Origin of the sequence: Xanthomonas sp. 3793 (genome assembly GCF_024806835.1) — a bacterium.
GTDB classification, from domain to species: Bacteria; Pseudomonadota; Gammaproteobacteria; order Xanthomonadales; family Xanthomonadaceae; genus Xanthomonas; species Xanthomonas arboricola_F.
In genome coordinates this window covers 1-108615 of record NZ_JANTYU010000002.1, presented here as the reverse complement: position 1 = coordinate 108615, position 108615 = coordinate 1, and the positions used below count along the sequence as shown (strand labels likewise).

General features: G+C 63.8%; 125 protein-coding genes, 4 tRNA genes, 1 other RNA gene and 2 pseudogenes (1 of these 132 only partly in view). 64 read left to right on the top strand and 68 right to left on the bottom strand.

Annotated elements, in window-relative coordinates; all coding sequences use genetic code 11:
- The 4 genes in view from FHY18_RS06785 to FHY18_RS06770 are tightly spaced (at most 25 nt apart) and all read right to left on the bottom strand, a layout consistent with a single transcriptional unit that may run on beyond the window.
- Positions 1 to 413: the 5' portion of a site-specific DNA-methyltransferase gene (locus FHY18_RS06785; RefSeq protein ID WP_259152958.1), read on the bottom strand. The gene continues 292 nt to the left of window position 1, outside the view; 413 of the gene's 705 nt are visible here — the first part of the coding sequence; it begins with the start codon at positions 411 to 413; its stop codon lies beyond the left edge, outside the window.
- Positions 331 to 576: a Com family DNA-binding transcriptional regulator gene (locus FHY18_RS06780; protein WP_259152957.1), complete on the bottom strand. Its 246-nt coding sequence runs from the start codon at positions 574 to 576 to the stop codon at positions 331 to 333. Before FHY18_RS06780 ends, FHY18_RS06785 begins: the two co-directional genes overlap by 83 nt.
- A gap of 25 nt (positions 577 to 601) precedes the next feature.
- A complete protein-coding gene (locus tag FHY18_RS06775) occupies positions 602 to 1624 on the bottom strand; it encodes a phage portal protein (RefSeq protein ID WP_259152956.1) in 1023 nt (340 codons plus the stop codon).
- Positions 1624 to 3387 (bottom strand): terminase ATPase subunit family protein, encoded by a 1764-nt coding sequence (locus FHY18_RS06770; protein WP_259152955.1) that lies wholly within the window; start codon positions 3385 to 3387, stop codon positions 1624 to 1626. The genes FHY18_RS06775 and FHY18_RS06770 overlap by 1 nt, the downstream gene beginning before the upstream one ends.
- A 141-nt stretch (positions 3388 to 3528) precedes the next feature.
- Here FHY18_RS06770 and FHY18_RS06765 point away from each other — a divergent pair, with 141 nt between their 5' ends.
- From FHY18_RS06765 to FHY18_RS06705, 13 genes are all read left to right on the top strand, one after another.
- Positions 3529 to 4371, top strand: a complete 843-nt coding sequence (locus FHY18_RS06765) for a GPO family capsid scaffolding protein (RefSeq protein WP_259152954.1) — start codon at positions 3529 to 3531, stop codon at positions 4369 to 4371.
- Positions 4372 to 4417: 46 nt separating this feature from the next.
- A complete protein-coding gene (locus FHY18_RS06760) occupies positions 4418 to 5431 on the top strand; it encodes a phage major capsid protein, P2 family (RefSeq protein ID WP_259152953.1) in 1014 nt (337 codons plus the stop codon).
- A 3-nt stretch (positions 5432 to 5434) separates the two neighbouring features.
- On the top strand, positions 5435 to 6154 hold the full coding sequence (gene gpM / locus FHY18_RS06755; protein WP_259152952.1) for a phage terminase small subunit: 720 nt from the start codon (positions 5435 to 5437) through the stop codon (positions 6152 to 6154).
- A gap of 101 nt (positions 6155 to 6255) precedes the next feature.
- On the top strand, positions 6256 to 6723 hold the full coding sequence (locus FHY18_RS06750) for a head completion/stabilization protein (RefSeq protein ID WP_259152951.1): 468 nt from the start codon (positions 6256 to 6258) through the stop codon (positions 6721 to 6723).
- Complete coding sequence (locus tag FHY18_RS06745; protein ID WP_259152950.1) at positions 6723 to 6932, top strand: tail protein X; 210 nt, start codon at positions 6723 to 6725, stop codon at positions 6930 to 6932. The genes FHY18_RS06750 and FHY18_RS06745 overlap by 1 nt, the downstream gene beginning before the upstream one ends.
- 4 nt (positions 6933 to 6936) lie before the next feature.
- A complete protein-coding gene (locus FHY18_RS06740; RefSeq protein WP_005917737.1) occupies positions 6937 to 7293 on the top strand; it encodes a phage holin family protein in 357 nt (118 codons plus the stop codon).
- On the top strand, positions 7286 to 7561 hold the full coding sequence (locus FHY18_RS06735; protein WP_259152942.1) for a phage holin family protein: 276 nt from the start codon (positions 7286 to 7288) through the stop codon (positions 7559 to 7561). Before FHY18_RS06740 ends, FHY18_RS06735 begins: the two co-directional genes overlap by 8 nt.
- Positions 7561 to 8199 carry a glycoside hydrolase family 19 protein gene (locus FHY18_RS06730; RefSeq protein WP_259152940.1) on the top strand — a complete coding sequence of 213 codons (639 nt, stop codon included), beginning with the start codon at positions 7561 to 7563 and terminating at the stop codon, positions 8197 to 8199. The genes FHY18_RS06735 and FHY18_RS06730 overlap by 1 nt, the downstream gene beginning before the upstream one ends.
- Positions 8199 to 8687 (top strand): hypothetical protein, encoded by a 489-nt coding sequence (locus FHY18_RS06725; protein ID WP_259152939.1) that lies wholly within the window; start codon positions 8199 to 8201, stop codon positions 8685 to 8687. Before FHY18_RS06730 ends, FHY18_RS06725 begins: the two co-directional genes overlap by 1 nt.
- The gene (locus tag FHY18_RS06720) at positions 8684 to 9103 is read left to right on the top strand and encodes a phage tail protein (RefSeq protein WP_259152938.1); all 420 of its coding nucleotides are present in this window, start codon (positions 8684 to 8686) and stop codon (positions 9101 to 9103) included. The genes FHY18_RS06725 and FHY18_RS06720 overlap by 4 nt, the downstream gene beginning before the upstream one ends.
- Positions 9091 to 9549, top strand: a complete 459-nt coding sequence (locus tag FHY18_RS06715; protein WP_259152937.1) for a phage virion morphogenesis protein — start codon at positions 9091 to 9093, stop codon at positions 9547 to 9549. Before FHY18_RS06720 ends, FHY18_RS06715 begins: the two co-directional genes overlap by 13 nt.
- A 38-nt stretch (positions 9550 to 9587) precedes the next feature.
- Positions 9588 to 9800 (top strand): hypothetical protein, encoded by a 213-nt coding sequence (locus FHY18_RS06710; protein WP_259152935.1) that lies wholly within the window; start codon positions 9588 to 9590, stop codon positions 9798 to 9800.
- Positions 9801 to 9832: 32 nt separating this feature from the next.
- Entirely contained in the window at positions 9833 to 10477 is a 645-nt protein-coding gene (locus FHY18_RS06705; RefSeq protein WP_259152934.1) for a hypothetical protein, read from the top strand.
- 79 nt (positions 10478 to 10556) lie between these two features.
- Here FHY18_RS06705 and FHY18_RS06700 read toward each other — a convergent pair whose 3' ends face one another.
- The gene (locus tag FHY18_RS06700) at positions 10557 to 11258 is read right to left on the bottom strand and encodes an FRG domain-containing protein (protein WP_259152933.1); all 702 of its coding nucleotides are present in this window, start codon (positions 11256 to 11258) and stop codon (positions 10557 to 10559) included.
- A 132-nt stretch (positions 11259 to 11390) separates the two neighbouring features.
- On the opposite strand from FHY18_RS06700, the gene FHY18_RS06695 reads away from it, so the two are divergent.
- From FHY18_RS06695 to FHY18_RS06680, 4 genes are read left to right on the top strand one after another with little or no spacing between them, the layout of a single operon-like run.
- Positions 11391 to 12281 carry a baseplate J/gp47 family protein gene (locus FHY18_RS06695; protein WP_259152931.1) on the top strand — a complete coding sequence of 297 codons (891 nt, stop codon included), beginning with the start codon at positions 11391 to 11393 and terminating at the stop codon, positions 12279 to 12281.
- Complete coding sequence (locus FHY18_RS06690; protein WP_259152930.1) at positions 12274 to 12819, top strand: phage tail protein I; 546 nt, start codon at positions 12274 to 12276, stop codon at positions 12817 to 12819. Before FHY18_RS06695 ends, FHY18_RS06690 begins: the two co-directional genes overlap by 8 nt.
- Before the next feature lie 9 nt (positions 12820 to 12828).
- Positions 12829 to 14334 (top strand): phage tail protein, encoded by a 1506-nt coding sequence (locus tag FHY18_RS06685; RefSeq protein ID WP_259152929.1) that lies wholly within the window; start codon positions 12829 to 12831, stop codon positions 14332 to 14334.
- A 9-nt stretch (positions 14335 to 14343) separates the two neighbouring features.
- Complete coding sequence (locus FHY18_RS06680; protein WP_259152928.1) at positions 14344 to 14922, top strand: phage tail protein; 579 nt, start codon at positions 14344 to 14346, stop codon at positions 14920 to 14922.
- A 9-nt stretch (positions 14923 to 14931) separates the two neighbouring features.
- On the opposite strand, the gene FHY18_RS06675 is transcribed toward FHY18_RS06680, so the two are convergent.
- Entirely contained in the window at positions 14932 to 15495 is a 564-nt protein-coding gene (locus tag FHY18_RS06675; protein ID WP_259152927.1) for a putative adhesin, read from the bottom strand.
- A gap of 143 nt (positions 15496 to 15638) precedes the next feature.
- Here FHY18_RS06675 and FHY18_RS06670 point away from each other — a divergent pair, with 143 nt between their 5' ends.
- The 11 genes from FHY18_RS06670 (at position 15639) to FHY18_RS06620 (ending at position 24821) form a co-directional block, all read left to right on the top strand.
- Entirely contained in the window at positions 15639 to 16202 is a 564-nt protein-coding gene (locus tag FHY18_RS06670; RefSeq protein ID WP_259152925.1) for a phage baseplate assembly protein V, read from the top strand.
- Positions 16199 to 16558, top strand: coding sequence for a GPW/gp25 family protein (locus FHY18_RS06665; protein ID WP_259152924.1), 360 nt, complete (start codon positions 16199 to 16201; stop codon positions 16556 to 16558). Before FHY18_RS06670 ends, FHY18_RS06665 begins: the two co-directional genes overlap by 4 nt.
- Positions 16559 to 16569: 11 nt before the next feature.
- Positions 16570 to 17736 carry a phage tail sheath protein gene (locus tag FHY18_RS06660; protein ID WP_259152923.1) on the top strand — a complete coding sequence of 389 codons (1167 nt, stop codon included), beginning with the start codon at positions 16570 to 16572 and terminating at the stop codon, positions 17734 to 17736.
- Between the two features lie 30 nt (positions 17737 to 17766).
- The gene (locus FHY18_RS06655; RefSeq protein ID WP_259152921.1) at positions 17767 to 18276 is read left to right on the top strand and encodes a phage major tail tube protein; all 510 of its coding nucleotides are present in this window, start codon (positions 17767 to 17769) and stop codon (positions 18274 to 18276) included.
- A gap of 45 nt (positions 18277 to 18321) precedes the next feature.
- Positions 18322 to 18624: a phage tail assembly protein gene (locus FHY18_RS06650; RefSeq protein WP_259152920.1), complete on the top strand. Its 303-nt coding sequence runs from the start codon at positions 18322 to 18324 to the stop codon at positions 18622 to 18624.
- 8 nt (positions 18625 to 18632) lie between these two features.
- Entirely contained in the window at positions 18633 to 18746 is a 114-nt protein-coding gene (locus tag FHY18_RS06645) for a GpE family phage tail protein (protein ID WP_005922203.1), read from the top strand.
- A 29-nt stretch (positions 18747 to 18775) separates the two neighbouring features.
- Positions 18776 to 21646 (top strand): phage tail tape measure protein, encoded by a 2871-nt coding sequence (locus FHY18_RS06640; RefSeq protein ID WP_259152897.1) that lies wholly within the window; start codon positions 18776 to 18778, stop codon positions 21644 to 21646.
- Positions 21647 to 21658: 12 nt separating this feature from the next.
- Complete coding sequence (locus FHY18_RS06635) at positions 21659 to 22060, top strand: phage tail protein (RefSeq protein ID WP_180315912.1); 402 nt, start codon at positions 21659 to 21661, stop codon at positions 22058 to 22060.
- Complete coding sequence (locus FHY18_RS06630; protein WP_259152895.1) at positions 22057 to 23043, top strand: phage late control D family protein; 987 nt, start codon at positions 22057 to 22059, stop codon at positions 23041 to 23043. Before FHY18_RS06635 ends, FHY18_RS06630 begins: the two co-directional genes overlap by 4 nt.
- Before the next feature lie 90 nt (positions 23044 to 23133).
- Positions 23134 to 24051 (top strand): nucleotide-binding protein, encoded by a 918-nt coding sequence (locus tag FHY18_RS06625; protein ID WP_259152894.1) that lies wholly within the window; start codon positions 23134 to 23136, stop codon positions 24049 to 24051.
- Positions 24052 to 24056: 5 nt separating this feature from the next.
- Complete coding sequence (locus tag FHY18_RS06620; RefSeq protein ID WP_259152893.1) at positions 24057 to 24821, top strand: hypothetical protein; 765 nt, start codon at positions 24057 to 24059, stop codon at positions 24819 to 24821.
- Positions 24822 to 25134: 313 nt separating this feature from the next.
- Here the strand turns inward: FHY18_RS06620 and FHY18_RS06615 are convergent, their stop codons facing one another.
- The gene (locus tag FHY18_RS06615; protein ID WP_259152892.1) at positions 25135 to 25572 is read right to left on the bottom strand and encodes a helix-turn-helix domain-containing protein; all 438 of its coding nucleotides are present in this window, start codon (positions 25570 to 25572) and stop codon (positions 25135 to 25137) included.
- 89 nt (positions 25573 to 25661) lie between these two features.
- On the opposite strand from FHY18_RS06615, the gene FHY18_RS06610 reads away from it, so the two are divergent.
- The 15 genes from FHY18_RS06610 to FHY18_RS06540 all read left to right on the top strand — a co-directional run bounded on the left by FHY18_RS06610 (position 25662) and on the right by FHY18_RS06540 (position 33566).
- Complete coding sequence (locus FHY18_RS06610; protein WP_259152891.1) at positions 25662 to 25901, top strand: DNA-binding protein; 240 nt, start codon at positions 25662 to 25664, stop codon at positions 25899 to 25901.
- 2 nt (positions 25902 to 25903) lie between these two features.
- Positions 25904 to 26224: an ogr/Delta-like zinc finger family protein gene (locus tag FHY18_RS06605; protein ID WP_229018864.1), complete on the top strand. Its 321-nt coding sequence runs from the start codon at positions 25904 to 25906 to the stop codon at positions 26222 to 26224.
- A 9-nt stretch (positions 26225 to 26233) separates the two neighbouring features.
- Positions 26234 to 26512, top strand: a complete 279-nt coding sequence (locus tag FHY18_RS06600) for a hypothetical protein (RefSeq protein WP_259152890.1) — start codon at positions 26234 to 26236, stop codon at positions 26510 to 26512.
- A gap of 217 nt (positions 26513 to 26729) precedes the next feature.
- On the top strand, positions 26730 to 29426 hold the full coding sequence (locus tag FHY18_RS06595; protein WP_259152889.1) for a toprim domain-containing protein: 2697 nt from the start codon (positions 26730 to 26732) through the stop codon (positions 29424 to 29426).
- A gap of 323 nt (positions 29427 to 29749) precedes the next feature.
- Positions 29750 to 29968: a hypothetical protein gene (locus FHY18_RS06590; protein WP_259153949.1), complete on the top strand. Its 219-nt coding sequence runs from the start codon at positions 29750 to 29752 to the stop codon at positions 29966 to 29968.
- A complete protein-coding gene (locus tag FHY18_RS06585; RefSeq protein WP_259152887.1) occupies positions 29965 to 30252 on the top strand; it encodes a hypothetical protein in 288 nt (95 codons plus the stop codon). The genes FHY18_RS06590 and FHY18_RS06585 overlap by 4 nt, the downstream gene beginning before the upstream one ends.
- Positions 30252 to 30524, top strand: a complete 273-nt coding sequence (locus FHY18_RS06580; RefSeq protein ID WP_212580280.1) for a hypothetical protein — start codon at positions 30252 to 30254, stop codon at positions 30522 to 30524. Before FHY18_RS06585 ends, FHY18_RS06580 begins: the two co-directional genes overlap by 1 nt.
- A gap of 78 nt (positions 30525 to 30602) precedes the next feature.
- Positions 30603 to 31028, top strand: a complete 426-nt coding sequence (locus FHY18_RS06575) for a hypothetical protein (RefSeq protein ID WP_259152884.1) — start codon at positions 30603 to 30605, stop codon at positions 31026 to 31028.
- Positions 31021 to 31203 carry a hypothetical protein gene (locus tag FHY18_RS06570; protein WP_259152883.1) on the top strand — a complete coding sequence of 61 codons (183 nt, stop codon included), beginning with the start codon at positions 31021 to 31023 and terminating at the stop codon, positions 31201 to 31203. Before FHY18_RS06575 ends, FHY18_RS06570 begins: the two co-directional genes overlap by 8 nt.
- On the top strand, positions 31196 to 31468 hold the full coding sequence (locus FHY18_RS06565) for a hypothetical protein (protein ID WP_259152882.1): 273 nt from the start codon (positions 31196 to 31198) through the stop codon (positions 31466 to 31468). Before FHY18_RS06570 ends, FHY18_RS06565 begins: the two co-directional genes overlap by 8 nt.
- Complete coding sequence (locus FHY18_RS06560) at positions 31465 to 31689, top strand: hypothetical protein (RefSeq protein ID WP_259152881.1); 225 nt, start codon at positions 31465 to 31467, stop codon at positions 31687 to 31689. The genes FHY18_RS06565 and FHY18_RS06560 overlap by 4 nt, the downstream gene beginning before the upstream one ends.
- The gene (locus tag FHY18_RS06555; protein ID WP_259152880.1) at positions 31686 to 31958 is read left to right on the top strand and encodes a hypothetical protein; all 273 of its coding nucleotides are present in this window, start codon (positions 31686 to 31688) and stop codon (positions 31956 to 31958) included. Before FHY18_RS06560 ends, FHY18_RS06555 begins: the two co-directional genes overlap by 4 nt.
- Complete coding sequence (locus tag FHY18_RS06550; protein WP_259152879.1) at positions 31955 to 32164, top strand: hypothetical protein; 210 nt, start codon at positions 31955 to 31957, stop codon at positions 32162 to 32164. Before FHY18_RS06555 ends, FHY18_RS06550 begins: the two co-directional genes overlap by 4 nt.
- Positions 32161 to 32382, top strand: coding sequence for a hypothetical protein (locus FHY18_RS06545; protein ID WP_259152878.1), 222 nt, complete (start codon positions 32161 to 32163; stop codon positions 32380 to 32382). The genes FHY18_RS06550 and FHY18_RS06545 overlap by 4 nt, the downstream gene beginning before the upstream one ends.
- The gene (locus tag FHY18_RS06540; RefSeq protein ID WP_259152876.1) at positions 32382 to 33566 is read left to right on the top strand and encodes an integrase; all 1185 of its coding nucleotides are present in this window, start codon (positions 32382 to 32384) and stop codon (positions 33564 to 33566) included. Before FHY18_RS06545 ends, FHY18_RS06540 begins: the two co-directional genes overlap by 1 nt.
- Here the strand turns inward: FHY18_RS06540 and FHY18_RS06535 are convergent.
- The 5 genes from FHY18_RS06535 to FHY18_RS06515 form a co-directional block, all read right to left on the bottom strand.
- Positions 33563 to 34288 carry a hypothetical protein gene (locus tag FHY18_RS06535; protein WP_259152875.1) on the bottom strand — a complete coding sequence of 242 codons (726 nt, stop codon included), beginning with the start codon at positions 34286 to 34288 and terminating at the stop codon, positions 33563 to 33565. The two genes, FHY18_RS06540 and FHY18_RS06535, sit on opposite strands and share 4 nt — an antisense overlap.
- A tRNA-Lys gene (locus FHY18_RS06530) sits at positions 34275 to 34350 on the bottom strand. Before FHY18_RS06530 ends, FHY18_RS06535 begins: the two co-directional genes overlap by 14 nt.
- A gap of 84 nt (positions 34351 to 34434) precedes the next feature.
- Positions 34435 to 34511, bottom strand: a tRNA-His gene (locus FHY18_RS06525).
- Between the two features lie 32 nt (positions 34512 to 34543).
- Positions 34544 to 34620, bottom strand: a tRNA-Arg gene (locus FHY18_RS06520).
- Positions 34621 to 34662: 42 nt separating this feature from the next.
- A tRNA-Pro gene (locus tag FHY18_RS06515) sits at positions 34663 to 34739 on the bottom strand.
- A 151-nt stretch (positions 34740 to 34890) separates the two neighbouring features.
- Here FHY18_RS06515 and FHY18_RS06510 point away from each other — a divergent pair.
- Entirely contained in the window at positions 34891 to 35652 is a 762-nt protein-coding gene (locus FHY18_RS06510) for a Bax inhibitor-1/YccA family protein (RefSeq protein WP_259152874.1), read from the top strand.
- Between the two features lie 117 nt (positions 35653 to 35769).
- On the opposite strand, the gene FHY18_RS06505 is transcribed toward FHY18_RS06510, so the two are convergent.
- From FHY18_RS06505 to grxC, 3 genes are all read right to left on the bottom strand, one after another.
- Positions 35770 to 36777: an isocitrate dehydrogenase gene (locus FHY18_RS06505; RefSeq protein WP_259152873.1), complete on the bottom strand. Its 1008-nt coding sequence runs from the start codon at positions 36775 to 36777 to the stop codon at positions 35770 to 35772.
- Positions 36778 to 37305: 528 nt separating this feature from the next.
- The gene (locus FHY18_RS06500; RefSeq protein ID WP_259152871.1) at positions 37306 to 37701 is read right to left on the bottom strand and encodes a carboxymuconolactone decarboxylase family protein; all 396 of its coding nucleotides are present in this window, start codon (positions 37699 to 37701) and stop codon (positions 37306 to 37308) included.
- Positions 37698 to 38003, bottom strand: coding sequence for a glutaredoxin 3 (gene grxC / locus FHY18_RS06495; RefSeq protein ID WP_259152870.1), 306 nt, complete (start codon positions 38001 to 38003; stop codon positions 37698 to 37700). Before grxC ends, FHY18_RS06500 begins: the two co-directional genes overlap by 4 nt.
- A 149-nt stretch (positions 38004 to 38152) precedes the next feature.
- Here grxC and FHY18_RS06490 point away from each other — a divergent pair, with 149 nt between their 5' ends.
- The 8 genes from FHY18_RS06490 to lpxH all read left to right on the top strand — a co-directional run bounded on the left by FHY18_RS06490 (position 38153) and on the right by lpxH (position 48709).
- On the top strand, positions 38153 to 39799 hold the full coding sequence (locus FHY18_RS06490) for a M48 family metalloprotease (RefSeq protein ID WP_259152869.1): 1647 nt from the start codon (positions 38153 to 38155) through the stop codon (positions 39797 to 39799).
- A gap of 177 nt (positions 39800 to 39976) precedes the next feature.
- Complete coding sequence (gene phoB / locus FHY18_RS06485; protein ID WP_002806631.1) at positions 39977 to 40666, top strand: phosphate regulon transcriptional regulator PhoB; 690 nt, start codon at positions 39977 to 39979, stop codon at positions 40664 to 40666.
- 75 nt (positions 40667 to 40741) lie between these two features.
- On the top strand, positions 40742 to 42070 hold the full coding sequence (phoR, locus tag FHY18_RS06480; protein WP_259152858.1) for a phosphate regulon sensor histidine kinase PhoR: 1329 nt from the start codon (positions 40742 to 40744) through the stop codon (positions 42068 to 42070).
- 112 nt (positions 42071 to 42182) lie between these two features.
- Positions 42183 to 44285, top strand: a complete 2103-nt coding sequence (gene ppk1, locus FHY18_RS06475; protein ID WP_259153948.1) for a polyphosphate kinase 1 — start codon at positions 42183 to 42185, stop codon at positions 44283 to 44285.
- 63 nt (positions 44286 to 44348) lie between these two features.
- A complete protein-coding gene (gene ppx / locus FHY18_RS06470) occupies positions 44349 to 45869 on the top strand; it encodes an exopolyphosphatase (protein WP_259153943.1) in 1521 nt (506 codons plus the stop codon).
- Between the two features lie 237 nt (positions 45870 to 46106).
- Entirely contained in the window at positions 46107 to 47249 is a 1143-nt protein-coding gene (locus tag FHY18_RS06465) for a glycosyltransferase family 1 protein (protein WP_259152856.1), read from the top strand.
- Positions 47230 to 47772 (top strand): phosphatase PAP2 family protein, encoded by a 543-nt coding sequence (locus FHY18_RS06460; protein ID WP_046963210.1) that lies wholly within the window; start codon positions 47230 to 47232, stop codon positions 47770 to 47772. The genes FHY18_RS06465 and FHY18_RS06460 overlap by 20 nt, the downstream gene beginning before the upstream one ends.
- Before the next feature lie 193 nt (positions 47773 to 47965).
- On the top strand, positions 47966 to 48709 hold the full coding sequence (gene lpxH, locus FHY18_RS06455) for a UDP-2,3-diacylglucosamine diphosphatase (protein ID WP_259152853.1): 744 nt from the start codon (positions 47966 to 47968) through the stop codon (positions 48707 to 48709).
- Between the two features lie 410 nt (positions 48710 to 49119).
- On the opposite strand, the gene FHY18_RS06450 is transcribed toward lpxH, so the two are convergent.
- The 11 genes from FHY18_RS06450 to FHY18_RS06400 all read right to left on the bottom strand — a co-directional run bounded on the left by FHY18_RS06450 (position 49120) and on the right by FHY18_RS06400 (position 62185).
- Positions 49120 to 49539 (bottom strand): hypothetical protein, encoded by a 420-nt coding sequence (locus tag FHY18_RS06450; protein ID WP_259152852.1) that lies wholly within the window; start codon positions 49537 to 49539, stop codon positions 49120 to 49122.
- 137 nt (positions 49540 to 49676) lie between these two features.
- Complete coding sequence (locus FHY18_RS06445) at positions 49677 to 50930, bottom strand: zinc-dependent metalloprotease (RefSeq protein ID WP_259152850.1); 1254 nt, start codon at positions 50928 to 50930, stop codon at positions 49677 to 49679.
- 879 nt (positions 50931 to 51809) lie between these two features.
- On the bottom strand, positions 51810 to 52610 hold the full coding sequence (locus tag FHY18_RS06440) for a ferritin-like domain-containing protein (RefSeq protein WP_259152849.1): 801 nt from the start codon (positions 52608 to 52610) through the stop codon (positions 51810 to 51812).
- A gap of 2 nt (positions 52611 to 52612) precedes the next feature.
- Positions 52613 to 53152, bottom strand: a complete 540-nt coding sequence (locus tag FHY18_RS06435) for a hypothetical protein (protein WP_259152848.1) — start codon at positions 53150 to 53152, stop codon at positions 52613 to 52615.
- 40 nt (positions 53153 to 53192) lie between these two features.
- Entirely contained in the window at positions 53193 to 54659 is a 1467-nt protein-coding gene (gene purF / locus FHY18_RS06430) for an amidophosphoribosyltransferase (RefSeq protein WP_016902228.1), read from the bottom strand.
- Between the two features lie 30 nt (positions 54660 to 54689).
- The gene (locus FHY18_RS06425) at positions 54690 to 55445 is read right to left on the bottom strand and encodes a CvpA family protein (RefSeq protein ID WP_259152844.1); all 756 of its coding nucleotides are present in this window, start codon (positions 55443 to 55445) and stop codon (positions 54690 to 54692) included.
- 224 nt (positions 55446 to 55669) lie between these two features.
- Complete coding sequence (locus FHY18_RS06420) at positions 55670 to 56737, bottom strand: SPOR domain-containing protein (protein ID WP_259152841.1); 1068 nt, start codon at positions 56735 to 56737, stop codon at positions 55670 to 55672.
- A gap of 67 nt (positions 56738 to 56804) precedes the next feature.
- Entirely contained in the window at positions 56805 to 58088 is a 1284-nt protein-coding gene (gene folC, locus FHY18_RS06415; RefSeq protein ID WP_259152840.1) for a bifunctional tetrahydrofolate synthase/dihydrofolate synthase, read from the bottom strand.
- Between the two features lie 230 nt (positions 58089 to 58318).
- Complete coding sequence (locus FHY18_RS06410; protein WP_259152839.1) at positions 58319 to 58867, bottom strand: hypothetical protein; 549 nt, start codon at positions 58865 to 58867, stop codon at positions 58319 to 58321.
- Between the two features lie 209 nt (positions 58868 to 59076).
- The gene (locus FHY18_RS06405) at positions 59077 to 59721 is read right to left on the bottom strand and encodes a histidine phosphatase family protein (protein WP_005993981.1); all 645 of its coding nucleotides are present in this window, start codon (positions 59719 to 59721) and stop codon (positions 59077 to 59079) included.
- 382 nt (positions 59722 to 60103) lie between these two features.
- Positions 60104 to 62185: a phospholipase C, phosphocholine-specific gene (locus FHY18_RS06400; protein ID WP_259152836.1), complete on the bottom strand. Its 2082-nt coding sequence runs from the start codon at positions 62183 to 62185 to the stop codon at positions 60104 to 60106.
- A 104-nt stretch (positions 62186 to 62289) separates the two neighbouring features.
- Between FHY18_RS06400 and FHY18_RS06395 the strand changes: the two genes are divergently transcribed.
- Entirely contained in the window at positions 62290 to 64701 is a 2412-nt protein-coding gene (locus tag FHY18_RS06395; protein ID WP_259152834.1) for a TonB-dependent receptor, read from the top strand.
- Between the two features lie 584 nt (positions 64702 to 65285).
- Complete coding sequence (tdh, locus tag FHY18_RS06390; protein WP_259152833.1) at positions 65286 to 66320, top strand: L-threonine 3-dehydrogenase; 1035 nt, start codon at positions 65286 to 65288, stop codon at positions 66318 to 66320.
- Positions 66321 to 66457: 137 nt separating this feature from the next.
- Here the strand turns inward: tdh and FHY18_RS06385 are convergent, their stop codons facing one another.
- The 5 genes and pseudogenes from FHY18_RS06385 to FHY18_RS06365 all read right to left on the bottom strand — a co-directional run bounded on the left by FHY18_RS06385 (position 66458) and on the right by FHY18_RS06365 (position 71408).
- Positions 66458 to 67171 (bottom strand): TorF family putative porin, encoded by a 714-nt coding sequence (locus FHY18_RS06385; protein WP_259152832.1) that lies wholly within the window; start codon positions 67169 to 67171, stop codon positions 66458 to 66460.
- A gap of 291 nt (positions 67172 to 67462) precedes the next feature.
- Positions 67463 to 68494 (bottom strand): sulfate/molybdate ABC transporter ATP-binding protein, encoded by a 1032-nt coding sequence (locus FHY18_RS06380; RefSeq protein ID WP_259152831.1) that lies wholly within the window; start codon positions 68492 to 68494, stop codon positions 67463 to 67465.
- A gap of 7 nt (positions 68495 to 68501) precedes the next feature.
- On the bottom strand, positions 68502 to 69455 hold the full coding sequence (gene cysW, locus FHY18_RS06375; protein ID WP_259152830.1) for a sulfate ABC transporter permease subunit CysW: 954 nt from the start codon (positions 69453 to 69455) through the stop codon (positions 68502 to 68504).
- On the bottom strand, positions 69452 to 70309 hold the full coding sequence (gene cysT, locus FHY18_RS06370) for a sulfate ABC transporter permease subunit CysT (protein WP_259152829.1): 858 nt from the start codon (positions 70307 to 70309) through the stop codon (positions 69452 to 69454). Before cysT ends, cysW begins: the two co-directional genes overlap by 4 nt.
- A 2-nt stretch (positions 70310 to 70311) precedes the next feature.
- Positions 70312 to 71408: pseudogene (locus FHY18_RS06365) on the bottom strand (sulfate ABC transporter substrate-binding protein).
- Between the two features lie 92 nt (positions 71409 to 71500).
- On the opposite strand from FHY18_RS06365, the gene kbl reads away from it, so the two are divergent.
- Both kbl and FHY18_RS06355 read left to right on the top strand, forming a co-directional pair.
- Complete coding sequence (gene kbl, locus FHY18_RS06360) at positions 71501 to 72709, top strand: glycine C-acetyltransferase (RefSeq protein WP_259152828.1); 1209 nt, start codon at positions 71501 to 71503, stop codon at positions 72707 to 72709.
- 2 nt (positions 72710 to 72711) lie between these two features.
- Positions 72712 to 73116, top strand: coding sequence for an HNH endonuclease (locus FHY18_RS06355; protein WP_259152827.1), 405 nt, complete (start codon positions 72712 to 72714; stop codon positions 73114 to 73116).
- Here the strand turns inward: FHY18_RS06355 and FHY18_RS06350 are convergent.
- From FHY18_RS06350 to FHY18_RS06340, 3 genes are all read right to left on the bottom strand, one after another.
- Positions 73055 to 73915 carry a pseudouridine synthase gene (locus FHY18_RS06350; RefSeq protein WP_259152826.1) on the bottom strand — a complete coding sequence of 287 codons (861 nt, stop codon included), beginning with the start codon at positions 73913 to 73915 and terminating at the stop codon, positions 73055 to 73057. The two genes, FHY18_RS06355 and FHY18_RS06350, sit on opposite strands and share 62 nt — an antisense overlap.
- 19 nt (positions 73916 to 73934) lie before the next feature.
- Positions 73935 to 74447, bottom strand: a complete 513-nt coding sequence (locus FHY18_RS06345; protein WP_259152825.1) for a hypothetical protein — start codon at positions 74445 to 74447, stop codon at positions 73935 to 73937.
- Between the two features lie 191 nt (positions 74448 to 74638).
- Positions 74639 to 75736 carry an OmpA family protein gene (locus FHY18_RS06340; RefSeq protein ID WP_259152824.1) on the bottom strand — a complete coding sequence of 366 codons (1098 nt, stop codon included), beginning with the start codon at positions 75734 to 75736 and terminating at the stop codon, positions 74639 to 74641.
- Between the two features lie 413 nt (positions 75737 to 76149).
- On the opposite strand from FHY18_RS06340, the gene FHY18_RS06335 reads away from it, so the two are divergent.
- From FHY18_RS06335 to FHY18_RS06325, 3 genes are all read left to right on the top strand, one after another.
- Positions 76150 to 77172 (top strand): zinc-binding alcohol dehydrogenase family protein, encoded by a 1023-nt coding sequence (locus tag FHY18_RS06335; protein WP_259152823.1) that lies wholly within the window; start codon positions 76150 to 76152, stop codon positions 77170 to 77172.
- A gap of 265 nt (positions 77173 to 77437) precedes the next feature.
- A complete protein-coding gene (locus tag FHY18_RS06330) occupies positions 77438 to 79477 on the top strand; it encodes an NADPH-dependent 2,4-dienoyl-CoA reductase (RefSeq protein ID WP_259152822.1) in 2040 nt (679 codons plus the stop codon).
- 237 nt (positions 79478 to 79714) lie between these two features.
- Positions 79715 to 80986 carry an MFS transporter gene (locus FHY18_RS06325; protein WP_259152820.1) on the top strand — a complete coding sequence of 424 codons (1272 nt, stop codon included), beginning with the start codon at positions 79715 to 79717 and terminating at the stop codon, positions 80984 to 80986.
- Between the two features lie 86 nt (positions 80987 to 81072).
- Here FHY18_RS06325 and FHY18_RS06320 read toward each other — a convergent pair.
- A non-coding RNA gene (locus tag FHY18_RS06320) (sX9 sRNA) lies at positions 81073 to 81148 on the bottom strand.
- 947 nt (positions 81149 to 82095) lie between these two features.
- On the opposite strand from FHY18_RS06320, the gene FHY18_RS06315 reads away from it, so the two are divergent.
- Both FHY18_RS06315 and FHY18_RS06310 read left to right on the top strand, forming a co-directional pair.
- Complete coding sequence (locus tag FHY18_RS06315; protein WP_055846073.1) at positions 82096 to 82557, top strand: cell wall hydrolase; 462 nt, start codon at positions 82096 to 82098, stop codon at positions 82555 to 82557.
- A gap of 272 nt (positions 82558 to 82829) precedes the next feature.
- Complete coding sequence (locus tag FHY18_RS06310; RefSeq protein WP_259152817.1) at positions 82830 to 83444, top strand: glutathione S-transferase N-terminal domain-containing protein; 615 nt, start codon at positions 82830 to 82832, stop codon at positions 83442 to 83444.
- 194 nt (positions 83445 to 83638) lie between these two features.
- On the opposite strand, the gene FHY18_RS06305 is transcribed toward FHY18_RS06310, so the two are convergent.
- Positions 83639 to 84625 (bottom strand): malate dehydrogenase, encoded by a 987-nt coding sequence (locus tag FHY18_RS06305; protein WP_259152815.1) that lies wholly within the window; start codon positions 84623 to 84625, stop codon positions 83639 to 83641.
- 123 nt (positions 84626 to 84748) lie between these two features.
- A complete protein-coding gene (locus tag FHY18_RS06300) occupies positions 84749 to 85243 on the bottom strand; it encodes a peptidylprolyl isomerase (RefSeq protein ID WP_039413197.1) in 495 nt (164 codons plus the stop codon).
- 244 nt (positions 85244 to 85487) lie between these two features.
- Here FHY18_RS06300 and typA point away from each other — a divergent pair, with 244 nt between their 5' ends.
- The 3 genes from typA to FHY18_RS06285 all read left to right on the top strand — a co-directional run bounded on the left by typA (position 85488) and on the right by FHY18_RS06285 (position 89526).
- A complete protein-coding gene (gene typA, locus FHY18_RS06295; protein ID WP_259152811.1) occupies positions 85488 to 87317 on the top strand; it encodes a translational GTPase TypA in 1830 nt (609 codons plus the stop codon).
- A gap of 16 nt (positions 87318 to 87333) precedes the next feature.
- Complete coding sequence (locus FHY18_RS06290; protein WP_259152810.1) at positions 87334 to 87804, top strand: DUF2127 domain-containing protein; 471 nt, start codon at positions 87334 to 87336, stop codon at positions 87802 to 87804.
- Positions 87805 to 87909: 105 nt separating this feature from the next.
- Positions 87910 to 89526: an amidase gene (locus FHY18_RS06285; RefSeq protein WP_259153934.1), complete on the top strand. Its 1617-nt coding sequence runs from the start codon at positions 87910 to 87912 to the stop codon at positions 89524 to 89526.
- 72 nt (positions 89527 to 89598) lie between these two features.
- On the opposite strand, the gene FHY18_RS06280 is transcribed toward FHY18_RS06285, so the two are convergent.
- From FHY18_RS06280 to FHY18_RS06130, 31 genes and pseudogenes are all read right to left on the bottom strand, one after another.
- The gene (locus FHY18_RS06280) at positions 89599 to 90726 is read right to left on the bottom strand and encodes a mechanosensitive ion channel family protein (protein ID WP_259152808.1); all 1128 of its coding nucleotides are present in this window, start codon (positions 90724 to 90726) and stop codon (positions 89599 to 89601) included.
- A gap of 85 nt (positions 90727 to 90811) precedes the next feature.
- Complete coding sequence (locus tag FHY18_RS06275) at positions 90812 to 92209, bottom strand: 3-deoxy-7-phosphoheptulonate synthase class II (RefSeq protein ID WP_259152806.1); 1398 nt, start codon at positions 92207 to 92209, stop codon at positions 90812 to 90814.
- Between the two features lie 203 nt (positions 92210 to 92412).
- Positions 92413 to 92934: a disulfide bond formation protein B gene (locus FHY18_RS06270; protein ID WP_259152805.1), complete on the bottom strand. Its 522-nt coding sequence runs from the start codon at positions 92932 to 92934 to the stop codon at positions 92413 to 92415.
- A 666-nt stretch (positions 92935 to 93600) separates the two neighbouring features.
- Positions 93601 to 93984: a 50S ribosomal protein L17 gene (gene rplQ, locus FHY18_RS06265; protein ID WP_003486665.1), complete on the bottom strand. Its 384-nt coding sequence runs from the start codon at positions 93982 to 93984 to the stop codon at positions 93601 to 93603.
- A 181-nt stretch (positions 93985 to 94165) separates the two neighbouring features.
- A complete protein-coding gene (rpoA, locus tag FHY18_RS06260) occupies positions 94166 to 95164 on the bottom strand; it encodes a DNA-directed RNA polymerase subunit alpha (protein ID WP_002811635.1) in 999 nt (332 codons plus the stop codon).
- A 53-nt stretch (positions 95165 to 95217) separates the two neighbouring features.
- A complete protein-coding gene (gene rpsD / locus FHY18_RS06255) occupies positions 95218 to 95844 on the bottom strand; it encodes a 30S ribosomal protein S4 (protein ID WP_002811641.1) in 627 nt (208 codons plus the stop codon).
- 15 nt (positions 95845 to 95859) lie between these two features.
- Positions 95860 to 96252 carry a 30S ribosomal protein S11 gene (rpsK, locus tag FHY18_RS06250; protein WP_003486671.1) on the bottom strand — a complete coding sequence of 131 codons (393 nt, stop codon included), beginning with the start codon at positions 96250 to 96252 and terminating at the stop codon, positions 95860 to 95862.
- A gap of 10 nt (positions 96253 to 96262) precedes the next feature.
- Positions 96263 to 96619, bottom strand: a complete 357-nt coding sequence (gene rpsM / locus FHY18_RS06245) for a 30S ribosomal protein S13 (protein ID WP_003486672.1) — start codon at positions 96617 to 96619, stop codon at positions 96263 to 96265.
- Positions 96620 to 96951: 332 nt separating this feature from the next.
- Complete coding sequence (gene secY, locus FHY18_RS06240; protein ID WP_039412801.1) at positions 96952 to 98319, bottom strand: preprotein translocase subunit SecY; 1368 nt, start codon at positions 98317 to 98319, stop codon at positions 96952 to 96954.
- Positions 98320 to 98326: 7 nt separating this feature from the next.
- Positions 98327 to 98770, bottom strand: coding sequence for a 50S ribosomal protein L15 (gene rplO, locus FHY18_RS06235; protein WP_003486676.1), 444 nt, complete (start codon positions 98768 to 98770; stop codon positions 98327 to 98329).
- A 4-nt stretch (positions 98771 to 98774) separates the two neighbouring features.
- Entirely contained in the window at positions 98775 to 98966 is a 192-nt protein-coding gene (gene rpmD, locus FHY18_RS06230; RefSeq protein WP_003486678.1) for a 50S ribosomal protein L30, read from the bottom strand.
- The gene (gene rpsE, locus FHY18_RS06225; RefSeq protein ID WP_003486682.1) at positions 98959 to 99501 is read right to left on the bottom strand and encodes a 30S ribosomal protein S5; all 543 of its coding nucleotides are present in this window, start codon (positions 99499 to 99501) and stop codon (positions 98959 to 98961) included. The genes rpmD and rpsE overlap by 8 nt, the downstream gene beginning before the upstream one ends.
- Positions 99502 to 99659: 158 nt before the next feature.
- On the bottom strand, positions 99660 to 100019 hold the full coding sequence (rplR, locus tag FHY18_RS06220; protein ID WP_005993383.1) for a 50S ribosomal protein L18: 360 nt from the start codon (positions 100017 to 100019) through the stop codon (positions 99660 to 99662).
- A 91-nt stretch (positions 100020 to 100110) separates the two neighbouring features.
- Positions 100111 to 100638, bottom strand: a complete 528-nt coding sequence (gene rplF, locus FHY18_RS06215) for a 50S ribosomal protein L6 (protein ID WP_064634201.1) — start codon at positions 100636 to 100638, stop codon at positions 100111 to 100113.
- Between the two features lie 15 nt (positions 100639 to 100653).
- Positions 100654 to 101052: a 30S ribosomal protein S8 gene (gene rpsH / locus FHY18_RS06210; protein ID WP_010371096.1), complete on the bottom strand. Its 399-nt coding sequence runs from the start codon at positions 101050 to 101052 to the stop codon at positions 100654 to 100656.
- A 204-nt stretch (positions 101053 to 101256) separates the two neighbouring features.
- On the bottom strand, positions 101257 to 101562 hold the full coding sequence (gene rpsN / locus FHY18_RS06205; RefSeq protein ID WP_005917137.1) for a 30S ribosomal protein S14: 306 nt from the start codon (positions 101560 to 101562) through the stop codon (positions 101257 to 101259).
- Positions 101563 to 101580: 18 nt separating this feature from the next.
- Positions 101581 to 102123: a 50S ribosomal protein L5 gene (rplE, locus tag FHY18_RS06200; RefSeq protein WP_010371090.1), complete on the bottom strand. Its 543-nt coding sequence runs from the start codon at positions 102121 to 102123 to the stop codon at positions 101581 to 101583.
- 11 nt (positions 102124 to 102134) lie between these two features.
- Positions 102135 to 102452 (bottom strand): 50S ribosomal protein L24, encoded by a 318-nt coding sequence (gene rplX / locus FHY18_RS06195; protein WP_003486696.1) that lies wholly within the window; start codon positions 102450 to 102452, stop codon positions 102135 to 102137.
- Between the two features lie 15 nt (positions 102453 to 102467).
- Positions 102468 to 102836 (bottom strand): 50S ribosomal protein L14, encoded by a 369-nt coding sequence (gene rplN, locus FHY18_RS06190; RefSeq protein WP_003486699.1) that lies wholly within the window; start codon positions 102834 to 102836, stop codon positions 102468 to 102470.
- 14 nt (positions 102837 to 102850) lie between these two features.
- Positions 102851 to 103120: a 30S ribosomal protein S17 gene (rpsQ, locus tag FHY18_RS06185; RefSeq protein ID WP_104611275.1), complete on the bottom strand. Its 270-nt coding sequence runs from the start codon at positions 103118 to 103120 to the stop codon at positions 102851 to 102853.
- Between the two features lie 11 nt (positions 103121 to 103131).
- Positions 103132 to 103317, bottom strand: coding sequence for a 50S ribosomal protein L29 (gene rpmC / locus FHY18_RS06180; protein ID WP_003486703.1), 186 nt, complete (start codon positions 103315 to 103317; stop codon positions 103132 to 103134).
- Positions 103317 to 103730, bottom strand: a complete 414-nt coding sequence (rplP, locus tag FHY18_RS06175; protein ID WP_003486706.1) for a 50S ribosomal protein L16 — start codon at positions 103728 to 103730, stop codon at positions 103317 to 103319. Before rplP ends, rpmC begins: the two co-directional genes overlap by 1 nt.
- Before the next feature lie 5 nt (positions 103731 to 103735).
- On the bottom strand, positions 103736 to 104470 hold the full coding sequence (rpsC, locus tag FHY18_RS06170; protein ID WP_005993372.1) for a 30S ribosomal protein S3: 735 nt from the start codon (positions 104468 to 104470) through the stop codon (positions 103736 to 103738).
- 17 nt (positions 104471 to 104487) lie between these two features.
- Positions 104488 to 104823: a 50S ribosomal protein L22 gene (gene rplV / locus FHY18_RS06165; RefSeq protein WP_002811686.1), complete on the bottom strand. Its 336-nt coding sequence runs from the start codon at positions 104821 to 104823 to the stop codon at positions 104488 to 104490.
- 12 nt (positions 104824 to 104835) lie between these two features.
- Complete coding sequence (gene rpsS / locus FHY18_RS06160; protein WP_005993369.1) at positions 104836 to 105105, bottom strand: 30S ribosomal protein S19; 270 nt, start codon at positions 105103 to 105105, stop codon at positions 104836 to 104838.
- A 6-nt stretch (positions 105106 to 105111) separates the two neighbouring features.
- Positions 105112 to 105939 (bottom strand): 50S ribosomal protein L2, encoded by an 828-nt coding sequence (rplB, locus tag FHY18_RS06155; protein ID WP_003486715.1) that lies wholly within the window; start codon positions 105937 to 105939, stop codon positions 105112 to 105114.
- 10 nt (positions 105940 to 105949) lie between these two features.
- On the bottom strand, positions 105950 to 106249 hold the full coding sequence (gene rplW, locus FHY18_RS06150; RefSeq protein ID WP_002811694.1) for a 50S ribosomal protein L23: 300 nt from the start codon (positions 106247 to 106249) through the stop codon (positions 105950 to 105952).
- Positions 106246 to 106851, bottom strand: a complete 606-nt coding sequence (gene rplD, locus FHY18_RS06145) for a 50S ribosomal protein L4 (RefSeq protein WP_016900669.1) — start codon at positions 106849 to 106851, stop codon at positions 106246 to 106248. Before rplD ends, rplW begins: the two co-directional genes overlap by 4 nt.
- A gap of 12 nt (positions 106852 to 106863) precedes the next feature.
- The gene (gene rplC, locus FHY18_RS06140) at positions 106864 to 107514 is read right to left on the bottom strand and encodes a 50S ribosomal protein L3 (protein WP_005993363.1); all 651 of its coding nucleotides are present in this window, start codon (positions 107512 to 107514) and stop codon (positions 106864 to 106866) included.
- Positions 107515 to 107525: 11 nt separating this feature from the next.
- Positions 107526 to 107837, bottom strand: a complete 312-nt coding sequence (gene rpsJ / locus FHY18_RS06135) for a 30S ribosomal protein S10 (protein WP_003486723.1) — start codon at positions 107835 to 107837, stop codon at positions 107526 to 107528.
- A 457-nt stretch (positions 107838 to 108294) separates the two neighbouring features.
- A pseudogene (locus FHY18_RS06130) lies at positions 108295 to 108615 on the bottom strand (elongation factor Tu); the annotation flags it as partial.

Sequence of the window (108615 nt, the reverse complement as noted above, 5' to 3'; positions counted from 1 at the left end):
ATGTATTCGGCTTGGTTGCGGAAGCGGCCTAGCTGCGGCCGTACTCCCTCGGTCTTGTCCCAGACGGTGATGCCGCGCCAGGTGAAGCCGGCGATCTGCAGCGCGTCGGTGGTCAGCGGCAGCTGCCGCCAATCAGTGAACAGCAGCACCGGGGCGCCTTCCTTGAGTACGCGCGCGCACTCGGACAGCCACAGGTGCATCCATTTCAGGTGCGAGCGCTGGTCGCGCTCATCGCCAACAAAGTCGGCATGTCCGCCATCCCGGCAGTACTTGGTCGACGGCGGCCGTGCCCGGGCAGCGGCTGTCAGGCCGCCGCTCGCATACGGCGGATCAGTGATCAGCGCGTCGAACGAATTCGCTTCGAGCGTGGGCAGGATGGTCAGAGCGTCGCCCTGGAGCAGCTGGTTTTTCATGGTGAGAGCCTTCTTGGATTCGCTCGCGGCGATCGGAGGTGAGGCTCTCGGCCTTCAGGTGATTGAGCGTGCCGCAACGCGGGCACTTGATCTGGATTTCATCGAAGGCGCTGGCCTTGCACAGCAGGCGGGCGCATTCGCCACAACGTAGGTTCTTGAGCATTGCTTGGTCTTGCGGTGGGAAAGGATTACGCGGCCGCTGGCGGCGCGTAGGGGGTGAAGGCGATGACCTCATCGCCCACCCAGTCGTTGATCTTCAACATGCGCGCCTGCAGCGGTTCCAGCTCGTTGGCGGCCCACACGGCAGCGGCCTCACGGATCGACCCGAAGCCGCCCGCGTTCTGTGGCACGATGCCCATGAGTTGCGGCGGGATCCGCAGCGCGGCCAGCATGTCGTCGCGGGTGATGCCCTTGATGCCGCTGAACTCGTCCTTGGCCGCCACCTCGCTGACCGGGATCAGCTTGAGGCCGTCCTTGTTGCCGCCCGGCGAGTACAGGAACAGGTTGCGGAAGTTGCCCGGCCCCTTGGCGCCCTTCATGGCGTTGCGCAGCGCATCGACGTCTTCCTGGCTCTGCTGCGGATCGGTCAGGTACAGGATGAAGCCGGCATGCGAGCCGTTGTTGTAGTACTTGCGGCGAAACAGCGTGGCCGACTCGTTGAGCAGCGCCGACTGCATCGCCGGCATCCACTCGGGCAGGCCGTAGAGTTCTTGATCGACATCGGCTTCGCGCAGCTGGAACACGCTGCCCGGCTCGAACACGTGCTCGTCGTGCCAGGTGCGCACCTGGAAGTACTCGCCCTCCGCAACACCGCGCCGCACGTACTTGGACAGCGGCGCAGCCAGCGACAGCGCGCCGCCCATGCGGTTGCGGCGGCGCTCGAGGTAGCCATTGCCCAACGTGATCCAGTCCAGTGACAGCTGCTCGAAGGCTTCGCGTGTCAGCAGCCGGTGCGGCTTGAAGGTGCGCGCCAGCATGTTGCGCTTGAAGATCAGACCGGACTGCAGGAACGGATTGCTACGCGTGGTCTTGGACAGGCCGTCCAGGGCCACCGGCGGCTCGTACCAGCGCCCGTTCTGCCAGCACTCCAGATAGTCCAGCACGCCGCGCCCATCGAGCACCGGCGTCGGGTCGCCAAAGGTGAACGCCTCGGTGCGTGCAGGTACGGCTGGCGCTGCAGGCGCGGTGGCGGGCAGCTGGTCGGTCAACATCAAGAGATCTCCATGAAGCCGGAGTTGCGCGCGGTGCGCCCTTCCAGCGGTTCGTTCTGCAGCGCGTGGAACAGTGCCCACGCCAGGTCCGCGTGGCCGGTCTCTTCCGAGCGGCCAGCAGTGAAGGTGGATTGCCGGCCGCTGGCCGTCATGGTCTTGCGGATGGCCATCAATGACTGGGCCACGTCGGTCCAGCCCGCATCGAACTCCAGCCTGCCGTTGTGGATCACGTCGAACGCCTTGAGCACTAGGCGCGTCTTGACCTCCGGCGAGTAGCTGAAGGTGACCAGATTCGGGAAGAACTGCTTCACCAGCTGCGCCACCCCGCTGCCCATGCCGGTGGTGTCGATGCCGATATAGGTCACCCAGTAGCGGCGCGTGATGCGCTCGATCTCGGCGGCCTGCTTTGCAAAGTCCATGCCCCGGAACTGGATCCGCTCCAGCAACCGGAACTTGCCGCCAGGCTGCTGCGGTGGCGCCACCACGACCAGGCCGGCGGTGTCGCCGGTCTCGGCCGGGTCGTAACCGATCCACACCGCGCGATCGCCGTAGGGGCGCGCGGCGAACGGCTTGTAGTCCTGGCCCCACTCCACCCAGCTGTCCACCATGCACGGTTGCAGCATCGCCAGCGGGAAGATGCTGGCGCCGTCGTCAACGAAGTCGCACATCAACAGGTTGGCGAACGCGTCCGGACTGTATTCCTCGCGCAGCTCGTCGATGTCGAACAGATCGCATCCACGGCGCTGGGCATCAAGGATGTTGACGATCTGCCGCCACGCGCGGTCCTGGCAGCGGCGACCACCGGCCAGGGCGTCATGCGAGACATCAATCTGGATCCGCTGCGCGGCCGGCTTGCCCTTGTTGCGGCGCTCGCCGGTCCAGAACGTGTAGGCCTCGTGGGCCATGCTCGATGGCGTGCTGAAGTAGGTCTTGCGCCACTTCTTGTGCATCGCCATGCCGCTAGCGACCTTGTTCAATTCGTTGAACCCGTAGGTCCAGAAGAACTCGTCGAAGTAGAAATTGCCGTGGTAGCCCTGCGCGGTGCGCGCATTGGTGCCCAGGAAGAACAGCTCGGCGCCGTTGGGGAACACGATGCTGTCGCCGCCGGAGAGCGTCTCGTCAATCGCTTCGCGCACGAACTGCTGCATATAGCCACGGAACAGGTGCGCCTGCGCCTTGGACGCGCTGAGGAAGATCTGATTGCGCCCGGTGGTGAGCGCGTCGATGAGCGCCTCGCGGGCGAAGTAGAACGTGGCACCGATCTGGCGCGACTTGAGGATGATGCGCGTGCGCTCGTTGCCTGCCCGGTACCAATCGCGCTGATAGTCGAAGCAACCATCGACGAACGCGGTGGTCAGCTGCTCGATCTGTTCCTCTGTGAAGTCGTTGCGCTTGAGCTTCTTCTTGGGCGCGGCGTTGCGATTGGCGACAGCCGGATTCAAGTCGGCTTCGTTGCCGCCGCCCTGGTAGCGCTGGATGCGCGCTTGGCGCTCCAGCTGCCGGTGCAGCAGATCAATTTCTTTGAAGTCGCCGCCGGACTTTTCCGGCTTCATGATCAGCACGACCAGGCGTGCTTCCAGTGCGCCACCGATGCGCTCGACGTTATCTGCGCGATCCCACTCGTCACGCGACTTCCAGCTGTGTACAGTCTTCTCGTTCTCGCCGATGGCCTGCGCAATTTCGGTCACGCGCCATCCCATCCAGTACAGGAACTTGGCCTGTCTGCGGGTGTCCATCGGGAGCTGGGTGGCAACGCTTTGCATGCCACCAGAGTGAAGCGCTCCTTCTAATCTCGACAGCGCATAGACACGTAATCGCTTGGTTTACACGGCGCTTACGTTGCTGCGCTATGCGCTGCGTTTGACCATGGGTCATCGCAAACGCATCCAGCGCAGAGGACACCCATGTCGGCCAAGGCCAAGAAGTTTCGTTCCAACTGGTTCCGCGTGGCCGTCGAAGGCGCCACCACCGATGGCCGCACGATTCAGCGCAGCTGGATCGACGACATGGCCGCGACCTACAACCGCGAGACCTACAACGCCCGCATCTGGATCGAGCACATGCGCAGCCTGCTGCCGGACTCGCCGTTCCGTGCGTATGGCGATGTCACTGCGGTTAAGGCGGAAGAGGTGGAGATCGACGGCACCAAGCGCCTGGCGCTGTTCGCACAGATCGAGCCGACCGCCGACCTGATCACCATCAACAAGTCCAAGCAGAAGCTCTACACCAGCATCGAGGTGCAGGAGAAATTCGCCAATACCGGCAAGGCCTATCTGGTCGGCCTGGCTGTGACCGATTCGCCGGCCAGCCTGGGTACTTCCATGCTCAGCTTCGCCAGCCAGAACCCGGATGCCAACCCGCTGGCCGATCGCAAGCAATCGCCCGGCAACCTGTTCACCGTCGCGGAAGAAACGGCGCTGGAATTCAGCGAAGTCAGCGACGGCCCGGTCGCCAATCTGCTCAGCCGGATCCGCACCGCGCTCAAGAGCGAGGACGCCACCAGCATCACCGCCAAGCAGTTTGCCGACCTCGGCCAGGGCGTCGAAGAGATCGCCGAGCACGTGCGCGGCCAGGACGAACGCTTCAACCGCCTGCAGGCCGAGCACGCCGAGCAGAAGAGCAAACACGAGCAGCTGGCGAACGACTTGGCGCAGCTGCGCGAATCGCTCTCACAGCAGCCCGATCCCGCACAGCCCGCACGTCCGGTGGTCACCGGCAGCGGCGCAGCCGTGCTGACCGACTGCTGATCCCACACACCACACACGCCGCCAGCGCCCCACTTTCGGAGCCACCATGCAAAACGCCACCCGCCTGCAGTTCAATCAGTTCGCCGAGCAGATCGCCAAGCTCAACGGCATCACCTCCGCTTTCCACTCGTTCGCCGTCGATCCGACCGTGCAGCAGAAGCTGGAATCGCGCATGCAGGAATCGAGCGAGTTCCTGTCCAAGATCAACATCATCCCGGTAGATGAACTGTCCGGGCAGAAGGTGGGCATCGGCGTCACTGGCAGCATCGCCAGCCGCACCGACACCGGTGCCGGCAAGACCCGCATCCCGCGCAGCGTCGCCGCGCTCGACAAGAACGAGTACATCGCCAAGAAGACCGACTTCGACACCGCCATCCCGTATGCGCTGCTCGATACCTGGGCCAAGTTCCCGGACTTCCAGGCACGCCTGCGCGATGCCATCGTCAAGCGCCAGGCACTGGACCGCCTGCAGATTGGCTTCAGCGGCACGCACGCCGCTGCTGACACCGACCGCGCCACGTTCCCGCTGCTGGAAGACGTCAACATCGGTTGGCTGCAGCAGTACCGCACCAACGCCGCCCAGCGCGTGCTGGCGAGCGGCAAGGCGGCCGGCAAGGTCGTTATCGGCGGCGCCGGTGCCGACTACGGCAACCTCGATGCGTTGGTGTATGACGTGGTGAGCAACCTGCTGGACCCGTGGCACCGCAAGGATCCGAGCCTGGTGGTGGTGCTCGGCCGCGACCTGATGCACGACAAGTATTTCCCGATGGTCAACAAGGACCAGCCGGCCAGCGAGAAGATCGCCACCGACCTGATCCTGAGCCAGCGCCGCGTCGGCGGCCTGCCGGTGGCCGAGGTGCCTTACCTGCCGGACGGCGCGTTGATGGTCACTTCGCTGGCGAACCTGTCGATCTACTACCAGACCGGCGGCCGTCGCCGTTACATCCAGGAAGTGCCGGCACGCGATCGCATCGAGAACTACGAGTCCTCCAACGATGCCTACGTGGTCGAAGACTACGGCCTGGGCTGTGTGGTCGAGCACATCGAGATCGAGGCCTAAGCCATGGCCGACAGTCCCGCCAAGCGCCACCACAGCCGCGTGCTCGCCGAGCTGGAAGCCGCCCAACGCGCCCCGCACCAGCTGATGGCCGGTGCAACCGCCTACGAGCAGCACATGGCGCAGCTGCAAAGCGATCGCCTGCGCTTGAAGCAGATCCAGTCCACCCAGGGCAAGGCCGCGCTGAAGGTGCAGCTGCTGCCCGGGTACGCGCCGTACCTTGCCGGCGTGCTGGCCGGCGGCCAAGGCGCGCAAGACGAGGTCGTCATGACGTGCATGGTGTGGCGCATTGATGCCGGCGACTATGCCGGCGCGCTGGAGCTGGGCGCCTATGTACTCAAGCACAGCTTGCAGATGCCCGACCGCTTCTCCCGCACGGTGGGCTGCGTGCTGGCCGAGGAAGTCGCCGAGGCGGCGTTGTCAGCGCAGAAGACCGGCCTGGCGTTCGATGCGGCCGTGCTGGCCGACACCGCCACGCTGACCGCCGAGCAGGACATGCCCGATGAGGTCCGCGCCAAGTTGCACTTGGCACTCGCCCGCGCATCGCTGGCGGGTATCACCGATGAGACGCCTGCCGACCAGGCGCAACCCATCGCCGCGGCCGCCGTGGCTGACCTGCAGCGCGCCATCGCGCTGCACGGCAGCTGCGGCGGCAAGAAGGATCTGGAGCGCGCCGAGCGCCTCCTGAAGAAGTTCAGCGCTGAGCCTGCGGGCACCAGCGCATAACCGAGCGTCCCCGCAACCCTCGCCGGCTCGGGGCCGATCCACAGCGTCTCTCTCCCGCTGCGGTGACGCCCCGACCACCGGCGATCTATTCCGAGCCATCCATGAGCGGATTCACTGCCACCGGCACCACCAGCGCCGCGCCCGATGCGATCGCCAATGCGCCGTTTTGGCCGGCGATCGCACCGGCAGGCGTACGGGCGAACATGCGCCTGGATGGCACCATCACCGATGCGCGTCTGCGCCAGGCCGTCGTCGCCGCCATGCTGGCGGTCAACGATGAGCTGCAGTCCTGGGCGGATATGCACCAGGCGGCTGGATACGCGGCGTTGAGCGATGTGCCCAGCACCACCGTCGATGGCGTCTCGCGACGCGTGCAGCTGTACCTGCGCGCCGTGGCATGTGCCACCGCCGTCGAGGTGGCAGAGCGCTACCGCAGCTTCGACGCCACCGACAGCGCCAACCAGCGCGCCGACGACCTATCGCCGAGCATCACCGAACTGCGCCGCGACCAGCGCTGGGCCGTGCGCGATCTGCAGAACCTGCCGCGCAGCACGGTGGAACTCATCTGATGCGCGTGCATGCCATGCAAGGCGACACCGTCGACCTGCTGTGCTGGCGCCACCTGGGCAGCACGGCCGGCTTGGTCGAGCGCACCTACCTCCTCAATCCCGGCCTGGCCGAACTGGGCGCCATGCTGCCGCATGGCACGCCAGTGGAGTTGCCCGAGGTAACCACCACCACGGCGGCGATGACGCCGCTCGTGCAGCTATGGGACTGACCTGATGACCGAACCCACCTCCGTATCGAGCGGCTTTTTGATCGCCACCGGTGTGGGCCTTGCCTCCGTGCTGCCCGGCATCGACGGCGACGCGCTGATCGGCGCCTTCGCCGGCGGCGCGCTGTTCGTGGTGTCTGCCGCCAAGCAACCGCTGCTGGCGCGGCTGATCTATTTCCCGGTGAGCGTGATCGCCGGCTACCAGTTGGCACCGGAGCTCCTGCGCTGGCTCCCCATCAAGTCCAGCGGTGTGGCGGCCTTCGCCAGCGCGGCGTGCGCCATCACCGTCACGCTGGGCTTGATCGAGAAGAGCAAGTCCTTCGACTTTTCCTTCCTACGTCGTGGAGGTCCGCCCAGTGCATAGCCTGGTCACCGTCCTGACGTTGATGGCCTCGCTCGCCATCTGCGTCCGCCTGCTTACCTACCACCGGCCCGTCGATGCGCGCCATCGACGCGGCGCGGGCTGGTGCGCGTGGCTGCTGATCGCCAGCACCGGCGGCCAGGCGCTGCACATCCTGATGGCCGGCGCCGGCTCCCACGTCAGTCCGTGGCACCTGGGCACGTTGACCGTGCTGGCAGTGCTCACCTACCGCGCCCAGGGCAATGTGGCGCGCATCCTCAAGGTCGATTGATGTTCACCGATACCCAGCTTGCCTCGATCATGCAGTGCTCCGCGCAACGCGCACAGCGCTGGCACGGCCCACTGCTTGCCGCCGCCAACCGTTTTGGCATCACCACCAAGCGCCGCGCCGCGCATTGGCTCGGCCAGGTCGGTCACGAAAGCCTGAGCCTGTCGCGCATGGAAGAAGGGCTGATTTACACCACCAGCGCTCGACTGTTGGAGGTGTTTGGCGCGCGGATCACACCTGCCCAGGCGCCCAAGTTTCTGCGTAACCCGGTCGGCCTGGCCAACTTTGTCTACGCCGACCGCTTGGGCAACGGCGACGCCGGTAGCGGAGACGGTCACCGCTACCGGGGCCGTGGTCCGATGCAGCACACCTTCCGTGGCAACTACCGCCGTATCGGTGAGCTGATCGGCCTGCCCGTCGAAGACCAGCCCGACCTGTTGCTGCAGATCGAGCCAAGCGCACTGGGCGCGGCAGCGTACTGGCACGACAACGGCCTCAACGCGCTGGCCGATACGGGGGACGTGCTGGGCCTGGGCCGCAAGATCAACCTAGGCAACGTGCGAGCCAAGCGCTTACCGGAGGGCCACAGCGATCGCGTCACTCGCACACAGCGCGCCCTGCAGATCCTGGGCGTCAGCTGATGATCACGCGCGTCATCATCCTGCTGGCGCTGATTGCAGTGCTCGTCGGTGGCTGCGTGTGGCAGGAACAGCGCGTCAGCGCCGCGCAGACAGACCGCGATGCCGCGCTGCAGGCCAAGCGCCAGGCCGAGGCAGAACGCGACAGCGCCAAAGGCTCCACCACCGTTGTGACGCAGTACGTCGACCGCGTGCAGATCGTGCGCGAAGTCGGCGCCACCATCACCCGCGAGATCCCGATCTATGTCACCCAGAAAGCAGACGCTGCTTGCGCTATCCCTGCTGGCTTTGTGCGGCTGCATGACGCCGCCGCCTCGGGCAACCCTGCCGGGCCGCCCACCGGAGATCCTGATGCGCCGGCCGCCGGCATTACGCTCTCTGGCATTGCCGGTACCGTCGCCGACAACTACACCAGCTGCCATGCCACCGCCGCACAGCTGAGCGCGCTGCAGGACTGGATCGATCTGCATGCACCGGAGCCGGCGCCATGATCAAGCCTGCCAGCCTGCGCGCGCATCTGGTTGCGGCCTTACCGGACCTAGCCCGCGATGCCGACCGGCTGCTGGTATTTATCGACGCCGGCAGCCTGCTCAGCACGTTCCAGCCCGGGCTGTCGTTCGAGTACCAGTACACCCTTAACCTGATCATGACCGACTATGCCGGCCATCCCGACAGCGTGATGCTGCCGCTGCTGGAATGGGTGCAGGTCAATCAGTCGGAGCTGCTGTCCAACCCGGCGCGCCGAGGCGACATCGCCTTCGAAGCCGACATCCTCGCCAACGATGCAGTGGATCTGTCGATCAAGTTGCCGCTGACCGAGCGTGTCGTGGTGACGGCGAAGGATGGGGGCGGCTACGACATGACCCATGCGCCTGAGCCGCAGATCGATCCGTCATGGATGACCTGACCGCACTGGAAGACTGGGCCGCACCCTTGCTGGCGCGTCTGCAGGAAGGCGAGCGCCGCAAGCTCGCGCGCAAAATCGGCACCGCCCTGCGGCGATCGCAGAGCCAGCGCATCGGTCGACAACAGGCACCTGACGGGACGCCCTACGCACCGCGCAAAGAGCAGCTGCGCGATAAATCCGGCAGAGTCATACGCAAGAAGATGTTTGCCAAGCTGCGGCAAGCCAAGTTCCTCAAGGTCAGCGCCAGTCCCAACGAGGTGAGCGTGGGATTCATGGGGCGCGTGTCCCGAATCGCTCGTGTGCATCAAGAGGGAATGACAGAACGAGTGCGCCCAAGTGGGCCAAGTGCCACTTATGCTAGACGTCGACTGCTAGGCATAAGCGAGCACGACAAGGAAGAAATTATGAATCTGATCCTCGCAAAATTCGCGAATTCTCCTTTATGATCGGAGTGCACTCCATGCAAACCACAGAACGAGCAATCATGAACACCGAATTCAAGACTGCAATGCTATATGGCGACATGAGTGCCGATAGCGCTGCCGACCAATATCCACAGGTCACAGTTTGTGAGAACTGCATCGAAGAGGATAGCAAGCGTGGCGAGGATCAGATCATAGTGCAGATTACTGGCGATTACGACTCAATCTACGGAGAAGAGTGTTACATCTGCGACACCCCTGCAGAAGAGGGTTAATCGAATTACCAGTCACTTGGCGAATCAAAAAAATGCCTGACGATGAAGGAAGCGGTAGCCAACAACCAGGCGCCTGGAGATTAAGGAAATTAGTAATATGGGCTGCGATTCCGTCTGTCCTTGGCTTTTTTGCCTGGATTCTAATTAACGGACCTACAGCATTACAGAATTCACGAGCACTTCCATCTGAGACCATAAAAACGTGGTCAACTTTCAGTGCCTGGCTACATGAAGATGAAGAGTGGAATGGATATTGGTCAGCCTCATCAGAAGGGTATATTAATTCTTCGGAGATGGATCTTTCAAACTCCGATCTTGTATTAATTTTATCGGCATCGAATGGGGCACTCAGTGGAACCGTTGCAAGCAAGTCAATTTGCCGAGCTATCCCACTATTCAACTACAATCTGGTCGATGGGGAAATTTCAATCACGGGCAACACTGCTAGCATTACAATATATGACTACATTGGCGGCAGGAAAGTCGAGCTAGAATCCTTGCGGTTGCGTCGCGATGGCGCAGTGATAGAAGCAATCTCGCGAGGGGGACTTCTGCAGATGCCTGATTCACCTATTCGCATAGCTCGGCGCCCCCATGGCTCTAAGGATGAAAATCTTGAGCCAGATCATCAATACTGCCTCGAAGAGCGGAATGCCCTTTTCGAGAAGGTGCGATAAAAGTAAATTCTATTATTCCACAAAGCCGAATGGCTGAAGTGGTAATTTTGCATCGAATATAGATAGAAAGGGAATCCGTCTATCCAAATTGCCTGTCATTATATTTCCCATTGAGAGATAGACAGAGCCCGTGAAGTCCAGGATAGACTGTCCTAGCAGTCACGCCGTGCCGCTCGAGCGAATATAGTATTCCCATACGGCAATCGGCAGGAATTCGAAGCGCCCGCAGCTTTTGCTTGACATCGGAATTACCCTCTAGAGGAACAAACCTACGTGCAACATTTGAAAAGGGGTGAAGCGTAAACCAACCATCCTGAGCAATTATTCGCTCATTATTCAATCTCGGCTGAAATACACGCGTTCTCGACTGATCGAATGGATCTTGCTTATATAGATCCTTGACGAGAAAATTATCTGATTCTAGAGCATAGACATACGCATCACCTGGTTCTCTATCTGAGCAGGCAAACCAGAGTGCAACCAGCGGATTAATCGTCCAATCCAATAATCTAGTCTTCATCCCGTAGTGTTGTGCAACCACCAGATCATCTAACAACGTCCCACCGTACATTGATAGGAGGGAAGCGCCCTGTAGCTGTAGCTGCTCAAGCACATGCCGCTCAATCTTCTCGGTATTCCTGCCAGGCTCTGACCTCGCTATGCCAGGCAAAAGATTGCCTTTTATAGCCTGCCCGCGAAAAAGGATAAGCTCCCCAAAGAAGCCGTATTCATCAGTTACCTTGATAAAATCCAAGAAACTTTTTATTTCCGACTGTTTCAAAGCAGCACCCTTCTTAAAAGACCCAAAAGCATCAACGATAAATCCTGTATGCGCCGAGTCTACTCATTAACCGTCTCGCCTTCCAATGACCGGCAGATCAGCCTTTGGTGTACTGAAACCATTGTTTGAACCATGGCATCATTTACGGCTGTCGACCTTTCCAAACTCCAGGCTCCAGACCTAATCGAGGTACTGGACTTCGAAAGCATCTTTTCCGAGACGCTGGCCCAGTTCCGGCGCCTGATGCCCGAGTTTTCTGCGCTCACGGAAGCAGACCCGGTCTACAAGCTCCTGCAGCTGTTCTCGGCCCGCGAGCTGCTGCTCCGCCAGCGCGCCAACGACAAGGCGCAGCAGACCATGCTGGCCTTTGCCACCGGCACCAACCTCGATCACCTCGGCGCGCTGTTCGGCGTTGCGCGTCTGGTGCTCGATCCGGGCCAACCCGAGATCGACATCGCACCGACCTACGAGTCGGACGTGGACTTCCGCCGCCGGATCCAGCTGGCGCCGGAAGGCTTCAGTGTTGCTGGCCCCGAGGGCGCCTACATCTATCACGCGCTCAGTGCAGCGGCCGATGTCATGGACGCCAGCGCCACCAGCCCCGCGCCTGGCCAAGTCCTGGTCACCGTTCAATCGCGCACCGGCGATGGCACGGCTCCCCAGGCGTTGCTGGACGAGGTCGCGGCGATCCTCACCAACGACGACGTGCGCCCGCTGACCGACAATGTTGCGGTACAGAGCGCCCAGATCGTCCCGTATGCCATTCGTGGGCGTGTTTACACCTACGCTGGCCCAGACTCGGCAGTGGTCATGCGCGAAGCGATGCGCAGCCTGCAGGCGTATCTGGACGAAGCTCAACGCATCGGCCGTGACGTGCCCGAGTCAGCGATCAAGGCCAAGTTGTTCGTCGATGGCGTGCAGCGTGTTGAGCTGGACTCTCCGGCTGCCGACATCCGGATCAGCCGCACGCAGGCTGCGTACTGCATCTCGATCGACATCGTGCACGCCGGCATCGATGAGTAGTTCACCGCTACCGCCCAATGCCACGCCAATGGAACGTGCCCTGGCGGCCGTCACCGAGCGCTTGGCCGCCATCCCGCTGCCGTATCCGGACCTGTGGAATCCAGATACCTGCCCGGCAGGTCATTTGCCGTGGCTGGCCTGGACGCTCTCGGTCGATGACTGGAAAGCCGACTGGAGCGATGCGGTCAAGCGCTCGCGCTTGCGTAGCGCCATGGCGATCCAGCGACGCAAGGGAACAGCCAACAGCGTGCGCATGGTCGTCGAGTCGTTCGGCGGTGCGGTCGCCATCCGCGAGTGGTGGCAGACCGAGCCGCGCGGCCAGCCGCACACCTTCGAGCTGGCGCTAACGCTGACCGGTGCCGATGGACAAAGCGCCAGCGCCCGGTTCGTAGAGGAAGTCATCGCCGAGGTCGAGCGCACCAAGCCCGTGCGCTCGCATTTCAGCTTCACCCAAGGATTCCAGGCCGAAGCCCGACTCAACGTCGTGGCGTGCGGCAGAACCACCTTGTTCCTGCGCCTGCAGTGCAAGGCGAGCTAGAGAGCACACATGCCCGGACTCAAACTCAAGATCACCACCGCCGGCCGCCAAGCGTTGGTCAATGCCAAGCAGACCGGCACACAGGCGGTGACCATCGCCGCCGTCGGTTTGACCAGCGCAGCGTTCGTGGCCGATGCCGAGCTCAAGGCGCTGCCGTCCGAGATCAAGCGCCTGACCACCATCGGCGGGTCGGTCACCGCCAAGGACACGATCCACGTGTCGGTGCGCGACGAATCCAATGGCGTATACAGCTGCTACGGGTTCGGCCTTTACCTGGCCGATGGCACGCTGTTTGCCGCCTACGGCCAGCCCGCATTGCTGGTCGAGAAGTCCGGCGCCGCCTCGGTGCTCCTGGCGATTGACGTGGTGCTGGCAGACGTAGATACCGCCCAGATCACCTTCGGCGATACCAACTTCACCGACCCAGCGGCAACCGTCGACGTGCCGGGCGTGGTTCGCCTGGCCACCGACGCCCAGGCCGTCGCCGGCCTGGACAAAGAGCGGGCGGTGTCGCCGGCCAACCTGCTCGCATCGCTTGACCAGCGCCTGGGCGCCATGGGGCCGACCGAATTCATTAAGGAGCTGCTGTCGCGCCCCACCGCAGCGACTGCCCGCAGCCTCCTGGGCATTCGCACGGCTGCACTCAGCGACGCCGGTCACGGCAATGGCCTGGATGCGGACACGCTGGATGGCCGCCAGGGCGAGTGGTACCGCGATTTCCGCAACATGCTCAACGTGCCGCAGTCGTTCCTGCTGCCTGGCCAGATCGTCGTCATGGCATCGCTGTACCCGCCCAACGGCCTGCTGGTCTGCGATGGTGCGGCGATCTCACGCGCCAAGTACCCTGCCCTGTTTGCCGCCATTGGCACGGTCTACGGCGCAGGTGACGGCAGCACCACGTTCAACGTGCCCAAGATCAAGGACGGCACGGTCATCACCCATACCAGCCTGGCCACCGCCGTGGGTTCGTACGGCGCCGGCCAGGTCATCTCTCATGCGCATGGCGCCACTGCAGCCGCCGTGGGCGACCACGCGCACTACACAGCGCTCGGCGCAGCTGGTATTCACGCACACGGTGCCAGCAGTAACCCAGCCGGCGACCACGCCCATGGCGCGTGGACAGATACGCAGGGCTGGCACGGCCACAGCGGCAGCACCAGCGCCTCCGGCGACCACCAGCACCCGGGCGTGATCCCGTCGGGCGCCGTGAACGGATACGGCGTTTTCCGCGAGCGCGACAACGATGCGGCACCTTCAGATGGATGGACAGGTGCAGGCGGTAACCACGCACACAGCTTCGGCACCGATGGCGCAGGCAACCACGCACACAACATCGGCATGAACGGCTCCGGCAACCACACCCACGGCATCGGCATCGCCGAGGGCGGCAATCACGTCCACGTGGTGGACCACCGCGGCGCCGGCGCCCACGACCACGCCATTACCGTCAATGCCGCCGGCGGCGAAGACAACCTGCCGGCCGGTCTGCGCATGACCTACTGCATTGCTTATTGAGGACTCACCATGACCGCAACGCTCCCACGCACCAGCACCGCTTATGCCTTTGATCCCACCACCGGCGAGCTCACCGGCCCGGTGGTCGTCTATCTCTCTGAGCTGGAAGGTCGCTACCCGCTGCCGCCCAACACGGTTTCCACCGCGCCGGCACCACCTGCAGGTCTCTATCAGCGCCATCGTTTGTCGTCAGCCACTGGAGCTTGGAAGTTGGTTCCGGACTACCGGGGCGTGATGCTTTACAGCACCAACACCGCCATGCCCGTCGCCAACACGCTGGCGTTGGGTGATGCTCTGCCGCTGGGATGCACAACCTCGCAGCCGATCGCCTTTCTTCCCGGCGATTTCCGCCGCAACGTGTGGGACGATGTACGTGCCAGCTGGCGCGCAGATCCCGATTACAGCGCAGTGTTGGTGTGGGAGAAAGCCACCGGCGCGATCGCAGCGCGCCTGGCCGCGGGCATCGAATTGCCCGGGCAGCTGACTACTGTGGCGCCTCCGATGGTGACCGATGGCACACCGGTGTGGGACGAGGATGCACAGGCCTGGTCGGCGCTTTCACTCACGCCTGATGACACGATTGGTTAACCGCTCTCTCTACTTCCCATACACGGTGCAAGCAGCCCAGCGAATCTGCACTCCACCTTTTGATTTGAAATGTTCGCAAATCGCATAAAGCGTGCGCGGATTTTTCGATAGGACGGTGTACGAAGTGTCCTTAGGCTTATCGATTACTGAAAAACCCGGCTCATTGTAGGCAAACAAGGTGAAGTTTGGACATTTCTCACCCTGAGCATACACCCAGCGCGTTTTAGCATTAACGCTTACATCCCCATCCGGATCAGTGTCGTACTCACCTGCTTTTTTATCCCACAAAATGGGCAAACGTGCCGGCAAAAGATCATTTGAAGCAATTGCAATCCCATGCGCATCATCCAATCCGACACCTACCCCCTGGTATATGACGATCTGGATATCTTTTGGAACCACGAACTCACCATAGACGCCTCCACTCTTCACCCATTCCCCATGCCCCTCGCAGACCACAACATCCCATCCTTGTGGAACTGCAGGCCGAGTCAAGCGCGAACTCACTCTTAGTGGCTTTTTATCATCCCCGTCAGGCGGATTAAAACCGCCCTTGCCATAAACTGCTGACATTTCCAAACCCTCCGCATCGACTTTTTATCAAGCTAGCTCACCTCTGAACTCCCGCCCGACAATTTGTCTCACGCTCCGGGTAACCCTTAGGTTTACAAGATACCTGTTGTGACTTGCTCCTCACGGTCACCGACCATGACTGCATGGGCAACGCATCTTCCGCACTGAGCAACGCCATTCGTCTCGGCACCGTTGCCGAGGTGAATCTCACCACCGCGCGGTGCCGCGTGCAGGTCGGCGAGATGCTGACCGACTATCTGCCTTGGGTTGTCACGCTGGCCGGCACCACGATCATCTGGTCGGCGCCAGCGGTTGGCGAACAAGTGGTAGTGCTGTCGCCGGCCGGCGACCTGGCCGACGGCCTGGTGCTTCGCGGCCTGTACTCCGACCAATTCGCAGCGCCTGCCGCATCCGACACGCTGCACGTGCTGCGCTTTGCCGATGGCGCGCAGATCCACTACGACACCGAGGCGCATGCGCTGCAGGCCACACTACCCAGCGGCGGCACAGCGACTATCACCGCCGATGGCGGCATCACGCTCAACGGTCCGCTAACCGTCAACGGCGAGACGACGCTCAACGGCGACATCACGATCGCCGGTACCGCGACTGCGACCACCGATGTCGTGGCAGGCGGGATCAGCCTCAAACACCACAAAACCACCGGCGTCACAGCCGGCAGTGCGCTCAGTGGCGGCCCCCAGTGATCGGCGTCGATGCCACCACGGGTCGCGTGATTCAGGGCGAACAGCACCTCGCCCAGTCGATCGCCTGCATCCTCACCACGCCCATCGGCACGCGCGAGCAGCGCCGCGACTTCGGCTCGCTGCTGCCCGAGCTGATCGACCAGCCGTTCAACGGCGCCACCCGCACGCTGCTCTATGGCGCGACCGCCACTGCGTTGATGCGCTGGGAGCCACGCTTGCGCCTGACCCGCGTCGACCTGGTCGTCGGTGATGCGCCTGGCAGCTTTGTGCTGACGATCGAAGGCGAACGCACCGACGTTGCCCCCGCCAATGCGCGCTCGCGCATGACCATCCCGCTCCGCTTCCGCTCGTCCTGATCGAGGAATCTATGTCCACTGCCTACCACCACGGCGTCCGCGTCATCGAAGTCAGCGCGGGCACGCGCACCATCCGCACCGTCTCCACTGCTGTCGTCGGCCTGGTCGCCACGGCCTCCGATGCGGACGAGAAAGTATTTCCACTCAACAAGGCGGTGCTGATCACGGATGTGTTGGGTGCGGTCGCCAGCGCCGGCACCCAGGGCACCTTGCGCGCCACGCTGCAGGGCATCGCCGACCAGACCAACCCGGTGACCATCGTCGTGCGCGTGGCCGAGGACGCAGATGCGGCCAAGACCACCAGCAACGTCATTGGCGAGGCCAAGTCCAGCGGCTACACCGGCCTGTATGCCTTGCTCGCCGCGCAGGCACAGCTGGGCGTGCGCCCGCGCATCCTGGGCGCGCCTGGCCTGGACACGCTGCCAGTCGCCAAGGCGCTGACCACCATCGCCAAGAAGCTGCGCGCCATGGCCTATGTGCGCCCCGTGGCCGAGACCGTCGCCGAGGCGGTCACCTACCGTGGGCAGTTCAGTGACCGCGAGCTGATGCTGATCTGGCCGGACTTCCTGGCCTTCGACACCGCCACCAGCACTACGACGGCCGCGTATGCCACTGCGCGTGCGCTTGGGCTACGCGCCAAGATCGACACCGACCAGGGCTGGCACAAGAGCCTATCCAACGTGCCCGTATCTGGCGTTACCGGCATCTCCAAGGATGTGCACTGGGATCTGCAGGACCCGACCACCGACGCCGGCGTCCTCAACGAGGGCGACATCACCACGCTGGTGACCTTCAACGGGCAACGCTTCTGGGGGTCACGCACGTGTGCAGAAGACGCGATGTTCGCGTTCGAGACGGCCACGCGTACTGCGCAGATCCTGGCCGACACCATCGCCGAGGGCGTGGCGTTCTACGTCGACAAGCCGATGCATCCGTCGCTGGTCAAAGACTTGATCGAAACGATCAATGCCAAGTTCCGCGACCTGAAGTCGTCCGGCTATTTGATCGATGCCAACGCCTGGTACGACGGCACGGTCAATAGCGCCACCACGCTCGCCGATGGCGCGCTGCGTATTGACTACGACTACACGCCGGTACCGCCGTTGGAGAACCTGCAGCTGTACCAGAAGATCACCACCAGCTACCTGGCGGATTTCGCCGAGCGCGTCAACGCGTAACGCACCCGCCTTAGATTCCCGGAGAACCCCATGGCTTTGCCCAAGAAACTCAAAGCGCTCAACCTGTTCAACGACGGCGAAAGCTATCTCGGCCAGGTGGTCGAAGTGAAGCTGCCCACGCTGTCCCGCAAGATGGAGGAGTACCGTGGCGGCGGCATGAATGGACCGGTCGACATCGACTTCGGCCAGGAGAAGATCGATCTCGAATGGAAGTGCGGCGGCCTAATGCGCAGCGTGCTGAATCAGTACGGCGCCACCACGCACAACGCCGTGCAGCTGCGCTTTGCCGGCTCCTATCAGCGCGATGACAGCGGCGATGTGGATGCAGTGGAAGTGGTCGTGCGCGGCCGTCACAAGGAGATTGATCCCGGTACCGGCAAGGCCGGCGATGACACCGAGTTTTCGGTCAAGACCTCGGCCAGCTACTACAAGCTCAGCATCAACGGCGCACCCGTGATCGAGATCGATCTGATGAACATGATCGAGATCGTCAACGGCGTGGATTTGCTCGCCCCGCATCGCCGCGCCATCGGCGCCTGACCCTCCCGGCCTGGCGCCGCCAGGCCTCCACCCTGAGACCTCCCGATGACCCCGACCTTTTCCCCAGCCATTTCCCTCGACCAACCGATCGTGCGCGGCGAGCAGACCATCACCGACCTCAAGGTGCGCAAGCCCGGCGCCGGCGAACTGCGCGGCCTCAAGCTGACCGACGTGCTGCAGCTGGATGTCACCGCGCTGGCAACACTGCTGCCGCGCATTTCCTCGCCCACGCTGACCACCGCCGACGTCAATGCGATGGATCCGGCCGACCTGCTGGCGGTAGGCCAGGAGGTGCAGGTTTTTTTCTTGCCGAAGGCACAGAGGGAAGCGGATTTCCCGACTGCGTAGAGGATGCGATGGCCGACATCGCGGCCATCTTCCACTGGCCGCCGTCTGAAATGGACGGCTGGTCGCTGCACGAACTCACGGCGTGGCGCGAGCGTGCCCGCCTACGAAGCGGAGCCGAATGATGCCCCACCCCACGAACGAGGCCGCCTAAATGGCGGCCTCCGACAATCTGCGCCTGCAGGTCATCCTGGCGGCCGTCGACCGCGCCACTGGCCCGTTCCGTCGCGTGTTGAGCGGTAGCCGCGGCGTTGCCACCGCACTGCGCAACCAGCGCGACGCGCTGCGTCAGCTCAACAGCCAACACCGCGATATCGGCGCCTACCGCGAGCAGGTCGCGATGGCGCAGCGCGCCAAGGCCGCGCTCGACGCGCAGCGACAATCGGTGCGCACGCTTGCCCAACAGATGAACGCGGCCGGCACGCCTACGGCGGCAATGAATGCCGAGTTCGAGCGAGCCGTTCGCACCGCACGCGAACTCAAGGCAGCCCACGGCGCGCAGGAGGCCGGCCTGCAGCGACTGCGTGGTCGTCTGGAGACGGCCGGAATCAGCACCCGCGAGCTGGTCACGCATGAGCGCCGTTTGCGCGGCGAGATCGAGAGCACCAACACCGCCATGCGCGCCCAGCAACAGCGCCTGGCGGCGATCGATGCCGCACAGCGTCGCAGCGCCCGCATCCAGAGCGCTGGCCTGCAGGCGAGCGCCTACGGTGCCGGCATGGCGTTCGCCGGCCAGCGCGCACTGGGCGTCTCGGTGCTGCCGATCAGCGATGCGATGGAGTTTGAGTCGGCCATGGCCGACGTGCGCAAGGTCGTGGACTTCAAGACGCCGCAGCAGTTCCTGCAGATGGGCCGCGATGTCGAGAACCTCTCCATGCGCCTGCCGATGCTGCCGACGGACATTGCCAAGATTGTCGCGGCCGCCGGCCAGGCCGCCATCCCGCGCCAGGAGCTGGTTCGCTTCGCCGAGGACGCGGCCAAGATGGGTGTGGCCTTCGACAGCAGCGCTGAGGAAGCCGGCCAGACCATGGCCACCTGGCGCACCGCCTTCCGGATGGGCCAGGCGGAAGTCGTCGTGCTGGCCGACAAGATCAACTATCTCGGCAACACCGGCCCTGCCAGCGTCAACAAGATCAGTGCAGTGGTGAACCGCATTGGTGCCCTGGGCGAGGTCGCCGGCCTGCAGAGCGGGCCACTGGCAGCGCTGGGCGCCACCGTCGCCGGCATGGGCATCGAGTCGGAAGTCTCGGCCACCGGCATCAAGAACATGCTGCTCACCCTGGCCTCGGGCGAGTCGGCCACCAAGAGCCAGCGCGAGGCCTTCGACAAGCTAGGTATCAAGGCCACGACCATGGCCCAGGTCATGCAGAAGGATGCAGGCGGGGCGATCATGTCGGTGCTGCAGAAGCTGCGCGCACTGCCCAAGGCTGAGCAGGCCGCGACCATGACGCAGCTGTTCGGGCGCGAGTCGATCGGCGCGATCGCACCGCTGCTGACCAATCTGGAGCTGCTGCAGGGCAACTTCGCCAAGGTCGCCGATGCGCAGCGCTATGGCGGCTCGATGTCGGCCGAGTACGCCTCGCGGGTGGCCACCTCGGCCAACTCGCTGCAGCTGCTGAAGAACACCGCCGTAGTGGTGTCGCAGTCAATCGGCCAGGCGCTGCTGCCGCAGTTCAAGGAACTGACCGAGCGCACGGCTGCGGTGGTCGGCCAGGTCACGACGTGGATCCGCGCCAATCCAGTGCTGGTGGGTGCGATCGCAAAGACGGCGATCGCCACCGCCGCGCTGGTCACGATCCTGGGTGGCCTGCTGGTGGCCGGCGGCGTGGCGGCGATGGCGTTCTCGCAAATCCATGGCGCCGTGGCGCTGCTGTCGGGTGGTGGCGGCTTTGGTGCGCTGCTGCGGCAGGGGCTGGCGTTCGGCGGCCGCGTGCTGCCCATGCTCGCCAATGGCGCGCGCCTGCTGCTGCCGCTGCTGGGCGGCGTCAGCCTGCCGGTGCTGGCGATCGGCGCGGCTGTCGCTGCGGTGGCGCTGCTGGTGTGGAAGTACTGGGGGCCGATCAAGGCCTTCGCCATTGGTGTGTGGCAAGGCATCGTCGATGTCGCCGCGCCGGTGCTGGCCGAGCTGCAGGCCGCACTCGCGCCGCTGGCGCCGGTGTGGGACACCGTGGCCGCTGCAATGGGCCAGGCCTGGGCGTGGGTCAAGCAGCTGCTGACGCCATTCGAGGCCACCACCGCGCAGTTGAACGGTGCAACGCAGGCCGGTCGCGGGTTCGGGCAGATCCTGGGCGCGGTGCTGGTCACCCAGCTGCAGCTGGCGGTCAAGGCGATCGGCTGGCTGGTGCAGGCGTTTGTGTTCGTGCTGCCGGTGATCAAGCAGGTGCTTGGCGGCGTGTGGCAGACCGTCCAGGGCACCTGGTCGCTGATCGTGGGGGTGTTCACCGGCAACGGCGATCGCATCCGCCAGGGTCTGCTGCAGCTGTGGGCGGGCATCAACCTGCAGCTGGCCAATTGGCCGGCGCGGATGCTGCAGGCCGGCGCCGACATGATCAGCGGCCTGATCCAGGGCATCCGCTCCAAGCTCGGCGCGGCCGGCGATGCGATCGCCAGCGTCGGCACCGGTGTGGTCGATCGCTTCAAGGGCCTGCTGGGCATCCACAGCCCCTCGCGCGTGTTTGCCCAGTTGGGCGACTTCACCATGCAGGGCCTCACCGTGGGCCTACAACGCGGCCAGGGCGAGCCTGTGCAGGCCGTCACGGCGCTCGGCAACCGGATGCGGGCGGTGGGCGCCGGCCTGGCCCTGGCGACGGCCACAGCGCCCGTGGCGGCGATCGACAGCCGTGCGCCGTTGTCGGCCCCTGTGCGTGCCGCCAGCGCGCCTGCAGGCGGCAACAGCTACGTCATCCACGTCCATGCCGCACCCGGTATGGATGCGACCGCCCTGGCGCGCGAAGTCGCCCGCCAACTTGAAGAGCGCGACCGGCGCACGGCGGCGACCCGCCGCTCCAGTCTGCGCGACGACTGAGGATCCACCCCGATGATGATGTCCTACGGCACGTTTGTGTTTGCCCTCGATAGCGCCGCCTATCTGCAGCTGCAGCGGCAGATGAGTTGGCGCCACGCCACCAGCGATCGCGTCGGCGCGCGAGCGGCCAGCCAGTTCCTGGGCCCAGGCGATGAAACCATCGAGCTATCAGGCTTGATCGCACCGGACCTGACCGGCTCGCGTGGGTCTCTGACCACGCTGCGCAGACTCGCAGCCGCCGGCGAGCCGTTGCCGCTGGTTGATGGCACCGGCTGGGTGTATGGGCCGTATGTGCTGCTGGCGGTCAACGAGACGGCCTCGCTGTTCTTCCCGGATGGCACGCCACGCCGTGTCGAGTTTCAACTGAGCCTGCGCCGCACCGACGACATTGCGCCCGAGGCGACCGCCGCATGAGATACCCCATTCCGCAATGGCGCGTGGTGCTCGATGGCAGCGACCTCACCGAGCGCATCGCTCCGCGCCTGCTCGACCTCACCCTCACCGAATGCCGAGGCGGCGAAGCCGACCAACTGGATCTGCGCATCCACGATCACGACGGCAAGATGGCGCTGCCCAAACGCGGCGTGCGCTTGGCCGTAGCCTTGGGCTGGAAAGACACCGGCCTGGTCGACAAAGGCAGGTTCATCGTGGACGAAGTGGAATACAGCGGTGCGCCGGACATCATCACTGTGCGCGCGCGTAGCGCAGACCTCACTGCCGACATGCGCACGCGGCGCGAACGCAGCTGGCACAACACCACGCTCGGCGCGGTGCTCAACACGCTTGCCGGCGAGCATGGACTGACACCGCGCGTCGCCGAGGCGCTGGCACGCACCAAGCTGCCCCATCTTGACCAGGCCAACGAGAGCGACATGAATTTGCTCACCCGCCTGGGGCAGCGCTTCGATGCGGTGGCAACGGTGAAGGGAGGTGCGTTGGTGTTTGCGCCGATCGGCGCCGGCACTACAGCGACCGGCAAGCCACTGCCTACCGTCACCCTGACGCGTCGCGATGGCGACCAACACCGCTACTCCGTTGCCGACCGCGATGCCTACACCGGCGTGCGTGCGTACTGGGTGGACAAAGGCAAAGCGCGGCGGCAGTCGGTGCTGGTGGGCACAGACGATAACGCCAAGCGCCTGCGCGAGTCGTATGCAGATGAAGCAACGGCGCGCCAGCATGCGCATGCGGAGCTGGAGCGGGTGAAACGCGGCTTGGCGAAGTTTGACTACACGCTGGCGATCGGACGTGCTGAGATATTTCCGGAGCAAATCATTGCTGTAGTCGGCTTCAAACCTGAAATAGATGCCCAAACATGGTTAGTTGCAAAAGCAGCGCACACAATCGACGTTAGTGGGTTTAAGAGCTCTGTAGTACTGGAAAGCGTACTCAGCTAGTGCATTCAGTACATTAATTTGGTTATGGTGGCATCTAGCCGATATTGATTTAGGCCGCCACGCAATCGCAATATAACGACAAGGATGGACATGTTTAACTTGGTAATCTCCTCCAATCCAGACATCTTGACGGACAATTTCTGCGAACTAGACAGGAATCGCGTTGCCACTGAATACACCGCTGATGAAATTAGCGAGCGCTATAGAAATCTAAGCCCTGAAATGATTCAAGAGCTGAAAGGGTTCGTTACGCTATTCGTTATCGAGAACGAAGCTGAAGAATCGAGAATTGGAAAGATAACAGAAATTAGATTGCGTCAGTCTACCGTGCTGATTCGCTTTGAATTTGACCCCAGTATTCCAGCGTTACCGAGGGGTGCTATCGAAAATATCAGGTCAGAAATCGACTTGGGAAGATGGGAGCTCTCAAGAACGCACTGGGCCGTTAAAGATGAGCCAATTCTAGATATTTTACTGCGCAAAGGCTATATAACACAGAACCATATACAAGCTTCACAGAGCTTTATAAGCAGCGAATCAACATACCCGCCGAAAATACCCAGCCCGCCAGGCGAGTTCAACAAGAAGCAAGTATTCATAGTTCATGGGCATGATGAATTAGCCAAACTTGAGATGTCAGATTTTATTTCGAGCTTGAAACTGGAACCTATCATATTGCACATGCAAGCTAGCTCGGGCCGCACAATTATTGAGAAGATCGAGCATTATTCAAATGTCGGATTTGGCATAGTCTTATATACACCATGCGACGTGGGGGCCAAGGTAGGTGCGTTGGCCTCTTCATTTCGCGCACGCCAGAACGTAGTGTTCGAACATGGCTATCTTATTGGAAAGCTAAGTCGATCAAGAGTGGCAGCCGTCGTTAAGGGCGAGCTGGAAACACCCAACGATATTAGTGGTGTTGTGTACGTTCAATTGGATGCAGCAGGGCGGTGGAAAGAAGAGTTGAAAAAAGAAATGAGTGCAGTAGGCTACCTCAAGGATTGACACCAATGAATTCAGAAAAATCCGATGTATGCGCGATCGTAGTTGACCCAGCTAATGGCAGGGTCACCGAGATAAAAAATACTGTACTTGTAAATCAAATAACGCGAGATGCAACACGGATTGGCCTCTCGTTTGATAAAATTCATGAAGATGCCTTGCTCAAGATAAGTGAGCAGTTCGCTAAGTGTTCCGCCCTCTTAATGACGGGGCTTATTCAGGCGGGGCGTGAGGAAGATGAATTGCGGACTGCCTGCGGCGAGCTCCTTTTTAATGCACTCAATACTATTTGTGCGGCGACCCTATTGCTTAGGGGCGGATTTGTGCTACAACCCGGAATAATTCTTAGATCTAGCTTTGAATCCTTGGCGGTCATTTTGCATCTGGTGCAAAATCAAAATGACCTGCCGTCTTACAAAGCTGATAATTTCAAGTCATCGAATGCGATAAAGAGCGCAAAGGTAGTATTCCCTCCATTTGGGCATATGTACGGCTTCTATAGCGATGAATTTAGCCACATAGGGAATCTCCATAAACAATTAACACCAATTCGAGAATACTCGGAGTCCAACGAACAGCTCAAATTGAACCTCCACTTTATTTCATCTGCCGTCTGGATGGCTTATGTAACTTGCGAATTGCTTTTTCTCGACATAATAAATAGACCGCGCTATTGGTCAAGAGTTGAGATAAACTTAGAGAATCGCGAAGCATATCAATACTCGCCGTCGGAAAAAGAAATTTCGTGGGCGCGTGATTTCACTAATTTTTAGATGTCACTTCATCAACAACGCAAAACTTTACAAGAACTAGTTAATTTCCTACTAGTCAGTTGGCAGTTCTCCTATAGTCACTAGCGATTCCCTAAGCAATTCTAGTCACGGATGTCAGGTCATCTCGTGCCGCCAGGATGGTTGCCACTCGATCGCACGGAGCAATGCGCCGATACCCTTAGAGCTGCCGGCCAAACACCGGCGGCTTTTTTCATACCTACTCTGCCTTGCGGTTCTCAGCATCTAAACGTCTGCCGGCCGCTGCCGATAACGCACTCTTTTGCGAGGACCAGCTGTCCTATGTTTAAGTTGATCAGGACTTCTTTTTTTTACGTCCGCCAACAGTAATCTGCATGTTGCTCTGATCGATCGGTGCGTTGGTAGAAATCACGGAGCCGATTTCGTTGTTGTTGAACGATAAGACAGGGCCGGGGCTAGCCTTGGAAGACGAGGCATCGGCCGAAAAACCCAATGCAGCAAGCACAGCGTTGCGTGCAGCCGGTGACGCGTCTTTGAACGCAGATAGCAAAAGCCTGTCGGCGGGATCCAACTGCGCCCGATGTCCAGACAGCACGTACATGACATCAACGCCACGGTCTAGCGCGGCCAGTAGATAAGCTCCGCCAGGCAGATTGATGTCTTTCTCGAAGTTCAGTTGCGCGTAGCGCGTGAGGCCGAGTTGCACAGCCATCTCGTCCTGCGTCAGGCCAAGTCGCTTGCGCTCTTCCTTCAGGCGTTTCCCTACGGTCATTACAGGCATTTCCTTACTTGACAATGTTGAGTTAAGTCCACAAAATTCCCAAAAGTAGACGGAACCGCCACATGCCCCGGAAGAGTCAAATGCAGCAGTTCACGCCCCGCAGCCCAGAACAGGCGCGGCAGTGGCTCGAAGCAAATGGCATCACGGTCTCGGCATTCGCCAGACAGAACGGCGTGGATCGGTCGATCGTGCATGACCTGCTCCGTGGCCGTTCCCAAGGCAAATACGGCGAGTCGCATAAAGCGGCAGTCGCATTGGGTCTCAAGGAACCACCTAATAGTGCCACACAAATCCCAACCGCCAAGAGCTCAAGGGGGTGAGCATGTTCGGTCGGAAGAAGGTTGTTTTCAGTTGCGAGGCCTGCAGCAGCAGGCTGATCAAGCGCACCAGTTCGCTGGCGCACAAGTACCTGCGGCACGACTCCTATGTTTGCGAGAACCCGATGTGTGGAGCGACCTACACCGGCCACTCAGAGCTCACCGGTATCGCCAGTCCAAGCGGCGTCCCGACCGCACACAGTGAATTGCCGCCCACACCCGCGTTTGAACGCGCCCTGGCCCTCCAGGCCTACCGCGAGACGCTCGGCGACCGTCAGCTCGATCTGATCACCACCGGCGGGGAGCCGGTCTTCCCACTCATCTGAGGCACCCCTATGCGAAACACCCTTGACTGGGCGGCACTGCCGCCCACGGCGAAGCTTTGCCTGCAGGTTGCGCTGCTGCACGGCGGCCTGCTGCAGACCGAGAATGGCTACATCGGTGGCGATGCGCCTGCCGATACGCAGGAGCGCTTCGGCGCCGTTGTCATTGCACAGCTCATGCAACACGACTTGCTCACTGCTGATTGCATCGAGGAGCGCCGCGTGGCACTGACCGACTCCGCCATGGTGCTGTTCCACGCGAACACGCCGCGCACCGGGGCGAACGCGTGAGGGCGCCCTGTGGCTGGTATAGCGCGCAGGAGCCGCGCTTTGTCGACACCGCTGCGCACGCGCCGCAGCGTGTCCGTCCGTGCGCCAAGCACGCCGAGGCCCAAGCCCTAACTGCTGCTATCGAAGCACACCGCCTGGCAGGCGGTGCCTACATCGTGCTCGACGGCACTCCGGCCATGCCAGCGCTTCAGCGCCGGCCAGGCGCGTAAGGACGCACATGCAAGAGGATCTGCGGCAACAGGTGCTGTCCCGGCTAGAACGGGATTACGGACTCAAGCACCGTAGTGGTACCGAGTACATGCGCGGCGGCAAGTGCCCGTCGTGCGGCAAGAAAGAGCTTTACACCAACCATCTCAAGCCTTGGGTGGTGAAGTGCGGCCGCCAATCCAAGTGCGGGCGCGAGCTGCACGTCAAGGATCTGTACGACGACCTGTTCGACGACTGGTCCAAGCGCTTCCAGCCAACGGCTGCGGCTCCCAACGCTGCGGCCGATGCATACCTGCAGTTCTCACGTGGCTTTGACCTGGCGCCACTGAAGGGCCTCTACACCCAGGACAGCCACTACGATCGCAAGATCAGCGCGGGCACTGCGACTGTGCGCTTTGCGCTGGGCAAGGGCGGCTGGTGGGAGCGCCTGATCGATCGTCCGCATCGCTTCGGCAAGCAGAAGGCGCGCTTTGCGCCAGGCCAGAGCTATGCAGGGGTGTGGTGGGCGGCGCCTGCATCGCTGACAGCCATGCAGACGGCGCGCGAGGTGTGGATCGTCGAGGGCATCTTCGATGCGATCGCGCTCCTGCAGCACGGCGTGTGTGCAGTGTCGGCCATGTCCTCCAACGCATTTCCGGAAGAATCGCTGCGCGAGCTGGCCAAGGCACGCATGGCCGATCTTCCGACGCTCGTGTGGGCACTGGACAACGAGCCAGGTGCCCGTGCCTACACGCACAAGCACATCAAGCGCGCAGCGGCGCTGGGCTTCGGCTCGCGGGCCGCGCAGATCGTGCAGCGCGACGGCAAGAAGACCGACTGGAACGACCTGCATCTGCGCGCGATCGCGTCCGACGATTCCAAGCAATGGGACAACGACGTCAAGGAAGCCCGCTACCAGGGTGACCTGCTCGTGGCCCGCACGGCGGTGGACAAAGGCCTGTTGATGTTTGAGCACGACGGACGCAACGACTTCTGGCTGGAATATCGCTCCCGCCTGTACTGGTTCGATTTCGACACGCAACGCTTCGACAAGCTGCGCAAGGAGAAGCTGGGCGACATCGATGCCGACGACGGCGACGAGGTTGCTGCCGAGGATCTGAGGAAGATCAAGCGCGCCGCCTGTTCCGTGCAGAAGATCGCCAACTGCTACCCGGAGGCACTGTATTTCCAGCGGCAGGAGGTCACGGATGAGAGCTGGTACTACTTCCGCGTCGATTTCCCGCACGACGAGCCCAGCGTAAAGGGCACCTTTACCGGTGGCCATGTCTCCAGCGCGTCCGAATTCAAAAAGCGCCTGATCTCTCTGGCGGCCGGCGCGATGTTCACCGGTACCGGCCACCAGTTGGACCGCCTGATCGAGGAGCAGACCGAGGCCATCAAGAAGGTCGACGCCATCGACTTCGTGGGCTACAGCAAGGAACACCGCGCCTATCTGCTCGGCGATATGGCCGTGCGCGACGGCGAGCTGGTGACGGCCAACGAAGAGGACTACTTCGAGTTCGACAAGCTGCGCTTGAAGACCACGCAGAAGTCCATCCGGTTGGAGATTCAACGCGACGCCGAGGCGTTCCGTGTGGACTGGCTGCCTTGGCTGTGGCAATGCTTCGGCACGCACGGCATGGTCGCCATGACGTTCTGGTTTGGCTCGTTGTTCGCCGAGCAGATCCGCGCCGGGCACAAGAGCTTTCCGTTCCTGGAAGCCACCGGTGAGGCCGGCGCCGGCAAGACCACGTTGCTGACGTTCCTATGGAAGCTGCTGGGCCGCTCGGACTACGAGGGCTTCGACCCGGCCAAGTCGTCCAAGGCCGGCCGTGCGCGCGCCATGGGCCAGGTGTCCGGCATGCCCGTCGTCCTGCTGGAGGCCGACCGCAGCGAGCCTGACAAAGCGCACTCCAAGACGTTCGAGTGGGATGAACTGAAGGACTTCTTCGGCGGCGGCACCCTGGCAACCCGTGGCGTGCGCAACGGCGGCAACGAGACTTACGAGCCGCCGTTTCGCGGCACGATCGTGATCACCCAGAACGCCGCGGTGGACGCCAGCGAGGCGATCCTCACGCGCATCGTGAAGCTGCACTTCAAACGGCCGCAGGTCACCACCGAAAGCCGCATCGCGGCCGACAACCTCAACGCGCTGCAGGTCGAAGAAGTCAGCCATTTCCTTGTGCGCGCCATCCGCCAGGAGCGTGCCATCCTCGATCTGTTCGCCGAGCGTGTGAAGGTCTTCGAGGCCAAGCTGCGCGCGCAGCAGGATCTGCGCCTTGAGCGTGTCATCAAGAACCACGCGCAGATGCTGGCGCTGTTCGACTGTCTGCGCCTGGTCGTCGCTCTGCCTGACGACATGGTCGAGCAGACGCGGCTCGCGTTGTTGGACATGGCCCTGGAAAGGCAGAAGGCGATCAGCGCGGACCACGCAATGGTCAACGAGTTCTGGGAAGCCTACGAATACCTCGAAGCCACCGGCCACGGCAAAGCCGTGGTCAACCACAGCCGCGACGCGCAGCGCATTGCAATCAACCTCAATCACTTCGCTGCGCGTGCTTCGCAGTTCAGCCAGTCCGTGCCTGATCTCAAGGTGCTGCGTGCGCTGCTCGGGGACTCCCGCCGGCACAAGTTCATCGGCGCGAACGTAGCCGTCAACAGTGCCGTCCTCAAGGACGATCTGACCGGCGTCGGCACCACTGTGAAGTGCTGGGTGTTCCAAAAATGAGCGCGCTCGCACGTGTGAGAGATTTTGAGAAATTTTCGTTGACATCCGCCCAGGAGCGGAGCAACCATTACTCCGTCGCCGCACAATCGGCGACCGGGTTTGACAGCCTGAATCAACGGCGCACCAGCGCCCATCGACCGATGCACGGCGCTTTTTTTTCGCTCGCTGTGCAGTCGCGGGCGTTTGCCAGCCAGTTCTATGGCGGGCGGTGTGCGGAGGCCTTCGGGCCTGCCGGTTCCGTTGACCGGTCTGTCAACCGCGCACCGTCCGCCACCTCGTTTGACAGCGTCGTGGCGGACTCCAACTACAACGGAGCCTGCACCATGACATACGACGCTCAAGAAGCGCCGGCCAATGCCGCGCGTCAGATCGCCCATTACTTCGGCCTGATCGCCAACACCCTCGATTGGAACCACACCGCCTGGCTCGCCCTGCAGGCGAAGCTACAGGCCATGGGCAAGGCGCCCGAAGCACTGACGCTGGCCGATGTCGAGGCCGCCATTTCCACCACCAATGCCGACCTGGCAGAGGTGCGCCAGTGAGCCGCCGCGACTTGCATAAAGCGCTGCGCCTCGCTCCCGGCGTCTACCTGCTCCTGCAGATCCGGGCGACCGACGTGCTAGCCGAGCTGTATGCCGATGGCTTGCATGATCGCGCGCCAGTCATGTTCGCCTGCAGCGCGATCAAAAAGGCTTCCGAGTTGTTCCTGGTCGATAACGGCACTGGCCTGGCCATTGGCTCGTTGCACGTTGTGATGCCGGAAGCCGAGGCCGCCGCGCTGCAGGAATGGGTAATCGATCGCATGCCCACATTGGAGGTGGCTTGATGGACGCTGCTCACCCGAACTTACAGCTGCCGGCGGACGCCGATTTCTCGATCAACGAAGAGGAGCAATACCGCCTCTGGCGCGCGTACCACGCGGCCGCATTGCTCGCGGCGCTGACCAATGATGTCGCGATCGAGGCAGGCATCAATCACGACGGACCGGCAGCAGTGGCCGAGTACATCCGCCACGAATTACTTGATGTGCTCAACGGCGCGCAGCGTCTGCGTGAGCCTGACCCCAGCATCCCGCCATCCGGCGCTGACCTGATCTAACCCCGCAACAGCGGGCCGGCGGGCGGTGCTGTAACACCGCCCCAAGGCCCTCCACCAACGCAACTCAGGAGAGTCGATATGCAACAGCACACTGGAACACGTCCAGCCACGGCAGCACGTCCGTTGGTTTTGAGCACCGGACCTGGAGCGGAGGCTAGCACGCCGGCCGTCGTCGCCTACGATCGCGGCATGGGTGACTGCTCGGCGACCATCACCATGCACGTCACGCATGGTGCGGTGGTAGTCACCGCCACTCTGAACATGGGACCGCTTCGCCAGGTGCGTCAGTCCTGGGAACGGCGTCGCGGCACCGGCACTGGCTGGAAACTCATCGACGGCCCCCGCCTGTGGACGACGGCGGAAGACCGCATCAGTACGGAACTGGCCGAGTTCATGGACGGCCTGGACTTCCCCTTCGATCTGGCCAACATGCTGCCGCGCAGGCCCACCGCGGCTGCGGCCGCTGCGATGGCGCAGGCCGAACGGGAGGTGGCCCATGGGTGAGCTGCTGGCTTTGGCAATGATCCTGGCGCCGGCGGCCGGTGGTGCCCTGGTCTACAAGCTGTGGACCTCGCGCCGTCCGCGCCGCACTCAGACCGGCCTGGCTGTCGGACAGGTGCCGCAGCGGCTACATCGCCGCACGCGCATGGCCGTGCGGCGGGAGGCTGCTCATGGCTGATTCCGTCATCCTCCTCGGCCCGCAGGGCAGCGCCAAATCACTCAACGCCGAGGCTTTGTGTCAGAAGCTGGGTCTGCAGGAGGTCATCGAGCTGGACGATATGTTGTTCGCGTTCCGCGCTGATCGCCTGGAGTCTTCCGGGCAGCTGATCCTGACCTGCGACGAACAGCAAGCGCACACCTGGTCGGTTCGCTGGGGTTTGCGCCTCATGCGTGTCGATGAAGCACGCACCCAGCTCGGCACCGCATGGAGGACGCAGCCATGAACCTGCAGCGCACGATCGAAATTGCCCGCGCTGCCGCGCGTATGGGAGAGCCTGGCACCTTGTCCACCGGAGAGGCGCTGACCGCCGCTCTGGTGCTGAATCGTGCCGATTGGCTGGCCGAGATGGACTACACCATTGCCCAGGCGCTGGACCGGATCGACTCCGACACCGTGCAGCATCTTCGGGACGCCGAGCGCGTGCTGCGCCGGGAGGTACCGTGACGCAACGTCAGGTCGACCACGATAATCCTCTGCCGCCCTGCAGGAACGGCCACATTGCTCGCCATATGCTCGATGCCCGCCGCCCCGAGGCGGGCGGCGGGCACTTCATCGAGTGCGTGTGTGGGCGCACGCAGAAGCATCCCAGCTACGAGCTGGCCATGATCGAATGGCGCCGAGCGCATCGGATCCGCGCAGCACGCCAGCCACGTCACTGCGCCCCAAACGTCGTGCAGCTCGGTCTGCGCTTCACTGGCGCGCGCCAGCGATGATCGAGGGCGCGAACATGGAAGGGTTTCGCAGGGCTTGCGAGGCGCGCCACTGGCTTCGGCAGGGCTACGTGGATGCAGCCAAGGTGCGAGAGCTACGGCTCCGCATCGCGGCCCAGCGCGGCTACGTCGCAGCTGACGTGCTCGTGGAGGAAATGCGCGAGCAATGGCGGCGCAGGCGGGAGTGGATCGGGGGACAAGGCGCGTGAGCAGTCCGGTGATTACGTTCGAGGATCTGCGTCGCCTCTGCGCGCCGATCGGTCCTGCTCCCCGTGCATCCACAGTAGTGCGCTGGGCCAGCGATCAGGGCATTCGCTTCAAGTACGACGGTCGCGGCGGCATTTGGACAACCGTGGACGCACTCAATGCCGCGCTTGGCCTGCATACCGCTCAGGGAGAAACGACAAACACCATGGAGCTGATCTGATGGGACGCGGTAGAAAACGGAAGTTCAACCCGGATATTCCGGCACATATTGACCAAGCAGCGCTTCCTAAGGGCATCTATTGGGAAGACAACCGCTGGTATCTCTTAGAGGCTCATCCCGAAGGGGGCCGTCCGCGAAAGAAGACGGTCGCCCATGCTGATATCCGGCTTTCCGAGCTCCACAGCATTGCTGAAGCCGCCGCCGGCAATGAGGCCCGGGGCACATTGGCTTACCTCGCGGAGCGCTTCGAGGAGTCCACGGAATTTGCAGAGCTGTCGAAGGACACACAGCGGGATTACCGCTGGTGCGCGCAGACCGCGACTTCGTATGTGCTCAAGGATGGTTCGCTGCTCGGCAAGATGCAGATTGCGCGCATCAACGTGCCGGCGATGCAGCGCCTGGTCGAGACCCTAGCGGGAGGTCGGCCAGCAACCAAACTGCAGCCGGCAATCGAACCGCGCCCGAGCAAAGCCAACCATGTCTTGCGCTACCTGCGCCGCACCCTCGGCTGGGGCATCCGCATGGGCCTATGCGAGAACAACCCTGCTAAGGGTGTCCGCCAGGCGAAGGAGCGCGGCGAGCACAACATGCCCGAATCCGATGTATTTGCCACCGTGCTGACCTTCGCGCTCGAGCGCGGCAGCCTCAAGGCACATACCCGTGGCAGCGTGCCGCCTTACCTCCACGCCGTGATGCTGCTGGCCTATAACGTGCGCTTGCGCGGCATTGAGGTCACAGACCTAACGGATGCCCATGCTGAGAAGGAGGGGATTCGAAGCAGCCGCCGTAAGGGTTCAAGGGACACTGTCACCGCATGGAACGATGATCTCCGTAACGCATGGGCATGGCTTGCGGCGTACCGACAGAAAGCGATGCAGGCGCATGGCCGCCCTGTACAAGTGAAGCCCGAGAGACGCAGGCTGTTGGTCAATCAGTCAGGTACGCCTCTCAGCAAATCAGCGCTCGACAGCGCTTGGCAACGGATGATCCTGCTGGCGATCAAAGATGGCGCGATAACGGCTGAGCAGCGATTCAGCCTGCACGGTCTGAAGCATCGTGGCATCACCGATACCGTGGGCACACGTGCGGACAAGCAAGAAGCTGCTGGGCACGCCACGCAACAAATGACAAACCGCTACGCACACGATTTACCTGTTGTGCCGCCCCCTAACTTCGCGCGCTAAATGATTGAGGGGTTCATCACAATCTGCCGAGAACCGGGCTCACCTTGAGGAAAGAGATCACGCTCAACCTGACTTCGGCATACGACCAAGGCTGCAGCCTCTATCGGATGCAGTCGTTTGACCACTGACACCACCAGATCGCAGTACCAAAGGACCGAGCAGATGATTGCCAGCGTCTCGGCGTAAAAATCGATGGCCCCTTGCACATCATTCGAAGAAAGGAGAGCTTGAGGGCTATCCACTGGATGTTCAAAAAGCCGCTGCATGTCAACTTCAAGGCTTTCTATGAGCATGGCCAGCTTGGGCACAAGCGCAGGCAGCTGATCCGGCAGTGTGCCCGCCCTTTCACGCGCTCCCTTAATGACGACTGCAACTTGCGCTGGAAGCTTCACCTGCATACCGAAAACGCGGCCAGCCTTCGCTGCGCTTGCGTGGGCCACCAATCCATCGACGTATTGACGACGTCTAACAATCTCAGCAATGGCGGCAGCCTCAGCAGCGACCGCAACTGCAAGGGACTTAGACTGCCGCCTTTCTCTCCGAGTTTCGGTGAACCACCCAATTCCACCTGTAACGATCGCCCCAGCTAGGACGCCAACGAAACCAATCCACCCAGTAAGCATCCACGCCTCCCCGCCAATTTTCCCGGCAATTTTCCCGACGCAAAGAAAAACAGCCACTTGGCTTGCGCTAAGTGGCTGCTTTAATTGGTGGGCCGTCAAGGATTCGAACCTTGGACCTATTGATTAAGAGTCAACTGCTCTACCAACTGAGCTAACGGCCCTGAAACTGAGTCGCGCATGATATGCGCTTTTTTGCTTCGTTGCAACACCCCGCGACGCATCGGGTCAAACTTTCTTGCTATCAGTGGGGTGGCTGAGGGGACTCGAACCCCCGACATCTGGAATCACAATCCAGTACTCTAACCAGCTGAGCTACAGCCACCACTGAAAACCTGCTTCCTACCGTACCGCCGATGGCGCGCCCGACAGGACTCGAACCTGTAACCGCCGGCTTAGAAGGCCGGTGCTCTATCCGGTTGAGCTACGGGCGCCCGGACCGAACTTCGCATTCCCACGCCGTCAAGAGCTCGGAATGGTCGGGGTAGAGGGATTCGAACCCCCGACATCCTGCTCCCAAAGCAGGCGCGCTACCAGACTGCGCTATACCCCGGCGGGACCCTTCCATCCCGAAGGCTGGAAAGGTCGGCTATTTTGGGAACGATTGGCCTCGCTGTCAATCATTTCCGTGTAAATCGGGCGATCCGGTATCCTCGCTGCAACGCTCACCCATACGGCGAGCACCACCTTCATGGAGAACACCTATGCGTAGCGGTAACCCGGCCCTTCGGGAATCCACGTTCCTCGACCTCGGCTCCGGCTCGGTGGTCACCCGCGATGGTCAGGCGATGACCCTCAACGGCACCGTCAACAAGACCGGCCTGCTGTTGCTGATGGCGGTACTCACTGCCGCCTTCGCCTGGTCGCAATCGATCGGTGCCGACGGCATGCCGCTACCGGCAGCACGCCTGTACATGATCGCCGGTGCGATCGGCGGGCTGGTGTTCGCACTGGCGACCAGCTTCAAGCCGACCTGGGCACCGGTCACCGCACCGCTGTACGCGCTGGTGGAAGGCTTCTTCCTGGGCTCGATCTCGGCGGTCTACGAGGCGCGTTTCAACGGCATCGTGTTCCAGGCGGTGCTGCTGACCTTCGGCACCATGTTCGCGCTGCTGTTCGCCTACCGCAGCGGCATGATCAAGGCCACGGAGAACTTCAAGCTGGGCGTGGTAGCGGCCACCGGCGGCATTGCGCTGGTGTATCTGGCGACCATCGTGCTGGGCTTTTTTGGCGTGCGCATTCCCTTCATCCACGACTCGGGTCTGATCGGGATCGGCTTCAGCCTGTTCGTGGTCGTGGTGGCCGCGCTGAACCTGGTGCTGGACTTCGACTTCATCGAAAGCGGCGTCGAACAGGGCGCGCCCAAGCACATGGAGTGGTACGGCGCGTTCGGCCTGATGGTGACGCTGGTGTGGCTGTACATCGAGTTCCTGCGCTTGCTGTCGAAGCTGCAGTCGCGCAACTGAGCCGGGATTCGGGATTCGGGAATCGCAACAGCGGTTCCTCGAGCATCTGGGTTTCGAGCAAAAAGAAAGGGCGCCTGGGCGCCCTTTCTTTTTGTCTTTTTGCTGTAGCGATGTCGCTCAGAGGCGGCTGGCGATGGCCTTGGCGAAGCCCATGGTGTTGCCGGTGCCGCCCAGGTCGGGGGTCAGCGCGTCCTTGGCTTCCAGGGTGGCGACGATCGCTTCGCGCAGGCGCTCGGCGTTCTGCGGCTGGCCGATGTGGTCCAGCATCTGCGCGGCGCCCAGCAGCAGCGCGCACGGGTTGGCCTTGCCCTGCCCTGCGATGTCCGGCGCCGAGCCGTGCACGGCTTCGAAGATCGCCGCATCGACACCGATGTTGGCGCCCGGGGCCAGGCCCAGGCCACCAACCAGACCCGCACACAGGTCGGAGATGATGTCGCCGAACAGGTTGGTGGTCACGATGATGTCGAACTGCTCCGGACGCATCACCAGCTGCATGCAGGTGTTGTCGACGATCATTTCCTGGAACTCGATTTCCGGATACTGCGCGGCCACGTCGCGAGCGACTTTCAGGAACAGGCCCGAGGTCGACTTGATGATGTTGGCCTTGTGCACCGCGGTGACCTTCTTGCGGCCGGTGGCGCGCGCCAGGTCGAAGGCGTAGCGCACGATGCGCTCGGAGCCCTTGCGGGTGACGCGGGCGCCGGAAACGGCCACTTCGCCGTCGGCCGAGACTTCCTGGCCTTCGCTCAGGTAAGCGCCTTCGGTGTTCTCGCGCACCGTGATCAGGTCAACGCCATCGGCGAAACGCGACTTGGTGTTGGGGAACGACTTGGCCGGACGCACATTGGCGTACAGGTCGAACTTGCGACGCATGGCCACGTTGATCGAGCTGAAGCCCTCGCCGACCGGCGTGGTCAGCGGGCTTTTCAGCGCCACCTTGTTCTTGGTGATCGACGCCAGAGTGGACTCGGGCAGCAGATCGCCGTGCTTTTCCAGCGCGACCAGGCCAGCGTCGGCGTACTCGTAGGTCAGGCCAGCCTGCAGCGCGTCGAGCACGAACAGCGTGGCATCCATGATCTCCGGGCCGATACCGTCGCCGCGGATGACCGTGATTGTCTGCGTCATAACGTTGGGTTTCCGAACTTGAAGGGGGGAGCGCCAGCCGTTAACCCGGCAAAGCGGCGCAAGGAGGTTTCACCGGCAATTATGCCCGATGCCGGTGACGGCGCCCAAACCGACCTTGGTCTAAGGCATCGCGGCTCGCCGGCAAGGGCGAGCGCGTTGCTGCTGCAGCAGGCGATTCACCAGCGCGACGGCGGTCGTGCGCACCAGGCCGCCCGGCCAAACGCTGCCGGCAAGACGCCGCGGAGCGAGGGACCTAGGCGGCCAGATCCGCCAAGGCCCATCCGGATGCGATCCCACCTATCGGACGGCTATCGCCATCGCAACGGCAGTCAGGCGCCCTCGTCGACAGGCCGCCAGGTCGGCAAGCGGCCAGGAGACAACCCAGCCCCTCTCGGCTGGCAACCCCGAGCGCATTGCCAAAACGGGACGCGCCGCCTCAACGGCGGCGCGTGAACTGCTTTTACGAATCCCCACTCCCAATCCCGAATCCTGACCGGCACTCGCCAATCAGCCGCCTACGGGTGTCCATCAGGCATGCGCATGCTGCTCGGGAGGCTGTGCGCCGCCTTCGAGCTGATCGAGGAAATCCACCGCGCGGCGCAGGTGCGGGATCACGATGGAGCCGCCGACCACCAGACCGACCGAGAAGGTTTCGAAGAACTCTTCACGGGTGACGCCTGCTTCCTTGCACTGCGCCACGTGGTAGCTGATGCAGTCGTCGCAGCGCAGTACCATCGAGGCGACCAGGCCGAGCAACTCCTTGGTCTTCACGTCCAGTGCGCCGGCCTGGTAGGTCTGGGTGTCCAGCGCGAAAAAACGCCGTACGACCTGATTGGGCTCGGCCAGGATGCGCTGGTTCATGCGCTGGCGGAATTGCGTGAACTCGCGCAGGCGATCGGCGCTACCGTCGTCGGAACCACTCATGCCTGACCGCCTGCGGCGGCGAACAGCGGTTCGAGTTTGCCGGCGCGATGCATGGCCATCATGTCGTCGTAGCCGCCCACATGGACGTCGCCGACGAAGATCTGCGGCACGCTGGTGCGCCGGGCCAGGGCGACCATCTTGTCGCGCTCGGCCGGGTCGAGGTCGATCCGCACCTCGGTCCAGGTCTGGCCCTTGCTCTTGAGGAAGTTCTTGGCCGCCACGCAATACGGGCAGATGGCGGTGGAATACAGGGTGATCTGCGGGCCGGTGGCCGCATCCTGCACGTTGGTGTCTTGGCTCACGGGAAACTCCGTGGTGGGTTTGAGGTCTGACACATGGTAGCGGGCGACTGGAATTTCCATGTCGTCACCGCAACACTGTGGATTAATTGCCGATTCACGCCGCTGCGCTGCGCTGCCCGCATGCTCCGCGCACCACCTGGGAGTTCCACTTGCGCCTGCTTCCGCTCGCTACCGCCCTCACCCTGGCCCTCGCCATGGGCGTGGCACCTGCGCAGGAAAGTCGCCTGCCCGATATCGGCTCGTCGGCTGGCGAGCTGCTGACTCCGGCCCGCCAGGCCGAGTACGGCAAGATGATGCTGGCCGAGTTGCGCAACTACGACTACGTGCTGGACGACCCGCTGATCGGCGACTGGCTGCAGACCATGGGTACCCGGCTCGGCGCCAACAGCGACCAGCCGCAGCAGCCCTTTACCTTCTTCATGCTGCGCGACCGCCAGATCAATGCGTTCGCCACGCTGGGCGGCTATATCGCGGTCAATGCCGGGCTGGTGCTGACCGCCGAGCGCGAGGACGAAGTGGCCGCGGTGCTGTCGCACGAAATCGCCCACGTCACCCAGCAGCATGTGCTGCGCGGGGTGGAACGCGCCCAGCGCGACCAGATCCCGATCCTGCTCGGCATGCTGGCGGCAGTGGTGGCGGCGCAGCAGGCCGGCGGCAATTCCAAGGGCGATGCCACCATGGCCACCATCACCAGTGCGATGGGGCTGATGCAGCAACGCCAGATCGACTACACCCGCTCCAACGAATCGGAGGCCGACCGGCTGGGCATCCGCACGCTGGTCCGCAGCGGCTACGACGTGGACGCGATGGCCGGCTTCTTCGAGCGCATGTCGGTTGCGATGCGCGCCAACGAGGGCGGCTACAGCGCACCGGACTTCCTGCAGACCCACCCGGTGACCACCACCCGCATCAGCGAGGCCAAGGCGCGCGCCGAGCAGATGAAGAAGAACACCGTGGTGCTGACCACCTCGGTGCCGGGCGGAACGCGCCAGGAGCGCGTGGACCCGGCCGATCCATCGTTGTCGGAGCCGTTGAGCCGCAACGGTAACGCGCTGCTGCCGTATGCGCTGCGATTGCCGGTGGATGCGCTGAGCCGTGGCGGCGACCAACAGGGTTTCGACTGGGCCAAGGAGCGCCTGCGCGTGCTCAGTGCGAGCACGCCCGATGCGGCCATTCGCGAATACGAAAACCTGCGCCGTAGCGCCAAGCAGGGCCTGACCGATGCACAGCGTTACGGGCTGGCGCTGGCGCAACTGCGCAACAGCGGGAGCCGGCCGAGCGAACCGGTGGCCGAGCTGGCCGGCCTGCTGGAAGCGCATCCGGACAACCTGTGGCTGGCGCTGGGCCTGAGCGAGGCGCAGGCACGCGTGGGCCAGCGCGAGGCAGCCAACGCCCGCTTCGATGCGCTGCTCAAGCGGCTGCCGAACAACCGTGCGGTGGCGCTGACCTATGCCGGCGCGCTCAACGAACAAGCCAGCAAGGAATCCGGTCAGCGCGCTCGTCAGGTGCTGGAGCCCCTGCTCTACCGCAGCGGCGAGGATCCGTTGCTGCAACAGACCTACGCCCGCGCCTGCGAGCTCGCCGGCGATCATCTGCGGGCCAGCGAGGCCTATGCCGAATCGGCGTCCCTGAACGGGCGCCCGGAGCAGGCCCTGATCCAGTTGGAGGCGCTGAAAAAGAAGGACCTGGACTATGTGACACGGGCGCGTGTGGATGCGCGGATTGCCGCAATCACGCCGACCGTGCTGGAACTGCGTCGTCAAGGTATCCGCGACCCGGATCTGTCCACGCAGTGACATCGGGTCCGCGAATACGCATCGCGCGGCATGCTGCGCCTGGCTTCACCGCGCCCGCAGCGGTTCAGCCCGCTTCACAGAATGACAGCCTGGCAGGAGGCAACGCCCGCCATGTCACATTAAAGTCACAAAACCGTAGTCTACTGGCGATCACCAAAGCCAGACGGTAAGCCCCGCGTGCAGAAACGCATTCTGATCGTCGATGACGAACCCGCGATCCGCGACATGGTGGCGTTCGCGCTGCGCAAAGGCGAGTTCGAGCCCATCCATGCTGGCGACGCGCGCGAGGCGCAGACCGCCATCGCCGACCGCGTGCCCGACCTGATCCTGCTGGACTGGATGCTGCCGGGCACCAGCGGGCTGGATCTGGCACGGCGCTGGCGCAAGGAACAGCTGACCCGGGAGATCCCGATCATCATGCTGACCGCGCGTGGCGAAGAGAACGACCGTGTCGGCGGGCTGGAAGCGGGCGTGGACGACTACGTGGTCAAGCCCTTCTCGGCACGCGAGCTGCTGGCGCGTATCCGGGCGGTGATGCGCCGCACCCGCGAGGACGACGAGGACGGCAGCGTGGCCGTGGGCCGCCTGCGCATCGATGGCGCCGCGCACCGGGTGTTTGCCGGCGATGCGCCGGTGCCGATCGGCCCGACCGAATACCGGCTGCTGCACTTCTTCATGACCCATCCCGAGCGCGTGTACACGCGCACCCAACTGCTGGACCATGTCTGGGGCGGCAGCGTGTACGTGGAAGAGCGCACCATCGACGTGCACATCCGCCGCCTGCGCAAGACGCTGGAACCGTTCGGCCTGGAAAACATGGTGCAGACCGTGCGCGGCTCGGGCTATCGTTTTTCGTCGGCAACCTAGTACATGCCGCACCGCGACCCGGCCGCCGATCGGCCGGGTCGCCTGCCTACCTGACGCTTCGTGGTAACGCCTTCCATGCCTCAACATATCCGTTCCGCCTGGCTCAAGACGCTCGGCACCCTTGCGCTGTTGTTGGGCGCTGCCGTCGTGGTGGGCGTGCTGATCGGGCATGTGTGGATGGCGCTGACGCTCACCGCGCTGGGGGTGCTGAGCTGGCATTACTGGCGGCTGCGGCAAGTGCTGCGCCGGCTCACCGCGCGCCAGCGTGCCGAGCCTGCCGCCGGTGTCGGCGCCTGGAACGAACTGGATCGGCTGCTGTATCGCAGCCAGGCCGAAATGCGCGGGCGCAAGCGGCGCTTGATCGACATGTTGCGCACCTATCGCGCCGCGGCGCAGGCGCTGCCGGATGCGGTGGTGGTGGTGGACCGCAACAGCCAGCGCGTGCAGTGGTTCAACAAGGCGGCCGGCGGCCTGCTCGGGCTGCATCATCCTGGCGATATGGGCGTGTCGGTGGTGGAACGCCTGCAGCCATTGCCGCTTGCCCACTGGCTGGCGGCCGGTCGCAATGCCGAGCCGATGCTGGATGCGGCCTCGCCGGTGGACCCGGACCTGCGCCTGAATCTGCGCCTGATCCCCTACTCCGACGACTACTGGCTGCTGGTGGCGCGCGATGTCAGCAAGCTGTTGCGCCTGGAACAGGTGCGTCGCGATTTCGTGGCCAACGTGTCGCACGAGCTGCGCACGCCGTTGACGGTGGTGCATGGATACCTGGACATGCTCGACCCGGAGGACTTTCCCGACTCTGGCCCGATGCTGGCGGAGATGCGCAAGCAGTCGCAGCGCATGGCGCAGCTGGTCGAGGACCTGCTGACCCTGTCGCGGCTGGAATCGCAGGAAGAGCTCGGCGAAGAAAACGTGGCGATGGCGCCGATGCTTTCGACCTTGCGCCGCGAGGCCGAGGCGCACAGCCAGGGCCGCCACACGGTGGAAGTGATCGATGAAGCCGGCGTGGATCTGCTCGGTTCCAACAAGGAATTGCACAGCGCGTTTTCCAACCTGGTGACCAACGCAGTGCGCTATACGCCCGGGGGCGGCACGGTGACGATCCGCTTCCTGCGCGAGGGCGACGGCGCGGCGCTGGCGGTCCGCGACACCGGCTACGGCATTCCCGCCTCGCATCTGCCGCGCATTACCGAGCGCTTCTACCGCGTGTCCAGCAGCCGCTCGCGCGAGAGCGGCGGCACCGGGCTGGGGCTGTCGATCGTCAAGCATATCCTGGGCCTGCACCAGGCACGGCTGGAGATCGAAAGCGAAGTGGGACGCGGCAGCGAATTCTCGTGTCATTTTGTGGCCGCACGCGTCGTGCAGCGCGAACAGTCCCTGCCACTGTCACGCTTGGCGTGATATGTAGGCAGTGCGCGTCGACGCACGTTGCGCAGGTACCTGCGCAACGTGCGTTGCACCGCGGCGCGCACGCGGCAACACCGCACACCAATCCGTCTTGATGACCGACTCCATGGGCCACGCCAAACAACTGCACGACGTCACACCTTCCGAGGACATCGCCACCGATCCCTTGCGGGATCCGGCGCTGTACATCAACCGGGAACTGTCGCAACTGGACTTCAATTTCCGGGTGCTGGCGCAGGCGCTGGACGAACAGGTGCCGCTGCTGGAACGGCTGCGGTTCCTGTGCATCTCGTGCACCAACCTGGACGAGTTCTTCGAAATTCGCGCCGCCACCGTGCGGCACGCGCAGGAGTTCGGCCTGCCGCCGGCACCGGACGGCCTGAGCCCCACGGCCATCCTCAACGCCGTGCACGACCGCGCGGCCAAGCTGGTCGAGCAGCAGTACCACGCATGGAATGACGTGCTGCGCCCGGCGATGGAAGAGGCCGGCGTTGCCGTGCTTGGCCGCGCGACCTGGACCTCGCGCCAGAAGCGCTGGCTGCGCGCCTACTTCCGCAACGAGATCATGCCGGTGCTGTCGCCGCTGGGCCTGGACCCGGCGCACCCGTTTCCGAAGATCCTCAACAAGACCCTGAACATCGTGGTGGTGCTGGAAGGTCAGGACGCGTTCGGGCGCGCCGGCCATCTGGCCATCGTGCGTGCGCCGCGCTCGTTGCCGCGCATCATCCAGTTGCCGGCCAGCCTGTCGCCGGAGGGCGCGCAAAGCTTCGTGTTCCTGTCCTCGGTGCTGTCGGAGTTCGTGGACGAATTGTTCCCGGGCATGCAGGTCAAAGGCTCCTACCAGTTCCGCGTCACCCGCAATTCCGAGCTGGTGGTGGACGAAGAGGAAGTCGAAAACCTGGCACTGGCATTGCGCGACGAACTGGTCACGCGCGGCTACCGGCCGGCGGTGCGGCTGGAGATCGCGCACGATTGCCCGGCGCCGATCATGCGCACCCTGCTGCAGAACTTCGGCTTGAACGAGAACGCGGTGTATCGCATCGTCGGGCCGGTCAATCTGAGCCGCGTCACCCAGGTCTACGACCTGGTGCAGCGCCCGGAACTCAAGTACCCCTCGTTCAACCCGCGCACCCTGCGCGACAGCGAGGGCATCTTCCAGATCGTCAGCAAGGGCGATGTGCTGCTGCACCACCCCTTCGATGCGTTCACCGCGGTGCTGGACGTCATCCGCCAGGCGGCCGTCGACCCGAACGTGCTGGCGATCAAGCAGACGCTGTACCGCACCGGCAAGGATTCGCTGATCGTCGATGCGCTGATCCTTGCCGCGCGCAACGGCAAGGACGTCACCGTGGTGGTGGAGCTGCGCGCGCGCTTCGACGAAGAGGCCAACCTGGGCCTGGCCGACAAGCTGCAGGAAGCCGGCGTGCAGGTGGTCTATGGCGTGGTCGGCTTCAAGACGCACGCCAAGATGCTGCTGATCGTGCGGCGCGAGGGACGCAAGCTCAAACGCTATGTGCACCTGGGCACCGGCAACTACCACAGCGGCACCGCGCGGCTGTATACCGACATCAGCCTGATCACGGCGGATGTGGAAATCGGCAACGATGTGCACATGCTGTTCCAGCAATTGTCCGGGCTGGCCCCGCGCATGAAGCTGGAGCAGTTGCTGCAATCGCCCTTCACCCTGCACGCCGGCGTGTTGAAGCGGATCGAGCGCGAAACGCGGCTGGCCCGCAACGGCCGCCCGGGCCGCATCATCGCCAAGATGAATGCCCTCAACGAGCCGCAAGTCGTGCGTGCGCTTTACACCGCTTCGCAAGCCGGTGTGCAGATCGACCTGATCGTGCGCGGCGCCTGCACGCTGCGGCCCGGGGTGCCCGGCGTGTCCGACAATATCCGCGTACGCTCGATCGTGGGGCGATTCCTGGAACATAGCCGCGTGTACTGGTTCGGCAACGACGGCGCGGCCGAGTTGTACTGCGCCAGCGCCGATTGGCTGGAACGCAATCTGTTGCGCCGCGTGGAAACCTGCTTCCCGATCCTGGAACCGGATCTGGCCAGGCGCGTCTATCGCGAAGTGCTGCAGAACTACCTGGACGACAACGTCAGTGCCTGGGAACTGGATGCCGAAGGCGTGTACCACAAGCGCACCCCCGGCCCTGGCGAGCCGGCCCATTCGGCGCAGATGACCTTGCTCGATCGGATCTGAGAACGCGAGGGCCGTGGGCTCTCACGTGGCCAACCGCCCATCGGCTACCATGCGGCCATGCCAATGCCCTCCCCCACGATTCCGCCCCTGCGCGATGGCGATTTTCTTGCCGCCATCGACTTAGGGTCCAACAGTTTCCACATGGTCATTGCGCGCTACCTGATGGGTCAGTTGCGCGTCGTCGATCGCCTGCGCGAAACCGTGCGCATGGCCGACGGCCTGGATGGCAAGGGCGGTCTGTCCAACGAAGCGCGCCAGCGTGCGCTCGAATGCCTGGCACGCTTCGGCCAACGCATCCGTGAAGTTCCCTCGCTGCGCGTGCGCGCACTGGCGACCAATACGGTGCGTCAGCTGCGCTCGCCGCAAGCTTTCTTGATGCCGGCGGAAACTGCACTGGGGCATGCGATCGAAGTGGTCAGCGGGCGCGAGGAAGCGCGGCTGATCTATCTGGGCGTGACCCATGCGCAACCGCCCAAGCCCGATCAACGCCGGCTGGTGATCGACATCGGCGGTGGCTCGACCGAATTCATCATCGGCCAGGGCTTCCAGACCCTGGAACGCGAAAGCCTGCAGGCCGGTTGCATTGCCAGCACGCGGCGATTTTTCCCGGGCGGCAAGTTGTCGAAGAAAAAATGGAAGGATGCGCTGACCGAGATCGGTGCCGAATTCCAGCAGTTCGCCGGCCAATACAAGGCGCTGGGCTGGCATGAAGCGATCGGTTCGTCCGGCACGCATAAGGCGATCGGCGAAATCTGCGCGGCGATGAAGCTCACCAAGGGGGCGATCACCGCGCAGGCGCTGCCGGCGCTGCGCGATGAGCTGCTCAAGGCCAAGCGTATCGAAGACATCCAGCTGCCCGGCCTGGCGGCCGAGCGGCGGCCGATCATCGCCGGTGGAATCCTGGTGCTCGAAGCGGCCTTCCAGGCGCTGGGGCTGGAGAAGCTGATGGTCAGCAAGGCCGCAATGCGCGAAGGCATCCTGTACGACATGCTCGGCCGCGGCGGCCAAAACGACCCGCGCGACAGCTCGGTGGCCTCGCTGGTGCAGCGCTACGGCATCGATGAGGTGCAGGCGCAGCGCGTGGAAGCCACGGCCTGCCGCCTGTTCGATCAGGTCTGCGAATCCTGGCATCTGGATGGCGACGATGCGCAGGTACTGCGGCGTGCCGCACGCCTGCACGAGTTGGGGCTGATCATCGCGCACAGCCAGTATCACGTGCATGGCAGCTACATCCTGGAACATTCGGATATCGCCGGGTTTTCGCGCCAGGAACAGCAGGTCCTGGCAGCGCTGGTACGCACGCACCGGCGCAACGTCCCCAAGACCGCCTTCGATGCGCTGCCGGACCGGTTGCTGCTGCCCACCCGCCGCAAGGCCGCGCTGCTGCGGCTGGCAGTGCTGCTGCACCGTGCGCACGAATCGGACCCGATCCCGACACTGGAACTCACCGCCGACGACACGCGGCTGTCGTTGATCCTGTCGCAAAGCTGGATCGATTCGCGCCCGCTGCTGCGCGCCGACCTGATCGGCGAAGTCGAAAGCATGGCCGGCCTGGGCATCGCGTTCAAACCGTTTGTGGCCTGAGGCCTGCGGCCTTCGGCGGGATTCGGGATTCGGGATTCGGGATTCGGGATTCGGGATTCGGGATTCGTTGACCGCGGCACGTGATGTATTGCGTGTTCGCCCAGATGCGCGAAGGCCGCTTTTGCGAATCTCCAATCCCGAATTCCCAATCCCGTCGCACTTGTCACCGCCGCGACTTATGGGCGCAACATCGATGCCATCGCCCTGCCGGAAGCTAGCGAAAACCGGAGAACGGGCATGCGCTACGCGATCGTTACCGAAACCTATCCCCCCGAGGTCAACGGTGTTGCGCTGACGGTCCACGGCCTGGAAACCGGCCTGCGCGCGCGTGGGCATCAGGTGGATGTGGTGCGTCCACGCCAGGGCTGCGACACCGCCCCATCCGATGCATTGCTGGTGCGTGGCGCGTCGCTGCCGCGCTACCCGGGGCTGAAATTCGGGTTGCCGGCGACCCAGCGGCTGATCCGCCATTGGCGAACGACGCAACCGGATGCGATCTACGTGGCCACGGAAGGCCCGTTGGGCTGGTCGGCGATGCGTGCGGCACGCCGGCTGGGCATTCCGGTCGCCTCCGGCTTCCACACGCGCTTCGACGAGTACCTGCCGGACTACGGCGCCGCCTGGCTGCAGGGCACCGCGCTGCGCTGGATGCGACGCTTTCATAACCAGGCCGACGCCACCCTGGTGCCGACGCGCGAACTGCAACAGTTGCTGCGCGAGGACGGGTTCGAGCGTGTGCAATTGCTGGCGCGCGCTGTGGACAGCCGGCAGTTCGATCCTGGCCGCCGCGATCATGCCTTGCGCGCCGAGTGGGGTATCGAAGGCGAAGGCTTCGCAGCGATCTATGTCGGACGGATCGCCAACGAAAAAAATCTGCCCTTGGCGGTGCAGGCATTTCGCAGGCTGCAGCAGGTCCGCCCGAAGGCGCGCTTTGTGTGGGTCGGCGATGGCCCGGCGCGCGAAAAGATCGCACACGACAATCCCGACTTCATCTTCTGCGGCGTCCAGCGCGGCGAGGCCCTGGCGCGCCACTTCGCCAGCGGCGACCTGTTCCTGTTCCCCAGCCGCAGCGAAACCTTCGGCAACGTGACCCTGGAAGCGATGGCCAGCGGTGTGGCGACGGTCGCCTTCGACTACGGTGCCGCGCGCGAATACCTGCGCAATGGCCAGACCGGCGCGGCGGTGGACACCGACGCGGCTTTCATCCAGGCCGCTGTCGCACTCACCCAGGACGACGCGCTACGCCAGCGCTTGGGTGCGGCGGCGGCGGCGGCGCAGGCGATGAAAAAACTGCATCCGGACAATGTGGTATCCGACTTCGATGCCTTGTTGCTGGGCATCACTGCGGCACGGGGGCGTTATGTCGTCAACGCGGCTTGAGGTCTTGCGCGGTCATGAAGCGCGCTGGTGCCGACGCGCCAACCATTGGTGCCGCCGACACACGGTGCGCCGCACATTCGCCACCATCAGCCGCCTGGGCGATGGTGTGTTCTGGTACAGCCTGATGGGCCTGCTGGTGCTGCTCGACGGCATGGGTGGCGTTCGCGCCTCGGCGCACATGGCCGCCACCGGCGTGCTCGCCTTGACGCTGTACAAGGCACTCAAGCGCTGGACCCGCCGCCCGCGTCCCTACGCCGCCGACGTGCGCATCCGCGCCTGGGTGGCGCCGCTGGACGAGTTCAGTTTTCCCTCCGGCCACACCTTGCATGCGGTGTCCTTCAGCATCGTGGCGCTGGCCTACTACCCGTGGCTCGCCCCGCTGCTGGTGCCATTTTCGGCATGCGTGGCGCTATCGCGCGTCGTGCTTGGATTGCATTACCCCAGCGACGTGCTGGCCGCCACGGCGATCGGCGTCGCGCTGGCGAGTCTGTCGTTGTGGGGACTGCCGGCACTGATCGGGTAGAGGTTTGCGGCAGCACCGCGCCGCGCGAGCTCGCGTAGGCCTGGCCCGGTTTCCTCATCGTTATTGCGCGACAGACCGGGACTGGGGCCGGGTGCCTGCGCAGGTGCATACCGCTGCGATGCGTTGCTTGCCCGCTCACGCAATCGCAGCTACCGCGCCTCGCCATCCGGCGGTCCGGACGTACAATGGCGCGATGACGACACTGTTCATTTCCGACCTGCATCTGGATCCGGCCCGGCCGGCGATCACCGCGCTGTTTCTGGATTTCCTGCGCACGCAGGTGCCCGGGAGCGATGCGCTGTACATCCTTGGGGACCTGTTCGAAGCCTGGATCGGCGATGACACCCCGTCCACCGCTGCAGATGAGGTCGCGGTGGCATTGCATGCGGTGGCCGATGCCGGCGTCCCAGTCTTCTTCATGCCGGGCAACCGCGATTTCCTGGTGGGCGATGCCTACGCGCAGCGCGCCGGCTTGCGCATTTTGCCCGACCCCACCGTGATCGATCTCTACGGTCATACGACGCTGCTGCTGCACGGCGACCTGCTGTGCACCGACGACACCGCCTATCAGGCATTCCGTGCGCAGACCCGCGACCCGGTGTTTCAGGCGCAGTTTCTGGCGCAGCCGCTGGCCGCCCGCGTGGCCTTCGCGCAGCAGGCGCGTGCGGCAAGTCAGGCCCGCTACGCCGAACTCAAGCAGGGCGACCAGGCGCAGCTCGAAACCGTCACCGACGTGTCGCAGGCCGAGGTGGAAGCGACCTTCGTGCGTTACGGCCTGGATCGCATGATCCACGGCCATACCCATCGCCCCGCAATCCATACCCTGCAAGCCGGTGGCAACACCTGCACGCGCATCGTGCTGGGCGACTGGTACGAGCAAGGCTCGGTGCTGCGGGTGGATGCCGATGGCGTTGCGTTGGAGCAGTTGCCGCTCTAGATCCGGCAGCCGCAGCCGCCCCCGCATGCGGGGATTGCGCTGCGGTGAGTCCGTTGCCGCCGGTTGCGCGAATGTGGCGGCTGCGCTTCGCATCGCAGGCCAGGTGCGGCCACTGCTTCGCACGCACGACGGCGTGCCGCTGAAGACAGCGAACACCTCGTCCAGTCCAGCCCTCGCGCTCAACACGGCGCAGCGCGCGCGTTGCACCCTCGATTCGGGTGCCGCACCCAATCCGTCCGGCATCGGATACATCGATCAATCGCGCTGCTGAAAGTCCCTAAAGTGCAACCTTCATCGGCAACGGATGCCGCTACCAACATCGCGTCCGGATGCGCCAATACCCAGTGGCAGCGCTCGCCGGCAACCAGACGCCTGCGCGCAGTCCCGGCTGGCCAAGTCGCTACAGCGTGTCATTGAACGCTGCGCGCACGCTCGGCGTAGTCGACAAAATCCGCATTGACCACGTCGTACCAGAACAGCGTGCCATCTGCCTGGACGCGGAAGCGATCGCGCACCGGGCTGGTCTGCGGGTCGCCTGGGCAGCCGTCGCCGTGGCGTTCGTGCACGGCAAACTCAAACGCGTCCGGTGTTGGCGGATCGTCCTGTTCGGCCATGATGCTGATGCAGTTGTCCGGGTAGACCTTGTCGGTTTGCAGCCGTGTTTCGAGCAACTGCAGCGCGCGCGCCTGGGCAGCGTTTTCGGTGGCGGGCGCCGGCACGGCAACCGCGGGCTTGGGTGGGGTGGCGGCGGGCTCGGCAGGTTGCTGTTTGCATCCGGCAACTGCCAGCGCGACCAGGCACAGCAGCGCATAACGCGGGGACGTGGACATGAGTGCTCCGCTCGACAGGACGTGGCCGGCAGGCGCCGGCGGTGCGTCTAGTCTGCGCGATCATCGCGCCCGGGTGTAGCGCACTCGCGCAATGGCCCGACACCGCTCGGTGCCGGGCCATCGCAATCGCACACCGATCAGCGGAAGCCGGCGATGGTGGCCTTGGTGTTGACCAGCACGCGCTGATTGTCGGCGGTGCTGGCATTGCCCATGGGCACGCCGTTGTAGCTGATGTTGGGGTTGGACCAGTAATTCAGCCGCGGGCAGCCGCTGGTGCAATCGTAGGCCATGATGGTGCGCCAGCTGTTGCCGTAGCGATAGCCGTGACCATAGGCGTACGGCGAGGTGCTCGGGTCGTTGGTGGCATCGTGGCGGGCGCTTTGCAGATGGCCGATTTCATGCGCAAAGCTGTAGTAGCCGGTCGCGCAGTCCCAGTACACCGACGCGAAGGCGCTCGCGGCCGTGGAGCCGATGCCCGAGGCCAGCCCGCAGTAGCTGCTGTTGTCCAGCACGATCACGCCCACGTCTGCGGTGTAGGTGTTGCGGCTGGTGTGGATGCTGTCCATGTAACCGTCGTTGGTTACGCGGAAGCGCTGCAGGTCGGTGGTGAAGTTGCCGGTTTCGGTGTAGCTGGTGGTCTCGTAGCGCGCCAGCTGCAGGGTGATGCCGACATTGCTGTTGATGTAGCCCTGGTTGGCTTCGGCCACCGCCAGCTGCACCAGCGACTGCATGTTGCCGCCGTACGCGGTTACCGCCTTGTTGGTGGCCACGACCAGCACGCGGATGGTGGCCGGGCTGCCGGATGAGGCGGCCGCTGCGGTCACGCGCCCGTCGCCGGGCATGTCGAACCTGGGCAGCAGGCTGTATTCGGCCGGATGTTCCTGCGGCATGCGTTGCTCGTCGACCTGCACCAGCACATGGCGGCCATCAGCCAACGGACGCAGGCGATACAGCTTGCCGGCGTAGCGGATGGTGCCGGTGACGGTCTCGCCGCTGCGCACCAGGATGGCCGAGTTCAACGGGTCCACGCCGGACAAAGTGCGCGCGCGGGTGCCGGCGCGCGGGCCGAGGTTGCCGTACCACACGCTGTCGCCGCCCTCCAACGCATCCACCTTGGCCTGCGTGGCGGTGATGGTCTGGCCATCCAGCTGCAATTCCAGCAGTTTTTCGCCAGCGGTCACCGCGCCGGCATCGAGCTGCACCACCTGTGCGTTGGTGGTGGACGGGGCGCTCAACAGGCGTTGCAGCGAGGGTTCTGCGGTGGCGGTTGCCGCGGCGCTGCGGCTGAGCGCCGGGCCGGTTTGGTACAGGGGCTTGCCGGCAGCAGCGGCCGACCCGGCCAGGCACATGGCGATCAGACCGACCGTGGTGCACATCGACTTCGACTTCATCGTCTCTCTCTCCTAAGACATGGAAGCAATGGGTGCGAAACACCGGGCCCCTGTCCCCGGGACGCCATTAGGGCGCGCCGGAATGTACCGAATGCAAGTTGTTACAAAAGAAAATTACGTTTTTGTGATGCTTACCGAAGACTGGATGCGATTCCGGCCGCATGCGTGACGACGTAGCGCACAGTTCCGGTCGAAAGGGGTGGCGGCGAGACGCGCGCGTTGCGCTGCATCGCCGATGTTGCAGCGGCGCAAGTCAGACCAAGTACGCAGGTCTACCGACAGACCGAAAACCACGCGCCAACCAACGCGCGTCGATCAGGCGGGCATCGCTGTCATTGGCTGGGCCTGTATCGAATGGACAGGTCGGATGCCAGCCGGGGGGCGCGGCCGGCAGCAACCTGCGTGTGTTCCCGGCGCTCTGTCAGCCGCTCTGACGAGAAGGTTCTTGGCTGTCTTGGGAGGCTTAGCTGCGCTGCATTCAGCGCTTGCAAAGCGCTTGATCCGTGCTTTAGCTGCAGGGGCCTTAACTGCCCTCCATCGCGGGACGCGCGGTGAATCCGTCCATGCAGACTCTTATGCATCCACGCCGCATCAGGGCCCGCGACGGTGGGCGGGCAAGGACCGGTCGTGATGGTGGGTGTGCCTGGTTTTCAATCGAGCAATCGACAAAGTCCGTGGTGTGGCATCCCACCGATTGCAGGACGCGGTGACCGCAGGGATGGATGCGCTGCGTAGCTTCCGATTGGTGAGGGCACTGCAGCCTCGACCAGCGCCGCTTGCGAAGCGCGGATCGCGTCAAGCGCACCTAAATCACTCTGCGCCCCGTGCCCGACTGCGCATGCGTATACCGTTGCATGACAGCGGCATCGAACCACGCCCTCAGCCGGCCTGCTCCACCAGATCGGCCAGTTCGTCTTCGTCGAAACCGGCAAGCAGCCGCGCCTGCAGATTGAACGGGCCATGCAGATAACCGCCGGCGTACTCGCGCAACAACGCCTTGAAGCGCGCCCTTGGTTCGATACCGGCCTGTGCGCAATACCAGCGGTACCAGCGCGAGCCGGCGGCCACGTGCGCCACTTCCTCGCGCAGGATCGTCTCCAGCACCTCGGCCGTGGCGGCATCGCCGAGCGAACGCAGTTTGACGATCATCGCCGGTGTCACATCCAGGCCGCGCGCTTCCAGCACCCGCGGCACCAACGCCATGCGCGCCAGACCGTCATGCGCGGTTTTCTCGCACATTTCCCACAAGCCGTTGTGCGCGGCAAAGTCGCCGTAGTCGCGATCGTGTGCCTGCAGGCGTGCGCGCAGCAGCATGAAGTGACGCGATTCGTCGTCGGCCACCGCCACCCAATCGGCGTAGAAGCCATCAGGCAGGCCGCGAAAGCGATACACCGCGTCCCAGGCCAGATCGATCGCATTGAGTTCGATATGCGCAATCGCATGGATGAAGGCAGCGCGCCCTTCCGGCGTGCCCAGCCCGCGCCGCGGCAGCTCGCGCGGGTGCACCAGCACCGGCGTGGCTGGCCGACCCGGCATGCGGATCGGCCCAGGTGCAGGAGCGGCCGCGTCCAACAGCAGCCGGCCCTCGCGAAACGCGGCTGCGCACTGTTGCGTCAACGCGACCTTTCGCAGCGGGTCGGCAGCGTCCAGGCACCCGCGTGCGGCATCGAACAGATCCATGCTCACCGGGCCTGCCGCAGCGGTTGCCGGCCCAGTGCTGCCAGCGATGCTGCACGCACCCGCTCGCACGGGTTTGCCTTGATCCGCAACTGGCAAGCGGTGCGTTTGGCACAGGCCAGCGCGAACAGCCGCGTACGATCGGCCTGTGCAGGCGCGGACACCGCTGATGGCAATGCGCCAGGTTCACCCGCACCAATGCCGACTCCGGCGCCGAGCAAGCGCGCCTGGTCGCTGCGGCAATCCACCGCGTACGTCCATTCGGCCAGGCCCGCTGGCGGTGCGCCTGCAGCTGCCGCCTCGCGCAGCCGCACCACCACAATCGCCTCGCCCACGCGCGTGGCGCCGGCAAGATCCAGCCGCTGCGCGCCTGCGGGCGTGGCGAATGCGGGGTCCAGTGCGGCCTGTTGCTGCCAGTCCAATTGCATGTCCAAGGTGGTGCTCAGCGCAACAGGCACCTGGCCGTTGCGCAAGCGCGCATCGTCCACGGTGCGGACTGGCGCAGCGTCATCGACGACGCAGCCCGACAGCAGCAGGGCTACCACGGCGGCGACCACGGCAAGGTGGCCGCAGCGCCGTGACAATTCAGGCGCGGCGACGCTTCTTGGCATCGTCCGAGCGCAGTTGCTGGATGCGTTCGAAATAGCCCGGTTCGATGCCGGTGATGTACTCGCCGTTGAAACACGAGGAATCGAACTGCTGGATGTCCGGATTGCCTTCGCGCACCGCCACTTCCAGATCTTCCAGGTCCTGGTAGATCAGCCAGTCGCAGCCCAGGAATTCCTGGATTTCCAGCTCGCTGCGGCCATGCGCGATCAGCTCTTCGGCGGCCGGCATGTCGATGCCGTAGATATTGGGGTAACGCACCGGCGGCGCGGCCGAGGCCAAGTACACCTTGCGCGCACCGGCATCGCGCGCCATCTGCACGATCTGCCGGCTGGTGGTGCCGCGTACGATGGAATCGTCCACCAGCAGCACCACACGGTTGCGGAATTCCAGGTGGATCGGGTTGAGCTTGCGGCGCACCGACTTCTGCCGCTCGCCCTGCCCCGGCATGATGAAGGTGCGGCCCACGTAACGGTTCTTGACGAAACCCTCGCGGTATTTCACCCCGAGCACGTTGGACATTTCCAGCGCCACGTCGCGCGAGGTGTCCGGGATCGGAATGATGGTGTCGATATCGTGATCCGGGCGCAGGCGCAGGATCTTCTCGCCCAGCTTCAGGCCCATGCGCATACGCGCCTTGTGCACCGAAATATTGTCGATCATCGAATCGGGGCGCGCGAAGTACACGTACTCGAAGATGCACGGCGCGTTGACGGTCGGCGCCGCGCAGACTTCCGAAAACAGCTCGCCGCGCGCGGTGATCACCATCGCCTCGCCGGGACGCACGTCGCGCACGCGCTGGTAGCCGAGGATGTCAAGCGCGGCCGATTCGGAGGAGACGATGTATTCGGTGCCTTCGGCGTGCTCGCGCTTGCCCAGCACCAGCGGACGGATGCCGTGCGGGTCGCGGAAGGCCACCAGACCCAGGCCCAGCACCACGCTCACCACCGCATAGCCGCCCTTGCAACGGCGGTGCACGCCGGCCACCGCGCGGATCGCCGCCTCGGGGGTGAGCATGCGCTGCGCATCCAGCTCGTAGGCGAACACGTTCAGCAGCACTTCGCTGTCCGAATCGGTGTTGATGTTGCGGCGGTCGGCTTCGAACACCTGCTGGCGCAGGGCCTCGGTGTTGATCAGGTTGCCGTTGTGCGCCAGCGCGATGCCGTAGGGCGAATTGACGTAGAACGGCTGCGCCTCGTCCATGCCTTCCGAGCCTGCGGTCGGGTAGCGGCAATGCGCGATGCCGACGCGGCCTTCCAGCACCGCCATCTTTTTCTCGTCGAAGACATCGCGTACCAGGCCATTGGCTTTTTGCACGCGCAACCGCGTGCCGTCTGCGGTGGCGATGCCTGCGGCGTCCTGCCCACGATGCTGCAGGACGGTCAGGCCGTCATAAAGTTGCCCGGCGACGTTTTGGTTGCCGACAATACCGACGATGCCACACATGGTGCGCGTTCTCCGCTGCGGCTTGCGCCGTTACTGTGAAGGTGGCCGTGCCTGGCCTTGGGATTCGACCCGAGCCGGGTCGCTTTCTCCGCCGCGAACCTGCGCCGGATCGATATTGGCCGGCATCGCCTGCGCCGGATTGCGTCCGTCGCTGGCGTCGCTGGCGGCGTTGCCGGGTTTGCCGAGCGCCCGCGACACGGTGTCGCTCAGTCCGGACCCGGACAGCATTTTGCCCAGGTCCGCATTATCGCCTGTCGAAGGCAACTTCCCCAACTCCGTGGGCAGGTTGCCCAGTTCCATGGATGGCATGTCCATCGACGGCATGCGCCAGGCCGGCAGTTGCGCTCGCATCCAGCCGGCACCGGGCTGCAGGATCGGCAGCAGCACCGATTGTCGCCACGCCGCCTCGCGCGGCAATGGCGTGAAGCCCATCAGCAGCACCAGCACGCTGGCCAGAAACCCGCCGCGCACCACGCCCAGACCGAACCCGAGCATGCGGTCGGTCCCGCCGAGCTTGACCGCATCCACGCCGGCGCGAATGACCATGCCGATCACCGCCACACTGATCAGCACGCCGACAAACACCATGGCGTAGCCGCCGAACGACTCGGTGGCCGACGGATGCTTGCCATCGGCCAGCCAGCGCGCGGCCGAGCCGCCAAACAGGAACGTAGCCCAGCCCGCCAGCAACCACGACAAGGTGCCGACCACGATCGCGACGAAGCCGCGCAGCAGGCCCAACAGCGCCGACACCAGAATGATGACGCTCAACACCATGTCGATCATTGGCGAGGTCTCCGCGCGGCGCGTACGCCGGTCCAACGTGGCTTGCTGATCATTGCCTTCCCCTCCGTGGGCGTGAAGCTGTCGAAACTGCGGGTGTGTCCGAAAGACGCCAGCGCTGATCATCCGCCTCTTCGGCGCCTGCAACACGTGGACCGGACGCGTGGCTCACGCCGATTCGCACCGCTACCGCAGACGCCAGGCGGCGCGGCAGGTCGAGAGCATCTCTAAGGATGCGGACGCACCATGCCGGAAATACCGACCTTGGCCGCCACCTGTGCGCGCAACTGCTCGGCATCGCCACGATTGGCGACCGGGCCGACGCGCACGCGGTTGAGTGCGCCCTTGTCGGTGCGGACCTGTTCGACGAAGGCGCTGAAGCCGGCAGCGCGCACGCGGTCGCGCAGGGCATTGGCATCTTCGGCGCGGCCGAACGCGCCCAGCTGCACCGCAAACCCGACACCGCTTGCGGCAGGAGCCGCCGGCACGGTGGGTGCGGCCGCAACCGGTTTTGCCGGCTCTGGCTTGGCCGGTTCCAGCTTGGCAACGTCAGGCTTGGCCGGCGCCGGTTTGGGCGCTTCGGCCGGCTTGGGAGCGGCGACCGGCTTGGCCGGTTCCGGTGGCAGGCTCTCGGTCTTGGGCGCGGCAGGCGCGCTGGCGGCGGCCACGCTGCTGCCAGGCTTTGCGGCCGGCGCAGGCGTCAGCGTCGGCGTGGCAACCGGCGCCGGTGCGGAAGCGTTGGCGTCCAGCGTCACCACCTGCGCGTTGACGTCGCTGCGCACCTTCACTGCCTGCAGCCGCGCCGATTCGGCCTGGGCCTGGTCGGCATACGGCCCCACGCGCACGCGCCAGGCGGGGCGACCATTGATCTGGGTCTTCTCGCTGAAGCCGGGCAGCTGCGCCTGCTTAAGCCGCGCGATCACCGCATCGGCATCGGTGCTGGTGGCATACGCGCCAAAATTCACCGCGTAGTTGCCGGCCGCCACTTCCGGCGCGGACGGGGCGCTGAAGGGGGTGGCCAGATCGGCGGCGTCCGGGTTGTCCTGCACTGCGGCCGGCGCGCTGGGGGCACCGGCCATGCCCAGCGCGCCACCCGCAGGCGCATTGCCCGGGGTGACCAGCGGCAATTCGCGGGTTTCGAACTCGCCATTGCCGGGCGCGGCAGGCGCCTCCAGCGGGACATCGGCCACACCGCTAGACGGCGCGGGGCCCTTGACCAGCATCGGCAGGAAGATCACGGCAAGCGCCACCAGAACGATGGCGCCAATCAGTCGCTGTTTCAGAGCAGTGTCCACAGTAAAGAGCGCTACAGGCGTGGCGGGGTGCCGCGGCGATTATAAGGCCGGCGCCACCTCGCCGACCCTAGTGGGCTGAACGAAGTGCGTTCAGCGCGTCGGCAATGGTATGAAACGAGCCGAACACCAGCACGCGGTCCCCGGGCTTTGCTGCTGCCAGTACCGTGCGCAGTGCGCTTGCGACGTCGCGCTGGCGCGGCGCCTGCGCCGCAGCGCTGCCCTGCAGGCGCTGCTGCAAGGCCTCGGCCGACTGCCCACGTACGCCTTCCAGCCCGGCCAGCGTCCAGTGGTCGATCTGCGCGGCCACCGCCTCCACTACGCCCAGCACGTCCTTGTCTCCCAATGCGGCGTAGATCGCATGCGTGCTGCCGGCATGCGCCTGCGCGCCGAGTGCATCGGCCAGCGCGCGCGCGGCCTGCGGGTTGTGGCCGACATCCAGCAACACCTGCACGCCATCGACGTCGATGCGCTGCAGGCGCCCGGCCACCCGGGCGTTGGTGATGCCCTGCGCCCAGGCAGCAGCGGGCAGTTGCACCGGCAATGCCTGCAGCGCGGCGATCGCCGCGGCCGCATTGGCCAGCTGCACCGGCGCGTGCAAAGCCGGCATCGGAAGCTCCAAGGTCACCGCGACATCGCGCCAGCGCCAGTGCTGCGCGTTGGGGTGCGGTGTGTCGATCGGCTCGAAGAAATAATCGCTACCGGCGCGGATCGCGTTGGCGCCCAATTGATAAGCACGCCGCAACACGCTCGACGGCGGGTCGATCTCGCCCAGCACCACCGGTTTCCAGGCACGAATGATGCCGGCCTTCTCTGTGCCGATCGCCTCGCGGTCTTCGCCCAGCCAATCGGTGTGATCGATATCCACGGTGGTGATCACCGCCACATCCGAATCGATGATGTTCACCGCATCCAGGCGACCGCCCAGGCCGATCTCCAGCACCGCCAGATCCAGACCGGAGCACTGCAACAGCCACAACGCGGCCAGTGTGCCGTACTCGAAATAGGTCAGTGCGGTCTGGCCGCGCGCCACTTCGACGGCTGCGAATGCATCCACCAGTTGCACGTCGCTGGCCTCGCTGCCATCGATACGCACGCGCTCGTTGTAGCGCAGCAGATGCGGCGAGGTGTAGGTGCCCACCTTCCAGCCGGCCGCCCGCCCGATCGCCTCAATAAAGGCCACCGTCGAGCCCTTGCCGTTGGTGCCTCCTACGACGATGACGTGCTTTGCCGGCGCTGCGATCTGCAACCTCGCGGCGACCTCGCGCACGCGCTCCAACCCCATCGCGATGCTGCTGGGGTGTTGTTGCTCGATGTAGACGAGCCAGTCGGAGAGAGAGTTCGTTGCGTTCATGGGGAGGGCTGCGCAGAGTAGGGGCACATTATCGCCATTTGCGCGTGCGCATCGCACGCCACGTTGGCGCTTGATGCCTCGCGAATGCTTGGTCAGACCGATGCACGGCAGGGCGCGTCATCAATTCGCACAGGCGATATGCGTCGCGTGACATTGACGGCTGTTTGGACTTACCGGCGACAATCCATGTTGGAGACACCAATTGCCAGAAAAACCAGGCATTCGACCACTCATTGCGGCCCGTAGATCTCAGTGACCCGCGCACCCAAGACCGAGCGTTGCCCTTTCAAGGTTACCGCGATCTGCTGCTCTGGGTAGCGGAGGTACAGCTCCTCCTTGATGCAAAGATGATCTGGAAACGCATGATCAATCGGACCACCGCGCAATTGATATTCGCAAAAATCGCTTTTCGACTGATGGTAGGTCTGCATGAGATATGCCTCCTCGAACGTCGTCCCCACCAGCAATGTCACCCCCCAAGGGATGGCTTTTGCCAGAAACAACCAGGAGAGAAAGCCCATCATTACCGGCATCCCGAGGAACATAAAGACTTTAAGGACGTGCCCGCCACCATCCATGTCTGTTGGTCGACCTAAGCGACGGTTACGCCTACGCAGCAGCACCGTTAGCGCGATACCCATCACCAAGGCCGGCCACTTCCAATAGCGCCCCTGAAGGAACTCGACGGGGATAAATGTGGCGAACAAGCTCGGCGGAATAAGCCCAAGCATCACGAAGATAGAGGCAACCTTCATCAAAGCGAACAGCTTTGTTTTCACCGAACTGATCCCTCAGACGTATGCGCATGCTGCGCAGCGGCCAACAAACGCTGAAGACCGAGACCAGACACCCCTCTTCAAACGTGCAAATTTAAAGAGGACGCCTGGATTGCAAGCAGCAATGCATGGAAACCCATCTCGAGCACCTGAATGTTGGCAGCGTGAAAGCTATAAGAGTTATTCCTGAGCGCAACACGCCACCACCAAGGCTACAGCGCCCGATGCTTGGCTTCACCGAAAAACGGGGTGTGATGCGCGCAGTCGTTGAGGCGCACCACTTCCAGGTGATCGACATCGTCGCCTTCGAGCAGGTTGAGCGTGGTCGGGGCCTGGCGGAAGCTCCACAGCTTGGACAGCGGCAGGCCGAGGATCTTGCACAGGATCACGCGGTTGACTGCATCGTGCGCGACCACCAGCAAGGTGTCGTCGGCGCCCAGGCCGTCGGCGGCGCGCGCCAGGCCGCGCCAGCTGCGGTCCAGCACCTGCCGCAGCGATTCGCCGCCAGGCATCAGCACGGTATCGGGCTCTTCGCGCCAGGCGCGCAGACGCGCCGGATCCTTGTCGTTGATCTCGCTGGCCAGCAGGCCTTCCCACTCGCCATGGGCGATTTCCTGCAGGTCCGGATCGGTCTGCAGCAAGCTTTCGCGCGATGCGCCCAACGCAGCCTTGGCTGTGGCCTGCGCGCGCGACAGCGGCGAGGCGACCGCACGGGTGATCTGCAACGCCTGCAGCCGCTCGCCCAACGCGCGTGCCTGGCCTTCGCCCACCGGCGACAGCGGAATATCGATCTGGCCCTGGTAACGGCCTTCGGCGTTCCACGGCGTCTCGCCGTGACGAGCAAGCAGGATGCGCATGCGCTGAGAGTTCCTTGGGGGGAGGGGCCGGCACGCCGCGGCGAAACCGGACCGCATCATAACCGCTCCCACTCGTTCCCTCTGCGCTTGCGCGCACGCCCTGCTCTTCCGACCGCGCTGCGTGCCTGCGATGCCCTGCTGCGCCCCGCCCCCGGCTGGTCTCCGGCGCTGACGCACCGCACTGCCGATCGCGGGAACTTGGCGACGTGTCGAGGCCGGCATGCTGCCGGCATGTTCAACATGGAGCTCGGCATCCGGGGTGATCGCCGCGCGCAGCGAACCGCACTGCCGCGCACACCGCGCAATTCTTGTGCGCTGTGCGCGACGCGATACGGTCGCAACACCGCGCCGATCCAGCCGTCGCCCAATGAATCAGGCGTGCTCAGGCGCGACCGAGCGCCGGGTCGCTGCGGCTGGGGCTGCCGGTCTCCAGGTGACCGGCCAGACGCCGCCGGAACGTGCCGCCCGGTTGCTCCACGACCACGTCGTACCAGTGGTCGCTGGCGGCCAGCGGCAGATGCAGCACCTGGCGCTGACCTGCGGAAAGCTGCAGCGCGCGCGGGGCAGGATCTGCGTGGTCCAGCGCACGCAGGTGCAAGGTGCAGGGCCGTTGCCCCGCGTTACCGATCTCCAGCACCAGCGTGCCGCCATCCTGACGCGCTTCGACCCACGGCGCTGCCGCTGCTTGCGGCGTGGTCGCCAGCTCGCCGGCAAATTCGCGCAGGAATCCGTTCGGCCCGTGCACGCGCAACCCATACGCGCCGTCGTGCGCGGCGCCCACCGGAACGTCATCGAGCCGGGTACCAGGTAATACCGTGTAGTACCACGGCCCCCCAGTGGGAGCACTGGTGTAGACGTTGAATGCAGCCGCAGCCGTGCCGGTGTTGACGAACTGCAACTGCAGCGCGCCATCGCCTTGCGCGCGCGCGTGCACCTGCAAGGCATACGGCAACGCACGCGCCGGACGTTGGCCGGGCTCCTGTCGCGGCATGACGGCCTTGGTCGGCGGCACGGGCAATGGTTTGTCGCGTGCCGCCGCCGTGCGTGTGCGGTAGTCGTCGATGGACGGCAGTGCGCTCAGCGCCGAATCGTCGGGCTTGCGGAAATCGAACACGCTAGTGAGATCGCCACTGACCGCGCGACGCCACGGGCTGATATTCGGTTCGGCCACACCGAAGCGACGTTCCAGCAGGCGCAGCACCGAGGTGTGATCGAACACCTGCGAATTGACCCAGCCGCCGCGCGTCCATGGCGAAATCACCAGCATCGGCACGCGGATGCCCAGGCCCACCGGCACGCCGTTGTAGGCCTCGCCGCGCACATCGACATTGCTGCGGCCCATGCGTGCGTCCAGCGCCGGCAGCGGCGCCGGCACATGATCGAAAAAGCCGTCGTTCTCGTCGTAGTTGATGATCAAGGCCGTCTTCGCCCAGACGTCCGGATTGGAGGTCAGCGCATCGATCAACCGCGACACCAGCGACTCGCCGTAGGCCGGCGGCGCTTCGGGGTGTTCGCAATAGGCAGTCGGCGGAATGACCCACGACACCTGCGGCAGGCGATTGCCCTGCACGTCGGCAGCGATTGCGGCGATCAGGTGATCGGCCTGCGTGCTGGCGGCGTTGTCCGCGGTGGATCCGGGGACACAGGCACGCGCGCGGCGATAACGTTCGTCAGCTGTGTCCAGCCCGCGGTAGTGCGCAAAATACGCCAACGAGTTGCAGCCGAAGTTGTCGTATTCCTGATACACCCGCCAATCGATGCCGGCCGCCTGCAGGCGCTGTGCATAGGTGGTCCAGCCCATCGCCGCATAGCCGGGTTTGTCGCGCGCCATGTCGGCGGTCCAGTTGCCGTCATCGGCGTTGCTGGCCACCTGCGCACGGGTATCGCCCACGCTCAGACCGCTGGTGCCGGTGAACAGATACATGCGATTGGGATTGGTCGGCCCGTGCATCGAGCAGAAGTAGCCATCGCAGATGGTGAACGCATCGGCGAGCGCGTGGTAGTACGGAATGTCCTGACGTTGGAAGTACCCCATCGTCAGCTCGCCCTTGTACGGCACCCACGCGTCGTATTCGGCCCAGCGCGCCGGATCCTGCCCGTGACCGGCTTTCCACGAATGATCCAGGCTTTTGATCAATGGTGCGCTCGTGGTTTGCGTATCGAACGCAAACGGCAGCAGCCGTCGTCCATCGGCCGCCGGCTGACTCCACACCGGCTGGCCGTCGCGCAACTGCAGCGCATGCGGATCGCCGAACCCGCGCACACCACGCAACGCGCCGAAGTAATGGTCGAACGAACGGTTTTCCTGCATCAGGATCACCACGTGTTCCATATCGCGCAGCGTGCCGGTACGCGCATTGGCCGGCAATGCCAGCGCGCGACCGATCGACGGCGGAAATGCCCCGGCAGCGGTGAGCGCAGCGACGCGCTTGAGGAAGTCGCGGCGCGAAGAAGATAACGTCATGACGAAAAATCCTGCAAAGGTCGGTGACGTGCAGCGCGCACGGCGGCCGCACACGTTACGTATAGCGGGCCTGCGCGACAGTTTTGCGACAGCCACCGTCATCAATGTTTCATGAGCCCTTGACACCCTGCGTCGCGAAACGCCGGTCTTGCACCGTGCGTCCGCCCTCAGCCGTGCTCGAACAGGACTCCCCCATGACTTCCGCCCGTCGTTTCCATGTCACGCCACTGGCACTCGCCCTCGCCGCGCTGCTCCCCGTCATCGCGCACGCCGCAGAACCCGTCGCCAGCGCAGCCGATGCACCGGTGACGCCTGCCGATGCCGCGGGCAACGCGACCCAGCTGGATGCGGTCAACGTCGTCTCGCAAGGCAGCACACGGCAGGTGCAGCGGATCAGCCGGCAGGACATCGAACAGCTGACGCCGGGCAGCAGTGCCTTCAAGGCGGTGGAAAAACTGCCCGGCGTGCAATTCCAGTCCGCCGATCCGTTCGGCACCTACGAGTGGTCCACGCAGGTCACCTTGCATGGCTTCGACCAGAGCCGCCTGGGCTACACGCTCGATGGCATTCCCTTGGGCAACATGAGCTACGGCGTCACCAACGGCCTGCACATCACCCGCGCCATCATTTCCGAAAACCTCGGCTCGGTGGAGATTGCACAAGGCGCCGGCGCGCTCGGCACCGCATCCAACACCAACCTCGGCGGCACCATGCAGTTCTACTCCGCCGATCCGCAGACCACGCCCGGCGCGCGGCTGGTGCAGACGGTGGGCAGCGATGCCACGCGACGCACCTTCGTGCGCGCCGATACCGGCGATCGCAATGGCTTGTCGGCCTATCTGTCCTACGCCAATGCCACCACCGACAAGTGGAAAGGCTTCGGCGATCAGCAATCCGAACAGGCCAACCTCAAGACCGTCTACCAATGGGGCGAGGGCAATCGCCTGAGCCTGTTCCTGGATACCTCGCGGCGCAAGGAATACGACTATATGGACCTGTCGTTGACCAGCCAGCGCGCACTGGGTTGGGACTACGACTACCTGCAACCGGATTGGGCCACCGCCGTACAGATGGCGCGCGCCTACCAGACCACCGGCGCGACCAGCGGTGTGGCCAACGGCTACCCGCAATCGCTGGCCGGGCTGCCCAGCGATTACAGCTGGCTCGATGCCAGTTATTACGCCGGCGGCGGCCTGCGCCGCGACAATCTTGCAGGCCTGTCGGGCACGTTCGTGTTCGGCGGTGCAACCCTGGATGCCGCAGGCTATTACCACGCCAATCGCGGCGAAGGACAATGGGTGACGCCGTATGTCGTCACCTCGGCGCAGATCCCGGTGTCGATGCGCACCACCGACTATGGCCTGGACCGTTTCGGCGGCACCAGCGCACTGAAGTGGTCGTGGGGCAATCACGATCTGGAAGCCGGCGTGTGGGCCGAGAATGCACGCACCACGCAAGGGCGCAATTACTTCGCGCTGGGCAATGAGGGCTACACCTCGCTGTACAACGTGTACGAAGCGCAGACGCCGTTTCGCCGCGATTTCCTGCAGCGTTACACCACCCAGACCCGCATGCTCTACGTGCAGGACACCGTGCGCCTGCTCGATGACCGGCTGACGTTGAACTACGGCGCAAAGGCGCTCAACACCACCACGCGCGCGCAGTCGCTGGTGCCCACCACGTCGCTGGCGCAAGGCCGCATCCGCGCCGAAGACGGCTTCCTGCCGCAAGTGGGCGTGAACTACAAACTCGACGAACGCCAGGACGTCTATGCGTCCTACAGCAAGAACATCGCCGCCTTCGGGTTCACCCCGTTCGCCACCTCGCAGGCCGCGTTCGATCGCAGCCGCTCCACGCTGGAGCCGGAAGAGTCGCAAACCGTGCAAATGGGGTACCGCATGCAGGACGAGCAATTCCAGCTCTCGGCCGATGCCTACTTCACCAAGTTCTCCAACCGCCTGCTGACCACCTCGCCGTGCACCGCGGTGCAGACCTGCGCCTCGATCCTGAGCAATGTCGGCGCAGTGCATAGCGCCGGCGCGGATCTGGCGCTGATGTGGCGCCCGACCGAAGGCCTGAGCTGGTTGAACTCGCTGTCGTGGAACCGCTCGCGTTATCAGGACGATTACCTCAACAACGGCGTGGTCGCGACCTCGGGCAAGGACGTGGTGGGCATTCCCGCGTTGATGTTCTCTTCCAGCGCCAGCTACCAGTTGGGCAACCTGCGCCTGGACCTGGACGGCAAGTACGTGGACAAGCGCTACATCACCTTCCTCAACGATTCGCAGGTGCCTTCGTACTGGCTGTTCAACGCCGGGGCGCGCTACGACTTCGGTCGCGTGGGCGGCGTGGCGGATATTGCCTTGGCCCTGAACATCACCAACCTCACCGACAAGCGCTACTTTGCCAGCACCGGCACCAACGGTTACGTCGCCTCCGATCCGGACGGCTACAACCAGACCATGGTGGTGGGTGCGCCACGCCAGTACTTCATGAGTCTGGACGTGAAGTTTTAAGCGCTCTGCACCAGCGCAAGGCGCCCTCATCCGGCGCTACGCGCCACCTTCTCCCGCGTGCGGGAGAAGGCATGCCGACGGTGCCCCGGCGCCGTGAGCCGGCCTGCCGCACCCTTTCCCGAGACTGTACGTTCGCTCGGCTCGGCTCGGCTAGGCTAGGCTCGGTTCAACTCGATTCGGCTTGCTCGGCTTGTTCGGCTTGTTCGGCTTGTTCGGCTTGTTCGGCTTGTTCGGCTTGTTGGGCTTGTTCGGCTCGTTCGGCGTAGCCGCCTTCAGGTTTCATCCGCTTTCTGTCCGCCCTGCCGTTTCTTCTGCCTTCCCTGCGTGGCGGCTTCCCTGCTTGCTGGCCTGCCTGTTTCTCGAAGTCCCTGCCCTTCCCCGCCTGCGCGGGACTGCCCGAAGGGCGGATGGGGCACCCGCCTGGCATCAGACGCATGCTGTCCGCCAACCAACCCAGCGCTACCGTCGCTCCCCACCCGGACTGCCCGCACCAACGCAGATCGTTGTTCTTGCACCGCCACATGGCACCGGCCTCACCCCGCATATAATCGCCGGCTTATCTTTCACTCAGCAGGCCCCGCCAGATGGCGCAGACGATGAAGGCGCTGGTCAAGCGCGAAGCAAACAAAGGCATCTGGCTGGAGCAGGTTCCCGTGCCCACGCCCGGCCCCAACGAGGTGCTGATCAAGCTGGAAAAGACCGCCATCTGCGGCACCGACCTGCACATCTACCTGTGGGACGAGTGGAGCCAGCGCACCATCACCCCTGGCCTGACCATCGGTCATGAGTTCGTCGGCCGCGTGGCCGAGCTCGGTTCGGCGGTGACCGGCTACCAGGTCGGCCAACGCGTCTCGGCCGAGGGCCATATCGTCTGCGGCCATTGCCGCAACTGCCGTGGCGGCCGCCCGCACCTGTGCCCCAATACGGTCGGCATCGGCGTCAACGTCAACGGCGCCTTTGCCGAATACATGGTGATGCCGGCCTCCAACCTGTGGCCGATCCCGGACCAGATTCCTTCCGAGCTGGCGGCATTCTTCGACCCCTACGGCAACGCCGCGCACTGCGCGCTGGAGTTCGATGTCATCGGCGAAGACGTGCTGATCACCGGCGCCGGCCCGATCGGCATCATTGCCGCCGGCATCTGCAAGCACATCGGTGCGCGCAACGTGGTGGTCACCGACGTCAACGACTTCCGCCTCAAGCTGGCCGCCGACATGGGCGCCACGCGCGTGGTCAATGTATCCAATACTTCGTTGAAGGACGTGATGAAGGACCTGCACATGGAAGGCTTCGACGTGGGCCTGGAGATGAGCGGCAACCCGCGCGCGTTCAACGACATGCTCGACTGCATGTACCACGGCGGCAAGATCGCCATGCTCGGCATCATGCCGCGTGGCGCCGGCTGCGACTGGGACAAGATCATCTTCAAGGGCCTCACCGTGCAAGGCATCTACGGCCGCAAGATGTACGAGACCTGGTACAAGATGACCCAGCTGGTGCTGTCCGGTTTCCCGCTGCAAAAAGTGCTGACGCATCAACTGCCGATCGACGACTTCCAGAAAGGCTTCGACCTGATGGAAGAAGGCAAGGCCGGCAAGGTCGTGTTGAGCTGGAACTGATCGGCCCGCGGTGAGAAACGCAAAAGGCGCCCCAGGGCGCCTTTTGCATGTCGCGTGTTCGATGTCATACAGCTGCGTCATGCATGGCAGCCGTCGCCCGCCACACATGCGCCAGCCATGCGCCTAGCGTATCGCACTCACGGCCAGGTGACGGTTGCGGTGGCCACCAGATGGTTCTGCGAATTCTGCCGCCCGAAGCCGAACTCGGCCGCTTCGCTGGTGTCGTAGTAGCCCACGGTCAGACCCAACGGGCCGAAGGTCTTGCCCACATTCACGCCGAAGTCGTTGTAGTCGTGGTCCACCTGGCTCAGCGCCGAGGTGTAGATGCTGTGCCCGGCGTGCGCGCCAACGGTGAAGTCATGCGGCAACGCCCAGTTGGCGTCCAGCGCGTAGTAGTACCCGTCGGTCTCGGTGCCGTATAGATCGTTGGTGTAGGCAAGGGTCAGGCTGTAGGTCTTCAGGAACGTGGTCTTGGTGATCAGCTCGGCGTAGTTGGAGGCACCGGCGCCCAGGTACTGGTAGCGGTTCACCATCACATCGAGATTGAAGTTGGCGCTCAGGTCGGTGTTGTAGCCGACAAAGCCGTCCACTTCCCAATCCGGATCGCCGGCGCCGTAATCGACATTGGAGGTCCAGGTACCGACGTAGAAGCCATACGGCAACTTGTAGGTCAGCCCGGCCTGGAACGCGGGTTCTTCGTTGGTCTGCGAGATACCGCGGAACAGGTAATCGCTGGTCACCGCAAAGGTACCGCTGAGTGCCGAGGCGGGCTGTTCGTCCTGCGCCTGTGCAAGCGGCACCACACCCAACAGCAGCAACGACAGACAACTAGCGAGCGGGGAAAGCTTCATGGGCATCTCCTGAAACGATGGGCGGTCGGTTGGCGAGCGAGGACTGCACAGACTTCTTAGTCCAACTGTCATTGCAGCGCAACATAAATGCCGCGCTCGCTTGATCGAGCGCACATCCGCAAGGCCGATGCGCTGGTCAGATCTTCGTCTCATCGACCGCCTGGGCCGAATCTTGATGGTGGGGATTGGGGATTGGGGATCCGCAACAGCCACAGCAGGACGCTACCACTGGCGAATCTTCACTACCGATCGCCTATCCAGATGCAGGGCGTGCCCGCCCATCCGGCTGCATCAGGCCGGGAAGACGCCGTAGTGGCGTGCTGCTAGGCGCAGCTGCTGGCCGGTCTCGAAGCTTCCTGCCGAGGCCGGCAGTTCCACCTCCACCTCGTTGCCGGCCGGCTGCAGCGTGGCGCGCAGGCGCAGGCGCGCCCCGCTGCGTTGCGACCAGGCCACCGTGGCCGGCCAGCCGGTGTCGTCGGGCACCAGATCCTCCGGACGCACGTAGACCTCGACCGGGCCGGCGGCCAGTGCGGAGTTGGCAGCCGGCAACGCGTGGCCTGCCACCTGGATCTGCCCCTGCGCCAGCACGCCCGGGATGCGGTTCACCGCCCCCACGAACGAATACACGAACGGCGAGGCCGGTTTGTCGTAGATCATTGCCGGGGTATCGAGTTGCTCGATGCGGCCGCGGTTGAGGATGGCGACGCGGTCGGCCAATTCCAGCGCTTCTTCCTGGTCATGGGTCACGAACACCGTGGTCAACCCGGTCTGCTCGTGCAGCGCGCGCAACCAGCGGCGCAGATCGCGGCGCACCTGCGCATCCAGTGCGCCGAACGGCTCGTCCAGCAGCAGCACGCGCGGCTCGATCGCCAACGCACGCGCCAGCGCCACACGCTGCCGCTGTCCACCCGATAGCTGGGTGGGATAGCGTTGCTCCAGACCCTGCAATTGCACCAACGCCAGCAGCTCTTCCACCCGCGCGCGGATGCGCGCTTCGGCCCAACGCTCGTTGCCGCGCCGCACCCGCAACCCGAAGGCGATGTTCTCGAACACGTCCATATGCTTGAACAACGCGTAGTGCTGGAACACGAAGCCGACCCGGCGCGACTGCACGCTCATGCGCGTGGCATCTTCGTCGCCGAACAGCACCTGCCCGCCATCGGCATGCTCCAACCCGGCCATGATCCGCAGCAGCGTGGTCTTGCCCGAACCGGACGGCCCCAGCAAGGCCAGCAACTCGCCCTGACGCACATCCAGGGTGATGTCGTCCAGCGCGGTGAACGTGTCGAACTGCTTGCGCAGGCGGTGGATGCGGATGCCCATGGTCACCTCAATGGCGGTGGTTGGCGGCCAGCGAATCGCCGTGCCGCCATTCCAGATACGTCTTCAGCGCCAGCGTCAGCAGCGCGGTCAATGCCAGCAGCGAGGCGCACGCGAACGCGGCGCTGTAGGCGTATTCGTTGTAGAGAATTTCCACATGCAGCGGCAACGTATTGGTGCGCCCGCGGATATGCCCGGACACCACCGACACCGCGCCGAACTCGCCCATCGCGCGCGCCGCGCACAGCAGCACGCCATACAGCAGGCCCCAGCGGATATTGGGCAAGGTCACGCGCCAGAACATCTGCCAGCCGTTCGCACCCAGGCTCAGCGCGGCCAGCTCTTCGTCGCTGCCCTGCTGCTCCATCAGCGGCATCAACTCGCGCGCAATGAACGGGAAGGTGACGAAGGTCGTCGCCAGCACGATGCCCGGCAGCGCGAACACGATCCGCGGCAGCTGGATCACCATCTCGCCCAGCGCCGGCAACTGCACCCGCCACCCCTCGTCGATCAACGGCCAGGCCCAGCCACTGCGGCCGAAGATCAGCACGAAGATCAAGCCTGCCACCACCGGCGAGACCGAGAATGGGAGGTCGATCAGGCTGACCAGCAGGCGTTTGCCCCAGAACCGGTGTTTGCTGATGGCCCACGCAGCGGCAACGCCGAAGATCAGATTCAACGGCAACACGATCGCCGTCACCAGCAACGTTAGCTTGATCGCCGACAAGGCATCCGGGTCGACCACTGCACGCAGAAACGTCTCCCAACCGCCGCGCAGCGCTTCGGCAAACACCAGCACCAGCGGCAGCAGCAGGAACGCCAGCAGAAAGACCAGCGCCCCCAGAATCATCAGCCACTGCACCCAGCGCGGCTCGTTGGTGGCCGAATCGGTGATGCGGCGCGCCTGCTCGGTCATCGTGCGGGTCTGCAACATGGAAGGCAGCGATGAAACAGCATCGCTCATGCGGGCCTCCGTTGATAGCGCAACAGGCGTGCCTGCAGCGTATTGACCAGCAACAGGATCACGAACGACAGCAACAGCATTGCCGCTGCAATGGCGGTGGCACCGGCGTAGTCGAACTCTTCCAGCCGGATAGTGATCAGCAGCGGTGCGATCTCGGTGGAATTGGGCAGGTTGCCGGCGATGAAGATCACCGAGCCGTACTCGCCCACGCCACGCGCGAAGGCCAGCGCAAAGCCGGTCAGCACCGCCGGCCACAGCCCCGGCAGCACCACCCGCCATACCGTCTGCCAGCGCGAGGCGCCCAGCGTGGCGGCAGCGGCTTCCAGCTCACGCTCGCTCTCGGCCAGCACCGGCTGCACCACCCGCACCACGAACGGCAGGCCGACGAACACCAGCGCCAGCACGATGCCCAGCTGGGTGTAGGCCACCTTGATGCCGATCGCCTCCAGCCAGCGCCCGACCCAGCCGTTGCCGCCGTACAGCGCGGTCAGCGCGATGCCGGCCACTGCGGTCGGCAGCGCGAACGGCAGATCGATCACCGCATCGAACAGGCGCTTGCCCGGAAAGCTGTAACGCACAAACACCCACGCCACCCAGGTGCCCATCACTGCATTGAAGGCGCCGGCCGCAAACGCGGTGCCGAAGCTCACCCGCAGCGCCGACAGCACGCGCGGCTCGCTCCAGACCTTCCACAAGCCCTCCCAGCCCAGGCCGCTGGTCTTGATGAAAATCCCCAGCAGCGGGATCAGCACGATCAATCCCAGCCAGGCCAGGGTGATACCCAGACTCAGGCCCAGCCCCGGCATCACGCGTCGGCGCGATGGCGACGCTGGGCGTGCAACCGACGTCTGCATGCCTACTTCTTGGCCTGGATCTGGTCGAACAGGCCGCCGTCGGCAAAGTGTTCCTGCTGCGCCTTGTCCCAGGAGCCGAACGCCTGCTGGATGGTCACCAGCTTGATGTCCGGGAAGCGGGCCAGGTCCGCCGGGTCGGCGAATTCCGGGTGCCGCGGACGATAGAAATGCTTGGCCGCCAGCTTCTGCCCTTCCGGCGCGTACAGATAGCGCAGATAGGCCTCGGCCACATCGCGCGTGCCGTGCTTGTCGACATTCTTGTCGACCAGCGCCACCGACGGCTCAGCCAGGATCGACAGCTTGGGCACCACGATCTCGAACTTGTCCTTGCCCAGCTCCTCGCGCGCCAGCAGCGCCTCGTTTTCCCAGGCCAGCAGCACATCGCCGATTCCGCGCTGCACGAAGGTCGTGGTGGCGCCGCGCGCACCGGTATCCAGCACCGGCACATTGCGGAACAACGCCTGCATGTAGCGCACGATGCGCTCGCGATCGCCCTTGAAGATGTGGTCGGCGTAGGCCCAGGCGGCCAGGTAGTTCCAGCGCGCGCCACCGGACGTCTTGGGATTGGGGGTCACCACCGACACCCCCGAGCGCAGCAGGTCCGGCCAATCGTGGATGTTCTTCGGGTTGCCCTTGCGCACCAGGAACACGATCGTGGAGGTATACGGCGCGCTGTTGTCTGGCAGGCGCTTCTCCCAATCGGTATCGATCAGCTTGGCCTTCTGCGCGATGGCATCCACGTCGTAGGCCAGCGCCAGCGTCACCACGTCCGCTTCGATCCCGTCGATCACCGCGCGCGCCTGCTTGCCGGAGCCGCCATGCGACGTCTCCACGCTGACCGTGTCTTGCGGGTGCTGCTGCTTCCACTGCGCCGCAAAGGCGGTGTTGTAGTCGCGGTAGAACTCGCGGGTGGGGTCGTAGCTCACGTTGAGCAGCCCGATGTCGCGCGCACCTGCCGGGCCGGCCAGGGCCAGCAGGGTGCAAAGCAGGGAAGCAAGACGGATATGGGGGTATGTCACAACGATCTCCTGGCCGGTGGGCGCAGCTGAACAGCAAGCATGCCATGCTGCGCAGCGGCACGCGGGCGGTGAAATGACATCAGCGCCGCCGCTTATGCCGATTTTGCATGACGTAGTGGTATGCCATTGTGATCGTTAACATTGCGCTTCTTTCTTTGCCACAGCGACCGCCATGACCCGTCCGCCTGCCGCGCTCACCGCCCACTACGCCGCCGAACTGGAAACCATCCAGTCCCAGGGCCTGTTCAAGTCCGAGCGCATCATCACCGGCCCGCAGTCGGCGCAGATCACCCTGGCCGATGGCCGTAGCGTGCTCAACTTCTGCGCCAACAACTATCTGGGCCTGGCCGACCACCCGGACATCATCCAGGCTGCCAAGGACGCGCTGGACACGCACGGCTTCGGCATGGCCTCGGTACGTTTCATCTGTGGCACCCAGGACCTGCACAAGCAGCTCGAACGCACCATCGCCGATTTCTTCGGCACCGAGGACACCATCCTCTACGCCGCCTGTTTCGACGCCAACGGCGGCCTGTTCGAACCGCTGCTTGGCGAGCACGACGCCATCATTTCCGACGCGCTCAACCACGCCTCCATCATCGACGGCGTGCGCCTGTGCAAGGCCAAGCGCTTCCGCTACGCCAATTGCGACATGGCCGATCTGGAAGCGCAGCTGCAGGCCGCCGATGCGGCTGGTTGCAAGACCAAGCTGATCACCAGCGATGGCGTGTTCTCGATGGACGGCTTCATCGCCCCGCTGGACGAAATCACTACCCTCGCCCGCAAATACAACGCGCTGGTGCATATCGACGAATGTCATGCCACAGGCTTTCTGGGCGCCACCGGCCGCGGCTCGGCCGAGGTCAAGGGCGTGCTGGACCAGATCGACATCTTCACCGGCACGCTGGGCAAGGCGATGGGCGGCGCATTGGGCGGCTTCACCACCGCCAGGCGCGAGGTGATCGAACTGCTGCGCCAGCGCTCGCGCCCCTATCTGTTCTCCAATTCGCTGCCGCCGCACGTGGTGGCTGCAGGCATCAAGGCATTCGACATGCTGGAAGCGGCCGGCGAGCTGCGCACGCAACTGGTCGACAACACCCGCTATTTCCGCGAGCGCATGACCGCCGCCGGCTTCGAGCTCAAGCCCGGCGTGCATCCGATCAGCCCGGTGATGCTCTACGACGCCCCGCTGGCGCAAAAGTTCGCCGAGCGCCTGCTGGAAGAAGGCATCTACGCCATCGGCTTCTTCTTCCCGGTGGTGCCCAAGGGACAGGCGCGCATCCGCACCCAGATCAGCGCCGCGCATACCCGCGAGCATCTGGACCAGGCCATCGACGCCTTCATCAAGATCGGCCGCGAACTGGACGTCATCAAGGCCTGAGCGTGCGGACGGTGCTGCGCCAACGGCTCCTGCTCGCGGCGCACACCGATGCCCAGGCGCAGTTGCTCGCCGGCAGCTGGCAGACCCGCTGCCTGCATTGCCGTCGCCGCCTGCACATCGGCATCGACGGCGAACCGCTGGGGCACACCACGCTCGAACACGTGGTCCCGCAGGCCTGGTTCGGGCGCCGCGCAGCAGCAGCGCTATGCGCGCAGGTCGGCGACGACCCCAACGATGCACGCAATCTGGCGCTGGCCTGTGCCGGCTGCAATCACGCCAAAGGTCGGCGCCACGATGCCAATGGCGCCAGCGATGCACGCGCCGGCGAAGTCGTCGCTGCGCTGCTCAGCGCGCGTCTGGCGCGCTGGCGGGAGCCGACGTCAGCGCCTGGACTTCCTCCGCGCTGAGCGCTCGCCACACGCCTTTACCCAGCTCGCCCATCGCCAGCGGCCCGATCGCCACGCGCACCAGCCGCAACACCCCAATCTCCACGGCCGCCAGCAGTCGACGGATCTGCCGATTGCGGCCTTCGTCCAGCACGATTTCCAGCCATGCATTGCGCTCACCCTCGCGCAGCAAGCGCACCCGCTTGGCACGCAGCAGCGCGCCATCACCCTCGGGGTCGGGATCGATCACACCGGTCTGCAACTGCGCCAGCTGCCCGGCGTCGGGGCGGCAGTCGATCTGCACGTGATAGGTCTTGTCCGGGCCAGTGGCCGGATCGGTCACCGCCGCTGCCCATTGCGGGTCGTTGCTGAATAGCAGCAGGCCCTCGCTGGCCTTGTCCAGCCGCCCCACCGGTGCAATCCACGGCAGGCCGGCGCCGTCGAAACAGCGATACACCGTGTCCCTGCCCTGCTCGTCGCGCACCGTGGTGACCACGCCACGCGGCTTGTTGAGCATCAGATAGACCCGCGCAGGCCCGGCCAGCGGCTGGCCGTCCACCGAGATCGCCTGATGCTGGTCGGCACGGATCGGAAATTCGGGGTCGCGAACCACCCGCGTATCCACGCTGACGCGCCCATCGGCGATCCAGCGTGCCGCCTCGGTGCGTGAACACACACCCAGCTTGGACAACACCCGCGCCAGCCCATGACGTGGCGCGGTGATGCCTGGTCCTGCCGCCGAGGCACGCGTCGGGCGCATCGGCACCGACGAACCACGGCTGCGATGCCGGGACGTCGCCGGCGGGGGCCGCCGGGTCATGCCGTCCCGACCCCGCGGCTTACTTGTTTTCGACCGGCTTGGCGTCGGCCGCCGGTGCAGGTGCCGCTGCCGCCGGCGCTGCGCCGGCAACCGGGCGCGCCTTGACCACACGCACGCCGCGCGACTTCATCCAGGCATCGAATTCTTCGGCGGTCATGCGCTTGCCGTTCTGGCTCATGTCGAAGCGCCACGGCGTGTTGTCGAATGCGGTGGTGGCCTTGTAGGCGGCCGGGTCGTTCGGGTTGACCGTGCCGCCCGGCGGAATCACCTTGGCCACGTCCTGGCAGCCTTCCACGCGCAGACGCAGCAGCACGCGGTCCACCGATTGCTCGCTGGTATAGGGCTGGGCCAACACGCCGGTGGGCATGCCCAGCTGGACGCTACGGGTATAGAACTCGGCGGCCGCCGGTGCGATGACGGTGGCGGGCAACGGCAGCGGCTGGGACACCGTGCTGCCGGCGCAGTTCGGAGCGGCGTAGGCGGCGGGAATCAAGGCGAGACAGAGCAAACCTGCCGTGGCGGTACGCAGCATCGGATTCTTCCAATTATGAGTGTGGTATTGACGCGGCGAGTGTAGGCAGCGATGAACGCTGTTTCAACCGGAACCGTGCCTGGACGGCAACACAGACAGGTTAGACGGTGCCTCGACCCGCTTTTGGTGGTCCTACAAAGACAAAACCCGGCACAAGGCCGGGTTTTGTATGGAACAAGCTAGCGGTCCGATTAGTTCTGGACGTTCAGCTCGGTACGACGGTTCTTCGCACGGCCTTCCGGATTGTCCGAACCATCCGGGTTGGTGTTCGGAGCAATCGGACGGCTCTCGCCGTAGCCGATCGGACCAACCAGACGCGACGCATCGACGCCGTTCTTGGTCAGGTAGTCGTACACGGTGGTCGCACGACGCTCGGACAGCTTCTGGTTGTACGCGTCGGTACCCTTCGAGTCGGTGTGACCGGCAACCTCGACCTTCAGGTCGGGGTAACGCTTCAGGATCTCGGTCGCTTCGCTCAGGATCGACTGTGCGTCCGGACGCAGGGTCGACTTGTTGAAGTCGAAGTTCACGCCCTTCAGGTCAATCGACACAGGAACCGGGCAACCGTCCGGACCGATGGTCTGGCCGGGCTGCGAAGCCGGGCACTTGTCGTCGCAGTTGTTGACGCCGTCACCGTCGTCATCCAGGTCTGCGCAGCTCGGGGCAACCGGAGCCGGAGCCGGCGGCGGAGCGGTCGACGGAGCCGGTCCCAGCGGGATCACGACGCCGACCGAAGCCAGCACGTCGCCGAACCAGTCTTCCTGCGGAGCAGCAACGCTCTGGTCGTTGAAGTCGGCGCGGTAGGCCAGTTCAGCACGCACGGCGACGCGCTTGTCGAAGGTGGTCTGCAGACCGACACCAGCCTTGGCGGCAAAGTTGCCGTCCTTCTGCTGGCCCGGCGAAACCGGGTTCGGAGTTGCGTCGAACTCTTCTTCCGAACGCTGGTAGCCCAGACCGAACAGCAGGTAGGGGTTCCAGCCGCGGCCTTCCTGGATGAAGTGGCGACGCAGGTCGAACGAGATGCCGTACTGGCTCCAGTTCTGATCCTGGTTGGCATCGAAGTTGGGGTTCTGATAGTTCAGTTCACCGTCGATCGACCAGTTCGGGCTGACAAACTTGCCCAGGCCCAGGGTGACGAACGGAGCATCATTGGTCAGACGATCGCTGTCCTGGAAGTTGAAGCCAGCGCTACCGGTCAGGTACCAACGGTCATCGAACTCCTGCGCGGACGCAGCCTGGGCAACTGCCAGACCGCCGAGCAACGCGGCAGTGAGAATTTTCTTGTTCATTTATACAGCTCCTTCTTTGGGAGATAAACCGATAGAGGCGTTGTTCTTGGTAAAGATGCTCGTCACATCCAGAGCCATCGGGGCGCAGATTAAGCCGGCCTCAGTGAAGATCGCGTTAACGGTCATATAACATGTGAAAGCAATCACCATGGCGGCTGAGCCCATCCAATACTACGTATACAGTTTCATGAAGGAAAGGACCGGGCACCCACTTTCGCCAGTCAACGCATCTGAACGGCAGCCCACTTGAGCCTGTTGAATACGGTTCCAGACAAGGCGTTCTGCAGGGGCTTGGTCAGCGCAAAAAACCACATTGGTGAACGCAAGGCCCCGGCCGAGCTGAATTGCGGAGTCGGTTATTGCAGCCGCCTCGCTCCACAACGCACCCTGAACTCCCCACCAGGAGCGTCCCGATGAAAGCCGTCGCCCTCACCCGTTATCTGCCGATCGATGATCCAGCATCGCTGCTTGACATCGACGTCCCCGCCCCCGCAGCACCTTCGGGGTATGACTTATTGGTACGTGTGGAAGCGATCTCGGTCAATCCGGTCGATACCAAGGTGCGTGCGCCCAAGCCGCAGCCACTGACCGAGCCAAAAATCCTGGGATACGACGCTGCGGGCGTGATCGAGGCGGTAGGCCCGGACGTCACTGCGTTTGCCGTGGGCGACGCGGTGTACTACGCCGGGGATATCGGCCGGCCGGGGAGCAACGCGCAGTATCAGCTGGTGGATGCGCGCATCGCCGGCTGCAAGCCCACTTCGCTGAGCTTTGCGCAGGCGGCTGCCTTGCCATTGACCACGCTCACCGCGTGGGAGCTGCTGTTTCAGCGCATGCCGTTCGCATTCGATGGCGCACGCAACCGCGGCCGCTATCTAGTGATCATCGGCGGTGCCGGCGGGGTGGGATCGATTGCGATCCAGCTGGCGCGACATGCCGGCTTCACCGTCATCGCCACGGCCTCCCGCCCGGAGAGCGGCGAATGGGTGCGGCAGATGGGTGCGCAGCACGTCGTCGACCACCACCAACCGCTGCACGCGCAGTTGCAGGCACTGGGCCTGCAACAGGTGGATGCGGCGCTGAATCTGGCCGACACCGACCGCTACTGGCAGCAGTTGGGCGAGATCCTGGCGCCGCAGGGGCATGTCGGCCTGATCGTCGAGCCACGCGGCCCGCTGATGATTGGCGACCCGTACAAGTCAAAGTGCATCGGCATCCATTGGGAGCTGATGTTCGCGCGGTCGCGCTACGCCACCGACGACATGGTGGAACAGCATCGCATCCTCAACCGTGCCGCGAGCCTGATCGACGCCGGCGAGCTGCGCACGACACACACCGAAACGCTGTCGCCGATCAACGCCGACAACCTGCGTGAAGCGCATCGGCGGCTGGAGAGCGGCAGCACCATCGGCAAGCTGGTGTTGGCCGGGTGGTAGCCACAGCGGGTAGCGCCGCCTGTTTGCGCGGCAACACTGCAGACAGACCTGGACTACGCCCGCCATCGGGCTGCGCGGCGATGGCCAGGCATGCCCGCTACATGGTCAGCCGCAGCCCATGGCGGGCCCGCGCATAACCGATGCGGTGAAGTCAGCCAGGCAAGGTCTGCATCGCGGCCGGCAGCGCCAAAGCGGCAGCTTGGGACTTGCCGCCACGCCCGTTTGCCTGCATCGTGCGCACTCCGTACGCCAGCGTATCCATATCATGTCGCCCGCCACCGGCCCGTCCGCCTCGTCCTTCCCGCACCTGTTCACGCCACTCGATCTGGGTTTCACCCAATTGCGCAACCGCGTCCTGATGGGCTCGATGCACACCGGGCTGGAAGATCGGGCGCGCGATTTCCCCAGGTTGGCCGCCTATTTCGCCGAACGGGCCGCAGGCGGTGTCGGCCTGATCGTCACCGGCGGCTTTTCGCCGAACGTGGTGGGTTGGCTCAAGCCGTTCGGCGGCAAACTGTCCTGGCCCTGGGAAGTCCGCCCGCACCGCCAGGTCACCCGCGCGGTGCACGCGCACGGCGCCAAGATCTGCATGCAGCTGCTGCACGCCGGGCGCTATGCCTACCACCCGTTGTCGGTGGCGCCGTCCAGGCTGCAGGCGCCGATCAATCCGTTCACTCCGCGCGCATTGTCGGCAGCGGCGGTGGACCGGCAGATCGCCGCGTACGCGCGCGCCGCGCGGCTGGCGCGCGAGGCCGGCTACGACGGTGTCGAGGTGATGGGCTCGGAAGGCTACCTGATCAACGAGTTCACCGCCGCGCGTACCAATAAGCGCAACGATGCCTGGGGTGGCGACGCGACCAAGCGCATGCGGTTTGCGGTGGAAATCGTGCGCCGCATCCGTGAAGCCTGCGGGCCCGACTTCATCATCATCTACCGGCTGTCGCTGGTGGACCTGGTCGAAGAAGGCAACCAGTGGCAGGAGATCCTGGCGCAGGCGCAGGCCATCGAAGCCGCCGGCGCGACCATCATCAACTCCGGCATCGGCTGGCATGAAGCGCGCGTGCCGACCATCGCCACCTCGGTGCCACGCGCCGCATTCGCCGGAGTCACCGCCAAGCTCAAACCGCATCTGCGCATTCCGGTGGTGGCGAGCAACCGCATCAACATGCCGGAAGTGGCAGAACGCATCCTGTCCGACGGCGCAGCAGACATGGTGTCGCTGGCGCGCCCGCTGCTGGCCGACCCGCAGTGGACCAACAAGGCCCGCGCCGGGCAGTCGCACACCATCAATACGTGTATCGCCTGCAACCAGGCCTGCCTGGATCACGTGTTCGAAAACAAGCTCGCCACCTGCCTGGTCAACCCGCGCGCCGTACACGAAACCGAGCTGATCTATACACCTACCGCAACGCCCAGGCGCATTGCCGTGGTCGGCGCCGGACCTGCGGGCCTGGCCTGCGCGACGGTGGCGGCCGAACGCGGGCATCACGTCACCTTGTTCGATGCGGGCAGCGAGATAGGCGGGCAGTTCAATGTGGCCCGGCGCATCCCGGGCAAGGAAGAATTCAACGAAACGCTGCGCTATTTCCGTCACCGGATCGAAGCCACCGGCGTCCAGCTGCGTTTGAACGCGCATGTGCAGGCAGCAGACCTGAAGGACTTCGACGAGGTCGTGCTGGCGACCGGCATCGAGCCGCGCAAGGTCGACTTTCCCGGCGCCGATCATCCGATGGTGGTGAGCTACCTGGACGTGGTGCTGGGCCGGCATGTGGCTGCTCCCAAGGTGGCGATCATCGGCGCAGGTGGCATCGGTTTCGATGTCGGCGAATATCTGGTGCACGCCGGGGAGTCGTCGGCGCTGGATCCGCAGCGCTGGATGGCCGAATGGGGCGTGGACCCGACCTTCGAAGCGCGCGGCGCGCTGGCCAAGCCGCAACCCGAGCGCCCTGCCCGTCAGGTCTGGCTGCTGCAGCGCAGCCCCGGGCGGCCAGGTGCCCGCCTGGGCAAGACCACCGGCTGGATACACCGCGCAACGCTCAAGGCCAAGGGCGTCAAGATGCTCGGCGGCGTGGAATATCTGGGCGTGGACGACGCCGGACTGCGTATTCGCGTGGAGGGCAACGAGCAATTGCTCGACGTCGGCACCGTGGTGATCTGCGCCGGTCAGGAACCGCGACGCGAGCTGCTGGCCGCGCTGCAGGCCAACGGCCAGCAACCGCACCTGATCGGCGGCGCGGACGTGGCCGCCGAGCTGGACGCCAAACGCGCGATCAACCAGGCCAGCCGACTCGCTGCGCTACTGTGATCGGTGCGCGCACCCGCTGAGGCGGTGCCGCGCCGTCCGGGAGAGATGTCCACCCAGGTGCAAGCCCTTCTCCGCTTGGGAGGGGCTTGGAAGCTGCGCCATCATGGTCGCCGCTCTCGTCCGTACTAGCGCCATCCCGCGTTCGACGCGTGCGCGGTTCTTCGTAGTGTCTTGGCGCTGCGCTATAAGCGGCGGATGCCGCCTGCTTCGAAAACGCGCCTGATCCCTACCCTGTCAATGGAAACGTTGCTGGCGTACACGGCTGCGCATTTCGGCAAGAGTCTGCTCTGGTACACCGGCGAGCTGCTGCTGATCTTCGCCCTGACCGAATACGTGGGACTGAGTGCAACAGCTGCCGGCGTGTCGGTCGCCGCCGGGCTGCTGGTCAGTGCCGCAATGGGGCTACTGGCTGCGCGCCGCTGGCAAGCGGGCATCAGCCTGGCATGGGCGGGGCGCACGCAATGGCGAGGCATGGCGCTGGCGGCGGCGGCGATGTCACTGCTGTTTCTGGTGCCGCTGTTGCCGCCGCCTGCACGCCTGCCCTGCGTGCTGTTGCTCAGCCTGCCGTTTCGTGCGGCCTACGCCATCGGCGATGTCGCGCAGAACACGTTACTTGGGCTCTGCCGTTGGCCTTGGCGCGGAGCGCAAGGCGTAAGCGCACTGCGCTTGATCGGCAGCGGTCTGGCTGCATTATCGATAAGTGCAGCGATCGGGCTGCTGCTCTCCAGGCCGCATGCGGGTACTGCAATGGCGATGACGGTGGTTTGCATTGCGAGCTGCATTGCAGTGACCGCGTCGTGGTGGCTGCGTCTGACGCTGCAACCGCAGACGCAGCACGTCAACAGCGTACCAACCGATCGATCGTTCACATCCTTGCGTCACCATCCACTGTTGCCGCTGATGGTGATCGCGCTGCTGTCGCTGACCTTGCCTACGTTTACCAAACTGGCGCCGTATCTGGCGCAGACACTGATTATTTCGCAACGTTGGGGCAGCGCGCTGCTGATCAGCTACGCCATTGGCTCGGTGGTCGTACAACCGCTGGCAGCGCGTCTGCACACCGGCGCGTTCCAGCGCCTGGGATACAGCGGCGCCGCGCTGGCAGGCTGTGGGCTGCTGTTTGCGCTGCAGCCAACCCGCAGCACCCGCCTGGATGCGGCGCTGGCACTTTGCGTGGGCATGGCCGCGGGCAGCGCCGGACAATGGGTCTGGGCGCGCCATGCCGAACTTTGCATGCAGTACGGCCCCACCCAACAAGCTCGCCGCTCTGCCGTGCTGACAGCGGTGGCACAGGTTGCGCTTGCGCTAGGCAGCACGGTGGTCGGCCTGCTGTTGCAACTGTACAACGACCACGGCGCAGCTCAAGCGCAACTGGCATGGTCGATGGCAATCGGGCCTGTCGCCTGCGGCGCGGCCTGTCTGCTGCTGGCCTGGAACAACCGTGTATCGCGACTTGAGCGACGACTGCCCGCAGAAGCGACACCACAATCGAGACCATTACACACTTGACTGCCTGTATCCGGATGCACCCAAAGCCGATCCTTGACCACACCGGCGCGAAGATAGTTTGTTGAATCTGCACCGAGCCATTTAGCGGCTGATAAAACGTAGCGAACAGTGGCCAGATGAGCGTGGACGGCGCACGGGAACAGGAGTCTACGAACGGAAAACGCCGACTGCGGGCAATGGCCGCGCAAGCCTGGTGGCTGGGCAGTTTTTTAGTCGCCCTCAGGCGTCACTTGTAGTGACCAACATAGCCGACGCTCGAAATAAATCCTTCCGTTTTCGCTGCCGAAGCCACGCGCATATTCGATATGCATCGTCACCCGACGACTTGCTTGCTTTGAAGCTGCGGTTGCCGGCGTGCGTATGATCGTAGATTGGGCTCCGGCATCCACTCGCGATGCGCACGACCGTCGCGATGAGCATCATGACAGCCACCTAGCTTGGCGATCTCGAATATACGCCTCGCGAGCGAAGCGTGAGCGCATCGCGCAACGCGGTTGAGCACCCATGAGTGCGACAACCCGGCCATCAGAATCGTGCGACAGCGATGCGATAACGCAACGTCCGACATCGCATGCCAGTTCATGCTGCGCATCGTCAACGGCTTGCTCGACGATGCCGACAGATGCGCAGTGCCCACGTATGCAATCGCGTGCGACGGACCATCATTGTCGACTCGATGATGCGCAGGTTCGCCGCGTGTCTTTTCGTAGCCCAGAAGAAACGTGCAGCCGGCGTGAACGCAGAATCAGCCAAACGTCTTGCTGCACAGTGCACGCGATATCGGAACCAGGCACTGCACGCGCCGCTGTCGCCTGGGCGAATGCGACGCGCGTTACAGCTGCTTTGCGTGCTGTGCCTTGGGCATAACGCAGACACCGCCGAAGTCGCGCCGCGTCAACCCCGCCCATTCAGCCAAGATTATGTGATCGCCGCCTACCTTGCGCCAACTTTTTGACCCACCTCGCTTGGTGGGCACCTTCGGTAGATCCCTCTTTCACCGAAGACCGGGCGGCCCGTGACAGGTCGCCTCCCCATGACGCCAAGCCTTTCGTATTGGTGCATCCACCTTGGATGCTCTGCGGACCGGCCCATACGGAGCAAGGAGTTGTATGAAGATGATTTGGATATTCTGGCTGGCGCAATTGATGCCGCAGCCAGCTGCAGATTCACTGTGCTTGAGTACGACCGTTTATCTGGAAGCGCGCGACCAGACCTTGCGCGGCCAACAGGCTGTTGCGGAAGTTGCGTTGCGTCGACTGGACAGCGGTTTGTGGGGCGACTCGATGTGTGAGGTGGTCACTGCACGCAAGCAGTTTGCACCGACGATCGTCGCGCCAGGCACGCAGTTGAAGAACGACGACGCCTGGAACAAGGCATTGGGTGTTGCCCTCGCCGCCGAACGCAACTGGGCGTTGCCGGTGGGCCAGCGCAAGGAGATCGTGCCTGGCGCGAGCCACTTTGCTGCCAGCGCGATTGCCAGCCCGAGTTGGCGGAATGCGTATCAGGTTGCCACCATCGGCGATCACACCTTCTACCGCGTGCAGAAGCTGCGCCCGCGGACTGCGTCGTAGCGACAGCGTGCGCCGATAGCGCGTTGCAACGTGTCCGAACCGTTGCGATGACGCGGCCGGCCAACAGCGACAGGTTTTCGCACACGCCAGTCGATGCGCGACTGCGCAGCATGCCCCCCGATGCAGCCGGCGCCCGGTGCGTGCAGCCTGCAGATCGCTACGCGTGACGATGCCGATGGGCGGCAGCGCCCAGGCCACCGCCGATGGGCAGGCGGCACAGCTTGCCGCACAACCCGGCTAAGCTTGCATCCCCTCTTCACCATTGGATGCACATGAAGCTCTACACCAAGCCCGGGGCCTGTTCACTTGCAGACCACATTGTATTGCGCTGGTCCGGGCTTCCGTTCGACCTGGTCGTGGTCGATGCAGCAACCATGAAGTCGCCCGAATATCTGCAGCTCAATCCCGCTGGTGCAGTGCCGTTGCTGATGGTCGATGATTGGGCCCTGACCCAGAACGCGGCCATCCTGAATTACATCGCCGATGTTGCACCGCTCACCGGCCTGGGCGGTGATGGCAGCGCGCGCAGCCGCGCCGAAATCAATCGCTGGATCGCCTTTTCCAATGCCGATGTACATCCGACCTTCAAGCCGATCTTCGGCAGCACGGCGTATCTGCAGGATCAGGCATTGATCGCGCGCAGTCACGACGATGCACGCAGCAAGTTGCGCGCTCTCTACACACGCGTCGATACGCATCTGCAGGGCCGGCAGTGGTTGGCCGGCGACAGCCATACCGGCGCAGATGCCTATCTGTTCGTGACCTTGCGGTGGGCCAACAAAGCCGGCGTCGACCTCACCGGCCTGACCGCACTGGATGCGTTATTCAAGCGCATGCATGCCGATGCCGATGTGCAGGCCGCCCTGAAGGCCGAAGGCCTGTCGTAATCGGCACTGCGGCCTGACAGCTGGCGTAACGTCACACGGCAAGGCCGCCCCTCGCAGCGCCTGCGGGGTCGTCGCCACGCATTGCCCGCAAACGATCGCAACATATCGAGCTCCGCATGCAGGTCCAGCGCCCGCACGTAGACACAAAAAAACGCCGGGCAGCGCCCGGCGTTCTTGTAGCAATGCGCTGCGAATCAACCCAGCAGATGCGACACGCCGCTGCGCTCTTCTTCCAGCTCGGCCAGGGTCTTGTCGATGTACTTCTGGCTGAAGTCGTCGATCGGCAGATCCTTGACGATGGTGTACTTGCCGTTTTCGGTGGTGACCGGGAAGCCGAACATCACCCCTTCCGGAATGCCGTAGGAACCGTCCGACGGCACGCCCATGGTGACCCACTTGCCGTTGCTGCCCAGCACCCAGTCACGCACGTGATCGATGGCGGCATTGGCAGCCGATGCGGCCGAGGACAGACCGCGCGCCTCGATGATCGCCGCGCCGCGCTTGCCCACGGTCGGGATGAAGGTAGACGCGTTCCATTCCTGGTCGTTGATCGCATCGCCTACCGAAGCACCATCGGAGGTGGCGAAACGGTAATCCGGGTACATGGTCGGGCTGTGGTTGCCCCACACCGCCAGCTTCTCGATGCCGGCCACCGGCTTGCCGAGCTTGACCGAGAGCTGGCTCAGCGCACGGTTGTGGTCCAGGCGCAGCATCGCGGTGAAATTCTTGGGGTCCAGGTCCGGCGCCGACTTCATGGCGATATAGGCATTGGTGTTGGCCGGGTTGCCGACCACCAGCACCTTCACGTCGCGCTTGGCGACCTTGTTCAGGGCCGCGCCCTGCGCGGTGAAGATCTCCGCATTTGCCAGCAGCAGATCCTTGCGCTCCATGCCCGGGCCGCGCGGACGCGAACCGACCAGCAGGGCGACATCGACGTCCTTGAAGGCCACTTCGGCGTCGTCGGTACCGACCATGCCGGCCAGCAGCGGGAATGCGCAGTCTTCCAGTTCCATCATCACGCCCTTGAGGGCGGCCTGGGCTTTCTCGATCGGCAGTTCAAGCAACTGCAGAATGACCGGCTGGTCCTTGCCCAGCATTTCTCCGGAGGCGATGCGGAACAGCAGGGCATAGCCGATCTGGCCGGCAGCGCCGGTCACAGCAACACGAACAGGTGCTTTCATGGGGTGTTTCCTCTGCTAAAAAGCGTTGGTGGGGGTCGCGCGCTGGCGGGGGCCGCAAGGCCTGGCGGCGCGCGTTGACAAGCAAACGGCCGCGCAAGGCGGCCGTTCGACGGGGGGCTGCGATCAGGCGGCGAGGATCTTGTTCCACTCCGCAACGCGGTCGGCCTTGGCGGCCAGCACGGCGTCGGTGTCGCCTTCGATGGTGAGCGTGTTGATGGTGTCGCCCTGGGCAACGCTGTCCACCACGTCCAGACCCTGGGTGACCTTGCCGAACACGGTGTGCTTGCCGTCCAGCCACGGGGTGGCGGTGTGGGTGATGAAGAACTGGCTGCCATTGGTGTTCGGGCCGGCATTGGCCATGGACAGCACGCCGCGCTCGTGGCCGACGCCGTTATTGGTCTCGTCTTCGAAACGGTAGCCCGGGCCGCCGCGGCCGGAACCTTCCGGGCAACCGCCCTGGATCATGAAGTCGGCGATGACGCGGTGGAAGCTCAGGCCGTTGTAGAAGCCGCGCTTGGCCAGATTCACGAAGTTGGCGACGGTCAGCGGCGCCTTCTCCGGATACAGCTCAACAACGATCGGGCCGCGGGAGGTGTCGAAAGTGGCGATCAGGGACATGGAAATCCTTGCAGGTTCTGGGGTGATCAACAGCCCATTAGGATACACCCGGGCGCGTGGACGACCGCGCAGTTACGACCATGGTCCAACGACGTGGCCGGGCCCGGATCCTGAGCGCCGTCACGCTGGCTGAATGGGCGATCTGAACCGACGTCGGTCAATCCGCAACGGCAACGCAACGAAACCGCTATAATGTCGGGCTTACCTCATCTCAAGACTGGCGCCAGACAGGGGCCCTTTCCGCATGTCCATTGAAAAACTCCGCAATATCGCCATCGTCGCGCACGTCGACCATGGCAAGACCACCCTCGTCGACTGCCTGCTGAAGCAGTCCGGCACCCTGTCCGAACGCACCGTCTTGGCTGAGCGTGTGATGGACAGCAACGATCAGGAAAAGGAACGTGGTATCACGATCCTGGCCAAGAACACGGCCATTACCTGGAACGGCAACCGCATCAACATCGTCGACACCCCGGGACACGCCGACTTCGGTGGCGAAGTCGAGCGCGTGCTGTCGATGGTGGACTCGGTGCTGATCCTGGTCGACGCGATGGACGGCCCGATGCCGCAGACCCGCTTCGTGACCCAGAAGGCGTTCGCGATGGGCTTCAAGCCGATCGTGGTGGTCAACAAGATCGACCGTCCCGGCGCACGCCCGGACTGGGTGATCGACCAGGTGTTCGACCTGTTCGACAAGCTCGGCGCTACCGACGAGCAGCTGGACTTCCCGATCGTCTACACCTCCGCACTGAACGGCTACGCCAGCCTGGATTCGGACGTGCGCGACGGCGACATGACCCCGCTGTACGAAGCGATCATGCAGCATGTGTCGGCACCGGACGTGGATCCGGACGGCCCGTTCCAGATGCGCATCAGCCAGCTGGACTACAACAACTTCGTCGGCGTGATCGGCATCGGCCGCATCCAGCGCGGCGTGCTGAAGAAGAACATGCCGGTCAGCGTGATCGACCGCGAAGGCAAGAAGCGTCAGGGCAAGGTGCTGCAGGTGCTGGGCTTCCTGGGCCTGGAACGCATCGAGCAGGACACCGCCGAGGCCGGCGACATCGTCGCCATCTCCGGCGTGGCCGAGCTGACCATTTCCGACACCGTGTGTGCGCTTGAGCACCCGGAAGCGCTGCCGGCGCTGACTGTGGACGAGCCGACCATCTCGATGACCTTCCAGGTCAACAACTCGCCGTTCGCCGGCAACAAGGACCTGTCCGGTGGCAAGTTCCTGACCAGCCGCCAGCTGCGCGACCGTCTGGACCGCGAGAAGGTGCACAACGTGGCACTGAAGGTCGAAGAAGGCTCGGACGCCGACAAGTTCCTGGTCTCCGGCCGTGGCGAACTGCACTTGTCGGTGCTGATCGAGAACATGCGTCGCGAAGGCTACGAGCTGGCCGTGTCGCGTCCGGAAGTCATCATCAAGGAAATCGACGGCAAGCAGATGGAGCCGATCGAACAGCTGGTGGTGGATATCGAAGAACAGCACCAGGGCGGCGTGATGGAAAAGCTGGGCACCCGCAAGGGCCAGCTGAAGAACATGGAGCCGGACGGCAAGGGCCGCGTGCGCCTGGATTACATGATCCCGGCGCGTGGCCTGATCGGCTTCCAGAACGAGTTCCGCACCCTGACCCAGGGCTCGGGCCTGCTGTTCCACGTGTTCGACCATTACGGCCCGAAGGAACAGGGCGCCATCGCCAAGCGCCAGAACGGCGTGATGATCGCCAACGCACCGGGCGCAACTCCGGCCTATGCGCTGGGGCCGCTGGAAGAGCGTGGCCGCCTGTTCGCTGCCGAAGGCGACAACGTGTACGAAGGCCAGCTGATCGGCATCCACTCCAAGGATAACGACCTGACCGTCAACGCGATCAAGACCAAGCCGCTGACCAACATGCGCGCTTCGGGCAAGGACGACGCGATCAAGCTGACCCCGGCGATCAAGTACACGCTGGAACAGGCCCTGGACTTCATCGAGGACGACGAGCTGGTGGAAGTCACCCCGAAGGAAATCCGCCTGCGCAAGAAGTTCCTGACCGAAAGCGACCGCAAGCGCGCTGGCCGTTCCGGCTAAGCACTGACGTCCAGTCGTGAGCAAGACGCCCTATAGCCCGGATCCGCGTGCGCATCCGGGTCTCCACGCGATCGCCTTGCTGGAGGCGGTCAAGGGCGGGCTTGCGCTGTTGGCGGCGACGGGCCTGGAAATTCTGGGCCCGCTCCCGCTGCAGAACGCGGTCAGCACGCTGATCCGCCGCTTCAATCTGGATCCGGACCACGGCGCACTGCCGTCGTTGCTCAAGACCATCAGCCCCGATGCGGTGCATCTGGCGGCCGCTGCCATGCTGGCCTATGGCCTGCTGCATGTGGTGGAAGCCTGGGGGTTGTGGCGTGCCAAGGCCTGGGCCTCGCTACTGGGCTGCCTGTCGGCGGCCATCTATCTACCCTTCGATATCTACGCCATCGTCCGCCATCCTGGCTGGACCGCCTGGGCCGTGCTGGCGATCAACCTGATCGTGGTCGGCGTGCTGGCACGCGATCTGGTCAAGCGCCGACGTCGCTGACCCTGCCGCCCGTCCACGGGCACCCCGGCACGTTGTTACTCCGACGCAGCGACGTTAGCCTGCGGCAAGTCCCCCAGCGGAAAACCGCCAATGCGCTCCACCTCCTTGTGCTTTGCGCTGCTGCTGGCGCTATGCGGCTGCGCGCATGCGGACCACCCGCAGCGCCCGGCAACCGGCACCGCGCCGGCAACCAAACCGCTCGACCTGATCCATGCCGATATCGCCGGCCTGCAAGCCCGCATGGCCCGCGGCGACACCACCAGCCTGGACCTGACGCGCGCCTATCTGCAACGGATCGACACCATCGACCGCGCCGGCCCCACGCTCAATGCCGTGATCGAGCGCAATGCGCAAGCCGAAGCCGATGCGCGCACCCTGGACGCGGAACGCGCCGCCGGCCGCATCCGCGGACCGCTGCACGGCATCCCGGTGCTGCTCAAGGACAACATCGACGCCGTGCCCATGGTCAACAGTGCCGGCTCATTGGCGCTGGCCGGGTTTCGCCCTGCCCGCGACGCCTTCCTTGTGCAGCGGCTGCGCGCGGCCGGCGCAGTGATCCTGGGCAAGACCAACCTGAGCGAATGGGCCAACTTCCGCTCCACCCAGTCCAGCTCCGGCTGGAGCGGCCGCGGCGGGTTGACCCGCAATCCGTACGCACTGGATCGCAACCCCTGCGGCTCCAGCGCCGGCACCGGCGCGGCGATTGCCGCCAGCCTGGCCACGGTGGGCATCGGCACCGAAACCGATGGCAGCATCACCTGCCCGGCTGCGGTCAATGGCCTGGTCGGGCTCAAGCCCACCGTCGGGCTGGTCAGCCGCGACGGCATCATTCCGATCTCGGCCAGCCAGGACACCGCCGGCCCGATGACGCGCAGCGTCGCCGACGCGGCCGCGCTGCTGCAGGCCATCGCCGCGCCCGATCCACAGGACCCGGCGGGACGCAGTGCGCCGTCGTCCACACCGAACTATCTCGCCCAGCTCAACCCCGATGGCCTGCGCGGCGCGCGCCTGGGCCTGCTGCGCAATCCACTACGCGAAGATCCGGCGATTGCCGCAGCATTGGATCGCGCCGTGCAGATCTTGCGCGCGGCCGGTGCCACGGTGGTTGAGACTGCCCTGGTCACGGATGGCAAGTGGGATGCTGCTGAGCAGATGGTCTTACTGGTCGAATTCAAGGCCGGCTTGAATGCCTATCTGCGCAGCCACGCCGCACCGGTCAAAGACCTCGATGCGCTGATTGCCTTCAATCGCGCCAATGCGCAGCGCGAAATGCCCTACTTCGGCCAGGAATTGTTCGAGCAGGCGCAGGCTGCGCCGGGCCTGGAGGATCCTGGCTATCTGAGCGCACGCGCCAGCGCCCGGCGGCTCGCCGGCGAACAAGGCATCGACGCAGCTCTGAAGGCCGATCGCCTGGATGCGCTGATCGTGCCGACCACCGGCCCTGCCTGGGTCACCACGCTCGGCAAGGGCGACAACTTTCCCGGCGCCGGGTACGGCGCCGCCGCAGTGGCCGGGTATCCCAGCCTGAGCGTGCCGATGGGGCAGACCCGGGGACTGCCGCTCGGACTGCTGTTCATGGGCACCGCGTGGAGCGAGCCGCGCCTGATCGCCCTGGCCTATGCCTATGAGCAGCGCAGTCACGCGCGATTTGCGCCCGGCTACGCGCCGAGCGCACCGCCGGCGACACCTGCGACCACACCGCAACCGAACACGCCCGACTGAACGAGCAAGGAGGCGGTGCAGACATCGACAGCATGCGCACACCATCGCGGGCGGGCGCGTCGGCAGGCTCCGCTAGATCGATGCCGCCGGCTCGCCGTCTTCCGCACCCGGCGAGCGGACGCCTTCCGGCGAGATCGGTGCTGCAGCACGCGACACCGGCTGTTCCTGCGCTGCAATTTCGGCGCGGATCCTGGGCAGCGCGTACGCGTGCTCGCGGGTCAGAAAGTCGATCATGCGCTCGCGCACCAGGCAGCGCAGATCGAACGCATCGCCAGAATTGCGCGCGCTCACCAACAAGCGGACCTGGATTGTGTTGTCGCTGGTGTCGGTGATCTGGGTAACGCACACGCGCCCATCCCAGAGCGGCTCGCTCTGGCAGATGCGCTCAAGTTCCGCGCGCACTGCCGCGATCGGCGTGCGGTAATCCAGCCACAAGAACGCGGTACCGAGCAGATCCGCACTGGCCCGCGTCCAGTTCTGGAACGGGTTTTCGATAAACCAGGTCAGCGGCACCACCATGCGTCGCTCGTCCCAGATGCGCACCACCACATACGAGCTGCCGATCTCTTCGATGCGGCCCCACTCGCCTTCCACGATCACCACATCGTCCAGACGGATCGGCTGGGTCAAGGCGATCTGCAGCCCGGCAATCAGATTGCCGAAGACCGGCTTGGCCGCGATACCGGCCACCAGCCCGATGATGCCGGCCGATGCCAGCAACGTCTTGCCGATCTGGCGCACCTGCTCGAAGCCAAGCAACACCACCGAGATGCCGAGCAGGATCACCGCGCCCATCACCACCCGGCTCAGCACCCGTGTCTGGGTCTGGATACGCCGCGCGGTGAGATTGTCCGATACCTCGATCGGATTGCTGCGCAGGATTGCCGCCTCGCCGGCTGCTACTGCGCGTACCAGCAGCCAGGTGACGCAGCCGACGATGCCGACATGCAACAGGTGCTGCACCGCTGCCAGCGCCTTGCCGGACAGCGGCGTCGCTTCAGTGGCGACCCCCAGAAACAGCAGCGGCAGGATGAAGGCCGCCGGCAGCGTGACCACGCGAATGATGCGTGCGCGGCGGTAGTCGCGGCCCTGCATGCGGCGGAACAGCCACAGCATCAGCGACCAGGTGACGATGCCCGCCAGCAGCGCGGCGCCTAGCGGGATTGCGTATTCGCGGATGACGTTCCAATCGGCAGTCAAACCGTTCCTCCTGTGGGGGGAAAGAGGGATGGCTGCAGCATCATGCCGCACGCGGCATGAGCATCACGTCATGCGTACGGTGACATCACGCGCCCAGCGGTTGCGACGCCACCTGCTGTTGCTTGCGCACGATCGCCATTGCGATTTCGAGCGACTGTTCGTAGTTCAGCCGCGGATCCACGCTGGAGCGGTAGGCGCGTTCCAGATCGCGCTCGGTGAGCTCGCGCGCACCGCCGGTGCATTCGGTGACGTCTTCGCCGGTCAGTTCCAGATGCACGCCGCCCAGCCGTGTGCCGGCCGCCGCATGCAGGTCGAACGACAACTCCACTTCGCTGCGGATATTGTCGAAACGCCGGGTTTTATAGCCGTTTCCGGTGCTTTCGGTATTGCCGTGCATCGCATCGCAGACCCACAACACGCGTCGGCCATCGCGCTTGACCGCATCCAGCAGCGGCGGCAATTTTTCGGCAATCTGGGTCGCACCCATGCGATGGATGAAGCTCAAGCGCCCGGGTTCGTCCTCGGGGTTGAGCACATCGATCAGGCGCAGCAGCTGATCCGGCTGCACCGATGGCCCCACCTTGATCGCAATCGGATTGCGCACCCCACACAGATATTCCACATGCGCGCCATCCAGCGCTGCGGTGCGCATGCCGATCCACGGGTAATGCGTGCTGAGGTTGAACCAGCCCCACTGACGCGGCACCTGACGGGTCAGGCCCTCTTCGTAGGGCAGCAACAGCGCTTCGTGCGAGGTGTAGAAGTCGATGCGATTGAGGTTGTACACCTCGGACCCGGACAGGGTTTCCATGAAGCGCACCGCGTCGCCGATCGACGCCACCATCTTCTGGTAGTCGGCCGCCAGCGGCGAATAACCCACCCAGTCCAGATTCCAGTATTCGGGGTGGTGCAGGTCGGCGAAACCGCCATCGATCAACGCACGCACGAAGTTCATCGTCATCGCCGACCGCGAGTGCGCGGTGATCATGCGGCGCGGGTCGGGCACGCGCGCGGCCTCGGTGAAGGCCGGCGCATTGATCACATCGCCGCGGTAACTGGGCAAGGTCACGCCATCGCGCGTTTCGGTATCGGCCGATCGCGGCTTGGCGTACTGCCCGGCAAAGCGCCCTACCCGCACCACCGGCAGGCGCAGGCCATGCACCAGCACCAGGCTCATTTGCAGCAGCACTTTCAGCCGATTGGAGATCGTACCCGATTCGCAATCGCTGAAATTCTCCGCACAATCGCCGCCCTGCAGCAGGAAGCGCTTGCCTTCCTGCGCCTCTGCCAGCTGGCGCTTGAGCGCGAAGATCTCCCACGAGGTCACCAGAGGCGGCAACTGCCCCAACTCGCTCATGGCGGCCTGCAGCGCATCCTGGTCCGGATACACCGGCAGCTGCAGGGCGGGTTTGCCACGCCAGCTACCCGGCGCCCACGACGAGGCGGCGGAATCGGAAACGGGAGAAGGGGCGGAAGGATTCATGGCAGTGACACTCCTGGACAGCCTGCGATGGTGGCAGAGCCTGATCGCTACGCAAAGCACCCTGGCTGCGGAGCACACCGCTGCCAGTCACCTATCTCCACTGAGGGCAGCGACCAAAGCGACGGACACGGCTGAACGGCGCGGGATTCACTGTGCAATTTCGATGTTTTTTGTGCAAACGACAGAGACCTGCCATCGGCCCATCAGTGGTGATGCACCGAACTACGCCGCGCCTTGAAGCCGGCATATAACGCCCACAATGCAAGCGCCACGAACCACACCATGCTCCACATCGGCATGCTCAGGCCCAGGAAGCGCCAATCGATGTTGCCGCAATCCCCGGTACCGGTCAGCACCGTGCGAAACACTTCGAACGGCCCCATCGTCTCGCTCAGAAAGCTCAGTGGCGGCCCGCACGACGACATCATGTCCTTGGGCCGGATCTGCACCCAGACATGCCGCGCCGCGATCCCCATGCCCACGCCCGCTGCGATGAAACCCAACACGCCATAGACCTTGCGCCCACCGGCAGCACGCGGCCCATGCAGCGCACCCAGCAGGAACACTACCGCCAGCGCCGCGAATGCGATCCGCTGAAAAATACACAACGGGCATGGCTCGAGTCCCAGGTGCAGTTGCACATAGATCGCGTAGGCCAGCAGTCCTGCGCAAGCAACAAACCCCAACAGAAACTGTGCCCGGAAACCCCAACGGAATGGATTCATCGTGACCGCTTGCCTAGGACCAAGGCCTCGATTATCAGCCATGACCGCCGACATGACCACGCATGCATGCGTCTGCCGAAGCGCCTGCTACGAAGCGCTACAGCATCTGCGCGGTGCTGTCGGCGCTATCGGTGACCTACAGAGCACTCAAGCGCCCCTCGAGGAGGGCGGAGGCATCCAAAGCGCCTGCTGCGGATGGATCCGGCTCGGGCACGAACGGCCGATGCGCCGTGATCGCGTCGCCACCACATGCGTGCCGCGGACAAGATGAAAGCATTGCCATGCCGGATCCACCGCGCGCCTGCCCCCTGTCTCCACAGCACCTTTGGCAGACCCAGGCTTCCGGGGAACCGGCCACCGAGCCAAGCGCCGTCCCACGCCATGGTGGCTGCTTAGTCGAGATGCGGTGCGTCACTCAAACGCCAACCTCGCCCTCCGTCCAACTCACGACCCACTTTACGCACTCCGGATCCTCTTCACTCCCAAGCCAGCGCGTCAGGACATTCGCGGATTCTTCGACCCACGTTGGCCGTACCGCAGCATCCGGTGATCGCGCCGCGCCGGCGATTTGCACCTTGCTGCGTCCCTCGACGACACCCCTAACGCCCCAATAAAAAAGCCCGGCGCGAGCCGGGCTTTTCTAAGCATCTTTACAAAGCGCTCCGATTACTCGGCCACTTCTTCCGCCACGACCGGGCGGTCGACCAGCTCGACATACGCCATCGGCGCATTGTCACCGGCACGGAAGCCGGCCTTCAGGATGCGCAGGTAGCCGCCGGGACGGGTCGCGTAACGCGGGCCCAGCTCGACGAACAGCTTGCCCACGGCTTCCTTGTCGCGCAGGCGAGCGAAGGCCAGACGACGATTGGCAACGCCATCGACCTTGCCGATGGTGATCAGCGGCTCGGCGACGCGACGCAGTTCCTTGGCCTTCGGCAAGGTGGTCTTGATCAGCTCGTGCTTGAACAGCGAAGCGGCCATATTGCGGAACATGGCTTCGCGGTGCGCGCTGGTGCGGTTGAACTTACGACCGGATTTCTGGTGACGCATGAGTGTGATTTCCTAAGGAATGTTGAGACTGCTTGAGAGACGTTGTCGCCATCCTGGCGCTGTTGAATGGACTGCGGTTGGTCCGAACCGGCCGTCCCTTGACCGGATGTCACCGCGGGCTTTGGCCCGTCGATGTAAAAAACAAACATGGGCGCCCGAAGACGCCCATGCGGGTGATGCATTAACCAAGCATGCCGTGCTGGGCGACACCGGCCGGCGGCCAGTTCTCCAGCTTCATGCCCAGCGCAAGGCCGCGCTGTGCCAGCACTTCCTTGATTTCGGTCAGCGACTTCTTGCCAAGATTCGGGGTCTTGAGCAGTTCCACTTCGGTCTTCTGGATCAGATCGCCGATGTAGTAGATGCTCTCGGCCTTCAGGCAGTTGGCCGAACGCACGGTCAGCTCGAGGTCGTCGATCGGGCGCAGCAGCACCGGATCCACGCCGCTGGCAGCCGGCTTGGCCGCACCGCGATCGCGGTGGGTGAAATCGCCGAACACCGACAGCTGATCGCTGAGGATGTCGGCGGCGGTGCGCACGGCTTCCTCGGCATCGATCGTGCCGTTGGTTTCGATATCGATCACCAGCTTGTCGAGGTCGGTGCGCTGTTCGACGCGCGCAGCTTCCACGGCATAGGCAACGCGACGCACCGGCGAGAACGACGCGTCCAGCATCAGACGACCGATGGTACGGGTCTCTTCATCCGGACGACGACGCGCAGCAGCCGGCTGGTAGCCGAACCCACGCTCGATCTTCAGACGCATGTTCAGTGCGGTGTCTTTGGTCAGGTGGCAGATCACGTGGTCGCCGTTGATGATCTCAACGTTGTGATCGGTCCTGATGTCGGCCGCAGTGACCGTGCCCGGACCCTGCTTGGACAACGACAGCGTGGCGCTGTCGCCACTGTGCATGCGAATCGCCACGTCTTTCAGGTTGAGCAGGACGTCAAGCACGTCTTCCTGCAAACCCTCGACCGTGGTGTACTCGTGCAGCACGCCGTCGATCTCGACCTCGGTGATCGCAAAACCGGGGATCGACGACAACAGCACACGACGCAGGGCATTGCCCAGCGTGTGCCCGTAACCGCGCTCCAAGGGCTCGATCACGACCTTGGCACGGTTGTCGGTAAGACGTTCGATCTGCGGACCACGGGGGCGCAGAACCTGGTTGGCGGTAACCGTCATGTTGCGGGGTCTCCTGCGAACCTCCGGCAGTGCCGGAGGTTCTCCAATGTGAATTACTTCGAATACAACTCGACGATCAGCGCTTCGTTGATATCCGAAGGCAGGTCAGCGCGATCCGGCACGGCCTTGAATACGCCGCTGAACTTCTTCGAATCGACTTCAACCCACGACGGCGTCATGTCGTGCTGCTCAGCCACGGTCAGGGCTTCCTGCACGCGGAGCTGCTTCTGTGCTTTTTCCGACAGCGTGATCGCATCGCCGGCCTTGATCTGGTACGAAGCCAGATTCACCGACTTGCCATTGACCAGCACGCCACGGTGCGACACCAGCTGGCGCGCGGCCGGACGGGTGACGGCAAAGCCCATGCGGTAGCAGACGTTGTCCAGACGGGTTTCCAGCAACTGCAGCAGGTTCTCGCCGGTGTTGCCCTTCTTGGTCGAGGCCTTCTTGTAGTAGTTGCGGAACTGACGTTCCAGCAGACCGTAGATACGCTTGACCTTCTGCTTTTCACGCAGCTGGGTAGCGTAGTCGGAGAGCTTGCCTTTGCGAGCCGCGCCGTGTTGGCCGGGCTTCTGCTCAAGCTTGCACTTGGAGTCCAGCGCACGCGCCGGGCTCTTGAGGGAAAGATCGGCGCCTTCGCGGCGGGCGAGCTTACAGGTAGGACCGATATAACGAGCCATTTCTTATCGCTCCCTTTAGACGCGACGCTTCTTCGGCGGACGGCACCCGTTGTGCGGGATTGGCGTCACGTCGATGATGTTGGTGATCTTGTAGCCCACGTTGTTCAACGAACGCACGGCCGACTCACGGCCCGGACCCGGACCCTTGATACGTACTTCCAGCGACTTCACGCCGTAGTCGAGCGCAGCGCGGCCAGCCTTTTCGGCGGCAACCTGAGCAGCGAACGGGGTCGACTTACGCGAACCACGGAAACCGGCGCCGCCGGACGTAGCCCACGACAAGGCGTTGCCCTGGCGATCGGTGATGGTGACGATGGTGTTATTGAACGAAGCGTGGACATGAGCGACGCCGTCAGTGATGACGCGCTTGATCTTCTTCTTCGTTTTCTTTTCTGCTGGCTTTGCCATGATCTATCCCTTACTTCCTGATCGCCTTGCGCGGACCCTTACGGGTGCGGGCGTTGGTACGGGTGCGCTGACCACGCAGCGGGAGACCACGGCGATGACGCAGACCGCGATAGCAGCCCAGGTCCATCAGTCGCTTGATCGCGATACCGATTTCGCGGCGCAGGTCGCCTTCGACGACATACTTGCCGACTTCGGCGCGCAGGCGCTCGATTTCGGGTTCGGACAGATCACGAATCTTCGTGGTCGAGGTAACCCCTGCGGATTCGCAGAGCTTCTTAGAACGGGTACGGCCGATGCCGTAGATGCTTTGCAACCCGACCCAGACGTGCTTCTGGGCTGGCAGGTTGACGCCTGCAATACGCGCCATGACGCGATTCTCCAACTGAGTGATGGCCCGACAGCGCCCAGGCGCCATCCGGCAGGATGGATCAAAAGTGAACTCGGAATTATAGCAAGGCCTCGGATTGCTTTGAAGCCCGTGGAACCAGAGGTTCCATGGACCCGGCGTGGGGAGTGTGCCCTCGCTCCGGCGCCGGACGGTGTTGATCCAGAAAACTTCTCCGAACCGCCTGTGCTACTCCCGCACAGGACCACCCCGTCACACCCGCACGCGAGACGTCGCGCGAGCCGCCCTTCTGATCGGAAGATCGTGGCCCGGGAACCAGGCCGTCTTCACGTAATGAAGATCTAGTGTACCACTTAACCGCGCGCCAAGCCGCCGCGCGAGCCGCCCTTCAGGTTGGCCTTCTTCAGCAAGCTCTCATACTGGTGCGACATCAGATGCGCCTGGATCTGCGCAATGAAGTCCATCACCACCACCACCGCGATCAGCAACGACGTACCACCGAAATGGAACGAGGTACCGAGCTGAGTGCGCATGATTTCCGGCAGCAGGCAGACGATGACCAGGTACAGCGAACCGGCCGCGGTCAGCCGCGTCAGCACGCCGTCGACGTAATCCGCCGTGGCCTTGCCGGGGCGGATGCCCGGAATCAATGCGCCCGACTTCTTGAGGTTGTCGGCAGTCTCTTGCGAGTTGAACACCAGCGCGGTGTAGAAGAACGCGAAACCGATGATCAGCGCGGCAAATACCAGCATATGCACCGGTTCGCCCGGCCCAAGCGCGTTGGCGATCTTCTGCAACCACGAACCCACGCCACTACCCGATGCCGCCTGACCCGACCACATCGACAGCGTCGCCGGGAAGGCCAGGATGCTGGAGGCGAAGATCGGCGGAATCACACCCGCCATGTTGAGCTTCAGCGGCAGGAACGAGGTCTGGTTCATATACGCATTGCGACCGCCCTGGCGGCGCGCGTAATTGACCGTAATCCGCCGTTGCCCACGCTCGACGAACACCACAAACAGCGTAAACGCCAGGATGGTGATGACGATCAGCAACAGCGAAATGAAGCTCAGATTGCCTTCGCGGAACGCCTCGACGGTCTGGATGGCCGCCGACGGCAGACCGGCCACGATGCCGGCAAAGATGATCAGCGACACACCGTTGCCGATGCCGCGCTCGGTGACCTGCTCGCCAACCCACATCAGGAAGATTGTACCTGCCGTCAGCGCGATCACTGCTGTGAGCACAAAGCCCATGCCCGGCGCGTACACCACCGGAGCGCCGCCCGGTGCGGTCTGGTTCTGCAGCGCAAGCGCGATACTGCCGCCCTGCACCACCGCCAGAAGCACCGCGCCAATGCGCGAATACTGGGTGATCTTGCGTCGGCCCGACTCGCCTTCCTTCTGCATCGCCTTGAGGGCGGGAAAGATATGCGTGGCCAACTGGATCACGATCGATGCCGAGATGTACGGCATCACGTTCAACGCAAAAATACTGAAACGGTGCAGGGCGCCGCCCGAGAACATGTTGAACATGTCCACGATGCCGCCGCCCTGCGCCTGCATCAACGAAAGCATGGCATCGGGATTGACGCCCGGCACCGGCACATAGCAGCCGATGCGATAGACGATCAATGCCCCGAGGACGAACAGTAGCCGCTGGCGAAGTTCCGTGAACTTGCCGAGCCCGCCACCGAGGTTACCAATGCCAGCCTGCGCCATCTGCCGATTACTCCTCTACGCTGCCGCCGGCAGCTTCGATTGCTGCCTTGGCGCCTGCGGTAGCCGCAACGCCCTTCAGCACGAACTTCTTGCTCAGCTCGCCCTTCAGCACGATCTTCGCCTTCTTGGCGCGGCTCGGGACCAGATTGGCCGCACGCAGCGCTGCAAAGTCGACATCACCGGCATCCAGCTTGTCCAGCTGGTAGGACAACACTTCAGCGGTATCGCGCGCCATCTTGGAGCGGAAACCGATCTTGGGCAGACGGCGCTGCATCGGGGTCTGGCCGCCTTCGAAGCCGGCCTTGATCTTGCCGCCGCCCTTGCGAGCGAACGAACCCTTGTGACCGCGACCAGCGGTCTTGCCGAGGCCCGAACCGATACCACGACCGACGCGGGTGCGTTCGGTACGGGCGCCGTCGGCCGGCTTGAGGTCATTAAGACGCAGAGTCATTGGATTACTCCTCAACCTTGACGAGGTAGTGAACCGTATTGATCAGGCCACGCACCTGCGGGCTGTCCTTCAGTTCACGCACATCGTTGAGCTTATTCAGGCCCAACGCACGCACCGACAGGCGGTGACGCGACTGGGTTCCACGCAGGCCACGCACCAGGCGCACCTTGACGGTCTTGTTGGTGTCCTTAGCCATGGTTGAGCTCCTCCACCTTCTTGCCGCGCTTGGCCGCAACACGGGCCGGCGACTGCACTTCCGACAGACCCTTCAGGGTTGCGCGGACCAGGTTGATCGGATTACGCGAACCGACCGCCTTGGCCAGCACGTTCTTCACGCCAACCGCTTCGAGCACGGCGCGCATCGCACCGCCGGCAATGACGCCGGTACCTTCGGAAGCCGGCTGCATGTACACGCGTGCGGCGCCATGGCCGGACTTGACCGCGTGCCACAAGGTTCCGTTGTTCAGATCAACAGTAGCCAGGTTCTTGCGCGCCTGTTCCATCGACTTCTGAATGGCGACCGGCACTTCGCGCGCCTTGCCATAACCAAAACCGACCTTGCCCAGACCATCGCCGACCACGGTCAGCGCAGTGAAGGTGAACTGGCGACCGCCCTTGACCGTCTTGCTGACGCGGTTGACCGCGACCAGCTTCTCGATCATGCCGTCGTCGACTTTCTCTTCGCGGTTACGGTCGCGATCACGACCCCGCGGTGCACGTTCTTCTGCCATCTTGATTCCTTGATTGATTGAGTATGTACGGCTCGAAGCCGCTTATGGTTGTGGAGTGGAACGGTGGTCCCGTGGCCGCTGCAAAAGAACGGGACGGTCCGGCATCTCCCTGCCGGCGGAAACGCGGATGCGGCCGATGGCCACATCCGCAGCAGTGCTTAGAACTGCAGGCCGCCTTCGCGAGCCGCATCGGCCAGCGCCTTGATGCGACCATGGTAGCGGTAGCCCGAGCGGTCGAATGCGACCTTCTCGATACCGGCAGCCTTGGCGCGCTCGGCGATCAGCTTGCCGACCTTGACGGCGGCATCGCTGTTCTTGCCGTTCTTCAAGCCATCCTTGACGTCGGCCTGCAGGGTGTTCGCCGCAGCAATCACCTTGGAACCGTCGGCAGTGAAGACCTGGGCATACAGGTGCTGACCGGTGCGCAGCACCGACAGACGCGCGACGCCCAGCTCGCGGATGTGTGCACGGGTCGACTTGGCGCGACGCAGGCGGGCGATGTTCTTGTTGATGCTCATGATATTTATCCTACGAAAGCTGAAGGAAAACAGGCTTTTGCAATAAGAAGTCCAGCCATGGATGGCCGGACTCCTCGCAGAGGGACCTGCCTTACGCCTTCTTGGCTTCCTTGCGAATGATGACTTCACCGGCGTACTTCACACCCTTGCCCTTGTAGGGCTCGGGCGGACGGAAACCGCGAATCTTGGCGGCGACTTCGCCGACGCGCTGCTTGTCGGCGCCCTGGACCACGATTTCGGTCTGGGTCGGGGTCGACAGCGTGATGCCTTCCGGCGCCACGAACACCAGCGGGTGCGAGAAACCGAGCGCCAGGCTCAGATCCTTGCCCTGCATGGCAGCGCGGTAACCGACGCCGACCAGCTCGAGCTTGCGCTCGAAGCCTTCGGACACGCCCTTGACCATATTGGCCAGGATGGCGCGCACGGTGCCGGTGATGGCCAGCTGCGACGGATCGTTTGCCGACAGGGTTGCGACATCGCCGTCGATGGCGATTTCCACGCCCACCGGCTTGGGCAGGGTCAACGTACCCTTCGGGCCCTTGACGCTGACCAGCTCAGGCTGGACGTTGAGCTCAACACCCTTCGGAAGGGAAACAGGCTTCTTGGCTACACGGGACATGTTCGATTCCTTCCCTTAGGCCACGAAGCACAGGACTTCACCACCAACGCCGGCTTCGCGAGCCTGCGCATCGGTCATGATGCCCTTCGACGTGGAGATGATGGCGATACCCAGGCCACCGAGGACCTTGGGCAGCTCGGTCTTGCCGCGGTACTGACGCAGACCCGAGCGCGAGAAACGCTTCAGGGTCTCGATGACCGGACGGCCTTCGAAATACTTCAGCACGATTTCCAGCTCCGACTTGTTGTTTTCGGTGGCCGTAACGCGCAGGTCGGTGATGTAACCCTCGTCCTTCAGGACCTGGGCGATCGCAACCTTGATTTTGGACGACGGCAATTTCACCGTCTGCTTACCAACCGCGGCCGCATTCTTGATGCGAACCAGCAGGTCGGCGATGGGATCAGTCATGCTCATATGAGTACCTTTGAGTGCACCGATATCCGCTTTCGCGAAAATCTTGTGTTTTCCTGGGGACGGGCCAGGACCCTTGACGCCATGCCGAGCCGCTACGGGCAAGACAGAAGCGGAAGTATACGACAAAAGAGCCCGACTTGCGTCGGACTCCCTTGTTGAACAGAACCATCCTGTTCAAACCGGCCGCGAACGGCCGGGATGCTGTTACCAGCTTGCCTTACGCAGACCCGGAACGTCGCCGTTCATCGTGGCCTTGCGCAGCATGTTGCGACCCAGACCGAACTTGCGGTAGACACCGCGCGGACGGCCGGACAGCTCGCAACGGTTGCGGTGGCGGCTCGGCGACGAATCGCGCGGCAGCTTCTGCAACTTGGTCGACGCATCGATCTTCTCTTCGTAGGACGCATCCTGACTGGAGAGGATCTTCTTCAGCGCATCACGCTTGCCGGCAAATTTCTTCGCCAGCTTTGCACGCTTGATGTCGCGGTGGATCATGGAGGTCTTTGCCATTTCGGATGTCCTCGACGGTCAGTTACGGAACGGGAACTTGAACGCTGCCAGCAGCGCCTTCGCTTCCGCATCCGTCTTGGCGGTGGTGGTGATGGCGATATCCATACCGCGAATCGCATCGACGGCGTCGAAATCGATTTCCGGGAAGATGATCTGTTCCTTCACACCCATGTTGAAGTTGCCACGACCGTCGAAGGAACGACCGGAGACACCACGGAAGTCGCGCACGCGCGGCAACGAGATGTTGATCAGGCGATCCAGGAACTCGTACATCTTGGCGCGACGCAAGGTGGTCTTGCAGCCGATCGGCCAACCATCGCGAATCTTGAACGATGCGACCGAGACGCGCGACTTGGTGACCACCGGCTTTTGACCGGAGATCTTGGACATGTCGGCGACCGCATTCTCAAGAATCTTCTTGTTGGTAGCCGCCTCACCCACGCCCATGTTGAGCGTGACCTTGACCAGCTTCGGCACTTCCATCGGATTGGTGTAGCCGAATTCCTTCATCAGGGCCGGCACCACGTTTTCCTTGTAAAACTTTTCGAGACGCGTATTCATGATCTCATTCCTCAGGCGTCGAGCGCCTCACCGCTGGAGCGGAACACACGCAATTTGCGTCCATCCTCCAGCACCTTGAAGCCAACGCGCTCGCCCTTGCCCGTTGCCGGGTTGACGATATTGACGTTGGAGATATGGATCGACGCTTCACGCTCGACCACGCCGCCGGCGACACCCGCCTGCGGGTTCGGCTTGGTGTGGCGCTTGATGACGTTGGCATTGGAAACGATCACGCGATCGCCGTCCACACGCACAACTTCACCCTGCTTACCCTTGTCCTTGCCGGTGTTGATGACGACCTGGTCGCCCTTCTTGATACGGTTAGCCATGTGTATGTCCTCCGCTCACAGCACTTCGGGAGCGAGCGAGACGATCTTCATGAACTTCTCGGAACGCAGCTCGCGCGTCACCGGCCCGAAGATGCGGGTCCCGATCGGCTCCTGCTTGTTGTTCAACAGCACAGCGGCATTGCCATCGAAGCGGATCAGCGAACCGTCGGGACGGCGCACACCCTTGCGGGTACGCACCACGACGGCGTCGTAGACTTCGCCCTTCTTGACCTTGCCACGCGGAATGGCGTCCTTGACGGTCACCTTGATGATGTCGCCAATGTGTGCGTAGCGGCGCTTGGAGCCGCCCAGCACCTTGATGCACATCACTTCCTTGGCACCCGAATTGTCGGCCACATCGAGGTAGCTCTGCATCTGGATCATGATTCAGATCTCCCTTAGCCGGCCGAACGGGTGACGATTTCGACCACCCGCCAGTTCTTGGTCTTGGACATTGGAGCAATCTCGGTCACGCGCACGACATCGCCTTCATTGCAGGCATTGTCGGCATCGTGTGCGTGGAGCTTGGACGAGCGCTTGATGTACTTACCGTACAACGGGTGCTTGACCTGGCGCTCCACCAACACGGTGACCGTCTTGTCCATCTTGTTGCTGACGACACGGCCTTCGACCGTGCGCAGCGTTTGCTTTTCGTTGTTGTCGCTCATCGCGGCCGTCCTTACTTGGTGCTGCCGAGCAGGTGCTTGACGCGAGCAATCTCGCGGCGCACCCGGCGGGTTTCGTGGGTCTTCGGCAGCTGGCCGGTGACCTGCTGCATGCGGAGCGAGAACTGCTCCTTACGCAGATCGGTCAGGTGGGCCTTCAGTTCGTCAGCCGACTTCTCGCGGAGTTGTTTGATATCCATCAGCGCACCGTCCGGGTCACGAAAGTGGTCGTCACCGAGAGCTTGGCAGCGGCAAGGCGGAACGCCTCACGTGCGGTCTCTTCGGGAATCCCCTCGATTTCATAGATCATGCGGCCCGGCTGAATCTGCGCGACCCAATACTCCACGTTGCCCTTACCGGAGCCCATGCGGACTTCGATCGGCTTCTTGGTGATCGGCTTGTCGGGGAACACACGGATCCACATCTTGCCGCCCTTTTTGACGTGGCGGCTGATCGTGCGGCGTGCTGCTTCAATCTGGCGTGCGGTCAGCTGACCGTGCGCCGTGGCCTTGAGGCCGTATTCGCCGAAGCTGACGGCGTTTCCGCTCCATGCCAGGCCGTCATTGCGGCCCTTGTGCATCTTGCGATATTTGGTTCGCTTGGGTTGCAACATTGCCGTTACCTCGCTTCACGAGCCGGGCGCGACGGGCGGTCACCGCGGTCGCCACGATCGTTACGATCGTTGCGCGGGCTGTCGTCCTGCTTTTCCTGGCCAACCTGAGAGAAGTCGAAGACTTCGCCCTTATAGATCCAGACCTTGATGCCGATGATGCCGTACGTCGTGGACGCTTCGGCAAAACCGTAATCAATGTCGGCACGTAGCGTGTGCAGCGGCACGCGGCCTTCGCGGTACCACTCCGAACGGGCGATTTCTGCGCCGTTGAGGCGGCCAGCCACATTGACCTTGATGCCCAGGGCACCCAAGCGCATCGCGTTACCGACCGAGCGCTTCATTGCGCGGCGGAACATGATGCGACGCTCAAGCTGCTGCGCGATCGACTCGGCGACCAGCTGCGCATCCAGCTCCGGCTTGCGCACTTCGGTGACGTTGATGTGCGCCGGAACGCCCATCAGCTCGCTCACTTCCTTACGCAGCTTTTCGATGTCCTCGCCACGCTTGCCGATCACCACGCCCGGACGGGCAGTGTGGATGGTCACGCGGGCGGTTTTGGCAGGGCGCTCGATCAAGATCTTGCTGACACCTGCCTGCGCGAGCTTCTTGCGCAGCATTTCACGCACTTTCAGGTCGGCTGCCAGATAGGCAGCGAAATCGCCCTTGTTTGCGTACCACTTGGAGTTCCAGTCTTTGGAGATACCAAGACGGATTCCAGTCGGATGAACTTTATGACCCATGGTCTTTTCCTTTCCGCTTACTTGGCGGCGCCGACAATCACAGTGATGTGACTGGTGCGCTTGAGGATGCGGGTACCGCGGCCTTTCGCCCGCGCCATGAAACGCTTCAGGGACGGACCTTCATCAACCATGATGGTCTTGACCTTCAGCTCGTCGACATCCGCGCCCTGATTGTTCTCGGCATTGGCAATAGCCGACTCCACAACCTTTTTGATCAGGTGTGCAGCCTTCTTGTCCGAGAACTTCAGCAGATTGACCGCACGCTCGGCGGACAAACCACGCACCTGGTCAGCGACCAGGCGGGCCTTCTGCGGGGAGATGCGCGCGGTGCGCAGGATTGCTTTCGCTTCCATCGTCATCTCTCCTTACCTGCTCGACTTCTTGTCGCCACCGTGACCCTTGAAGGTCCGGGTGACGGCAAATTCGCCGAGCTTGTGGCCGACCATATTCTCGTTGACGAGCACCGGAATATGGTTCTTGCCGTTATGCACGGCGATGGTGATGCCTACCATTTCCGGCAGGATCATCGAACGGCGCGACCAGGTCTTGATCGGCTTCTTGCTACCCGCAGCGGACTCCACCTTCTTTGCAAGGTGGTGATCGACGAACGGGCCCTTCTTGAGTGAACGTGCCATGGTCGATTAGCCCCTACGATCGCGGACGATGAATTGCTGGGTGCGCTTGTTCTTGCGCGTCTTGTAACCCTTGGTCGGAACACCCCACGGGGTGACCGGATGCGGATTACCCTGACCAGCCTTCGCTTCACCACCACCATGCGGGTGATCGACCGGGTTCATGGCCGCACCGCGAACGGTCGGGCGAACACCGCGCCAACGCTTGGCGCCGGCCTTGCCCAGCTTCTCGAGGTTGTGCTCGTCGTTGCCGACTTCGCCGATGGTGGCGCGGCACTCGACCGGCACCTTGCGCATTTCGCCCGAGCGCAGACGCAGCGTGGCATAGATGCCTTCGCGAGCGACCAGCTGGACGGCTGCACCGGCAGCACGTGCGATCTGAGCGCCCTTACCCGGCTTCAGCTCGATACCGTGGACCGTCGTACCGACCGGGATGTTGCGCAGCGGCAGCGTGTTGCCGGTCTTGATCGGTGCATTGGCACCGGCAATGACCTGGTCGCCAGCCTTCAGGCCCTTGGGGGCGATGATGTAGCGACGCTCGCCGTCGACATAGCACAGCAGGGCGATATGAGCGGTACGGTTCGGATCGTATTCGATCCGCTCCACACGCGCCGGAATGCCTTCCTTGTTGCGCTTGAAGTCGATGATGCGGTAGTGCTGCTTGTGGCCACCACCGACGTGACGCACGGTGATGCGGCCATGGTGGTTACGACCACCAGACTTGCTCTGCGAGTCGAGCAGCGCCGCGTGCGGTGCGCCCTTGTGCAGATCGGGAGTAACCACGCGCACGGCGGAACGACGGCCGGGAGAGGTGGGTTTGAACTTCATCAATGGCATGGGATGGACCTCAGGCCTTGGCCGTTACGTCGATGGACTGACCATCAACCAGGCGGACGTACGCCTTGCGCCAATTGCCACGGCTGCCAGCACGGTTACGGAAGGACTTGCTCTTGCCCTTGACGTTGACCACGTTGACTGCCTTGACCTTGACGTCGAACAGCTGCTCAACCGCGGCCTTTACATCGGCCTTGGTGGCTTCGTTCGAAACTTCGAAGACATACTGGTTGGAGATTTCCTGCAGGCGCGCGGTCTTTTCAGAGACTCGCGGAGCACGCAGCACGCTGAAGATTTTTTCGTTGCTGCTCATGCCAGCCACTCCTCGACCTTCTTGACCGCATCGGCGGTGATCACGACCGTATCGGCCCCGACCAGAGCGACCGGATCCAGACCCTGCACATCACGCACCTGCACATACGGCAGATTGCGGGCGGACAGATACAGGTGCTCGGAAGCTTCTTCGGTGACGATCAGCGGGCGCTTGCCCACGTCCAGTCCCTTCAGCTTTTCGATCAGACCCTGGGTCTTGGTGGTTTCGACGTCGAACGCATCGACGATCATCAGGCGACCCTGGCGGTTAAGCTCAGAGAAGATCGCGCAGATGGCCGCACGGTACATCTTGCGGTTGACTTTCTGCTCAAAGCTGCGCGGCTTGGCCGCGAAGGTCACGCCGCCGCCGACGAAGATCGGAGCCGTCAGCGCGCCATGACGCGCACCGCCGCCCTTCTGCTTCTTCGACTTCTTGGTCGTGCCCGCAACTTCCGAACGCGTCTTCTGTGCCTTGGTACCAGCGCGACCGGCATTGCGATAAGCGACGACGACCTGGTGAACCAGATCTTCGCTGAATTCGCGACCGAACACGGCATCGGAGACCGAGACCTTGTTGTTGCTACCCGTGATAACGAGTTCCATCGTCATCTCTCCTTATGCCTTGCTCGCCGGACGGACGATCACGTCGCCACCAGCTGCGCCAGGCACGGCGCCGCGGATAGCAATCAGACCACGCTCGACGTCGACCTTGACCACTTCCAGGTTCTGCGTGCTTTGCTGCACGGCGCCCATGTGGCCCGACATCTTCTTGCCCGGGAAAACGCGACCCGGGGTCTGGCGCTGACCCAACGAACCCGGCGCGCGATGCGACAGCGAGTTACCGTGAGTTGCATCGCCCATACGGAAGTTGTAGCGCTTGATGGTGCCCTGGAAACCCTTACCCTTGGTGACGCCCTGGACGTCGACCTTCTGGCCGACTTCGAAGATGTCCGCCTTGATTTCGCCGCCGACGGCGAAATCGCCGAGCTGCGCATCTTCAACGCGGAATTCCCACAAGCCACGACCCGCTTCGACCTTCGCCTTGGCGAAGTGACCGGCGGCCGGCTTGTTGACCAGTGCGGCGCGACGCGCGCCAACGGTAATCTGCACCGCGCTGTAACCGTCGGTTTCAACGGTCTTGATCTGCGCGATGCGGTTCGGAGTTGCTTCGATCAGCGTAACCGGCACCGAGCGGCCGTCTTCAGTGAAGACGCGGCTCATGCCAGCCTTGCGGCCCACGAAGCCCAACGAATATTTCTTCGTCATGGTCGTAGTCCTCAGGTCAACTTGATCTGTACGTCGACGCCAGCCGCGAGCTCGAGCTTCATCAGCGCGTCCACGGTCTTGTCGTTGGGGTCGACGATATCGAGCACACGCTTGTGCGTGCGGGTTTCGTATTGGTCACGCGCATCCTTGTCGGCATGCGGGGATACGAGGATGGTGTAACGTTCGATCTTGGTCGGCAACGGGATCGGGCCACGCACTTGCGCGCCGGTCCGCTTAGCCGTTTCGACGATCTCGCTGGCCGAACGGTCGATCAAACGATGATCGAACGCCTTCAACCGAATCCGGATCTTTTGTTCCGACATGACGGAAGCTTCCTTCGTTAAAAGAGCGACGGGCAAGGCCTCTGGGATACCTGCCCCGATATTCCTGCGTTGGTGAAATCGCCAGACATCCTGCCGACGAGGGCTTTCCTCCGCCCAAAAACTGAGGCAGCCCGGTAAACCGGCCTGCCCAGACGGAAAAGTATAATGCGCAGATAGAGCACGGTCAACAACAGGTGAGTTGTTGAGTGCTCCATGCAACGCGACCTTCCCGGTCTGGCGAACACGAGCGGCATCCTGCCGTTCTTTTCGCTTGTGAACCCAGCGCCCTACCCAGGGACACCGAGCCGCGCATTATAGCGATGCGGATTTAGGTGCGCAAGCGCTTAACCAAAAAGAATCCGACACCCCGCCCGCACTCCAACGCAAAAAAAGGGCCGGCTTGCGCCGACCCCTTAGATTGCGTCGGCGACCGAAGCCGCCGAACTGCAGGCATTGCTTACTTGATGACCTTGGCAACCACGCCGGCGCCGACGGTACGGCCGCCTTCGCGAATCGCGAAGCGCAGACCTTCGTCCATCGCGACCGGGTTGATCAGGGTCACGACCATCTTCACGTTGTCGCCCGGCATCACCATTTCCACGCCTTCCGGCAGCTGGCAGGCGCCAGTGATGTCGGTGGTGCGGAAGTAGAACTGCGGACGGTAGCCCTTGAAGAACGGGGTGTGACGGCCACCCTCATCCTTGGACAGCACGTAGACTTCGGCTTCGAACTCGGTATGCGGCTTGATCGAACCCGGCTTGCACAGCACCTGGCCGCG

Excerpts from the sequence above, each read along its gene's own strand:
- FHY18_RS06565 (WP_259152882.1), top strand. The coding sequence starts at position 31,196 with ATGGCTGATTCCGTCATCCTCCTCGGCCCGCAGGGCAGCGCCAAATCA.
- rplW (WP_002811694.1), bottom strand. The coding sequence starts at position 106,249 with ATGAGCAGCAACGAAAAAATCTTCAGCGTGCTGCGTGCTCCGCGAGTC.
- gpM (WP_259152952.1), top strand. The coding sequence starts at position 5,435 with ATGGCCGACAGTCCCGCCAAGCGCCACCACAGCCGCGTGCTCGCCGAG.
- FHY18_RS06380 (WP_259152831.1), bottom strand. The coding sequence starts at position 68,494 with ATGGGCATCCGCATCCACCGCCTGCGCAAGCAGTTCGACACGTTCACC.
- FHY18_RS06570 (WP_259152883.1), top strand. The coding sequence starts at position 31,021 with ATGGGTGAGCTGCTGGCTTTGGCAATGATCCTGGCGCCGGCGGCCGGT.
- rpsE (WP_003486682.1), bottom strand. The coding sequence starts at position 99,501 with ATGGCAGAAGAACGTGCACCGCGGGGTCGTGATCGCGACCGTAACCGC.
- FHY18_RS06605 (WP_229018864.1), top strand. The coding sequence starts at position 25,904 with ATGTTCGGTCGGAAGAAGGTTGTTTTCAGTTGCGAGGCCTGCAGCAGC.
- FHY18_RS06385 (WP_259152832.1), bottom strand. The coding sequence starts at position 67,171 with ATGAAGCTTTCCCCGCTCGCTAGTTGTCTGTCGTTGCTGCTGTTGGGT.
- rplX (WP_003486696.1), bottom strand. The coding sequence starts at position 102,452 with ATGGCTAACCGTATCAAGAAGGGCGACCAGGTCGTCATCAACACCGGC.
- FHY18_RS06740 (WP_005917737.1), top strand. The coding sequence starts at position 6,937 with ATGACCGAACCCACCTCCGTATCGAGCGGCTTTTTGATCGCCACCGGT.
- FHY18_RS06335 (WP_259152823.1), top strand. The coding sequence starts at position 76,150 with ATGAAAGCCGTCGCCCTCACCCGTTATCTGCCGATCGATGATCCAGCA.
- FHY18_RS06580 (WP_212580280.1), top strand. The coding sequence starts at position 30,252 with ATGGACGCTGCTCACCCGAACTTACAGCTGCCGGCGGACGCCGATTTC.
- FHY18_RS06310 (WP_259152817.1), top strand. The coding sequence starts at position 82,830 with ATGAAGCTCTACACCAAGCCCGGGGCCTGTTCACTTGCAGACCACATT.
- FHY18_RS06300 (WP_039413197.1), bottom strand. The coding sequence starts at position 85,243 with ATGTCCCTGATCGCCACTTTCGACACCTCCCGCGGCCCGATCGTTGTT.
- FHY18_RS06680 (WP_259152928.1), top strand. The coding sequence starts at position 14,344 with ATGACCGCAACGCTCCCACGCACCAGCACCGCTTATGCCTTTGATCCC.
- rpmC (WP_003486703.1), bottom strand. The coding sequence starts at position 103,317 with ATGGATATCAAACAACTCCGCGAGAAGTCGGCTGACGAACTGAAGGCC.
- typA (WP_259152811.1), top strand. The coding sequence starts at position 85,488 with ATGTCCATTGAAAAACTCCGCAATATCGCCATCGTCGCGCACGTCGAC.
- phoR (WP_259152858.1), top strand. The coding sequence starts at position 40,742 with ATGCCTCAACATATCCGTTCCGCCTGGCTCAAGACGCTCGGCACCCTT.
- FHY18_RS06465 (WP_259152856.1), top strand. The coding sequence starts at position 46,107 with ATGCGCTACGCGATCGTTACCGAAACCTATCCCCCCGAGGTCAACGGT.
- rplV (WP_002811686.1), bottom strand. The coding sequence starts at position 104,823 with ATGGAAGCGAAAGCAATCCTGCGCACCGCGCGCATCTCCCCGCAGAAG.
- FHY18_RS06690 (WP_259152930.1), top strand. The coding sequence starts at position 12,274 with ATGAGTAGTTCACCGCTACCGCCCAATGCCACGCCAATGGAACGTGCC.
- FHY18_RS06750 (WP_259152951.1), top strand. The coding sequence starts at position 6,256 with ATGAGCGGATTCACTGCCACCGGCACCACCAGCGCCGCGCCCGATGCG.
- FHY18_RS06650 (WP_259152920.1), top strand. The coding sequence starts at position 18,322 with ATGACCCCGACCTTTTCCCCAGCCATTTCCCTCGACCAACCGATCGTG.
- rplC (WP_005993363.1), bottom strand. The coding sequence starts at position 107,514 with ATGACGAAGAAATATTCGTTGGGCTTCGTGGGCCGCAAGGCTGGCATG.
- rplN (WP_003486699.1), bottom strand. The coding sequence starts at position 102,836 with ATGATCCAGATGCAGAGCTACCTCGATGTGGCCGACAATTCGGGTGCC.
- FHY18_RS06610 (WP_259152891.1), top strand. The coding sequence starts at position 25,662 with ATGCAGCAGTTCACGCCCCGCAGCCCAGAACAGGCGCGGCAGTGGCTC.
- rpsK (WP_003486671.1), bottom strand. The coding sequence starts at position 96,252 with ATGGCAAAGCCAGCAGAAAAGAAAACGAAGAAGAAGATCAAGCGCGTC.
- FHY18_RS06715 (WP_259152937.1), top strand. The coding sequence starts at position 9,091 with ATGGATGACCTGACCGCACTGGAAGACTGGGCCGCACCCTTGCTGGCG.
- rplR (WP_005993383.1), bottom strand. The coding sequence starts at position 100,019 with ATGAGCATCAACAAGAACATCGCCCGCCTGCGTCGCGCCAAGTCGACC.
- FHY18_RS06685 (WP_259152929.1), top strand. The coding sequence starts at position 12,829 with ATGCCCGGACTCAAACTCAAGATCACCACCGCCGGCCGCCAAGCGTTG.
- FHY18_RS06350 (WP_259152826.1), bottom strand. The coding sequence starts at position 73,915 with ATGACCCGGCGGCCCCCGCCGGCGACGTCCCGGCATCGCAGCCGTGGT.
- FHY18_RS06305 (WP_259152815.1), bottom strand. The coding sequence starts at position 84,625 with ATGAAAGCACCTGTTCGTGTTGCTGTGACCGGCGCTGCCGGCCAGATC.
- FHY18_RS06325 (WP_259152820.1), top strand. The coding sequence starts at position 79,715 with ATGGAAACGTTGCTGGCGTACACGGCTGCGCATTTCGGCAAGAGTCTG.
- rplO (WP_003486676.1), bottom strand. The coding sequence starts at position 98,770 with ATGACTCTGCGTCTTAATGACCTCAAGCCGGCCGACGGCGCCCGTACC.
- rpsS (WP_005993369.1), bottom strand. The coding sequence starts at position 105,105 with ATGGCACGTTCACTCAAGAAGGGCCCGTTCGTCGATCACCACCTTGCA.
- rpsQ (WP_104611275.1), bottom strand. The coding sequence starts at position 103,120 with ATGAGCGACAACAACGAAAAGCAAACGCTGCGCACGGTCGAAGGCCGT.
- rplB (WP_003486715.1), bottom strand. The coding sequence starts at position 105,939 with ATGCCATTGATGAAGTTCAAACCCACCTCTCCCGGCCGTCGTTCCGCC.
- FHY18_RS06695 (WP_259152931.1), top strand. The coding sequence starts at position 11,391 with ATGGCATCATTTACGGCTGTCGACCTTTCCAAACTCCAGGCTCCAGAC.
- rpsN (WP_005917137.1), bottom strand. The coding sequence starts at position 101,562 with ATGGCAAAGACCTCCATGATCCACCGCGACATCAAGCGTGCAAAGCTG.
- FHY18_RS06635 (WP_180315912.1), top strand. The coding sequence starts at position 21,659 with ATGATGATGTCCTACGGCACGTTTGTGTTTGCCCTCGATAGCGCCGCC.
- FHY18_RS06625 (WP_259152894.1), top strand. The coding sequence starts at position 23,134 with ATGTTTAACTTGGTAATCTCCTCCAATCCAGACATCTTGACGGACAAT.
- secY (WP_039412801.1), bottom strand. The coding sequence starts at position 98,319 with ATGGCGCAGGCTGGCATTGGTAACCTCGGTGGCGGGCTCGGCAAGTTC.
- rplP (WP_003486706.1), bottom strand. The coding sequence starts at position 103,730 with ATGTTGCAACCCAAGCGAACCAAATATCGCAAGATGCACAAGGGCCGC.
- rpsM (WP_003486672.1), bottom strand. The coding sequence starts at position 96,619 with ATGGCGCGTATTGCAGGCGTCAACCTGCCAGCCCAGAAGCACGTCTGG.
- lpxH (WP_259152853.1), top strand. The coding sequence starts at position 47,966 with ATGACGACACTGTTCATTTCCGACCTGCATCTGGATCCGGCCCGGCCG.
- FHY18_RS06395 (WP_259152834.1), top strand. The coding sequence starts at position 62,290 with ATGTTTCATGAGCCCTTGACACCCTGCGTCGCGAAACGCCGGTCTTGC.
- FHY18_RS06720 (WP_259152938.1), top strand. The coding sequence starts at position 8,684 with ATGATCAAGCCTGCCAGCCTGCGCGCGCATCTGGTTGCGGCCTTACCG.
- FHY18_RS06660 (WP_259152923.1), top strand. The coding sequence starts at position 16,570 with ATGTCCACTGCCTACCACCACGGCGTCCGCGTCATCGAAGTCAGCGCG.
- FHY18_RS06590 (WP_259153949.1), top strand. The coding sequence starts at position 29,750 with ATGACATACGACGCTCAAGAAGCGCCGGCCAATGCCGCGCGTCAGATC.
- rpmD (WP_003486678.1), bottom strand. The coding sequence starts at position 98,966 with ATGGCTAAGGACACCAACAAGACCGTCAAGGTGCGCCTGGTGCGTGGC.
- FHY18_RS06425 (WP_259152844.1), bottom strand. The coding sequence starts at position 55,445 with ATGATCGACATGGTGTTGAGCGTCATCATTCTGGTGTCGGCGCTGTTG.
- FHY18_RS06440 (WP_259152849.1), bottom strand. The coding sequence starts at position 52,610 with ATGGATCTGTTCGATGCCGCACGCGGGTGCCTGGACGCTGCCGACCCG.
- FHY18_RS06540 (WP_259152876.1), top strand. The coding sequence starts at position 32,382 with ATGGGACGCGGTAGAAAACGGAAGTTCAACCCGGATATTCCGGCACAT.
- FHY18_RS06710 (WP_259152935.1), top strand. The coding sequence starts at position 9,588 with ATGAACACCGAATTCAAGACTGCAATGCTATATGGCGACATGAGTGCC.
- FHY18_RS06510 (WP_259152874.1), top strand. The coding sequence starts at position 34,891 with ATGCGTAGCGGTAACCCGGCCCTTCGGGAATCCACGTTCCTCGACCTC.
- rpsJ (WP_003486723.1), bottom strand. The coding sequence starts at position 107,837 with ATGTCGGAACAAAAGATCCGGATTCGGTTGAAGGCGTTCGATCATCGT.
- rplE (WP_010371090.1), bottom strand. The coding sequence starts at position 102,123 with ATGAATACGCGTCTCGAAAAGTTTTACAAGGAAAACGTGGTGCCGGCC.
- rplD (WP_016900669.1), bottom strand. The coding sequence starts at position 106,851 with ATGGAACTCGTTATCACGGGTAGCAACAACAAGGTCTCGGTCTCCGAT.
- rplQ (WP_003486665.1), bottom strand. The coding sequence starts at position 93,984 with ATGCGTCACCAGAAATCCGGTCGTAAGTTCAACCGCACCAGCGCGCAC.
- FHY18_RS06640 (WP_259152897.1), top strand. The coding sequence starts at position 18,776 with ATGGCGGCCTCCGACAATCTGCGCCTGCAGGTCATCCTGGCGGCCGTC.
- FHY18_RS06725 (WP_259152939.1), top strand. The coding sequence starts at position 8,199 with ATGATCACGCGCGTCATCATCCTGCTGGCGCTGATTGCAGTGCTCGTC.
- FHY18_RS06560 (WP_259152881.1), top strand. The coding sequence starts at position 31,465 with ATGAACCTGCAGCGCACGATCGAAATTGCCCGCGCTGCCGCGCGTATG.
- FHY18_RS06275 (WP_259152806.1), bottom strand. The coding sequence starts at position 92,209 with ATGAATCCTTCCGCCCCTTCTCCCGTTTCCGATTCCGCCGCCTCGTCG.
- FHY18_RS06405 (WP_005993981.1), bottom strand. The coding sequence starts at position 59,721 with ATGCGCATCCTGCTTGCTCGTCACGGCGAGACGCCGTGGAACGCCGAA.
- FHY18_RS06645 (WP_005922203.1), top strand. The coding sequence starts at position 18,633 with ATGGCCGACATCGCGGCCATCTTCCACTGGCCGCCGTCTGAAATGGAC.
- FHY18_RS06780 (WP_259152957.1), bottom strand. The coding sequence starts at position 576 with ATGCTCAAGAACCTACGTTGTGGCGAATGCGCCCGCCTGCTGTGCAAG.
- FHY18_RS06775 (WP_259152956.1), bottom strand. The coding sequence starts at position 1,624 with ATGTTGACCGACCAGCTGCCCGCCACCGCGCCTGCAGCGCCAGCCGTA.
- FHY18_RS06655 (WP_259152921.1), top strand. The coding sequence starts at position 17,767 with ATGGCTTTGCCCAAGAAACTCAAAGCGCTCAACCTGTTCAACGACGGC.
- FHY18_RS06600 (WP_259152890.1), top strand. The coding sequence starts at position 26,234 with ATGCGAAACACCCTTGACTGGGCGGCACTGCCGCCCACGGCGAAGCTT.
- FHY18_RS06765 (WP_259152954.1), top strand. The coding sequence starts at position 3,529 with ATGTCGGCCAAGGCCAAGAAGTTTCGTTCCAACTGGTTCCGCGTGGCC.
- purF (WP_016902228.1), bottom strand. The coding sequence starts at position 54,659 with ATGTGTGGCATCGTCGGTATTGTCGGCAACCAAAACGTCGCCGGGCAA.
- FHY18_RS06340 (WP_259152824.1), bottom strand. The coding sequence starts at position 75,736 with ATGAACAAGAAAATTCTCACTGCCGCGTTGCTCGGCGGTCTGGCAGTT.
- FHY18_RS06270 (WP_259152805.1), bottom strand. The coding sequence starts at position 92,934 with ATGAATCCATTCCGTTGGGGTTTCCGGGCACAGTTTCTGTTGGGGTTT.
- FHY18_RS06730 (WP_259152940.1), top strand. The coding sequence starts at position 7,561 with ATGTTCACCGATACCCAGCTTGCCTCGATCATGCAGTGCTCCGCGCAA.
- FHY18_RS06575 (WP_259152884.1), top strand. The coding sequence starts at position 30,603 with ATGCAACAGCACACTGGAACACGTCCAGCCACGGCAGCACGTCCGTTG.
- rpsH (WP_010371096.1), bottom strand. The coding sequence starts at position 101,052 with ATGAGCATGACTGATCCCATCGCCGACCTGCTGGTTCGCATCAAGAAT.
- kbl (WP_259152828.1), top strand. The coding sequence starts at position 71,501 with ATGACCCGTCCGCCTGCCGCGCTCACCGCCCACTACGCCGCCGAACTG.
- FHY18_RS06670 (WP_259152925.1), top strand. The coding sequence starts at position 15,639 with ATGGGCAACGCATCTTCCGCACTGAGCAACGCCATTCGTCTCGGCACC.
- FHY18_RS06615 (WP_259152892.1), bottom strand. The coding sequence starts at position 25,572 with ATGACCGTAGGGAAACGCCTGAAGGAAGAGCGCAAGCGACTTGGCCTG.
- cysT (WP_259152829.1), bottom strand. The coding sequence starts at position 70,309 with ATGCAGACGTCGGTTGCACGCCCAGCGTCGCCATCGCGCCGACGCGTG.
- folC (WP_259152840.1), bottom strand. The coding sequence starts at position 58,088 with ATGAACGCAACGAACTCTCTCTCCGACTGGCTCGTCTACATCGAGCAA.
- FHY18_RS06500 (WP_259152871.1), bottom strand. The coding sequence starts at position 37,701 with ATGAGTGGTTCCGACGACGGTAGCGCCGATCGCCTGCGCGAGTTCACG.
- FHY18_RS06315 (WP_055846073.1), top strand. The coding sequence starts at position 82,096 with ATGAAGATGATTTGGATATTCTGGCTGGCGCAATTGATGCCGCAGCCA.
- rplF (WP_064634201.1), bottom strand. The coding sequence starts at position 100,638 with ATGTCCCGTGTAGCCAAGAAGCCTGTTTCCCTTCCGAAGGGTGTTGAG.
- rpoA (WP_002811635.1), bottom strand. The coding sequence starts at position 95,164 with ATGACGGTTACCGCCAACCAGGTTCTGCGCCCCCGTGGTCCGCAGATC.
- FHY18_RS06330 (WP_259152822.1), top strand. The coding sequence starts at position 77,438 with ATGTCGCCCGCCACCGGCCCGTCCGCCTCGTCCTTCCCGCACCTGTTC.
- FHY18_RS06400 (WP_259152836.1), bottom strand. The coding sequence starts at position 62,185 with ATGACGTTATCTTCTTCGCGCCGCGACTTCCTCAAGCGCGTCGCTGCG.
- FHY18_RS06745 (WP_259152950.1), top strand. The coding sequence starts at position 6,723 with ATGCGCGTGCATGCCATGCAAGGCGACACCGTCGACCTGCTGTGCTGG.
- FHY18_RS06675 (WP_259152927.1), bottom strand. The coding sequence starts at position 15,495 with ATGTCAGCAGTTTATGGCAAGGGCGGTTTTAATCCGCCTGACGGGGAT.
- FHY18_RS06460 (WP_046963210.1), top strand. The coding sequence starts at position 47,230 with ATGTCGTCAACGCGGCTTGAGGTCTTGCGCGGTCATGAAGCGCGCTGG.
- FHY18_RS06550 (WP_259152879.1), top strand. The coding sequence starts at position 31,955 with ATGATCGAGGGCGCGAACATGGAAGGGTTTCGCAGGGCTTGCGAGGCG.
- FHY18_RS06760 (WP_259152953.1), top strand. The coding sequence starts at position 4,418 with ATGCAAAACGCCACCCGCCTGCAGTTCAATCAGTTCGCCGAGCAGATC.
- FHY18_RS06595 (WP_259152889.1), top strand. The coding sequence starts at position 26,730 with ATGCAAGAGGATCTGCGGCAACAGGTGCTGTCCCGGCTAGAACGGGAT.
- FHY18_RS06705 (WP_259152934.1), top strand. The coding sequence starts at position 9,833 with ATGCCTGACGATGAAGGAAGCGGTAGCCAACAACCAGGCGCCTGGAGA.
- cysW (WP_259152830.1), bottom strand. The coding sequence starts at position 69,455 with ATGAGCGATGCTGTTTCATCGCTGCCTTCCATGTTGCAGACCCGCACG.
- FHY18_RS06450 (WP_259152852.1), bottom strand. The coding sequence starts at position 49,539 with ATGTCCACGTCCCCGCGTTATGCGCTGCTGTGCCTGGTCGCGCTGGCA.
- FHY18_RS06630 (WP_259152895.1), top strand. The coding sequence starts at position 22,057 with ATGAGATACCCCATTCCGCAATGGCGCGTGGTGCTCGATGGCAGCGAC.
- FHY18_RS06345 (WP_259152825.1), bottom strand. The coding sequence starts at position 74,447 with ATGCTGCGTACCGCCACGGCAGGTTTGCTCTGTCTCGCCTTGATTCCC.
- rpsD (WP_002811641.1), bottom strand. The coding sequence starts at position 95,844 with ATGGCTCGTTATATCGGTCCTACCTGTAAGCTCGCCCGCCGCGAAGGC.
- tdh (WP_259152833.1), top strand. The coding sequence starts at position 65,286 with ATGGCGCAGACGATGAAGGCGCTGGTCAAGCGCGAAGCAAACAAAGGC.
- FHY18_RS06505 (WP_259152873.1), bottom strand. The coding sequence starts at position 36,777 with ATGACGCAGACAATCACGGTCATCCGCGGCGACGGTATCGGCCCGGAG.
- ppk1 (WP_259153948.1), top strand. The coding sequence starts at position 42,183 with ATGGGCCACGCCAAACAACTGCACGACGTCACACCTTCCGAGGACATC.
- FHY18_RS06445 (WP_259152850.1), bottom strand. The coding sequence starts at position 50,930 with ATGAAGTCGAAGTCGATGTGCACCACGGTCGGTCTGATCGCCATGTGC.
- FHY18_RS06620 (WP_259152893.1), top strand. The coding sequence starts at position 24,057 with ATGAATTCAGAAAAATCCGATGTATGCGCGATCGTAGTTGACCCAGCT.
- ppx (WP_259153943.1), top strand. The coding sequence starts at position 44,349 with ATGCCCTCCCCCACGATTCCGCCCCTGCGCGATGGCGATTTTCTTGCC.
- FHY18_RS06770 (WP_259152955.1), bottom strand. The coding sequence starts at position 3,387 with ATGCAAAGCGTTGCCACCCAGCTCCCGATGGACACCCGCAGACAGGCC.
- rpsC (WP_005993372.1), bottom strand. The coding sequence starts at position 104,470 with ATGGGTCATAAAGTTCATCCGACTGGAATCCGTCTTGGTATCTCCAAA.